This is a genomic window from Pedococcus sp. P3_C7, from assembly GCF_056402615.1.
Map to the genome: position 1 here is coordinate 284,511 of NZ_JBFUHC010000006.1, position 112,211 is coordinate 396,721.

Sequence of the window (112,211 nt, forward strand, 5' to 3'; positions counted from 1 at the left end):
GTGTGCGCGGGCCATCATCGCGTGCACGACGTCATAGTTTCCGTGCCTCAGTGAGCGCCCGAGGCGGTAGGCGGCCAGCGCCGGAGCAAGCGCGCGCACGAACCTGGCCGACCCACTCGGTGACAGCACGTGAACCGGTGCCGACGCAAAGTCCTGGGTTGCGAGGCGCCCATCCAGCAGGAACACATCAACGTGGACACCGTGCTCGGCCAGGCCCCGTGCAAGCAAGGCAGCCTGCGACTCCGTGCCTCCATTGGTTGCCGCGCTCAAGACGAACGCGACCCGGAGCCTGGCCATGCTAGTCAGTCCGACCAAGCGCAAGGGCAGTCGTCACAAGCGTTCCGCCGTCGCGCTGTCTTCGATGACGCCCCGGGTGTCGAGCAGAACTCGACTGCTCGTCGCCAACGACTCGAGGTCGTAGGTTGAATGCGTCTGAAGCAGGACGACGATGTCTGCTTCGGCAGCAGCGATGACCGCATCTTCCTCGGTCTTGAGGCTGACACCGCCGGTTCCCTTGATCTCCCACTCGGGCACGAACGGGTCGTGGTAGGACACATCGGCGCCCCATTCCAGCAGGCGCTTGGCCACCGGGTCGGCAGGGCTCTCCCGACGGTCAGAGATGTTTGCCTTGTACGTCACGCCCAGCAGGAGGACCTTCGCCCCGTTCACGGCGATTCGGCGCTCATTCAGCGCTTGCCACACTCTGTTCGCCACATAGAGCGGAGCCGCGGTGTTGATCTCCTCGGCAAGCTCGACCATGCGGAAGGCGTAGCCAAGTCGTGCCTTCACCCGGTGGCTCAGATACGACGGGTCGACCGGAATGCAGTGCCCACCAACGCCAGGTCCGGGGCGGAAAGCCATGTAGCCGAACGGCTTGGTGGCCGCGCAGTCGATCGCGTCCCACAGGTCGATGTCGAGCTCGTGGGAGAACCGGACCATCTCGTTGACGAGGGCAATGTTGACGTGGCGGAAGGTGTTTTCGAGCAGCTTGGCCATCTCGGCCTCCTTGGCTCCCTTGGCCTCGACGACGGTGTCGATGAACTCCGCATAGAAGTCCCGCGCCGCCACGGTGCACGCTGGCGTCAGGCCGCCCACGACCTTGGGGGTGTTCTGCACCCCGAACTCGTGGTTACCCGGGTCGATGCGCTCGGGAGAAAAGGCGATGTTGAGATCTCGGCCCGCAATCATTCCGTCCCGGAGAACCAAGGGCGCGAAGACCTCCTCCGTGGTGCCCGGGTACGTCGTTGACTCCAGGATGACCAGTGCTCCGGGGCGGACGTGCTGCCCAATCGCACGCGCGGCGCCCTCCACGGGACGAAGGTCTGGACCGCCGTCTTCGCTGAGAGGCGTCGGGACGCACACGACCACCACGTCAGCATCCGCGATGCTCGAGGCGTCTGTGGTCGCGATGAAGCCTGCCGCGAGCCCGGTCTTCAGTTCTTCATCCGAGATGTCGTCGATGTGCGACATACCCGCATTCAGCGCTTCGACCACCGCCGCGTTCGTGTCAAGCCCGACGACCTCGAACCCCTTGGCGGCTGCGCGCAACGCCATAGGAAGGCCGACATAGCCCTGGCCGACAACGACGAGTTTCCTGCTCACTGGATCTCCTTGAACCATGCGACGGTGTCCGCGAGGCCCTGCTCGAGCGAAACGGGCTGAACTTCGGGAAAGAGCGAACGGAGAACGGTGTTGTCCGCCTGCGAGTGTTTGACGTCGCCCGGTCGCGGATCGCGATGCCGTACCTCAGCGGCCATCCCTGAGGCGGCCTCGATCTTGGCGACCAGCTCGAGCAGGGTCGTGTTGGTGCCGAACGCGAGGTTGACCGGCTCGGGGTGGGAGAGCTTCCGCTCGCTGGCGTCGAGCAACACCCGGCAGACGGTGCCGACATACGTGAAGTCGCGCGAGTTGCTGCCGTCGCCATTGATTGGCAAGGCATCCTGACGCATCAGAGCGTCGATGAACACCGGGATCACCGCGGCGTAGACGTGCCCTGCCATCTGACGGGGCCCGTAGACGTTGAAGAACCGGAAGGCCAGCGTCTTCATGCCGTAGGACTGCTGGTACGCCAGCGGGTACTGCTCCGTCGCGAGCTTCGTGACCGCATACGGGCTCATGGGTCGGACCCACTCGCGCTCGCTCTTCGGCAACGCGGGGTTGAGTCCGTAGACGGATGACGACGAGGCGACTACGACATGGTCGACGTCGGCGGCCCGCGCGGCCTCGAGGACATTGAGCGTGCCAGTCGCATTCACAGCGTGCGTGGCCACGGGGTCCTTGATGCTCCGAGGCACGCTGCCGAGGGCCGCGAGGTGAACCACCGAGTCCACCCCGGCCATTGCGTCAGCCAACGCGGTGGGGTCGAGGATCGAGCCGCGAACGAACCGCAGGTCCACCCCCTGCACGTTCTCCTCGTATCCGGTCGAGAGGTCGTCGATGACAACGACCTCGTGCCCGTGAGCGAGGGCTAAACGGGCGAGGTTGGAACCGATGAACCCGGCCCCGCCGGTAATGAGCAAACGCACGAGTAATCCCCACGATATGGACGGTCAGGACAAACGCCTCACATCTTAGTTGGTGCGGGGCGCGACCCGGACCAGTGTGGCGGCCGGCCCGTGGGTCAGGCGAGCTCGGCGACCGCCGCGGCGACTGCGTCGGCGACACCTTCGGCGAAGACACTCGGCACGATCTCGTCGGCAGTCGGCTCGGGCACCAGCGCGGCGATTGCTGCCGCTGCTGCCAGCTTCATCGCCTCGGTGATCTGCGGCGCTCCCGAGTCCAGCGCGCCGCGGAAGATCCCGGGGAAGGCCAGCACGTTGTTGATCTGGTTGGGGAAGTCCGAACGGCCCGTGGCGACCACCGCGGCATACCTGGACGCGACGTCGGGGTGCACCTCGGGATCGGGGTTGGCGAGCGCGAAGATGATCGACGACGGCGCCATCCGCGCGATCTCGGCCTCGGGCACCTGCCCCCCGGACACTCCGACGAACACGTCGGCGCCCACGAGCGCATCGCCGAGCGTCCCCGAGAGGCCGCGCGGGTTCGTGGTCGCGGCGAGCCGCCGCTTGTGGTCGGCGAGGTCCGGCCGAGCCGGGGACACGATCCCCCGGGAGTCGCAGACGACGATGTCGGCGACGCCGGCCCGAGCGAGCAGCTTGGTCACCGCGACACCCGCGGCGCCGGCTCCGGAGACGACCACCCGCAGCGACTCCAGGGTGCGGCCCACCACCTTCGCGGCATTCATCAGACCGGCCAGCACGACGATCGCGGTGCCGTGCTGGTCGTCGTGGAACACCGGGATGTCCAGCCGCTCCTGCAGCTGCCGCTCGATCTCGAAGCACCGCGGTGCTGAGATGTCCTCCAGGTTGATGCCGCCGTAGGTCGGCGCGATCCGCACGATGGCCTCGACGAGCTCCTCGACCGAACCCGTCTCCATGCACACCGGGACCGCGTCGACCCCGCCGAAGTGCTTGAACAGCACCGCTTTGCCCTCCATGACCGGCATCGCGGCGAGTGGACCGATGTCGCCGAGGCCGAGGACGGCCGTGCCGTCGGTGATGACGGCGACGGTGTTGCCGCGGGCCGTGTAGCGCGCGGCGAGTGAGGGATCGGCGGCGATCGCCCGGGAGACGTCAGCCACGCCCGGCGTGTAGAGCATCGCCAGGTCGACGCGGTCCCGCAGGGGCTGCGTGGCGTGTACCCCGAGCTTGCCGCCCTCGTGCGCCCGGAAGACCGGGTCGGACGGGTCGAACAGCGGAAACGACGGGAACGCAGACATGGACAATTCACCTCAAGGAAGACAAGAAGATGCGTGGGGCACACCGCGCACGGATAGATCCGCGGTCGAACGACAGCCGGGTGTGGCCTCTCAGACGCAGAGCGCGGGGGTTACCCGCGAGTTCATGGTGGCACACCCGAGCGCGCGAAACCACTGGTGTGACGCGAGTGTGACCGGCGTCGCGGATTGCGCAGCGTTCGTGAGCCGAAACGCCCGACCCCCTCAGGCGGATCGATTCCGGCGCAATACGAATTGGTTGCAGCCCAACCCTCCGCCGCACGTCATGAGCCTCGAGAGCACGTAGCCCCGGTCACGGAAGAAGTCGAATATTTCCTCCGGCTTGGCGACCTCAAACGGCCACCCGCCCACCCAGTCGACCAAGTCGCGGCGCCGGTCCATTCCTCGGTCGCGAGACTGCGGATCGACAGGCTGCGGAATTCGCTTCACAATCCGATAGACGGCCCCCGACACATCCATCTGCTGAGCTCGGATCTGCGCTGCCGCGGCGTTCAGCACCAGCCATCGCCCGACCGGACCTGACTGGTTGTACATCCGCTTGACGCGCTTCCAGTTGCGAGAAGTCCGCCCCTGGTCGTTGTAGATCGCAATGAAGAGCGTCCCATCGGGACGGACCAGGCCATCGACATTCGCCAAGGCGCTCCACATGTCCCCCGTGTGGTGCAGGACCCCCCACGAGTACACGACGTCGAACTGCCCTAGAGACCCAAGGAATGCGGTGTCGAGAACGGATCCCTGCTGCACCGTCCAGCCTTCGTCCTCGGGTCGGTACCTACGTCGAAGTTCGGTCGTGCACGCCACCGACTGCGGATCGAAGTCGAAGGAGAACACCGTGGCGCCCATGGTCCGGGCAGCAAGGCTGAACAGGCCGCTCCCCGAACCGACGTCGACGAACGTCTTTCCGTCAAGCGAGTCAACACCCAGGTAGTCCGATAGCGAGTCAACCGCCGCGCGTATCCGAGTGTCGTCGACGAGTTCCAGAAAGCGGGCCCAGTTGTCGCCGAAAGCGAACCTGTCTCCGTGCTCGATCTCAATCTGCGCTACGTCGTTCACTGACTGCTCCTTGCACTGCGAATCCTGACCGGGCCGACCCTACCCCCGACCGCTCGCGAGAACGGCTCGCGCGGGCAGCAGGCTTGCGACTGGTGTGCGCACACCGGCGCCACGCCACGACGTCCCCTCTTCGGCCGGCGCCCCGGCGCGTCGCGGCACCGAGGCTTCCAGTGCTGCGACGAGGCGCCCTGGGCGCCCAGGCTCCTACCCAAGTGGGACATCTCGGATTCGAGACTGTTTCGGAACATCAGATCTAGCCCGGTTCCCGATCCTTGCTGGCAGGATGCCCCTAACCCCCAGCGGGTGACCTGGGAACCTCCCCAGGTGACCCGGCATACGAGGAAGGAACCTCACCGCATGACCCATCGCTTGCGCCCCTCCACTCTCCTGATCGCGGGGCTGGCCACTGCAGGACTGGCGCTGTCCGCCTGCGGCTCGGATTCGCTCTCCACCAACACGAGCAGCTCGAGCAGCAGCTCCACGACCAAGGCCGCGGTCGACCAGGCCCTGGTCGCGAAGCTGCCCGCCAAGGTCAAGAGCGCCGGCAAGATCGTGATCGGTACGGACGCCACCTACCAGCCGAACGAGTACCTCGACGCGGACGGCAAGACGGTCATCGGCATGGACGTCGAGCTGTTCGATGCGGTCATGGCCAAGTTCGGCATCAAGACCGAGTGGGTCCCGACCGGCTTCGACCAGATCATCCTCGGTGTCAAGAGCGGCAAGTACGACGTGGGTGTCTCCTCCTTCACCGTGAACGCCGAACGCATGCAGCAGGCCACGATGGTCAGCTACTTCACGGCGGGCACCCAGTGGGTCACCCAGAAGGGCAACCCCAAGAAGGTCGACCCCAACAACGCGTGCGGACTGAACATCTCGGTCCAGAAGGCCACCGTCCAGTCCGACGAGGACCTGCCCAAGCGGAGCAAGGCCTGCACCGATGCGGGCAAGCCGGCCATCAAGGCGATCGTGGACGCCGACCAGGCCAAGGTGACCTCGGCCGTGCTCACGGGCAAGGCCGACGCCATGCTCGTCGACCTGCCGCCGGCCATCAGTGCGGTCGACACGACGCAGGGCAAGCTCGAGCTGCTCGGTGAGCAGTACGACTCGGCTCCCTACGGCTTCGTGCTCCCGAAGGACCAGACCGACTTCGGTCAGGCCATCGCCGACGCGCTCAAGGCGATGGACACCGACGGCAGCTACAAGGCCATCCTCACGAAGTGGAAGACCGAGGGTGGAGCAATCAGCGACTTCGCCGTGAACCCGCAGCCCTGATGTCCACCACACCTGCTGCAGAGGACCGGCCGGGCAAGATCCACGCCGCTCGGTCGTCACCAACGAGAACTGGAACTGGTCCTTCGCCTTCGAGATCATGCAGCAGCGGCCGGTCATCGACGGACTGTGGAAGGGCACCATCTTCGGCACCATCGGGGCCATGGTGCTCGGCATCAGCATCGGCATCACCCTCGCCGTGATGCGGCTGTCCACCAACCCGGTCCTGCGCGGGGTGGCGTTCGTCTACACGTGGTTCTTCCGGGCCATGCCGCGCTACGTCCTGCTGGCCATCCTGGGCGGTGCCATCGCGGTGCTCTACAACCCGATCCACATCGGGATCCCCTTCGGCCAGCAGCTGTCCCACGCGCTCGGTCTGTCCAACGACCTCACCTTCTTCAGCTTCAGCTGGAACGACATCTCCTCGTCGATCTGGATCGGCATCCTCGGCCTCGGTCTCTCCGAGGGCGCCTACATGGCCGAGATCGCGCGGGCCGGCATCCTGTCGGTCGACAAGGGCCAGATCGAGGCGTCGCACGCGCTGGGGATGCCGCCGGGCAAGACGATGCGCCGCATCGTGCTGCCGCAGGCGATGCGGGTGATCGTGCCCCCGACGGGCAACGAGACGATCGCCATGGTGAAGGACACCTCGCTGTTCATCGCCGCGTCGATCATCACCGAGCTCTACTTCCAGGCCTACGGGTTCGGCCAGCGGTCGTTCCAGATCGTCCCCGGCTTCATGGCCGCCACGCTGTGGTACCTCATCGTCTGCTCGATCCTCATGGTCGGTCAGTACTACCTCGAGCGCTACTACGGACGCGGCTTCGGAGCTCCCTCCAAGGCGACCCGGCGCAAGCTCGACACGATCACGGCAGGCCACTGATGACCAGCGACACGACCACCAGCACCCGCTCAGCGGAGCGGGACAGGGGCGCTCCCCTGGTCCACGCCGTCAACGTCACCAAGGCGTTCCACGGCAACCAGGTGCTCAAGGGCATCGACATGGACGTCCACCCGGGCGAGGTGGTCTGCCTGCTCGGCCCCTCGGGCTCGGGCAAGACGACCTTCCTGCGGTGCATCAACCAGCTCGAGTCCATCGACGGCGGACGCATCTGGGTCGACGGCGACCTGATGGGCTACGACGACCGCGGCGGCACGCTGCACCACCTCACCGACAAGCAGATCGCCGCCCAGCGCCGCGAGATCGGCATGGTGTTCCAGCGGTTCAACCTCTTCCCCCACATGACCGCCCTCGAGAACATCATGGAAGCCCCGATCCAGGTCAAGGGCGAGAAGAAGAAGGCCGTGCGCGAGCGCGCCCTGGCCCTCCTCGAGCAGGTGGGCCTCAAGGACAAGCCCAGCGCCTATCCCGCTCAGCTCTCCGGTGGGCAGCAGCAGCGGATCGCGATCGCCCGGGCCCTCGCGATGCAGCCCAAGCTGATGCTGTTCGACGAGCCCACCTCCGCCCTCGACCCCGAGCTCGTCGGCGAGGTCCTCAAGGTGATGCGCCAGCTCGCCAAGGACGGCATGACGATGATCGTCGTCACCCACGAGATGAGCTTCGCCCGCGAGGTGGCCGACCGGGTCGTCTTCATGGACGGTGGCGTCGTCGTCGAGGAAGGCCCGCCGAGCGAGGTCATCTCCAACCCCCAGCACGCACGCACGAAGTCCTTCCTGAGCCGCATGCGCCAGGAGGAGCAGGAGCACGAGCAGGCCACTGAGTCCGACGAGGACACCTGAGCCCCACGGCGGCTCAGAGGCTGACACCCGGATGCGCGACGGCTTCCTGGTCGGCATGATGGCTTCAGGCAACGACGAGCGGGAGGCTGCGTGACGGTGATCGGTGTAGTCCGCGTCAAAGGTCGCTCCATGGAGCCGACCCTGCACACCGGAGACCGGCTCCTCGTCCTGCGAGGGGCCCCGCCGCGCCTCGGCCGCCTGGCGATCGTGCGCCTCCCCGACGACCCCGACGGGGTCCGCCGCCCGCTCGCCATCAAGCGCGTGACCGGGCGCGACCCGGCTGACCCCACCCGCTACTGGGTGGAGAGCGACAACCAGACCGCACCCGGCGTGACCGACTCGTGGACCCACGGCATCGGCTCGCTCGCCCGTGACCAGATCCGGGCCCTGGTCCTGTTCCGCCTGCCCGCGACCTATCCCGGACGTCGCCTCGCCCGCCGGGTGGTCCGCCGCTTCACCCGCTGACCCGGCTCGGCACCCGCGCGCACCGCGCCTCCCACGGGCGCCCGGACGGCATACCTGCTCGTATGCCGGTCACCCGCCGGGGGTGCCGTGCGGCCCGCTGACCTGCCGGGTAGGGTCGAAGACGCACGAGATCATCCACCTCGCAGAAGGGATTCGCATGCTCTCCCGCCATTTCCGCCCCACTGAGGTCAGCGCCCACTGCGACCTGCCCTGTGGCGTTTACGACCCCGCCCAGGCACGCATCGAGGCCGAGTCGATCAAGGCGATCATCGCCAAGGTCGCCGACAACGACGACCCCGACTTCCGCACGCGCGCGGTGCTCATCAAGGAGCAGCGCTCCGAGCTGGTCAAGCACCACCTGTGGGTGCTGTGGACCGACTACTTCAAGCCGCCGCACTTCGAGAAGTACCCCGACCTCCACACGCTGTTCAACGAAGCCACCAAGCTGGCCGGTGCGTCGGGCACCAAGGGTGAGTTCGACGCCGCCAAGGCCGACGAGCTGCTCGCCAAGATCGACCAGATCGACAAGATCTTCAAGGAGACCAAGGCCGCCTGAGCCACCCGCTCAGCAGAGGGTCGCCCMCCGCKGGKGGGCGGCCCTCTGTCGTGCCCGGACGTCGCGGCACTCAGCCGGCGGACGGGTTCCGGGTCTGCTCCCCCACGTCGGCAGCCGTGCTGGCCATGCCGATGGTGACCGAGGTGCGCAGGTGCGCGTCCAGCTCGGTCCAGACCACCGAGAGCAGCCGCAGGTCGACCACCTGGCCGGTCCCTTCGACCGGCGCCTTGACGACGACGCGCGGACGCTTCTTGTAGAGCCGGGCCGACTCCGCGATGAGCGCACTGATGGTCGTGCACTGGCCGGAGGCGATGATCTTGGTGACGACGCGCGAAGGCTGTCCCTCGACGCGGGCGCGCACGCCGGCCAGGCCCGCCGCCACGAGGTTGCCGCAGTCCTCGGCATAGACGTAGTCGCGCATGGTGTCGAGGGGGACGTACACCGTCAGCGGGAGCCCGGTGGCGTGGGTGCGGCAGAGCTGGGAGATGAGGCCCTGCGGCTTGGTGAGGTCCTGCCCCGGCCCGTAGAGGTTGCCGATGCGTCCCACCAGGACGGCCGTCCCCGTCCGCTGCGAGAAGTCCTCGACCGCCTCCTCCATCCTGAGCTTGGCTCGCCCGTAGGCGACCAGCGCAGCGGTCGGCGAGTCCTCGGTGAACGGCGCCCGGACCGGCGACCCGGCATACACCCCACCGGCGGAGGAGGCGAGGAAGAAGGCTCCGGCACCGCCCTCGGGCAGCGCGGCGGCCAGGTCGGCGAGGAAGCCCTCGAACAGGTCCACCTCGGCGAGCAGGTCCGCCTCGGCCGTGGCGACCACGCCGGCTCCGGCGCACCAGGCCACGGCCCAGCTCCCACCGTCCGCGCGCGCGACCAGGGTCGAGATCCCCTCCCGCAACGCGGCGCGCGCGGCGACGGGGTCCGACCACGGCACGCGTGCGGTGACCACCTCGTCGCCACGCCGCCGGACCGAGGCTGCGACGTGCGAGCCCAGGAGCCCGCCTGCACCGACGACCCAGGTGGTCGTCCGCGTCATGCGGACCGGCGTCCTAGCGGGCCGCGCTGGGGATCTGTCGTGATGAGGTAGAGCGGCTTGCCCATGGCCATGTTGACGACGACCCCGAGGTACTCGGCCACGATGCCCAATGAGAACAGCACCGCGCCCGTGCCGACGATGACGAACACCATGACCGACGTCCACCCGGGGACCACGATGCCGCCGAAGAGCCTGCTGACCACCAGCACCACCGCGACGACGACGCCGAGCAGCGCGAAGCCGGCCCCGATCATGCTGACGACGCGCAACAACCGGGTCCCGCTCGTGAGCACGAGCCTCCAGAAGTGCGACATCAGGCTCCGCAGCCGGTAGCCGCTGCGACGGTCGCCCTCCTCGCGCATGGGCAGGGGACAGCTGGCGACCCGACCGGCCACCCAGCCGAGGGCCACATCGAGGTAGACGCCGGCACCGGCATAGGCCGCCAGCCCGCGCGCCACCTCACCCAGGACGAGGCGATAGGAGTGGTAGAGGTTCGCGCCGCTGTTGCCGGTCAGCCGTTCGACCAGCCACTTGGAGCCCTTCGACGCGGTGTTGCGCAGCGGACCGTGCGGCGGCTTGTTGGTGGGGCGGGCGTAGACGACGGCGACCTGCTCGGCCATCGCGCGGTCGAGGAGCGCACCCAGGTAGGCCGGGTCGTGCTGCCCGTCCTCGTCCATCGTCACGACCCAGTCGCCACCGGAGGACGACATCCCGGCCAGCGTCGCCGCGTGCTGGCCGAAGTTCCGGCTCAGCCACACGGGACGGACGAAGTCGTACTGCCGGACGAGCTCGCGGATGGTCTCGTCCGAACCGTCGGGGCCGTTGTCGTGCACGAGGAACAGCTCGCTCACCCGCGCCAGGTGGCCGTCCTCGGTGCGGAAATCGCTGGTGTACCCGGCGATCTCGGCGACCACCTCAGGCAGCGTCGCGCGACCGGCGTAGACCGGGATGACCACTGAGATCAGGTGGGCGGCGGACTGGGTGGGGGGTGCTGCCGACATGCCCGCACTATAGTCATCCAGTCCCCCGCCCCTGGGGGCGACCATTCCGAGGAACCGGGTGCCATGGCCAACCTCCCCGCCCCCGACGCGACGCAGCCGCACCTGCCACCCGCAGGTCCGCTCACCCAGCTGGTCCACAACCAACAGGTCGCCTACCTGCTCGTCGGCGGCATCAACACTGCGGTCGGGCTCGGGTTCTTCGCGCTGGCGCACTGGCTGCTCGGCAGCACGATCGGCTACATGGGGTCCCTGGTGCTGGCCTACGCCCTGGCGATCCTGGTGGCGTTCGAGCTGCACCGGCGGTTCGTCTTCCGCGTGAAGGGCCACCGCGCGCGTGACCTGGCGCGGTTCGCGGGGGTGCAGTCGACCTCACTGGCGATCAACGCTGGACTGCTGCCACTGCTCATCGAGGTGGCCGGGCTGGGTCCCCTCGTGGCACAGGCGATCGCCACCGGCCTGACCGTCGTGCTCAGCTACTTCGCGCACAAGTACTTCAGCTTCGCCCGCGACCTCGGGCCGGGTTATCCCGGCGACCTCATCGAGCACGAGTCGGACGACCCGACCTCGTAGCTGCCGCGCACCGGGCTGCGGGCTCAGGGCTGCCGCCAGGGCGCCCCGGCGCTGCCGGCTCAGGCGGGCTTGCTCGCAGCGACGACCACCGAGGAACCGAACGGCAGGTCCATCCGCGCCAGCAGGGCACGGTCGACCCGGCTGAGCCCCATCAGCACCCGCTCCACCGGCTTGGGGACCTGCGGGAGGCTGACGACGTCGGCTGCCTCGTTCGACGAGGGCCGCACCCGGCGGGCGAGGCGCTCGGCGACGAAGAAGGGGAACACCGAGGTGAAGGCGTAGGTCGCGCGGTCCACGGTCAGCCCGCTGCGCTCGACCGCGGCAACGGCCCGGGCACGGGTGTAGCGGCGGTGGTGGCCGTTCTGGTCGTCGAAGTCGGTCCAGGCCCACTGGTAGGCAGGGACCGACACGAGCAGCCGCCCGCCGGGCGCCAGGACGCGAGCGACCTCGCTCAGCGCGGTCTGCTCGGGCTCACAGTGCTCGATCACGTCGAACGCCGCCACGATGTCGAACGCAGCGTCCTCGAAGGGCAGGGCCAGGGCCGAGCCGCAGACGCCGTCCTGGCCGAGACCACGCGGGTCGAGGTCGAGCGACACGTGGCGGTCGCCGCCTCGCAGCCAGGCCACGCTGGGGCCGTCGGCGCTGCCCACGTCCAGGATCCGCGCGTCCCGGTCGACGTATTCCTCGAGCACCTCTCGGAGCAGGTCCGTGCGCGCGCGGTACCACCAGTACGTCGGCGCGACGATCGAGGCGGAGCCGCCGTGAGCCACAGTCATGGGCGACACCCTAACCGGATCCTGTGGCTGCCCGCGGTACAGGTCAGAGCCCTGTCCCCGGGAGTCCGACATCCCACGGTTACTGACGAGTCGGGCATAACGTACATCCGAACTGCCCCTCGGCAGTCGCTCCATCTTCCACTCGGAGGTCCGAAGGTGAGTACCGACAACGCTGTCGACCACGACACCGTCCCCCCGGCCAACAAGGGACTGCTGGCCATCGCCGGCGTGCTGCTGGCCATCCCGATGATCGCCCTCCTCTGGGTGGGCAGCTACGCGAAGAAGGACCCCGAGCTCTGGGGCTTCCCCTTCTTCATCTGGTACCAGTTCCTGTGGGTCTTCCTGTGCTCGGCGCTGACGTTCACCGCGTACAAGCTGGTCCTGAAGGCCCGCCCCCACCGCCCGATGACCGGCGACGACCGTGGCAACGATGCCCGCCGCGACAGCTGGGAGGCCGGCCGATGAGCGCCCTCGCACCCGCCGCAGCGAACACCGGGGTCAACGGGGTCGCCCTGACCGTCCTCATCGTGCTGTTCGCCCTCGTCACGGGCATGGGCTTCTGGGCCTCTCGCTGGCGTCAGGCCGACAGCATGGAGTCCCTCGACGAGTGGGGCCTGGGTGGCCGACGATTCGGCACCTGGGTGACGTGGTTCCTCCTGGGAGGTGACCTCTACACCGCATACACCTTCGTCGCGGTGCCCGCGGCGATGTTCGCCCTCGGCTCGGTCAGCGGGTTCTTCGCGGTGCCCTACACGATCGTGCTCTACCCGATCATCTTCATCTTCATGTCTCGGCTCTGGTCGGTGAGCCACCGGCACGGCTACGTGACCCCGGCGGACTTCGTCAAGGGCCGCTACGGCTCGCGAGGGCTGTCCCTCGCGGTGGCGATCACCGGGATCCTCGCGACGATGCCCTACATCGCCCTTCAGCTCGTCGGCATCCAGGCCGTCCTCGAGGTCGCCGGCGTCGGCGGCAGCAACGCCCTCGCCAAGGACCTGCCGCTGTTCATCGCCTTCGCCCTGCTCGCTGCCTACACCTACTCCAGCGGACTGCGGGCGCCCGCCATCATCGCGTTCGTCAAGGACGCGCTGATCTACCTCGTCATCATCGTCGCGGTCATCTACCTCCCGTCGAAGGTCGGCGGCTGGGACCACGTCTTCAGCGCCGCGGAGGCCAAGATGGCCAAGCCGAGCGTCGCCAACCCCGCCAAGCCCACGGGTGCGTTCATCCCGAACAGCCAGCAGTACTGGGCCTACGCGACCCTGGCGTTCGGCTCGGCCCTGGCCCTGTTCATGTATCCCCACTCGATCACGGCGACCCTGTCGAGCTCGAGCCGCAACACGATCCGCCGCAACGCCTCGATCCTGCCGGCCTACTCCTTCGTGCTCGGCCTGCTGGCCCTGCTCGGCTGGGTGGCCATCGCCGCCGGCACCAAGCCGATCGGCCTCGACGGCAAGCCGAACGCGCAGCTGGTCATCCCCCAGCTGTTCGAGGACATGTTCCCGAGCTGGTTCGCCGGCGTGGCCTTCGCCGCGGTGGCGATCGGAGCACTGGTCCCGGCAGCCATCATGTCGATCGCGGCAGCCAACACCTTCACGCGGAACATCTACCGCGACTGGATCAAGCCCGACGCGACGCACGCCCAGGAGGCCAAGGTCGGCAAGCTGGTCTCGTTGCTGGTCAAGGCCTTTGCGCTCGTCTTCGTCCTCACCCTGGACAAGCAGAACGCGATCAACTTCCAGCTCCTCGGCGGCATCTGGATCCTCCAGACGCTCCCGTCGATCGTCTTCGGTCTCTACACCCGCTGGTTCCACCGGTGGGCGCTGCTCGGCGGCTGGGCGGTGGGCATGGTCTACGGCACGATCGCTGCCTACAACGTCATCAACCCGACCACCAAGGGCCACTTCGGCGGCTCCCTGGCGATGATCCCCATGCTCGGCAAGATGGGCTACATCGCGATGACGGCCTTCGTGATCAACCTGGTCATCGCCATCGTCGCCACGCTGATCCTCCGGGCCCTCAAGGTCGACCCGGGCAGGGACGACACCATCAAGGGCGACTACTTCGCCGACGCCGGTGACCCCCGCGTCGAGAAGAACCTCACCATGGACGCGCACCTCACCACGGGCTCTCCGTAGCGGCTGCGCACACTCCACCGCATCGGGCGGTGTCGAGACCGGTTCGCCACGGTCTCGGCACAGGTGGATCCGCTCCATCGCCCTGTGGTCGCTCCCACCCGCGTCGCACAGGTCGTCGTAGGCGTTGGCCACCTTGATGATGCGGCTGGACATCGGGAGGTCCTGGCCGAACTCGCGCACCTGCCGGTAGGGCGTTGTCTGCGCCTCCAGGATCGCGGCGACGCTGTCGAGCACACCGGTGGTCCGGACGATCTCGGCGCCGTCGTGGGCGATCCGCTGCTGGTCCGCGGGAGCGGCCATCACCGTCGCCCCTGCCGGGATCGGCTCGCGGAGGGCGACCTGTCCCAGGTCGTGCAGCAGGGCGGCATACTCCAGGTCCGTGAGCTCGCGCTGGCCCATGCCCATGTCCCGTCCGATCGCCAGGGAGACGTCCGCGACCCGCTGGGCGTGGTTGGAGGTGGTGTAGCCGGCCCGGTCGGTCAGGGACGACAACGCCCCGATCGTCTGGCGGTAGGTCGTGCGGATGCTGGCATTGCGCTGCACCGCGAAGGACGTCAGGACCAGGGGGAAGAGGAACAGCGGCAGGGCCGCGATCCCGATGGCCACGTCGGCCAGCGCGATCAGGGCGCCCGAGGTGACCAGAGCAGTGCCGAGGGCCAGGGTCGACCTGACCTCGTCGATGACGGCGGGGATGAGGGGCGCGTGGTCGCGTCCGGCGTGCGCAGCGGCCTCGAGGGTGAGCTGGGCGACCATGGTCAGGCCACCGACCAGCAGCATCACGACGCCGACCAGCCAGCGCTGGCCGGCCCAGGTGCCCTGCCACTCGACCAGGGTCTGGCCGTCGAACTGGACACCGCGGTAGAGCACCGGGGCCAGGGACACGCCTGCGACCCGCGCAGAGACTTCCACCCAGGAGACGGTCGCGCCGGACACCCGCAGGACAACACCTCCCACGATCATGGCGACAGCCACCACCAGCACCACCGGGGCAGCGCTCAGGTGCGATCCACCGGGCTGAGGGATCGAGGACAGCGCGAGCCCCAGGGCAGCCGCGGTGGACATCGGCGCGGTCTCGCGCCCCGTGAGGATCCGGAGTCGGGCCGTCTCACCGAGCGTGATGGCGACGCAGAACAGGGAGACCGACACCAGCGAGGTGCCACGGAGGGACATCAGCTCCTGACGCCCGGACACGAAGGCCTCGCCGACCACGAAGAGGGCCAGCAGGACCAGTGGCCACCGGAGGTCGACCGTGACCCGCCGCAGGGTTGTCACAGAGCCCCTCCTACCGGCATGGCCACGGAGGCCGTCGCTCCTTTGACCTTGGCCCTGAGGTCGTGGCGCTGGGCAAAGAGGTCGGAGACCTCGGGCTCGTCGTGGTCGAGGGTGACCGTCGCGCCCGCGAGCTCCTCGGGGGTGCGTTCGGTCATGGTCCACACGTGCCGGGCGAGCACGCGCCTGAGAGCGTCGACGACCGCCGGGTCGAACTGCGTGCCGGCGCGGGCGGCGACCATCTCCAGCGCGGCGTCCACGTCGACGGCAGCACGGTAGGTGCGGGAGGTGGTCAGCGTGTCGAAGGTGTCTGCAACCGCTACCAGTCGCGCCGTGAGGGGGATGTCCTCACCCTTGAGCCCCGCGGGGTAGCCGCGGCCGTCGAACCGCTCGTGGTGGTGGGCGATGCCGTCCACCGAGCCCGCCACGAAGTCGATCCCCTGGACGAGCTCCACGGCGCTGAGTGCGTGCTCCGCAAGGACCACCAGCTCGTCGTCGGTCAGCGGCTGCCGAGCCCGGAGCACCTTGCTGGGCACGCACACCTTGCCGATGTCGTGGAGCATCGCCGCCGTCCGGACGTCCTGGATCTCCTTGTGCCCCAAGCCAAGGGTCTCGGCGAGCCACTGCGCGAGCTGGGCGGTGCGATCGCTGTGACCGCTGTTGGCGGGGTCCTTGGTCTCGACGGCCGTCACCAGGGCTCGCAGGGTGCGGTCGTGGGCACGCAGCTCATCGCCGTACTGGACGAACGCCCAGCGGGCGACGAACAGGGGCGCAAGGACCAGGACGGCGCTGAACCAGCCGACGCCGGCCGGCAGCCAGAGCACCACGAAGAGGAAGCCGATCACGCCGTACCCGATGTAGGCGGCGCCGGAGGTGGTGAGCAGCTTGAAGAACTGGGTGCGCATCGGGGTTCCGGCGGAGAACCTCACGACACCGGAGATCAGTGCGGCGTTGAGCAGGCACTGGGCCACGTCGGCCACGATGAGGGGCAGCCCCACCAGGAGCAGGATGCGACCGGCCGAGTCGGTGTCGCCGGGATCACTCAGCCCCCCGGCCCACACGTAGACCAGACCACCGAGGGATCCGATCGAGCTGCAGAGGGCGACGTTGAACAGTCGGACGATGACCGGCTGTGACTCCTTCTGGACCACAGCGGCGGCGGCGCCCACGATGGCTGCCCCCACGGGGCCGACCACGACGGCAGAGGTGAGCAGGATGATGCTCAGGAACGACAGCTGGATGCGCGAACCGACATCGATCTCGCGCAGCAACCAGCTGGTAATGCCCAGGCCGGACAGGACGCACACTGCGTAGATGTCACCCAGCTCACCCGTGGCCAGCCAACCGATCGACGCAAGGCCCATCGCGAGGGCAACGACGACGGCCACATAGATGATGGTCGCGCGGTTGTGCAGTCTGCGCTGAGACGCTCCCGGGTCAGGACTTGTGCTCACGGCACCAATCTAGGCCCGGGCGGCACTCGGGGTGGGTCAGCCGCCCCAGCTCCACACGGAGGTCATGCCGGTGGCGGAGTCGACGTCCTCGGGGGCCCAGACGATGTTGTCGCTGCCGGAGAGGATGGACTCGAAGATGGTGGTGATCGCCTTCATGGCGGTGCTCCTTCTGTCTGATGCCCGACTCATACGTTCGGTTACTTCAGACCATCAGTTGTCCCTAGCCGCCAGGGGTGCGGGTCGGTGACAGGACTATGATGCCGGTCAACCTGCACGCTTGGGACTTTCCTTGCCTCTTCTTTGCCAAACCTTGAAGGTCGTATCGCACGTTTGCCAGCGTTGGTTCACACCTTTGGGCCGCGTTTGCATGCAAGTCACCCGGTTATCTTCCGTGGGCACGTTGTCACCTCTAGTCTGTGAGAGACTGGCCCCGCACCCGGTGCGTAACGCGCCACACCACCACTGACGGAGTGACTCCCATGAGCAAGCGCGCCCGCAAGCGCCGCTCGCGCAAGGGCAACGCGGCCAACCACGGCCGCAAGCCCAACGCCTGAGCCCGCGCCACGACGCATCGAAGGGGCGGTCGAACCAGCTGGTTCSACCGCCCCTTCGTCGTGCGCCGCCGTTGTCGGCTACTCCGAGATCTCGTAGCGGATCGTGGTGATCCTGGCCATGATCTGGGTCCGTAGCTCCACAGGAGCCTCCTCACAGGCGCAGGACCGCTTGACCAGCGCCTTGAGGGCCTGGTCCAGGTCGTACTCCTGCAGGCAGGGCCCGCACTCGTCGAGGTGGTGCTTGATCTTGACGGTGTCGTCCTGCGTCATCTCACCGTCGAGGTACTCGTAGACGCGGTGCAGGACCTCCGAGCAGTCCGAGCCCGCCACTTCTCCCGCTCCCTGACCTTCGCAGCTCATGAGTCCGCTCCCTGGGTGGCAAAGCCGCGCTCGGCGGCATACTCCGTCAGCAACTCCCGCAACTGGCGTCGGCCGCGGTGCAACCGCGACATGACCGTCCCGATGGGGGTATCCATGATCTCGGCGATCTCCTTGTAGGCGAAGCCCTCGACGTCGGCAAGGTAGACCGCCAACCGGAAGTCCTCCGGCAGCTGTTGCAGTGCCCTCTTCACCTCGGTGTCGGGCAGGTGGTCCAACGCCTCCGTCTCGGCCGATCGCAGCCCGCTCGACGTGTGCGACTCGGCACGCGCGAGCTGGTAGTCCTCGATCTCGGCGGCATCGGACTGCAGCGGCTCGCGCTGCTTCTTGCGGTAGGTGTTGATGTAGGTGTTGGTGAGGATGCGGTACATCCACGCCTTGAAGTTCGTGCCCGGGCGGTACTGGTGGAACGCGGCGAAGGCCTTGGTGTAGGTCTCCTGGAGCAGGTCCTCGGCGTCGGCCGGGTTCCGCGTGGTCCGCAGCGCCGCTGAGTAGAGCTGGTCCAGCAGCGGCATCGCCTCACGCTCGAACCGCGACTGCCGTTCGGCAGGGGTCTCGCTCGCCACGTCGACGGTGGCGTCAGGGGTGGCCTCGTCGATGATGGTGTCGGTGGCAGGTGTGTCAGTCATTGCCCTCCAGCCTAGCCCGGCATCGGCCGTGGCCGGCTTGTCGGTCGGTGCGGAGAAGCCCAGTGCGACAGGCGCCGAGAGCGCGGTGTCGCCGGGCTGCACGGTCAGAACGGGCACTGGCGGACTCCTGGTGGTGCATGGGGTGGGTTTCGACCGCGTCGCGGTCGGTCCCTTGGTCCAACGGGGCGCCTCGCGCCGACATTCCCAGGCACTACGGTTTCCGGTATGCCGCGCCCTTCCGAAGCCTCGTTCGTCGAGCTGCTCACGCAGCAGGTTCGCCACGAGTTCACCGCCAGCCAGCAGTACATCGCGATCGCCGTCTGGTTCGACGGCCGCGACCTCCCCCGGCTGGCCACGCACTTCTACCTGCAGAGCGTCGAAGAGCGGAACCACGCGATGATGATGGTCCAGTACATGCTCGACAGGGACTGGGCCGTGGCCGTGCCCGGCGTGGACGAGGTCCGCAACGACTTCGACGAGCTCACCGCGCCGATCAAGCTGGCCGTGGCCCAGGAGAAGGCCGTCACCGGGCAGATCGAGGCGCTCTTCCGGGCGGCACGCGCCGAGGGCGACGTGCTCGGCGAGCAGTTCATGCTGTGGTTCCTCAAGGAGCAGGTCGAGGAGGTCGCGGCGATGAACACCCTGCTGACCATCGCCGAGCGCGCCGGTGACGACTGGTTCCAGATCGAGGACCACCTCGCCCGCGAGGCCGTGGGCGACGGAGGCAAGGACGCGTCCGCGCCGACCGCCGCCGGGGGCGCGCTCTAAGCCAGGGAGTTCACGAAGGCCAAGGCGGCTGCGACCAGGTCGTCCGGCTTCCTGGTGAAGCCGTGGCCACCCTTGACCACGCTCACCCAGGACGGGTCGGGCAGCTCGGCGCGCACCTCACAGGGCGTGCCGAAGGGGTCGGTCTCGCCCTGGACGACATGCAGCGGTATGCCGTGCGGCACGGGCGCGCGCAGCTCCTCTGCCCGCGACAGCTCGGGCTTGCCCGGCGGGTGGAGTGGGAAGGCCAGCGCCAGCGCGGCGTCGGCGCCCACCGCGTGGGCGGTCCGGAACGCGACCCTGGCCCCGTTGCTCTTGCCGCCCACGACCAGCGGTCTCGGCAGGGCTCCACGCCCGGCGGTCAGGTGGGCGAGCACCGGAAGCCACGACGGGTCCTGGGTGGCCGGGGGTGGCGGCATCTTGCGCCCGGCGACGACCCAGGCCTGCTCGACCAGGGCAACAGCCCAACCGGCCTCGACGAGGCCGGTTGCCACGGCTGTCACGTCGCCGGCCCGGATGCTGCCCCCGGCGCCGTGGGTGAGCACGACCGAGCCGTGCGCCCGCGGTGGTCGGGTGACGTGCGCGCGCGCCGGTCCCAGTGGGGTCTCGACCTCGACGACTCGGGTGGTGCTCATGCCGGGTTCGGTCCCCCACTGGTCTCGTCGGCCGTGGGCGGGGCCTGGCCCCCGATGATCTCGCCGGTCATGGGGTCGACCACGCCGTCGAGCTCGTCGAGCCCCGCCGGCTCGATCAGCTGCGGACCGTTGCTGCGGTTGGACGACACGGCCGTTCCGACCGGGTAGGCCTCGAACCGCCCCGGCGCCGAGAACGCCAGCAGCCGCGCGACCTCGTCCTGGTCGCTCATCGACGGGTCGAGCCAGGTCGACCAGTCCTCGCGTTCGAGCACCAGGGGCTGCCGGTCGTGGATCCGGTCCAGCCCGGCCTCGGCCTCCGTCGTGATGATGGTGAAGGTCGTGAGCCACGCCTCTGGATCGTCGGAGTCGGCGATCTCGCGGTCCCGCCAGAACTCGTAGAGCCCGGCGAACGCCACCACGTCGCCGTCTGCCCGGTGCATGTAGAAGGGCTGCTTGCGCGGGTTCCCCTTGGCGTCGGTGCTCACCGGGGACTTCTGCCACTCGTACCACCCCTGGGCCGGCACCAGGCAGCGACGTGACGCAGCGGCCTTGGCGAACGACCCCTTCTCCAGGACCGACTCCGCCCGCGCGTTGATCATCCGCATGCCGATCTTGGTGTCCTTGGACCAGCTGGGCACCAGGCCCCACGTGAGCAACCGCAGCTGGCGCACGGGCGCCGGGTCACCGGCATACTCCTCCGCGGTGTCGCGCGGGAGGCGGGTGAGGACCACGGGGGCCTGCTTGCTCGGCGCCAGGTTGAAGTCGGGGGTGCCCGCCGGCGGCGACTGGGGGTTCTTGAGGATGCTGCGGGCCGGCTCGGCCGTCCGGTCCTGGTCGACCTCGAACTCCTCGACGAGCTCGTCGGGGTTGGCTGTGGCTGCATATCGGCCGCACATGGTGGACAGGGTACGCAGGGACGCTGACCTGCCCATACGGTAAGAAGGGAGACGACCGCGAACAGCCCGCACCCAGCACACACCAGCCCGCACCCAGCCCGCACCAGCCCGCACCCAGCCCGCACCAGCCAGGAGTGAACATGACCGTCGTCCGCCGCGTGGCCCGCCCGTTGCTCGCCGCGATCTTCGTCGTCCAGGGACTCGAGCAGCTGCGGCACCCTTCGGCGCTGACGCCCAAGGTCGCGCCCCTCGCCGAGCGGCTCGCCCCGCTGGGTCTGCCCAACGACCCCGAGCTCCTGGTGCGCGCCAACGGCGCGACCATGGTCGGCGGCGGAGCGCTCCTCGCCGCAGGTCGTGTGCCCAGGCTCGCCTCGCTGGCCCTCGTCGGTGCCATGGTGCCGACCACCTATGTGGGACACCAGTTCTGGGCTGAGACCGACCCCGCGGCCAAGCGCGCCCAGCGGATCAACTTCCTCAAGAACCTCGGCCTCATCGGCGGCCTGCTGCTGGCCAGCGTCGACACCGAGGGCCGGCCCGGACTGGTCTACCGCGCAGGGCTGGCGGGCGACACCGCCAAGCGCACCGCCAAACGCGCCAAGCGCGAGGCCAGGTACGCCACCCGTGCTGCGCGCCGCGAGGCCAGGCTGGCCGCATCCCAGGCCCACGATGCCCTCACCTGACCCATCGCACGCCGTAGCCACGGGCTCCGTCTCCCACCTCGCTGGCTGGTCCACCCCCGCAGCCCGGCAACGGGTCGACGCGGACGTCACCCTGCCCGGCAGCAAGTCCCTGACCAACCGCTTCCTCGTGCTCGCGGCGCTGGCGAACGGTCCGTCCCTGCTTCGTCGGCCGCTGCGTTCCCGCGACACGCTGCTGATGGCGCAGGCCCTGCGTGACCTCGGGGCAGAGGTCGAGGACGCGGTGGCGCTCGGTGCGACGGCGCCTGACTGGGTGGTCACGCCCGCAACCCTGGACGGTGGCGCGCAGATCGAATGCGGCCTGGCCGGCACGGTGATGCGCTTCCTGCCGCCGGTGGCGGCGCTCTCCCGGGGACTCGTGACGTTCGACGGCGACCAGCAGGCACGCGTGCGTCCGATGGGCCCGGTGCTGGAGGCGCTTCGCGTCCTCGGAGCCCAGGTGGAGGACGAGGCACGCGGCACCCTGCCGTTCACGGTGCACGGCACCGGGCACATGCCCGGTGGCTCGGTCACCCTCGACGCCTCCTCCTCCTCGCAGTTCATCTCGGCACTCCTGCTGGCCGGTCCGCGCTACGACAGGGGGGTGACCATCCACCACGCCGGCAAGCCGGTCCCCTCCGAGCCGCACATCGAGATGACGGTCGAGACCCTGCGCGACGCCGGGGCGATCGTCGACGACGGGGACGCCAACACCTGGCGGGTCGAGCCGTCCGAGATCAACGGGCTCGACGTCCAGGTGGAACCCGACCTGTCGAACGCCGCACCCTTCCTCGCCGCGGCCCTGGTGACGAGCGGCCGGGTCACCGTGCCGGGCTGGCCGCAGCACACCACCCAGGCCGGTGACGCGATCCGCGACATCCTCGACACCATGGGCGCCGACGTCTCGCTCGCCCGCGAGGGTCTCACCGTGTCGGGCACCGGCGAGATCAACGGCATCGACATCGACCTCCACGACGCCAGCGAGCTCACACCGGTCATCGCAGCACTGGCAGCCCTCGCCGACTCCCCCAGTGTCATCCGCGGAGTCGCCCACATCCGGGGGCACGAGACCGACCGGCTGGCGGCCCTGGCGCGCGAGCTCGGGGACCGCGGAGCCGAGGTGCGCGAGACCGAGGACGGCCTGCGCATCACGCCGCGACCCCTGACCGGTGGGCTGTTCCACACCTACGCCGACCACCGGATGGTCATGGCCGGTGCCCTCCTGGGCCTTCGGGCTCCCGGCCTGGTCGTCGAGGACCCCGACACGGTCGCCAAGACCCTCCCCGAGTTCGTCGAGCTCTGGCACGGCCTCGTCGACCCCGACGGCCCCACGCCATGAGTCGGCGCACTTCGGACTACGACGAGAGCGACGTCCGCATCCGTCCCAGCAAGCGGGGCTCACGCCCGAGGTCCAAGGATCGCCCCGCCCACGAGGACGCCGTCCCAGGTTTCGTCATCGGCGTCGACCGGGGTCGCTACACGGTCCTCGTAGGCAATGGCGTCGGCGGCAAAAGCGTTGGTGTCAAAGGCGTTGCGGGCAAAGGCGTTGCTGGCAAAGGCGGCGGTGGCAAGGGCGGAGGTGGGAAGGCCTCGGCAGAGCGCATCGTGACCGCCATGAAGGCACGCGAGCTGGGGCGCAAGGGAATCGTGGTCGGTGACGACGTCGAGCTGGTCGGTGACACCTCGGGCAATCCTGACGGCCTGGCCCGCGTGGTCCGCCTCACCCCTCGACGCTCGGTGCTGCGACGCACCGCGGACGACACCGACCCCGTCGAGCGAGTGATCGTCGCCAATGCCGACCAGCTCGTGATCGTCACCGCGCTGGCCAACCCGGAGCCGCGCCCGCGCATGATCGACCGCTGCCTCGTCGCCGCCTACGACGCCGGCCTCGACCCCCTGCTCGTGCTGACCAAGGCCGACCTCGCCGATGCCGACGCCTTTCTCGCCAACTATGCACCGCTCAACGTCCGCTACGTCGTGACCGCGACCGGGGAGTCCGGCTTCGAGGGTCTGGAACTGCTGCACGAGCAGCTCCTCGACCGGATCAGCGTCTTCATCGGGCACTCCGGAGTCGGCAAGTCGACCCTCGTGAACGGCCTGGTCCCGGACGCCCGCCGAGCGACCGGCATCGTCAACGACTTCACCGGTCGCGGCCGCCACACCTCGAGCTCTGCCGTCGCGTTGCGACTGCCGAACGAGGCGGGGTGGGTCATCGACACCCCCGGGGTGCGGTCGTTCGGCCTGGCCCACGTCGACCTCGCACGGATCATCCAGCACTTCCCCGACCTCGAGCCCGGCACCGCGCAGTGTCCCCGCGGCTGCGGCCACGACGAGGAGGAGTGCGCCCTCGACGCCTGGGTGGCCTCAGGTCAGGCCGGGCCTGCGGGCACCTCCAGGCTGGAGTCCCTGCGTCGGCTGCTGCGGGCACGCTCGGGCGACGGCGAGTGACCGCGGTCTGCCAGAGGTCCCATGACCAGATGGCCGGCAAGCGCCAATACCGTTGCCACCACAGGCATTCCGATCAGCAGGCCGATCTGTACGTGTAGTGGAGCACTGAGCATCGTCTCTTCGTTCAGGCGCTCCGACCACCAGAGCAACACGCCCGGCCCGACGATCGCCACGATGGCCCCCAGCCGCGCCAACGGTCCGCCACGACGCAACAGCGGCCCCGCGACGAGGAACCCGGGCGCCAACGGCAAGCCCTGTCCGGCGAACAGGATCAGCCCTGGCACGAACAGGAACCGCAACCACCGTCGCCACCCGGTCGCGTGACGAGCCAGCCACGAGAGGCCGACGAGCAGCCCGAAGACCGCGCCCAAGAGGACGATCATGAGGGTGCCGGACCAGCTGAACTCAGGACTCGTCGACACCAGTCGCATCCACACCCTCGCGGCCACACCCCACACCGCCCCCAGGCCGAAGCCGATGAGGGCGGTGCGGAGCACCGCGTGCCGTGAGAGCACTGTCATCACCACTCCACTGGCAGGCACGCGAGCCTTGCCCCAGCCGTGCCGTCAGGTGCGGTCGGGTTCGCGTGGATGACGACCGAGCGGGCACCGGGCACCGGGGCCCAGTCGACTGCGGCGGAGCTCTGGGCGTTGCCCTCGTCATCGACGGTGAAGTCGAGCCAGATCTCGGTCTGGTCGTTGACCGTCAGCGGGCTCGTGGTCGAGTGGTTGTAGTGCCCCAGTGCTGACGCGCCGCTGCCCGCGACACACGGTCCGAGGTGCAGGTGCGCACCGAAGGTCCGTCCGGCCACGGCCGGGTCGACACCGTGCACGACGAACACCGCCTTGGTGGAGTCCGTGGCGACCAGCGTCAGCTTGGCACGCGCTCCGTCGAACGGTCCGGTGGCGGCGGGCGCGAAGTCACGCAGGTCGCTCTTGAAGTTGAAGGCCACACCCGCGATGGCCGGTGCCACCGCTGCGCCGACGCCGAGTACCGCGGCACACGCCACGGCTGTGGCAGACCTCCGCCAAAGAGGTGATGACTGCGAATGTTCCATGGTGCTCTCCTTACGCTTGTGAAACCGTGGTGCTGACACCTGACTGACGCGGCACAACGGCCCAGCGGGTGACACTGAAATCATCGAAATTGGTTGTCACCCAACGCCTCTGCTCGTTCGTCTGTCTAGGTGATGGAGTCCGTGGGAATGCTGACAGGGAGCATCGGGGAGTCGACGGCGCAGGCCGACGTCGACGCCTTGGTGTCGGCCCTGTTCGTTGCCGAGGGCGCACGACTGGTGACCCTCGCCCGCTTCTTCGTCCAGGACCGCACCGCGGCCGAGGACCTCGTCCAGGAGGCGTTCATCCGCTTGTCCCGCAGCGCCCAGCGCATCCGCGACCCCGAGCGAGCCGCGGCCTACCTGCGCTCGATCGTCATCAACCTCGCGCGCGATCACAACCGGCGCGGCCTGGTGTCCCTACGGCACCGGCCCCCGGCCATACCGGACGAGCCCTCGGCGGAGGAGACCGCGGCCTCTCGTGAGTCGCGCCTCGAGGTGGTCGCAGCACTGCACGACCTGCCCCGGCGACAGCGGGACTGCGTGGCTCTGAGGTACTACCTCGAGCTGTCCGTCGAGGAGATCGCCAGGACCCTGGGGCTCTCACCCAACTCGGTCAAGACCCATCTGCAGCGCGGCCTGAGGTCCCTGGCTGCCACCTTGGAGGAGACGCGATGAGCGCGCTCGAAGATCGCCTCCATGATGCGCTGACCGCCGAGGGCAGCGTGCACGCCCCCTCCCCCGACCTGTTCGCACGCGTCGTCGAAGGCATCGACCACGACCGCGCCCGGCGACGGCGGGTCCGCCGGGTCGGCGCGGCCTGGGTCGTGGCCCTGGCCGGCTCCGTGACCACCCTGCTGACCCTCACCCCCAGAGACGAGAGAGGACTGCACATGCCCTGGTGGATTCTCGAGGTGGGGACCAACCTCGCCCTGCTCGGCATCGCCTTGTGGCTCGGCCCGTTCATCAAGCGGTTCGGCCGGGCCTACGCTGCCGACGTCTTCCACGACAACCCGCTGACCGGCAAGAGCTACATCGTGCTCACCGACATCGTCTACTACCTGATCTTCGCCGCCTACATCCTGTTCTCGTTGCACGTGGCCCCACAGGAGAGCTGGCACAACGCGATCAGCCAGGAGGTCACCGCAGAACAGGTGACGTTCGAGCTCGGCCGGCTCGGCGGCATACTCCTCATCATCGGCATCCTGCACGGCCTGAACATCGTGCTCATGCCCCTGCTGGGTCGCGTGTTCTCCCTCAACCGGCGCCTCTGAGGAGGGGACGGCGACGGCGCCGCCCCCCTGGTGGGGAACGGCGCCGTCGTCGTGTGCTGTGCGCTCGCGGTCAGGAGTCCGTCGGGCCGTCACCCACGGGCTCGAGCGACGAGTCGTCGCGCAGACCCGAGCCGAACGTGACCGAGGCTGCGCCGGAGACGTCCACGGTCTCGATGATCTCGCGAGGCGAGGCGAAGTGGCAGGCCGACAGGTGCTCGCCCGCGCCGTCGGGGCGCAGCTCGAGCATCGGGATGTCGGTTTTGCACTTGTCCTGCGCCTTCCAGCACCGGGTGTGGAACCGGCAGCCCGACGGCGGGTTGGCCGGCGACGGGACGTCGCCCTTGAGGACGATCTGCTCCTTCTTGTCGCGCAGGGTCGGGTCGGGCACCGGGACGGCCGACAGCAGGGCCTGGGTGTAGGGGTGGGTGGGACGACCGTAGATGTCGTCCTCCTCGCCCAGCTCTGCCATCTTGCCGAGGTACATGACGCCGACGCGGTCCGAGATGTGCCGGACCACCGACAGGTCGTGCGCGATGAAGATGTAGGACAGGCCGAGCTCGTCCTGGAGCTTCTCCATCAGGTTGACGACCTGGGCCTGCACCGACACGTCGAGCGCGGAGACCGGCTCGTCGCAGATCAGCACCTTCGGGTTCAGGGCGATCCCTCGGGCGATGCCGATGCGCTGCCGCTGTCCACCGGAGAACTGGTGGGGGTAGCGGTTGATGTGCTCGGGGTTGAGGCCCACGAGGTCGAGCAGGTCCTGAACGGCCTTGCGGCGGCCCTTCCTCGGCACGACATCGGGGTGGATGTCGAACGGCTCCCCCACGATGTCGCCAACCGTCTTGCGAGGGTTGAGCGAGGTGTAGGGGTCCTGGAACACGATCTGGATGTCGCGACGCAGCTTGCGCATCGCGCGACCCTTCTGCGCGTACATGTCGACACCGTCGAACACGACCGAGCCCGAGGTGGGCTCCTCCAGGCGCATCAGCAGGCGGCCGAGCGTTGACTTGCCACACCCCGACTCCCCGACGATGCCCAGCGTCTCGCCCTTGAGGAGCTCGAAGCTGACGCCGTCGACGGCCTTCACGTGACCCACGGTGCGGCGCAGCACGCCGCCCTTGATGGGGTAGTACTTGACCAGGTCGGTCGCAGTCAGAATGGCCTCAGCCATGGAGGACCTCCTCGGCGAAGTGGCAGGCGCTCTCTCGGCCGGGAGCGACCTCGAGCAGGGCAGGACGGTCCTCGCGGCACACGTCCTGGGCGAACTTGCACCGCGGGTTGAAGGCGCACCCGTCCGGGATCCGCATCAGGTTCGGCGGCAGGCCACCGATGGCAGCGAGCTGCTGTCCCTTCTGGTCCAGGCGCGGGATCGACTCCAACAGGCCCTTGGTGTAGGGGTGGCCCGGTTGGCGGTACAGGTCGTAGACGTCCGCGCGCTCGACGATCCGACCGGCATACATCACCGCGATCTTGTCGGCGACGTTCGCCACCACACCCAGGTCGTGCGTGATCAGGATGAGCCCCATCTGGCGCTCCTCCTGCAGCTCCTGCAGCAGGGCCATGATCTGCGCCTGGACGGTGACGTCCAGGGCGGTGGTCGGCTCGTCGGCGATGAGGACCGCCGGGTCGAGCGCGATGGCCATCGCGATCATGATGCGCTGGCGCATGCCGCCCGAGAACTGGTGGGGGTAGGCCCCCACGCGCTCCTTGGCCGCCGGGATCTGGACCCGCTGCATGAGCTTGACCGCGCGCTCGAGGGCGTCGGACTTGTTCATGCCGCGGTGCACGCGGAACATCTCCGCGATCTGCCACCCCACGGGGAACACGGGGTTCAGCGAGGACAGCGCGTCCTGGAAGACCATCGAGATCTCCGGGCCACGGGTGCGGCGACGCTGCTCGTCCGGCATCGTCAGCAGGTCCTGACCGCAGTAGCGGATCTGGCCCTTGGGGATGACTGCCGGTGGCATGTCGAGGATGCCCATGATCGCCTGCGCGGTCACGGACTTGCCCGACCCGGACTCCCCGAGGATGGCCAGGGTCTGGCCCTCGTGGAGGTCGAAGTTGACGCCGTTGATCGCCCGGGCGATGCCGTCGGGGGTGTGGAACTCGACGTGGAGGTCCTCCACCTCCAGCAGCAGCCCGTCCTGGGGGGCGTAGGTCTGGCCGGAGGACTTCGCAGACTCCCGGGCCATGGTTTCAGAGGTTGTCATGTGTCGTCTCTCCCGCTCAGCGCGACTTCGGGTCGAAGGCATCGCGCACGGCGTCGCCGAGCATGATGAAGGCCAGCACCGCCAGACTCAGGAAGAGGCTGGGGAACAACAGGATGTGCGGGGTCGTCCGCAGCGCCACGATGGCGTCGGAGATGGCCACACCCCACGAGATCGCCGGCGGGGTCAACCCGATGCCGAGGAAGCTCAGGGTCGCCTCGACGGCGATGAACACACCCAGGTTGATGGTCGCCACGACGATCATCGGCGCCAGTGCGTTCGGGAGCACGTGCGCACGGATGATCCGCCACGGCGTGGCTCCGAGGGCGCGGGCGGCCTGGACGTAGTCGTTGGGCTTGACCTGCAGGACGCTGGACCGCATGAGGCGCGCCAGTCCCGGCCAGCCGAAGATCGACAGCACCAGCACGACCTTGCCCACCACGAGCAGGTAGGGCGAGTTCACGTCGTTGGGGAACGTCGCCATGAAGAGGATGCCGCCGAGGAGCAGCGGGATGGCGAAGAAGATGTCCGTGACACGGGACACCAGGGCGTCCAGCCAGCCACCGTAGTAGCCGGCGACGATGCCCATGGCACCACCGATCAGCACGGTCGCGATCGACGCGAAGACGCCGACGAGGATCGACGCACGAGCACCGTAGATGGTGCGCGAGTAGATGTCGTAGCCCTGGATGTCGCGACCGAACCAGGCGCTGCCGCTGGGACGCTGACGCGCCTCCTTGAGCACAGCAGCGGCGGGGTCGACGTTGGTGAACAGCGCCGGCCACACGGCCATCAGCAGGAACACCACGATGAGGGCCATCGAGACCCAGAAGATGGGGTTCTTCTTGAGCGAGCGCCAGGCGTCGGAGGTGAGCGAACGCGCCTCGTCGTGCCCTGCGGCGCCGGCGCCGGTCTCGGCGCCAACGGCAATGGTCGATGCCTCAGTCATGGCTGATCCTCGGGTCGAGCACGCCGTACAAGAGGTCGACGAGCAGGTTGACGAGCAGGAACACCAGCACCAGGACCGTCACCGTCCCCACGACGGACACGCCGTCGCGGTTGTGGATGCCGGTGAACAGGTAGCCGCCCACGCCCTGGATGTTGAAGATGCGCTCGGTGACGATGGCGCCACCGAGGAGACCACCGAAGTCGGCGCCGATGAAGGTGACGACCGGGATCAGCGAGTTGCGCAGGGCGTGCAGGCCGATGGCCCGCCGACGGGTCAGTCCCTTGGCGATGGCCGTGCGCAGGTAGTCGGCGCGCAGGTTCTCCACCAGGTTGGTGCGGGTCAGTCGGGCGACGTAGGCGATCGAGGCGCTACCGAGCACGAAGGCGGGGAGCAGCAGCTCGTTGAACGTCGCCTCGGACGAGACCGTCACTGGTCGAAGGCCCCACTTGACACCGAGGTAGTACTGCAGCGTGGCGCCGATGACGAAGATGGGGATGGCGATGACGAACAGGGTGCTCACGAGGACGAGGTTGTCCATGAACTTGCCCTTGCGTATCCCCGCCAGCACACCCGCGATGACGCCGATCAGCGTCTCGAAGAGGATCGCCATGCCAGCCAGCTTGGCGGTGGTGGGGTAACGCTGCTTGAGCTCGTCCGCCACCTTGATGTTGCGGAAGGTGGTGCCGAGGTCGCCCTGGGCGATGTTGCCCATGTACTTGGCGTAGCGCGTCGGCAGGGGGTCGTTGAGGTTGTGCTCGGCCCGGAACTTGGCCACGAAGGCCGGCGCGCAGGGCCGCTCACCGCACATGCCAGCTGTGGGATCTCCGGGCAGGGCGAAAACCATGGCAAAGATAATGAACGTGGATCCAAGCAGCACCGGGATCATCTGGAGAAGTCTCCGAAGGATGTACTTGTACACGTCACCTCCCTCTCTATGACGCCGTCGGGTGGGGTGTTCCCGGTGGCGTGGCTGGACAAGCCGTGCGGGGCCAGACGTGCGCGCCCGTGCTTGTCACAACATAGTCGTTTTGGACGGTGGGGGGTCATCAGGAGGGTTGCCCCTGACTGGCCCCGGACAGGCCGTGGGGGGGGGGGGGGGGGGGGGGGGGGGGCGGGGGGGGGACCAGCCGAAGGTGGCCGTCGAGTACCACATCGGGATGGCCGGCATGTCGTTGGCGAGCAGTGCCTCGGCCTCCTGGTACTTGGCGTTGGCCTGAGCCGGGTCCGTCTGGGCAGCAGCCTCGTTGAGGAGCTTGTCGAACTCGGGGTTGCTGTAGTCACCATCGTTGGACGAGGCACCAGTCTTGAAGATCGGGGCGAGGAAGTTCTCGATGGACGGGTAGTCCATCTGCCATCCCGTGCGGAACATGCCCTTCATCTTGCGGCTGGCGATCTGGGTGCGGAAGGTGGCGAAGTCCACGACCGGGGTCGCGACACAGTCGACACCAAGGGCGCCCTTGATCGAGTTGCAGGTTGCCTCGGTCCACGCCTTGTGCGAGGAGTCAGCGTTGTAGGCGAGGGTCATCTTGCCACCCTTGAAGCCACCGGCCTCGTCGAGCTTGGCCTTGGCCTTGGCGGCGTCGAACGTGCACCACTCGCCACACTGGTTGGCCTTGTAGCCGTCAACGACCGGGGAGACCCAGCCGGTGGCGGGCTGACGCGTGTTGTTGAAGATCTGCTTGATGATCGTCGGACGGTCGATGGCCATGGAGATGGCCTGACGGATCTTCGGGTCAGAGTAGTTCGGGTCGACCTTGGTCGGCGCGAAGGTGATGGTCTGGATGACGCCGACGGACTTCTGCGAGTTGCGGTCCGGGAGGTCGGTCTTGTACTTGTCATCGATCATCGCGGACGAGGGGACCTGGTCCGTCACGTCAAGCTGGTTGGCGATGACGTCGTTGTAGGCGGCGTCCTCGTCCTGGTAGATCTTGAACGTGATGCCGTCGAGCTTGCCGGGGAACTTGCCCGAGTAGCTCGCGTTCTTGCTGAGCTTGATCTCGGTGTTCTTGGTCCAGCTGTCGAGCTTGAACGGGCCAGCGCCAACCGGCTTCTCGCCATAGGCGGCCGGGTCGGCCTTGAAGGAGTCCGGCAGCGGCGCGAAGGCCGAGTAGCCCAGGCGGACGGCCATGTTGGAGACCTTCTCGGTCGTCTTGATCGTGAAGGTGTAGTCGTCCTTCACCACCAGACCGGTGAGCTTGTCGGCCTTGGCCTTGCCGGAGCCCTTGCACGGGTCGTCGCCGGTGCCGGTGCACTGGGTGTCACCGAAGCCCTCGATGGGCTCCATGAAGTAGCCGGAGGACTGGGCGTTCGGGCCGTAGGCGGCGTAGTTCCAGGCGTCGACGAAGTTGTGCGCCTTGACCTCGGTGCCGTCCGAGAACTTGTAGCCCTTCTTCAGGGTGACGGTGAAGTTCTGGTTGTCCGTCGAGTCGATCTTGTCCGCGATGTCGTTCTCGGGGGCAGCGGTCTCGGCGTTGTAGTGCACGAGCTTGGCCGTGATGGCCTCAAGCACGTTGCCACCACAGGTCTCGGTCGTGTTGCTCGGAATGAGCGGGTTCTGGGGGTTGCACCCGCGGACCGTGACAGTACCGCCGGCCTTGCCGCCGGCACTGGAGCTGGTGTCATCCTTGCTGTTCCCGCCACCGCAAGCTGCAGCGAGCAGCGCGACGGACGAGATTCCAGCAACCATGGCCACCGTGCGAGTAGTTCCTCGCATTGACGTCCTCCTACTTAGGGTCTGCCGCCCAGATGATGAGCGGTCGTTCCGGGCTGTGCACCGATTTGGGCGCAGCCCTGTAACGCACAGGGCGTTCGTGTGTTGTGGCCCCTATGAAAGAGCACGGAGGGAGCAAAGGCGACGCTCTGGGCCAACCCGAGACAAAAACGTGATCGTCCCGCAGCACAGTTGAGAGCAGATCTTCGGTCGAAGTGGCTTTTGCTGCCATTTGATGGTGTTTCGTGTATTACGCCCGGAGGTCGCCCCAAGCTGCCTGAGAGACGCCCTCGCACCTGCCGGGAGATGCCGTCGCACCTGCCGGAGAGGCCCTCGCCCCCGCCGGGCGACGTGGCATCCCGCGTCCCGACCAGCCGACGGGCTAGCGTGGGAAGGTGCCCTACGACGATGATCTGCGCCTAGCCCATGTCCTGGCGGACGCCGTCGAGCGGATCACCATGGCCCGGTTCCGCGCCCACGACCTCGTCGTGGAGTCCAAGCCCGACCTGTCCCTGGTGAGTGACGCCGACAAGGCTGCCGAGGAGATGGTGCGCATGCAGCTCAAGCGCACCCGCCCCCGTGACGCCGTCGAGGGCGAGGAGTTCGAGACCACCGGGCACGGCCCCCGTCGCTGGGTCATCGACCCGATCGACGGGACGCACAACTTCGTCCGCGGCGTACCCGCGTGGGCGACCCTGATCTCGCTGGTCGACAACGACATGCCGGTGCTCGGCCTCGTGGCCGCTCCGGCCCTCGGCCGGCGCTGGTGGGCAGCCAACGGGTCCGGCGCGTGGTCGGGCCGCAGCCTCTCCGCGGCCAAGCAGATCCACGTCTCCGCCGTCTCGAACCTGTCGGACGCGTCGTTCTCCTACTCCGACCTCAAGGGCTGGCGGCACCTCGACCGGCAGGAGGAGTTCCTCGAGCTGACCGATGCCTGCTGGCGGACTCGGGCGTTCGGCGACTTCTGGTCCTACATGCTCGTCGCGGAGGGCGCGGTGGACATCGCCGCCGAACCCGACCTCGCCGTCTACGACATGGCGGCGCTGGTCCCCATCGTCACGGAGGCCGGCGGCCGGTTCACGTCCCTGGCGGGCAAGGACGGACCGTGGGGCGGCAACGCCGTCGCCACCAACGGCCTGCTGCACGACGAGGTCCTGGCCCGACTGGGCACGGACGCCCGCGTCTGAGCGTCGCTCAGGCGGGGACGACCGTCACGTCGCCGATCCCCAGCTCACGCACCCCGTCGGCATACGTGCTGGCATCGCCGACGATGACCACCGTCCACTCCCCCTGGACCCAGTCGCGGTAGGCCGCCGTCAGGCGCTCACCGTCGAGGTCGCGCATCGCGTCGAGCGTCTGGGTGGTGAAGTCCGTGGTGAGTCCGTCAAGAGCCATGGTCGCGGCTTCGTCGGCGACGGCATCGGCCGTGGCGAAGCGCCCCGGAGCGGTCTTGCTGATGAAGTCGACCCCGGCCTGAACCTCCTCGGGGCTGAACCCCTCGCGCCCCGAGGCAAGCAGGTCCAGGAGCAACCGCACCGACTCGACGGTCGCATCGGCCCGCACCGAGCCGGACGTGAGGAACAGCCCGCCGACGCGGCGCGGCCGGAACACCGAGCGGATGCCGTAGGTGTAGCCCTTCTCCTCGCGCAGGACCGCGTCGACGCGGGCGTTGGGCGACCCACCAACCATGAAACCGAGGACGGGGTATGCCGCCCAGCCGCCCGGTGCGCGACGGTCCGGGCCCGTCCACCCCACCAGCAGCTCGCTCTGGACCGAGCCGGGTCGGTCGACGAGCACGACGCGCGCGGCGTCGGCCGCGCGACGGGCCTCGGTCGGCCCCGGCGACGGCACGTGGGTCGCGCTGACCCACGTGCCGAGCGTGGTCTCGGCCAGGTCGCGGACGTCGAGGCCCGACAGGTCGCCGGCGATGACGGCCGTCATCCCCGTGGGCCCGACGCGCTCGGCGTGGAAGTCCACGATGTCCTGGCGGGTCAACGCCGTGATGCTGGCCGTCGTCCCCGCCGTGGGCCGTGACGCCCTGTCCGCCTCGTCGAAGTGGGTGGCGATGAACTCCTGGGCTGCCCGTTGTGGGGCGAGGGCGCGTTCCTGCTCGATCTGGGCAAGCCGGGTCTTGCGGTGCCGGTCCACCTCGGGCTCGGGGAAGACCGGCTCGGCGAGGGCCTGCCGCAGCAGGTCCAGGGCGTCGCCGAGGCGACGTTTGGGCACGTCGAGGTCGACTCCGAGGCCACCGTCGGTGACCGACGCACCGAGCGCAATCCCTTTGCGCTCCAACAACTCTGCGAACTCCTCGGGCGAATGCTCCGCCGTGCCCTCGTCGAGCAGCCGAGCCATGATGGTGGCCACGCCCTCGACCAGCCGCGGCTCGACCGACAGCGCGAAGGGCAGGACGGTGCGCACGGAGATGACGTACTGACCGGGGATGTCATAGCTCAGCAGCTCGATGCCGTTGGCCAGGACGTGCCGCTGCGGCGTGGCGAAACGCCACCGCTCCGGCGGGTGCACCTCCGGGCGTGGCGGGGTCCGGTCCTCGAGCCGGTCGGCAGTCCCACTCACCGAAGTCATGCCACCTCCTCCTCGTCGCGGACGGCGAGGTGACGCACCACGACGCGACTCTCGGGCCGCAGCCACCTGGCTGCGGCGGCGCGCACGTCCTCGACGCCGACATCCCCGATCCGGTCGAGGAAGGTGTTGACGAACTGTCCGTCAGAGTGGAGCAGGACGTGCTGGCTGATCAGGTCGGCCCGCTCCTCCTGGCCGGCGAGGGCAGAGAGCCACGAGCGTTCTGACTGCGCCATCGCGGACTCCATCTCCACGTCGGTCGGACCCTCCGCCGCGAACCGCACCAGCTCCTCGACCACCGCAGCCTCCACGGCCTCGGGGTCCTGGCCGTCAGCGACGTCGATGACGAAGAAGCCCAGCGAGACCCCGTCGACGAACCCCATCGCGTGGGCCTGCACCGCGTTGGCGACCTGCTCACGCCTGACCAGCCGCTGCACCAGGCGCGAGGTGGACAGGCCTCCGAGGGCGTCGATGGCCAGTCCCGCCGCGAAGAACTCGTCGGTGTTGTCGACCGGGAGCCGGAAGGCGATGTGCATCCGGTCGTTCGGGACGTTGCCCGGCCGGTCGACCCGCACCGGCTCGCTGACCGGGGCCAGCGGGGCAACGGGGGGCCGGGCGGGCTCCGCGGACGCCGGGAGGTGGCCGAAGTAGCGCTCGGCTGCCGCGAAACCCTCGTCCGCAGTGAGGTCACCAACGAGGGTCAGCACACTGTTGTTCGGCCCGTAGAAACGACGGAAGAAGGCGTGCACGTCCTCGAGGCTTGCGGCGTCGAGGTCCTCCATCGACCCGATCGTGGGGTGGTGGTAGGGATGGCCGGGAGGGAACACCGCGGCATACACCTCGATCAGGGCCGTGCCGTAGGGCACGTTGTCGTAGCGCTGGCGCTTCTCCTCCTTGACGACGTCGCGCTGGTTGTCGAGGTTCTCCTGCGTGACGGCGTCGAGGAGGTGGCCGTGCCGGTCTGCCTCCATCCACAGGGCCAGCTCGAAGGCACCCTTGGGGACGGTCTCGAAGTAGTTGGTGCGGTCGAACCACGTCGTCGCGTTGAGCCGACCGCCCTCGGCCATCAGCCGGGTGAAGTGCTCACCGCTGGCGATGTGCCGTGACCCCTGGAACATCAGGTGCTCGAAGAGGTGGGCGAAGCCGGTGCGTCCGCTGAGCTCGTGCCGCGATCCGACGTTCACCCAGATGTTGACGGTCACCGTGGGCACGGAGGCGTCCGGCGACACGACGACCCGCAGGCCGTTGGCCAGTGTCTTCTCGTGGATCGGATAGTCCAGCGGCATGGCGCAACCCTAGGCGAGAGGCCCGCGGAGCACGCGGAATCTCACGCACCGGTCACCCTGCGGACGGTGCGGGGTGCGCTGTCGAGCTCGTCAGAGGGTGCGGCTCCCCTCGTCGCGGGCCTGGGCCACCGACTGGGCGGGGGCCTTCTTGTCGGCCGGGACGCGCGGCAGGGACGGCGCGTAGCTCGAGCCCAGCTGCTCGATCGCCGTGCGGGCGAACACCTGCTGCTCGGTGACAGTGCGTTCCGAGCGGCCTCGGCCGAGGAAGCTCACCGCCCAGTGCAGGAGCGTGGTGAGCCGGTGCTTGAACCCGATGATGTAGACGAGGTGGACCGCCAGCCACAACAGCCACGCGATGAACCCCGTGAACCGCAGGCTGCCGATCGAGGCGACCGCGCTGAACCGCGAGATCGTCGCCATCGAGCCCTTGTCGTGGTACTCGAAGGGGCCCCTCGGCTCCTTCGCGGCGAGGCGCCGCTTGATCTGGTCGGCGGCGTAGCGCGAGCCCTGGATGGCGACCTGGGCGACACCGGGATAGCCCTTGAGCGACGCCATGTCGCCGACCACGAAGACCTCGGGATGACCGGGCAGCGTGAGGTCGTCGTTGACGGCGATGCGCCCCGCGCGGTCGAGCTGCGCCCCGGACTGCTCGGCCAGCTGGGCGCCCAGCTCCGAGGCCTGCACGCCGGCCGCCCACACCTTGCAGACCGACTCGATGCGGCGCTGGGTGCCGTCGGCGTCCTCGACGTCGATGCCGGTGGCGTCGACACCCGTCACCTTCGCGCCGAGCTGCACCTCGACCCCGATCTCGGCGAGCCGCTTGGCGGCCTTGGCGCCGAGCTGGTCGCCGAAGGCCCCGAGCACGGTCGGGGCGGCGTCGAGCAGCACGATGCGTGCCCGGCTGGTGTCGATGTTGCGGAAGTCCTTGCGCAGCGTGCGGCGCGACAGCTCCGCGATCTGGCCGGCCATCTCGACCCCGGTCGGTCCGGCGCCCACGACGACGAAGGTCATGAGCCGCTCGATCTCCTTGGGCGTGCTCGCGAGCTCTGCCCACTCGAACGAACCGAAGATGCGGCCACGGAGCTCGAGGGCGTCGTCGATCGACTTCATGCCGGGGGCGAACTGGGCGAAGTGGTCGTTGCCGAAGTAGGACTGACCGGCGCCGGCCGCGACGAGCAGGGTGTCGTAGGGCGTCACCGTGTCGCGGTCGAGGACGCGGGACGTGACGGTCTTGGCGGCCAGGTCGATGCTCGTGACGTTGCCGAGCAGGACGCGCGCATTGCGTTGCCGGGCAAGGACTTCGCGGGTCGCCGGCGCGATCTCGCCCTCGGACAGGATGCCCGTCGCGACCTGGTAGAGCAGCGGCTGGAAGAGGTGGTGGGTGGTCTTGGCGATCAGCGTGATGTCGACGTCGGCGCGCTTCAGCGCCTGGGTGCCGAAGAGTCCGCCGAAGCCGGAGCCGACCACGACGACGCGGTGGCGGTGCGTTGCGGGTACCTGCTGCGAGGTCATGCCAACACTCTCCTGTGAAAGACGAAGGACGGCCACCCCGTGGGTGTGCCGTCCTCGCTGACGCGTGCTCTACGGATATCCAGGCTGCTGTGAGTCAAGCAGCCTCTTACGTCAACCACCCTAGCCGCGTCGGTATGCCGCCTCGGCGCACCTGAGCACGGAGTGCGACGCGCATCACGCTGCCCGTCTCACGGAGTGGTGGCTGTCGGCTCCGGGACGGGATCGGGGGTGGTCGTCGACGGGGAAGGCGCCGGCGTCGGGTCCGGAGAGGGCGCGGCGGAGGGCGTAGGCGTGGGGGCATCGGTCGCCGGAGTCGTGGGGGTGCCCGTCGGTGTCGCCGTGGCGGCCGAGCCGGTGGCGGCGCCGGATCCGGCCGACGGCGTCCTCGCGGCGGTCGTCGTCGGCGCGCTCTTGGGCGGGCTGGGATCCGGGGTCTGGACGGTCATGGCGCTGGCCCGTCCCCCCGACCCCACCCGGAACGCCACGGTGACCAGCGCGGCCAGACCGTGGCGCTGGAAGTAGGAAACCCACTCCAGCACGGCCGAGTGATAGGCGCCCGACTGGTTGTAGGACAGCACGGCGCTGCGCAGGTCGCCGGGGCGAGCGAGGTTGCGGCCGCCCTGGCACAGGTATCCGGCGGTGGCGGACGCCGCGTCGAAGACGTTCTGCGGGTCACGTCGGCCGTCGCCGTCCCCGTCGCGGCCGGCCCAGCTCCACGAGCCGGGCAGGAACTGCAGTGGACCCACCGCCCGGTCGTAGTCGGAGGCCCCGTCGACGGCACCTCCGTCGCTGTCGTGGATCACGGCGAAAGGGCCGCCGTCGAGCAGCGGGCCGTAGATCGCGGGCGTGACCCGATGGTCGGCTGTCACCGAGCGGCCGCCGATCGAGCCCGACTCGACCTGGCCGATGGCGGCCAGGTGGGCCACCTGCAGGTGGCACGCGCGGGGAGCACGAGCCACCGCCTTGCGGTATGCCGCGGCGAGCACGGCTTGGGGGGTCCCCGCGGGCGGCGAGCTCCCCACGGTCCCCTTGCTGGGCGGTCGCTTCGGCTTCGCCATCGCGGGGCTCGGGGCCACGGACAGGGCGGTCCTGGCACCGAACCGGGCCACTGCCTCGCTCGGGGCGAGGTCGTCGGAGGAGAACAGCGCGGGGACCGTCTCGAGGAGGAGGGCCTGTCGCAGGTTCGGGCGCGAGGACGCCTGCGCCGGATCAGCCGAGGCGAGGGGCGCGGAGGCGCTGAGCACCGCCATCGCCGCCACGGCTACCACCGCCGGGCCCGCGTGATACCTGCGCATGGGCCGCCTCCTTCCGTCCGGCATCGTCCCTGCTCAGGACGGGTCCGTGGGGGCACTTCGGGCGGATGACAGACGAACGGACGATCACCAAACGGGCACAAACCCCACTGGACTCAACCTGGCGAGCGCCATCGACCCTCAGAAGAGGCGATCGGCCTCGACCGCGGGAGGTTCCTCCAGGGCGAGCAGGAAGCGTTTGCGCTCGAGGCCCCCGGCGTAGCCCACCAGGCTGCCGTCGGCGCCGATGACCCGGTGGCACGGGACGATGATGCCGAGGGGGTTGCGACCGTTGGCCCACCCGACTCGCTGGCTCAGGTTGACGTCTCCCAGCGCCCGCGCGAGGTCGCCGTAGCTGCGGGTCCGGCCATAGGGGATCTCGCGCAGGAGAGCCCAGACCTGCTGCTGGAAGACGTCGCCCCTGGGCGCCAGCGGCAGCGTGAACTCGGTCCGCTGTCGCGCGAAGTACTCGGCGAGCTGGGTCTCGGCCTCCCCCAGCACCGGGTCGGCCGAACCGTCCTCGGCGGGCACGCCCAGGACCTCGTCGGACGGGTCGCGGTCGGGCAGCGCCATGAAGCACCCGACGAGGGCACCGTCCTCGGCCACGAGGGTCAGCTCGCCGATGGGCGAGGGCGTCACGGTGTGGCTGCGCACGCTGCCGATCCTGCCAGCCCCGGCTGACAGGCGACCACGCCCCGCGCCCGACCCTGAAGGATCGTGGGGGTCCTGGCCCGGCAGATCCTTCAGACTCGCGGGTGTAGGCGGGTCAGTCGGGCGGGGGCGGGAGGGCTGCAGCCAGCCGCGCGGCATACTCCTGCGCCTCGGTGTCCGAGGCGTACTTGGTGCGCGGCCAGAAGAAGCCGCGCAGTCCGTCGCCCTTTGTGCGCGGCACCACGTGCACGTGCAGGTGCGGGACCGACTGCGACACCACGTTGTTGACCGCGACGAAGGACCCCTGCGCTCCCAGGCCGCCCACTACGGCTCCTGACAGCCGCTGAGCCGCTCCCATCAGCACGGGAAGCAACTCCGCGGGCAGGTCGACGAGCGTGTCGACGTGGATCTTGGGGACGAGCAGGACGTGTCCCTTGAAGACCGGCCTGGTGTCGAGGAAGCCCAGCGTGAACGGTTCGTCGAGCACCACGGTCGCAGGCAGGGCGCCGTCGATGATCCGGCAGAACAGACATTCCACGGGCGGACTCTAGCCCGGCAGTCCTGCGAACGCGGGATGGTGGCTGCCCCGCGGAGTGCGGGGCAGCCACCGGGTCAGGTGTGCTCAGTGGGGGTGCGACTCACCGTTCCTGCGAGTCAGTGGCCGTGCGAGCCGCCGCCACGCTCCGAGGAAGGAGCCTGAGCGCCGTCGCCCTGGTCGTCCCCGCCCTGCTGGTCCTCACCCTGATCGTCGTCGTTCTCGTCAGCGTCGTCGCCACTGGTCGGGTGGGCCTTCGGGGTGTGCTCGGCGTGGTGGTCGACCTCGCCACCCCCGCGGACGTCGGCGTGCTCGTCGTCGCTGCCGACACCGTCATGGTGGTTGGCCGAGGCGATCGGGTTGGCCGTGTGCGTCGAGGTGCCCTCGTCGCCCGCGTCAGTGGTCTCGGACTCCTCGGACTCATCCGTGGCCGTCTCGGTCTCGGTGGAGTCGGTCTCGGTCTCGGTCTCGGTCTCGGTCGACGACGTCGTCGTGGTGGTGTCGCTCGGGTCGTCCTGCTGCACCTGCGCCGGCTCACGGTCCTGGCCGCCACCGGTCGCGGCCACGGCGGCGCCACCGAGGGCTGCGAGGGCGAGGGCGGCGCCGACGGCCACGGCGACGCGGCCGGCACGGCGAATGGGAAGTCGGACAACGGTCACGAGTTCACTCCTTGAGTGGGGGGTGGCGCCCGGGCCCTGACCGGCGGGGTCGTCGAAGAACGCCAGCAGCTCGGGGCTGGGCTCCACCGGCCCGTGGGACGCCATGGCGCGCAGCGACTCGACGGCGGAGGCCGCCGGGTCGCTCGCGGGCAGGTGCAGTCCGCTGGGGCTGGTGTCTTCGGGCTCAGGCATGTCGGGGGTTCAATCGCGCAAGGGCGTCCCAGGGATACGGCTCTGGCGAAAGCTTTCGCCGCAGGCGTGACAGCGCCCGGTGCTGCAGCGACTTCACGGCGCCGAGGTCCTTGCCGAGGACGGCCGCGGTGTCCTCGAGGCTGAGATCGGCCACCACCCGGAGCGTGAGCACGGCTCGCTGGTCCGGAGTGAGGGTGTCCAGCACCTCGACCACCCGCTCCTGCGCGATCAGGGCCAGCGCCGCGCTCTCGGCAGACGGCACTGCGGGGTCTGCTCCCGCCTCGTCCAGGGACAGCCACGACCCACGGCGCGCCCGCTGCCGGTGCCAGTCCACCTGCCTGCGGTGGGCGACGGTGAAGACCAGGGCGCGGAAGGCTGCGCCCCCGCCCGAGAATCGACCCACCTGCCGGAACACGGCGAGGAAGACCTCGCTCGTGACGTCCTCGGCGTCGGGGACGCCGTGCGAACGGAGGTAGGCGGCCACGCGGGGGGAGAGTTCTTGCCACAGCTGCCCGAAGGCGGCACGGTCACCAGCCCTCGCCGCGGCGACGGTGGCGTCCATGTGGGCTTCGTCCACTGGCCTCCACCTCCGCTCGACCCGGTTCCGTGGCTACTTGCTCGCCAACCGAGGACAGTAGCCGCTCGGATCCGGGTTTGCGCGTGTTTGGCCCCGAGTGGTCCTGTCTGACGTCGTCAGCGTCGGGATGGGCGTCGGGGTGGGCGCGGCAGGAAGTAGCTGGTGCGTTGCTGGTACTCGGCGTAGCCGGGCCGTTCGGCCATGTGCTGCTCGAGGAGCCGGGCCCCGGTCGCGAAGACGAGGAAGTAGGTCATCGCCACGGGAGACAGCGCGGTGAGGACGCCCGGCCAGGCGCTGGCCGCGACCAGCCAGATCCCCCACCAGACGCACGAGTCACCGAAGTAGTTGGGGTGCCGGGTCCAGGACCAGAGGCCGCGGTCCATGACCTTCCCCTTGTTGGCAGGGTCGGCCTTGAAGTCCTTCAGCTGCTTGTCCCCCAGCGACTCGAAGGTGACTCCCACGAACCAGACCAGGAGTCCCAGGACCGCCACGGGGACCACGCCCCGGCCACTGGCCGCGCTGACCTGGATGGGGAGCGAGACGAACCACACCGCGAGCCCCTGGATTGCATACACCTTGCGGATGGCCACCCACGTGGGGTTGCCCTTCTCCTGCGCCAGCATCTGCGCGTAGCGCGGGTCCTCGCCCTTGCCGCTGTTGCGCCGGTGCATGTGCCACGCCAGCCGCAGGCCCCAGACGGACACCACGAGGAGCAGGGCCAGGCGACGCCAACCAGCGCCGTCACCGACGACGGCCGCAACGGCAGCCACGACGACGAAGCCCAGCCCCCACGTCGTGTCGACGACGCTGACCCGGCCCTGTCGGTGGCCCTCGACCGCGGTCACCGCCATGAGCAGCACCACGGCGAGCAGCGAAAAGGCCGTCACCACAAGGAAGTTCGAGGTCTCGAACATCATGACCACTGCGCCGGACGCACCGGCTCCAGCTGGGACTCTCCGTGGTCGGGCCGCACGGCGAGGATCTGGTCGACACCCATCCGGCCGTCGCGGAAGGCCATCGCCCCACCGACGAGGTAGAGCCGCCAGACGCGGGCCACCTCCTCGCCGACGAGGGCGACGACCTGGTCGAAGTTGCCCTCGAAGGTGCGGTGCCACGCGGCCACCGTGCGAACGTAGTGCTCGCGCAGGGCATGCACGTCGCGCACCTCAAGACCCGAACTCTCAATGAGGTCAACGGTTTCGCCCACGGGATGCATGTGCATGTCGGGGGCGATGAAGGACTCGATGAAGGGCCCTCCACCGGGATGGCGCCCACGGCGGGACATCTGCTGCACGAGCACGCGCCCACCGGGACGGACGCGGGCGTGCAGCACCGCGGCATACGTCGCGTAGTTGCGTTGCCCCACGTGCTCGCCCATCTCCAGGGACACGACGGCGTCGAAGCCTTCGTCGGGCACCTCGCGGTAGTCCTGGAGCCGGATCTCCACGCGATCCTGCAGTCCCCGCTCGGCGATCCGCGCGTCGATGAACTTCTTCTGCTCGGCCGCGATGGTCACCCCGGTGACCTGCGCGCCGAAGTGCTCCGCGGCATACAGGCTCATCGAGCCCCAGCCACAGCCGACGTCGAGCAGGGTCGACCCGGGGCGCAGACCGAGCTTGTGCCCGACGAGCTCGAACTTGTCGCGCTGCGCGTCCTCGACGGTGTAGTCGGCTGCGGTGGAACGCCAGTAGCCACACGAGTAGGCCAGGTGCGGGTCGAGGATGAGGCGGTAGAAGTCGTTGGAGAGGTCGTAGTGGTGGTGGATCGCCTGACGGTCGCGTCCGACGCTGTGCAGCCGTCCCTTCAGCACCGCCTGGCTGGCGGGTGCCGGCAGCGGAAGCCCGAGCGCGCCGGCTCCCCGGGCGACCTTGAGCACCGCGGCGATGGCCGCAGGCGAGGGACGTATGCCGCTGAGCCGGCGCTGCTGCGCCACGGACCACACGTGCGTGAGGGCAGCGTCGAGGTCGCCCTCGACGTCGAGCTCACCGGTGACGTAGGCCTGGGCCGCCCCGAGCTCACCGGGGTGGCGCAGGAGCCGGCGCAGGGCGCGCGGTGAGCGGATGGTCACGTGCGGCGCGTCGGCGGGGCCGGCCTCGCTCCCGTCCCATGCCGTGAGGCGCACGGGCAGGTCGCCGCCGACGAGCGGCGCCAGCGCCGTGGCGAGCTCGGCCGCGACGCCGGATGCCTTGCTGACAGTGGGGTTCTCGACCCGGTAGACGGTCGTCATCGGTCGCCCTCGCGCTCCAGCACCAGCTGCTGGACGTCGAGGTAGCCCGAGCGGAAGCCCGCCCGCGAGTACTCGAGGTAGAAGTGCCACATGCGGTCGAACACCTCGTCGAACCCCAGCTGGCGCACCCGGGCGAGCGAGGCCAGGAAGCGCTCGTCCCACAGCCGCAGCGTCTCGGCGTAGTGCTGCCCGAAGGACAGCCGTTCGCTGACGTGGAGTGAGGTGTGCTCGCGGTTGACGTCGACGATCGCCTCGGTCGAGGGCAGGAAGCCGCCGGGGAAGATGTACTTGTTGATCCACGTGTAGGTGTACTTCGTGGCCATCATCCGGTCGTGCGGCATGGTGATCGCCTGGATGGCGACCTTGCCGCCGGGGGCCAGCACGCTGTCGATCTTGCGGAAGTACTCGCCCCAGTACTGGTGCCCGACCGCCTCGATCATCTCGACCGACACGACGGCGTCGAACTCACCCTCGACGAGGCGGTAGTCCAGCAGCTCCACCGACACGGCGTCGCTGAAGCCGGCTGCTGCGATGCGCTCGCGGGCCAGCGCCTGCTGCTCACTCGAGAGGGTCACAGACAGGACGGTGGCGCCCCGGGCCGCAGCCCTGATCGCGAGCTCACCCCAGCCCGTGCCGATCTCCAGCACGCGGGTCCCTTCCGCGACCCCGGCGGAGTCGAGCATGCGGTCGACCTTCTGCCGCTGGGCGTCAGCGAGCTGGTCCCAGGTGGGCGCCAGGGCTGGGGTGCTGGTGGTGACCCGCTCCCCCGCGACCGGGCGGCCGGACTGCTCGTCACCGGCGAAGAGGGCCGAGGAGTAGCTCAGCGTGGCGTCGAGGAAGGTGGCGAACATGTCGTTGGACAGGTCGTAGTGCCGGGCGATGTTGGTGCGCGTGTTCTGCGTCGTGTTCCGCTCGGTGTGCGGCGCCCGGGCGACGTAGAAGGCGCGGAGCTTCTGCAGGGGCTCGGGGATCAGGGTGCCCATCTGGGCGGCGAACACCTCGAGCAGGCCGCCGAGGTCGTCGGCGTGCCAGTCGCCGGCCATGTAGGACTCGCCGAAGCCGATGAGGCCCCCCGCCCCGAGCGCTGCGAAGAACGCGTCCGGGCGGTCGAGGACCATCAGGGGTGCCTGCGGGTCGGTGGCGGCCCCGCCCACGATCGCCTCGCGACCGAGCTGGATGCGGACCGGCAGTCGCCGGGCCGCGGACAGGAAGATGCGGCGGGCGACGGCGCCCTCGACGGCTTGGCGCACCTTGGCGCGCCGGGCGGTCAGGTCGGGCCAGCGGCTGGCGTCGATGGCAGGCCGGGTGGACAGGCCTGCGGTGGCGGTGGTCACTGGACTGCCTCCTGGTGGTGGGAAGGGCGTGGCTGCACCGGCAGGCGGCGCAACCACAGGCGGATGCCGTGCCAGCGGATTCGCGCTGCGACGGCAAGGGGTTCGAGTGGTTGGGTCAGGGCGAGCCTCACGACCGTGCTCGTCCGCACGGGCAGCGCCCGTCCGCGCAGGCCGGCCACGAACGGGTCCTGGCCGGGACGGTCGAGGACGACGCGCACGTGGACCTTGTCGCGGGGCATCGGGATGGTCAGCCGATAGCTGCCGGACACGTCGTTGAACGGGCTGACGTAGAGCGCCTTGTCGACCTCGGCGTGACCGTTCTCGTCGGAGTTCACGAGGTAGGCGTGCCGGTCGCCGTAGGTGTTGTGGACCTCGACGACGTTGCAGGCGAGCCGGCCGTCCGCCGTGTGGCACCAGTAGACGCTGATCGGGTTGAACACCGTACCGAGGACGCGGGGCATCGTCAGCATGAGGATCTGACCGCCGCCGAGGTCCACGCCCTGGGTGGCGAGGAAGGTGTCCAGGTTCTCGCGCAGGCTGCGCTCCGGCGCGCCGAGGTGGTCACGCGACTCGAAGCTGGCGAGCCCCCCGAGCATGCCCAGGCGCGGCAGGTCGTCCAGGTCGACCAGCCAGGTGTGGCTGCGGTTCGTGAACCGGTGCCGGACCGGCGACGTGCGCGTGTGGATGATCGAGGTCGCATAGATGCGCGTCGAGGGCGAGGCCTTCATCGAGCACCCACGTCCTCGAGGTCGGCGACCTCGACGGCGATCTCGCTGTCGACGGCGTCAGTGGCGGCGTCAGCAGTGGCGGCGTCACCCGCGGCGTCAGCGGCGGCGGCCCAGGGGACTCCGAGGGCAGCGGCCGCGGCAACGCCCGAGCGCGCGCCGTCCTCGTGGAAACCCCAGCCGTGGTAGGCGCCGGCGAAGGCGACCCGACTGGTGTTGATCTCGGGCAGCCGGCGCTGTGCTGCAACGGATTCCGGCGTGTAGAGCGGGTGTTCGTAGTGCATGGTGTCGATGACCAGGCCCTGGTCCACGCAGTCCACGCCGTTCAGGGTGACGAGGAAGCGACGGTCCGCCACGTCGAGCCGCTGCAGGCGGCTGAGGTCGTAGGTGACCAGCACGCCGGTCCCCTCCGCCCCGGCTCGACGCCAGTAGTTCCACGACGCACGCGCCCCGGTGGACCTGGGCAGCACCGACTCGTCCGTGTGCAGCTGGGCGACGTTGGTCGAGTAGCGGATCGCGCCCAGGACGTCGCGTTGTCCCTGCGACGGCTCGGCCAGCATGGCCAGCGCCTGGTGCGGGTGGGCGGCGATCACCACGGAGTCGAACGTCTCGCTGAGGCCCTGGGCGTCCGTCACGACGACCCCGTCAGGAGTCTCGACGACGGAGCGCACCGGGGTCGAGAGCCGGATGTCGGCGATCCCGGCGGCCAGCGCCTCGACGTAGCGCTGGGAACCGCCGGTCACGGTGCGCCACGTCGGCGAGCCGAAGACGGTGAGCATCCCGTGGTGGTCGAGGAACTCGAAGAGGTAGCGGGCCGGGTACTGCAGCGAGTCCGACGGGTCGCACGACCAGACGGCTGCCACGACCGGCTCGAGGAAGTGGCGGGTGAAGTAGGCGCTGAAGCCACAGCGCGCGGCAAAGGAACCGAGGGTCTCGTCGCGGCCCGCGTCGGTGGCTTCGCGGGCAAGCACGCTCCGCGCCTCGCGGTGGAACTTCTTCACCTCCGTGAGCATGCGCAGGTAGGCCACATCGGTCAGGTTGCGCACCCGCGGGAACAGGCCTCGGGCGGCCCGCGCCCCGGCATACTCCAGGCCTGTCTCGTCGTCGCGCACGGACATGCTCATGTCCGACTCCTGCGTCGCGATGTCGAGCTCCGCGAACAGGCGCAGCAGGGTGGGATACGTGCGGTCGTTGTGCACGATGAAGCCGGTGTCGACGCCGATCGTCCGGCCGTCCACCTGCACCTCGTGGGTGTCGGCGTGGCCGCCGAGGCGGGCGTCGGCTTCGTACAGCGTCACCGGGCCGCGCGTGCTCAGCACGTGCGCAGCAGCGAGTCCGGCGATCCCGCTGCCGATGACGGCGCGGCGTGGTGCAGACATGGTGGTCCATCCGTTCTGGGTGACGGGTCGACAGTGATTCGGCGCGCCCGACCCGGTGGATTGGGTCACCGCCGCGGTCGCCGGTATGCCGCTGGGCTGGGTGCCCGGTCCGGCTCGCCCAACGGCGCCGCCGCGGCGCGGGAGAGGTGGGACACCACGGTCTCGAGCGGGCCCCGCAGGGGGATCAGGGCCAGGACCGCTCCGATGCCCAGGACGATGAGCACCTGGTCGTCGTAGCTGTCGGGAGTCTCGAGGTCAGGCCACCAGCCGCGTCCCATCAGGAGCACGTGGAGGGTGTAGAGGCTCAGGGTCATGGCGCCCGCGCCGAAGGCCGCCGCCCACACTCGGGGCTGGACCCTCGTCACGAGCAGACACAGACCGAGCACGGCCATCGCGCTCCCGATGGTCTGAGCGAGGTCGAGGGGCGTGCCGGAGTGCGGCGCCACCGTGGCGAGCCACCACCACGACCCCGTGGGCGTCGTGCCGTGCAGGCCATGGGTGAGGACAGCGTGCAGGGCGGCCGGGTCCGAGCCGACCGACGCGTCGGGATAGGTCGATGCGAGCGCGGCTGCGGCGTCCGGGCGGGCCAGAAGCGCCCTGGAGACCACGGTCGCCGCCACCGCCAGCACCACCCCGCCTGCGAGGAGCCACACGTCAACTCCCTTGCGTCGCAGGTCGACTCGGCCCATCGCCATCCCGGCGAAGAGGTAGGCGAGCCACACGACGGCCGGGTAGTAGCCGACGAGGAGGAGCTCGTTGAGCAGCAGGTGGGGTGACATCAGGGCCGCCGGCGTGGGGCTGCCGACGACGTGTTCCGGCAGGTGCGGCCGCACCACGAGGGAGGCGGCGGGCGCCACGAGGGCCCAGAGGACGGCGAGCGCGGCCAGGGCAGGGGCCCGCAGCCCGAGGAAGGGCAGGCCGAGCAGGAACAGCACGGCGTAGAACGCCAGGATCACCGCGATGCCCGAGGGCACGAGTCCCAGCAGGAGGCCCAGCGCGCCGATGAAGAGGGCACGGACGACGAGGCGGATGGACGCGGCATACCGGGCACGTCCTCGCACCGGCCTCGTGCGCCCGCTGACCAACGCCACGCTGACTCCGGCGAGGACGGCGAAAAGGGCCGACGCACGTCCTCCCGCCAGCTGCTGTGGCCACGGGACGTGGGTGCCCTCGATGCCGGGGAGCATGTGGGTCGCCATCATCCCGAGGAGCGCGAGCGCTCGTGCCACGTCGACGCCGACGATCCGGCCCGGCGCCACCTGCGGCAGGACCGGCTCGCTCATGGCGACATCCTGTCACCGGGACGGCGACGATCGGCGATTGTTGTCCATGGTTTGCACAACGATTTCGCCCTGCTCGGGGCCGATCCGGGACGCCGCCCACCCGCGGTGTGGGACGCTGCCAGCGTGTACACGATTGGGCACGCAGCTCGCCTGACCGGCGTACCGTCCGCCACCTTGCGCGCCTGGGAGCGGCGCTACGGCCTGGTCACACCGGTCCGCACCGAGGGTGGCTACCGGCTCTACGACGAGCGTGGGCTGCAGCTGCTCCGGGCGATGGCCGCCCTGGTCGCCGCTGGCTGGTCGCCGCGCCAGGCGGCGGAGCACCTGCGCTCCGACGGCAACGACTCCCCCGACGACGAGCAGCACCAACCGTGGGAGGCGTACCTCACCGACACCGACCAGGTCGGCACCGACGGGGCCGAGAGCGCGCCGGGTTCCAGGGGCGCCAAGGCGTCCAAGGGCTCGAAGGGTTCCAAGGCGTACGACGCGGGCGGGGACCACGAGGGCGCGGGACCGGCCCCGGACCCGGACGCACCGGTGACGCGTGGAGCCTGGGATGTCACCGCGCTCGCCCGAGGGGCGGCCGAGATGGACCCAGCAGCCGTGGGCGCAGCTGTGGACCGGGCGTTCGCGGCGGGAAGCCTCGAACAGGTCGTGGACACCTGGCTGATGCCCGCCCTCCAGATGCTCGGGGACCAGTGGAAGGCCGGGCGCGTGGACGTCGCCGGGGAGCACGTCGTGAGCGCCACCCTGCACCGCAAGCTGGGAGCCGCGATGGAGGCCACTCCCCCGGCGTCGGGCGGCCCACGTGTCGCCGTCGGCCTGGCCCGCGGGTCACACCACGAGCTCGGCATCCTTGCCTTCTCCGTCCTCCTGCGCCGCGCGGGGGTCGAGGTCGTCTACCTCGGCGCCGACCTGCCCGCGCAGCACTGGGTGGCCGTCGTCAAGCACCACGACCCCAGCGCCGTCGTCATCGGGGTCCCGACCGCGACCGACGTCCTGGCCGTGCGGGAGACCGTGGCGGCCCTCCACGCCGCCCGGCCGCGCCTCAGCGTGCACGTGGGCGGAGGCGCCCAGTTCGAGGTGGGTCAGGGCACCATCGCCCTGGGCCACGCCGTGACGGCGGCAGCCCACGGCCTGGCCGAGGGGCTGCGCACCGCCGACGCCGGCTGACACCACCCGGCATACCTCTGCATCTGTGGGAAGTGAAACGTCCTGCCGTCAGGTCCGGTCGGGATGACCGCCTCGGTCAGGGGCGGCCAGGTCACGCAGGACCGTTGGCCCGCCCAGTGTCTCGTCGACCGGACGCGGTCACTGAGTGGCCGACATCTCGCTCGTTGAGAACAGGTCAATGGTCGGAACCGGCGCCGCGGCCTCGTGCGCGAGCGCCGTGGTCAGGAGGTCGTCGTCGGGCCCTTGCTCCGTGACTTCGTCAAGCCCTGCGTCGACCTCGAGCTCGGCGGCCAAGGCGTCGGTGAGCAGCGCCACGAGAGCCTCGAGCTGCACGTCCGCTGAGGAGCCGACCTCCTCGTCGGAGCCGTCGAGGGCCCGCGCCGCGAGGCCCGCCTTGCTGTCGATCAGCTGCGCGATCTTGGCGTCGATCGTCTGGGCGGCGATGATCCGCCAGGCGGTGACCGGCTCGTCCTGACCGATGCGGTGGACCCGGTCGATGGCCTGGGTCTGCTCGGCGGCGGTCCACGACAGCTCGGCCAGCACCACGTTGGAGGCGACCTGCAGGTTGAGTCCCACCCCGGCGGCCGTGAGGGAGCAGACGACGATGGCGACGTCGGGATCGTTGACGAAGGCGTCGATGTTGGCCTTGCGCACCTTGGGGGTCTGGTCGCCGCGGATCGAGGAGTACCTGACCCCTCGCCGGGCGAACGTCTCCTCGGCGACGTCCATGACGTCGATGTGCTTGGCGAAGAACACGACCTTGCCGACGCTCCGGGCGAGCTGTCCCGCGTAGTCGGCGGCGAGCCCGGCCTTGGCCTGACCGATCCGGCGCATCACGGTGAACACGTTGTCGCCGGACTTGGCCTTGCTGCCCTCCTCTCGCTCCCAGGTCGCCACCCGGCGCACGAGGTCGTGGTCGATGCCTTCGACGACGACTCCGGACGTGCGGGCTTCGAGTGCGGCGCGGTAGCGCTTGACGAGGCGACGCGCGAGCTCCTGCTCCGCGGCCCGGATCGACCGTCCGGCATCGTCGTCGAGCTCGACCGGCAGGTCTGCCACGCGGCGGGCGGGGATGTCGGCGGCCACGTCGACCTTGCGACGACGGACGATGCCGAGGTCGATGACGCTGGTGCGCGCGGCGGCGTAGAAGCCGGAGTCGGCCGGGGTCAGACCGGTCTCCTCGAGGGCGGCCATCAGCGCGTGCCGCGGCTTCTTCTCCTCGATCCAGCCGAGGAACTGCCAGATGGCCTTGAAGTCCTCGATGTCATTGATGAGGGGGGTGCCGGTGAGGGCCATGAGCAACGGGTTGGGGGTGCGGGTGCGGATCCGCTCCGCGAGCTGCAGGACGTGCTGAGAGCGCTGCGAGGTCTTGTTCTTGATGAAGTGCGCCTCGTCGACGACCATCCCCCGGAACCCGAGGTCGCCGAGCCATCCGACGTGGCGGTCGAGGACCTCGTAGTTGACCACGACGATGTCGGCGAAACCGTCGATGTTGTCACCGTTGCCGTGGATCACGGTGGCGGGGTGGCCCGGGGTCCAGAGCTCGGCCTCGTGGGCCCAGTTGGCCTTGACCACGTTGGGCACGACGACCAGCAGCGGGTAGGCGTTCGCGGCCTGGGCGGCCAGCAGCGCCTGCGCCGTCTTGCCCAGACCGGGTTCGTCGGCGAGCAGGAAGCTGCGGTGCCCGGCTGCCGCAGCCGCGACGACCTGGCCCTGGTGGTGCATGAGCTGGAGCTCACCGGCCCCACGCAGGACGCTGACCGGCTCCGGCAGGGACATGCAGGACGAGTCCCCGCCGTACTCGAAGGCCCTGAAGAGCGGACCGAGGAGCTCCCAGCTGGCCAGCCGACCCGTCGTGGGCTTGCGAGGCGCGACGGCGCTGAAGTCGGGAGCGAGGAACGGGTTGGCGAGCTGCCGGGCGACGACCGACTGCGGCACCGCGCGACGCTCGGCTGGCGCAGCCGTGCCCGCAGCTGGCTCCGGCTCGGCCTCTTCAGGCTCCGGCTCCAGGCCGGCGGCCCGCACCATGTCGCGCCGCAGGTCCGCGGCAGTCTGGCTGACGACGGCGTCCTCGGCGAGCAGGGCGAGCAAGGAGGTGTCCCTCGCTGCGGTCTTGGCCAGGATCGTCGCGACACCGTCGAGCCGCTTCAGCTGGGCCTCACGCTCGGCCGTGGTAGCGGTGGCGTCGGCCTTGACCCGGGCGCGCTCCTCACGCACCAGGAGGCCGATGACCTGGAACTTCACCCGTCCGGCGGGCTTGACGCGGCCTCGCTGTGCGTCGGCCTCGACCTCGCGCACGGCGCGCGCCAGCACGGGGATGATCCCCTCGTTGTCGAGGGGGCGACCGCGTCGCTGGGTGCGCTGGGCGCCGGACTGGCGCTGGCCTCGCTGAGCCAAGAACTCCTCCTCAGGATGCCCGCGACGAGCGGGCCGAGCGGAACGACATGTGCAGCGCAGTCGCGCGGCCGGGGCGGTGTGGGACGCCGAACCGAGCGGACCCGGAGGACCGCCTGCTCCGCGGTATGCGGTGCTGGAACAGATCGGCGCGCCGACCCCGACGGCTCGCCCACGCATGCAACCGACGACCACGGATCGAGGTCCGCCAGGCTTCGAGCTCAGTAGTTGCCAGAGCTGCGGTGTTGCCAGAGTTGCGGTACGGCCGGGAGCCGGAACAGGTCGATAGTACCTCCCGGTGCGGGCGCGCGGCGAACGCCGTGCCGTCGACACGGCATACCGTCCAGCACCGGGCCCGGCTCGCGCGCGGTGACGTACGATCGGGACATGCGCTGCGTGAGCGAGCCCACCGCAGCCTCCGGCGCTGACGTGACGTCGTGAGCGGCCACTCGCACGGTCCCCCGCACGGTCACCCGGGCGCGGCCCACCGCTGGCGGCTGCGCACCGCGTTCGTCCTCGTGGCCGGCTTCTTCGTCGTCGAGCTGGTCACCGGGCTCGTCTCCGGGTCCTTGGCGCTGCTCAGCGATGCCGGTCACATGGCTGCCGATGTCGTCGCGCTGGGAGCGGCGCTCGTCGCGACCCGGATAGCGGCACGACCCGACACCACCGGTCGACGGACGTTCGGGTCCTACCGTGCCGAGGTCTTCGCCTCCGGGCTGGCGGTCCTGCTGATGCTCGGTGTCTCCGCCTACATCGGCCTCGAGGCGATCCGGCGGGTCGGCGCGGGGGTCGAGATCTCATCGGGGCCGCTGCTCGTCGTCGGATCGGTCGGACTGGTCGTCAACCTGGTCTGCCTGACGCTGCTGCGCGGCGGCGCCGCGGAGTCCTTGAACATCAAGGGCGCCTACCTCGAGGTGGTGGCCGACGCGCTTGGTTCGGTGGGCGTCATCGCCGCCGGCGTCCTGGTCGCCGCGACCGGGAGCGCGTGGTGGGACACCGGGATCGCGCTGGCCATCGCGTCCTTCGTGGCCGTCCGGGCGGTCATGCTGGGCCGTGAGGTCATGGTGGTCCTCGGGCAGCACGCCCCGGCGGGCATGGACGCCGACACCGTTGCCGCGGCCCTCGCCGGCGTCCCCGGGGTGCGCGACGTCCACGACCTGCACGTCTGGACCTTGACCTCGGGCATGAACGTCGCGACCGCCCATCTGGTCACCGCGGAACACGCCGACTCGCACGGGGTGCTGGACCAGGCCATGCAGGTGATGCGAAGCCAGTTCGGTGTCGAGCACGCCACCCTGCAGGTCGAGCCGGACACGCACACCGGCTGCAAGGAAGTTACCTGGTAGCGGTGGGGCCTGAGGGACGGAAGAGACAATGAGCCCTTGGCGCCGCGTTATTGTACGGCGGCGCTTGGCCCAGCACGAGGGAATTGGGCAAGTCCTTACCTGATTCGTCCAAACGTATACGAGTGCCGTACCCAAATCTGCCCAGATCGAACGCAAACACACGCGTGGTGATGCTGTCGGGTGCCACATTGGCAATCTCGAACCCAAGGGGGTAGGCGCCATGGTGCCTGAGATTGTCAGATTGGAACGCGCCGGTGTGTGCGGCTGTGGGGAGCTCGTCGCTGCGGGCGAGCGGGCAGGGTATGTCCCGCCGCAGGAGCGAGTCGTGTGCCTGACCTGCCTGGCGAACGAGCCAGCCGGGCGCGAACACCGTGACGCCCCACGGGCGAGCTCCGCCGTGCTGCCTGCGAGCTGGACCGCGGACGAGCTGGTCATCGCGGCGACGCTGGAGGCCCTCCGCGGCGGGTCGGCACCCACGCGGCGCTCCTCTGCGCCCGACATCCTCCACGTGCCGACCGAGTGGTCGTCGACCCCGCTCTCCCGGCCGGCTCCCCTCGAGGGGACGGACGCGGCGCCGCCCGAGCAGCTGATCGTCCTGCCGCGGCGCAAGCCCCGGGTCGAGCCCGCGCCGGATGCCGACCTCGTCGGCCCCGCGGTCGCGGCACCCACGGCGTTCCTCGCGCGGCCACGCCCGTCGGCTCCGCCAGCGGCCCCGCCTGCCACCCCGCCTGCAGCCTCGCCGGTTGCCCCGGCTGTCACCTCGGCTGTCACCCCGGCCGCCCCGGCTGTCCCCCCGCCTGTCAGTCCGGCCGTCACCTCAGCTGCCGCCCCGTCGGTCGCCGAGAAGATCGCGGAGACGCAGACGCGCCGGTCACGGCACGAGGCTGCCGCGGCGCAGGACCTGAGCATGCCGGCCGCGGCGCCCCGCCGGCGGGCAGGTCTGTTCAGCCGCCTGATGACGGTGCGAACCTTCCGGACCCAGCAGGCCCAGCCACGGGTCAGCAAGTCGCACGCGGCAGTGCGCACCCTCCTGGAGGCCGCTGACGCCAAGGGCGTGGTGTCTCTGCACAACCGGCGGGTGCCGGGTCGCCGTGGCCCCATCGAGCACATCGCGGTCGGCGCCAGCGGTGTCTACGTCATCGATGCGCTGCACTTCAAGAACGCCTCCATCGAGGTGCGTCCGGCGGCCGAGTCCGACGCCGACACCGACGACCTCGTGGTCGGAGGTCGGGTCATGACCGCAGCCGTCAGGGCGGTGGCTCAGCGCGTCGAGGTGCTGCGACTGATCCTGCTCGCCGCGGGAATCGACGATGTGCCGGTGACCGGGGCCCTGTGCTTCGTCGACGGCCTGCTGCCCCTGGCAGTGGCCGACCTCGAGGTCGGCGGGATGCACGTGCTGCGGCCCAGCGGCCTGACCGCCCTGGTGGCCGGGCCGGGCCAGTACGACGAGCGAGACCGCGAGACGCTGCGCCAGTTCCTGGCAGAGCGGCTGCCCGCGGTGGCGTGAGGCCTGCAGGTGGTGGCATGACTCCCGCAGGGAGGAAGTCATGCCATCAGGGCACTGCCCAGCCACGCGGCATACCTGCACCACGTGGCACAGGAGAAGGCCCGGACCAGTGGTCCGGGCCTTCTCTCACAGCACGACGGCTCAGTGGTGCATGTGCATTCCTGCGCCGCCCTCGACGCGGGTGGCGGGCATCCTCAGGTAGGCGAAGGCGGCGAGCACCATGGCGATGCCTGCGGCTGCGAGGAACCCGCGACCGAACCCGTTCACGACGCCGGCCGCGCTGGCCAGGCTGCCGGCCGTGCTGGCGACGGCGGACAGGACGGCAACGCCCAGGGCGGCACCGACCTCGTGTCCGGTCATGAGGAACCCGGACGCCAGACCGGCGTGCTGGGAGGGGATGCCAGCCATCGCCGTCACGGACACTGGGGCGAAGACCATGCCGACGCCCAGGCCGATGATGGCCAGGCCGGGCAGGACGCCGGTGGCGAAGGCGGAACCGGCTGACGCCTGCGCGAGCAGGACCGCACCACCAGCCACGACGACGAGACCGATGGCCGCGATGGCACGCGGAGTGCCGTGAGCCATGGCGTGCCTTGCCACGACGGTGCCAAGAGTGATGGCCAGGGCGAACGGGACGAACGCGACGCCTGCCCGGATGGCGGAGTAGCCCATCACGGTCTGGACGAAGATGGAGGCCAGGAATACGGTCCCGACCAGGATGCCGGTGACGCCGAGCATGACCGTGGTGCCGGACACGAGCGACGTCACCTTCCACGTGTGCGGCGGGACGAGCGGGTTCGCGGCCTTGTTCTCCCGGACCTTGAACGCGACCGCGAGGACCGCCGAGACGGCGAACGCGACGAGTACCCGGGCGGAGAGCCAGCCGTGCTGTTCGGTGGCGCCGAGCCCGTAGATGAGGGCGGCGAGGCTGCCGATGACGGTGACGGCACCCGCGACGTCGAACTGCTTGAGGGTGACCCGCGAGGTCGTGGCGGCGGGGATGACCTTGAGGCCGATCAGAAGTGCGGCGGCGCCAATGGGGGCGTTGATGAAGAAGATGGTCTGCCAGCCGGCCCAGGTGGTGAGGGCACCGCCGAGCAGGACTCCGGCGGCGACGCCGAGCGACCCCACGGCACCCCACAGCGTGAGTCCGAGGCGGCGCTGCGCTCCGGAGTACGTGGTCATGATGATGGACAGCGCGGCCGGGGTCATCAGGGCAGCGGACAGCCCTTGGCCGGCGCGCGCGGCGATGAGCTCGGTTGCGCTGCCAGCGAATCCGCTGACGATGGACGCGATGGTGAAGATGGTCAGTCCCGTCAGGAACACCCACTTGCGCGACAGCAGGTCCGCGATGCGGCCACCGAACAGCAGCCCGCCACCGGACATCATCAGGTACGCGGTGACGACCCACTGCATGTCGGACCCGTCCAGGTGCAGGTCGCGTCCGATGGACGGTAGGGCGGTGTTGACGACGGAGATGTCGAGGACGACGAGAATCTGGGCGGCGAGGGCCAGGGCCAGGACGACCCAGGACTTGCGCGGGCCGTCGTCCGGGTCCCCGTGTTGGGCGGGGGTGGGTGCGTGCTCGTGGTGGGTGGTGCTGGGGGTATGCGGTGTGGGTGCGGTGGGCGTGGGAGTGTGGACCGCGAGCGGTTCGGCGGCGGGCTTGGCGTGCATGACAACTCCTTGGGCGGTGTCGGTGAAGCTCTGCTTCTGGTCCCACCGCCGAGGTTGCGATGGTGACACCTACCGTCGTCGGAGTGCCGAGGGTTCACGCCGGTCAAATGGCCGGGATGTGCAGGGACAAGCCGGGGTGCGGTTCCCCCGAGCCGGACGGCGTCTAGCGTCAGCTGAAGTCGAGCTGGGCGAGCTCAGTGCGCGAGCTGACGCCGACCTTGGTGAACACGTTGCGCAAGTGGAAGGCGACGGTGCGGGGTGACACCCAGCACTGGGCGGCGACGTCCTTGTTCGACAGCCCGGTGCTGACCAGCTGGGCGACCTTGAGCTCCATCGGCGTCAGGTCCAGCAGGGTGGACGGGTCGCGTTTGCGGGCGGTTTCGCCGGAGGCGCGGAGCTCTTGGGTGGCGCGCTCGACCAGCGGGGCGGCGCCCAGGTCGGTGAAGGTCTCCAGCGCTGCCCGCAGGTGGGTGCGTGCATCGACGCGGCGGTTGGTGCGGCGCAGGAACTCTCCGTAGGCGAGCTGTGTGCGCGCGAGGTCATACGGGCGTGCGGCGCGTCGGTAGTGGTCGACTGCCCGCTCGAACGCCGCGGTCGCGTCGGCAGGGTCGGAGGTTGTCAGGGCGCGGCCCAGCTCGACGGCACCGAGAGCCCATGGGTGCCCGGTCCCGGTGGCGAACGGGGCGAGCTCGTCCACCCACGCGAGAGCCTGGGCGGTGTCGCCGGCGCGGACGGCTGCTTCGAGTCGGTCGACGACTGCCAACCGGTGGAGGGCTGGGACTCGCATTCCGGACAGGTGGTGCAGCGCTGCTGCCGCATCGCCTTGGGCTGCGGCGTGGGTGCCCTTGGCCCATCGGGTGACGTCGTGCGTTGGGCCGGTCATGATGCCCAACGGGTGAGCGGCTGCGACGTCCTCGAGGACAGCAAGGTGCTGGTCGAAGTCGTCGTTGCCGGTGAGTGCAGCCAGCAGGGTCAGACAGGCCAGTGGTGCAGCAGTCAGGGTGGGTTGGCCGACGCTACGCGCCAAGGTCAGAGCTTCGTCGACCGATCTGCGCATGAGGGTCCACGGCCCGGTCGGGAACTGCCCGAACATGAGCCGTTCCAAGGCGTAGAGGACGACCATGCCGGCACCGGCCTCGCGGGCCGTGGCCACCATGGCGGAGTAGTAGAAGCGAGCGCCTTCGTCATGGCCCAGGTGCAGTGCGGTGTTGCCGAGGTTGCCCATCACGTCCAGGTCCTCGACCTCGCGTCCAGCCTGAAGGGCCTGCTCGAGGGCGGGGGCGGCGCGGGCCCAGTCCTGGTCGCCGGACGCGGTCAGGGTGGCGAGCAGGAGTCGCAGGCAGGTGGTGCGCGGGGTGTCCTGTTCGGTCGGGGTCAACAGTCGGGTCAGGACGTCCGTGCCAAGGGTGGCTCCGCTGTCGGCGCCGTAAGTGCGGTTGAGGGCGGCGGCGCATGCCATCTCCAGGGCGCGTCCGGTGTCGTGGTCGGCGACGGTTCGGGCCGCGACGGTGAAGATGCGATGGGCGTCGACGGCGGATCCGACGTTGACCTCGATGCGGGCCCGGAGCCGGTCGATGTCTGCGCGCTGTAACGGGTCAGAGGCGAGGTCACGAGCTGAGGAGGCGAGGGTGCGCGCGCGGACCGCTTGCCCGGCCGCCCACGCGGTGCGCGCGGCTCCGAACAGACGGGTGGCGCGGTCCGGCTCGCTGACGGTGAGTGCGGCTGAGCGTTCGAATGCGTCGGCGGCAGCGAGGTGACCGCCGCGTTGCTCGGCCCGCACTGCGACGTCGTGGAGGGCGTCGGCGACGTCGACGTCGGGTCCGTCGGCGGCCGCGGCGCGGTGCCAGGTGGCGCGGTCCGCGTCGTCGGCGCCAACTGCCTCCGCCAGAGCGCGGTGCACCTGTCGCTGTTCGTAGCTGGTGGCTGCCTGGTACACGGCCGATCGGACCAACGGGTGCCGCACCGACACGGTGTCGCCGGTGATGGTCACCAGGTTCGACCTCTCGGCGTCCGTCCACGCGGTCGCGTCGACGCCGAGGGTGGCTGCTGCTTGGCGGACGGTGGCGACTCTGCCCGTGGCATCGGCGGCGGCGACCAGCAGCAGCGTCTGGACTTGTTCGGGTAGGCGACGGCACCGGTCGAGGAACGCGCGTTCGACACCGGCGGTCAACGTGAGCTGTTGCGGCAGCGGCTCCTCGCCGTGCAGCTGGGCGGAGGTGAGCCCGGTGGGCAGTTCGAGCAGGGCCAGCGGGTTTCCTCCGGTGTCGCGGACGAGGCGTTCGGCGACGCCACCGGGCAGTGGGTCGCCGCCGCGTTCGTCGAGGAGCTGGCGGGCCGCCGTGTCGTCGAGACCTCGGACCTCGAGGACGGGCAGCCCCGGAGCGGCGAACGCTCGTCCGGCCGTGTCACCGGTCCGGGCGGCGAAGACCATGGCGACGGGGTCGGCGGCAAGCTGACGGGCGGCGAACAGCAGCGCGTCCGCGGACGCCGAGTCGAGCCAGTGCGCGTCATCGACCACGCACAGCAGCGGCTGGTCTGGTTCGGCTGCATCCGTCAGCACGGACAGGGTCGCAACACCGACCAGGAACGGCTCCACGGTGGGTCCGTCCTCGAGGCCGAACGCGACCCGCAATGCTCTCGCCTGCGGAGCCGGGAGCCGGTCGAAGTCCGTGACGGGACGCAGCAGGCGGAAAAGCGCGGCATACGGCAAGGGGGACTCGGACTCCACGCCGGCGGTGCGCAGCACCCGCGTTGTCCCACCCTGAGCGGGCTCGCCCACAGCGGTCAGATCGCGCAGCAGGGCGGTCTTGCCAACGCCGGGCTCTCCCAACACCACCAGAACGGCACCGGTTCCCGCGCGCGCTTGGTCCACCAGGGCGGCAAGGTGCGCGCGTTCGGGCTCGCGGCCGTGTAGCACCAGCCGACGGTACCGCCGGGGCGAGCGGCATACCGGCACTTTGACGGGGACGAGACCCGCCACCCAGGGCGCATCGTGGACTCACCGAAGCACACTGTGCCCAAACCGAAGGACTCGCCATGACCTTCCCCACCGTCCCCATGGACTCCAACCATCCTGCTGCGACCAAGCACATCGGCATCCTGCTGTTCGACGACGTCGAAGAGCTCGACGCCGTCGGCCCGTGAGAAATCTTGGCGAGGGCGACCGCCTGATGACCTGGTGATGCAGGGGCACCGCTGACGGACGGCTCGGTGTGCGGCATCAGAGCCCGAGCATGGTGGCGTTGCGGACGGCGTCGATGACGGCGTGCGCCAGCGCTGGACCGCCCAGGTTGCGGGTGCGGCGCCACGCCAACGACAGCCCCACCCCGATTGCGACATGGACGACAACGAGCTCGACGACCATGAGTGGCAGGGGTAAGCCTGAGGAGACCGGAAGGTGCCACAGCCCCCAGAGGGCGGACACGAACACGGCGGACTGCCAGCGGCGTGTGTCACCGTCATGGTGCACGTGCGCGTCGATGGCTCCGCGGAACGCAACTTCCTCGAGCAGGAACGTGGCCGGGTAGTACAAGGCGGTGTACTTGGCCAAGGCGGCGAGGGCAGCCATCGCGGGAAGTGGCGTCCCGGTCGCAACGTGCACCACCCCGTAGACGGTTGCCATGCCCACAGCTCCGACGGCGACGGGCAGGGCCGCCGAGCGGAGGGTGGCACGGAGGGAGCTGGCGCGCAGGGAGAAGGCGGCGGCGACGGCGCCGGCCATGGCGGCCAGGTACCAGCCGAATGTGGTCCAGTCGCCGGCTGTGAACGCCTGTGCTGCGTAGTACCCGGGGGTGATGGCAAGGACGGTTGCCATGGCGGCCCCTTTGCGGTCCAGAGCGAACCGGGTCGTGCCGCCGGCGAACAGCTCGCGCAGCGGGCGGCGGCGCACACCCAGCTGGAACGCGGCGGTCAGCGGGATGCCAAGCAGCAGGTACCCGTTGGAGCTGAGCCCGAGCAGGTATCCGGCGGTTACCCAGGTGGCCACGAACGCGACCGCCTCGATGGCTCGACGCAGGGAGGTGTCCAGACGTTGCCCGCTGGTGGCACGGAGTGGCGTGGTGCTGGGGCTGGTGTGGAGGGTCATGGCCGTCATCTCCGTCCGGAGGCTCAATGCGATGCGGTGCTGTAGGTGGTGTGCACGACTCTTTGCAGCAGGCCCTTCGTCCCTGCCGTCCCATCGGCGCCGGCGCAAAGATGGTGGGAGACCGTTCCGGGAGCGTTCGAGCAGAAGGAGGCCCGCGATGATGTACGACAACGCCGGGTGGGGCTGGTGGCTGATGGGCGCGGTCGGCCTGGTCGTGCTGCTCATCCTCGTGGCCGGAACTGTGGCAGTGGTGCTGGCTGTGCGCCCCCGACCTTGGCAAGCGGGGACGACGACAGAACGGGCGTCGCAGCCTTCCCCTGCGGCTTTGGAGGCGCTTGACGTGCGGTTCGCGCGCGGCGAGGTGGACGAGGAGACGTATCGGCGCAGCCGTGACCTGTTGGTGCGTCCTCCTGGTTGGTGAGGAGTGCGCCGCGCTCGGTCAGATGGTGAGCACGAGCCGTCCCGGTGTTCCTGACTCTTCCAGGGCGGCAACTGCGTTGGCTGCGTCTACGAGCTGGTGGGTCTGGATCTGCGGGGGCTGGACCTTGCCCGCAGCGAGGAGGTCGTTCATGCGCTCGAGGGTGTCGGTGTTCTCCTTGGCGACGAACATTCGCAGCGTTTGGCTGATGAACGGGGTGAGGAGCACGGCGCCGGCCTGGCGTTGGATGCCGCCGACCCATCGGTCGCCTTCGCCGCCGACGATCACGAGCCGGCCACCGGGGGTGAGGGCGCGGCGTAGTCGGCTGGTGGCAGTGCGCCCGAACACGTCGATGATGACGTCGTACGTGCGGGCGCCGTCGGTGAAGTCGGCCTGGGTGTAGTCGATGGCGTGGTCGGCGCCGAGAGTGGTGGCAGTCTGCTGGTTGCGGGGTCCGGTGACTGCGGTGACTTCGGCGCCGGCTGCCTTGGCGGCTTGAACGACGATGGAGCCGACGGCTCCGGTGCCGCCGACGACCAGGACGCGTTCGCCCGGCTGCACCTTGGCGTGGTCCTGGACTGCCTGGAGTGCGGCGAACGTGGCGTAGGGCAGCACGGCGGCTTGCTCGAACGTGAGCTCGGCGGGCTTGTGCGCCATCTTGGTTGGTGACGCGACCACATACTCGGCGTACGTGCCGCGGGCGGCCCCGTAGACCTCGTCGCCGACGGCGAACCCGGTCACGTTCGACCCGATGGCTTCGATGCGTCCGGCGTAGCTGACGCCGGGGACGCGCACTCGCGGGGTTCGCAGCCCGGTTCCGAGCCGCATGAGGTACGGCTGGCCGGTCATGAAGTGCAGGGCGCCGCGGTCGACGCCGGCGGCGACGACTTGGACGAGCACTTTGTTCTCGCCAACTTCGGGGCGGGCGATGTCGTCGAACCGGAGCGAGGAGGCGTTTCCGTAGTGGTCTTGCACGATGGCTTTCATGTCACTGGGTCCTTACTTGCGGGGTGGGTGGTGGGGTGAGGGGTTCATTCGTCGAACGGGGCGAGTGCGATGGCGGCGGTGAACGCGCCGTAGCGGCGTAGGAGGCGAGCGCGGCCCTGTGGGACGCGAGCTGCTTCGTCCGCCCATGCCTGGGTGAAGTACTTCTTGAACCCGTCGCGGGGGTGGTCGCGAACGGTGGCGGTGAGGGTGGCCGCCGGCAGCTGCCAGGTGCGGACGCCCACGACGTCGACACCGGCGCCGGCGGAGAGCAGGTAGGCGACGGGGCCGGCGTCGCGGGTGACGCGGGGGCTGTGGTGCATGGTGATGGCGGTCAGCAGGGTTTCGGTGGCGGCGGTGGACAGGCCGACGTGTTCGGCGACATCTCTGGCGATGCGAGCTGAGGTGAGGGTGAAGTCGTCGCCTCCGTCGGCGAGGACGAGGCCGGTGTCGTGGAGCAGGGCTGCGGCGTACAGGAGCTCGGCGTCGACATCGACTCCTTCGAGCTCGCCGATGGCGCGGCCGAACTGGTAGGTGCGCTGGCTGTGGTTGAGCAGCGGTGTGGGCAGGACCTTGGTGGCGGCGTCGGTGGCTGCCCGCGTCAAGGCCGAGCTCGGGGGAACGAGGCGGGCGGGCGATACGTACGCGTTCCGGCCAGGGTGCAGGTGCGTCAGCAGGGCAAGGCGACCCACGGCGTTGGTGGCCTGGGCGCGGGCGAGGTCGACGAGCAGTCGGCGGGTGTCCGCGGGTTGCAGGTGGCCGCCGGTGCGCATCGTCCACGCGTGCGTTCCCACTCGGGTGTCGGCGTTCATGGTGGCGCTCCTTCTTCACAGCGTTGGTCTGCTTCGAGGTTGACGCAGGAGACGGTTGGTTCGCCCCGGTCAAGTGACCGGGTTCTGCCCCGAGACGTATGCCGGCCTGCAACCGGTGCGGCCGCGGCCCGGGCATCAGGGCGTGGAGGCGACAGTCGCAGGACAGAGGCCGGGAACCCGCCGTCCATGGCGTCGATGACGCACCAAGCAAGGAGCGGCAATCCCGGCCATGTGACCGGGGCGAGCACATCCGTTCACCGCGACCGTGGTGCCTGTGGCCGACCACTCCCGGACGGCCAGGAAAGGGGAAACCGCCATGACCACCACCGCCCGCACCACCCCGACCGACGTCGCGACCAGCTCGTCGGCCACCCGGGTCGGCCCGATGGGCCGCATCACTTTCGTCTCCATGGCCACCGGCGTGGTCGGCGCCGCCGCACTCGTCTTCGGTGTCGTACCGGACGCGTCCGAGGCCCGCGTCATCGGCGCCGCCCTGGTCGCGTTCGCCACCGGGTGGGCCATCCTCGCCTTTCTCACGACGCGCCAGACGACCCGCCCGCAGCGGTGGGCGTACGTGCCCGCCACCGTCATGGCGACCGCCGGCGTCGTGTTGGCAGCAGTCAACCCGGGAGAGCCGACCATGTCCCGCCTCGCGTGGGTGTGGGCGCCTGTCCTGGTGATTGGGGCTGTGTGGATCGAGCGCCGCACCGGCCACGACATCCCTGGCCGCGCCCGCCTGTGGGTCTACCCGGTCACCCTCGCGATGCTCCTGTCCGGTCTCGGCGGCCTGTACCAGGCCACGACCAAGGCACCCAGCACCGAAGCTGGCCCGATGCCGGGCAAGCTCGTCGACGTGGGCGGGTACCGCCTCCACCTGAACTGCACCGGCACCGGCACCGCGGGTGGTCCCACTGTCGTGCTGCTCAACGGTCTTGGTGAGACGTCCCCCTTGTGGGCGCGCGTCCAGCCGGCCGTTGCCTCAACCAGCCGTGTCTGTGCGTACGACCGCGCCGGTCAGGGTTGGAGCGACGACTCCTCGAACCCGGCCGACGCCACCACCGCGGCGACCGACCTGCACAAGCTCCTGGCCGCCGCCGGCGAGAGCGGGCCGTTCGTCCTCGCTGGGCACTCCAGCGGTGGCGTCCACGCCCTCACCTACACCCACCTGTACCCGAACGACGTCTCCGGTGTCGTCCTGCTCGACAGCGCCAGCCCCCGACAGGTCGAGCTCGTGAAGCCGTTCAACGGTGAGTACCAGGTCATGCGCCGCGTCCTCGCCGTTGCACCGACCCTGTTCCGGTTCGGCGTCGGCCACGCCCTCACCGCGATGGGTGGGCCGTCACTGCCCGGGAACGCTGGTGCGCAGGTGGCCGCGTTCACGAACAGCCCTCGAGGGTTCGCGAACACCCGCGCTGACCAGGCCGCGCTGCCCGTCGCGTTCCGTCAGGCCCAGGCACTGACCACCCTCGGGGACACCCCGCTGGTCGTGCTGACTGCGAAGGACAACGTCGACGCCAAGCCGGGCTGGGGCGCCGCCCAGGAAGCGATGGCCGCCCTGTCGACCAACTCCCGCCACACCGTGGAGGACCTGTCCCACGTCGGGCTCCTCACCGACCCGACCGGCGCCGCCCAGACAGTCACCGCCATCACCGACGTCGTGACCGCTACCCGCACCCACGGCCCGCTGCCCACCCGCTGACCCCACAGCGTCCACGCAGCAACCTGAGCTCCCGGTCACCTCAACCCCCTTCCCGGGTGACCGCCGAGGCCCCGCCGCCAACCCCCCTGCACGGCGGCGACGGCCCGGGGAGCGGCCCGCCCCCACCGGGGGGGCCGCTCCGGACCCCAAACCTCGACCGCGCACCACCCAGCGCCAAGCCACGGCGGTACCACCGCCCGACCCGAACGGACGAACCCTCATGCGCACACCCGGTCGCCGCGCCCGCCACATCGCCTCCTCGAGCGCCCTCGCCATCCTCACCCTGGCCGGCCTGGCCGCCGCCGGAGCTCGGGTCACCACGAGTCAGGCCACCACCCCAGCAGCCACCCGCCCGGTCGGAGCTCTTCCGGTCAGCCAGCCATCATCGAACGGCCCCATCAAGGTCGCCGTCGTCCTCGGGGCGTCCGGCACCGTCGGCAGCGACGCCCTCGCCCCGTACGAGGTGTTCGCCAGCTCCCCGCAGTTCTCCGTCTACACGGTCGCCGCCAGCTCCAGCGCGCAGCCCACGCAGGGCGGCCCCGCCATCGTGCCTACGTTCACGTTCGCCGACACCACATCGGGTCGGGCTCCCCGCCCGGATGTGGTCGTCGTACCCGCCGTCGCAGATGCCGACGGACCCACCGAGGCGCCCATGCGGGCATGGCTCGCCGAGCGAGCCACCGAGGGAGTGCCCGTCCTCAGCGTATGCAACGGGGCAGAAGTCCTGGCTGCGGCCGGCCTCCTTGATGGACGCACCGCCACTGCGCACTGGTCTCGGCTCGGCGCCTACGCCAAGCGGTACCCGGGCGTGAACTGGGTTGCCGGGAAACGGTTCGTCCAGGACGGGTCCATCACGAGCACTGCCGGCGTCACGTCCGGCATACCCGGAGCGATACGCGTCATGGCCGACCTCGCCGGAGGTGACGAAGCCACCAGGGTCGGCCGCCTGGTCGGGTACCCGAACTGGTCGCTGACGCAGTCGCCCGACATCCCCACGCAGTCCTTCGCCAGCGCTGACCTGCCCGTCGGACTGAATGCCGTCATCCCGTGGGGACGCCCGACCCTGGGCATCGTGCTCGCTGACGGCATCGGCGAAATCGACGTCGCCAGCAGCTTCGAGGTGTACGACGTGTCCTACGCCGCCCGACCCATCCCGCTCAGCGCCACCGGCACCGTCACCACCAAGCACGGCCTCGTGCTGCACACGAACACTGTCGCTGACGGGCCCACCCCAACCACGTTGGTCGTCCCCGGACCGGCCGGCACCGCCACCCTTGACCCCACACTGAAGGCATGGGCGGACCGGCACGACGTACCGGTCGATGCCGTTCACGGACGTGATGCGTCTCAAGGTTTCGACGGCGCCCTGGAGTACCTCGCCGCCCACGCCGGACGGCAGACCGCGGTCTCGACGGCGAAGATGATCGACTACCCGACCGCGCATCTGCGCCTGGAAGACGAGGCTGGCAGCCGCATCCCGATGCTCGTGGGGCTCGGTCTGTCGCTGATTGTCGCTGCCGCAGGCTTGCCGACGATGCTCCGCAGGGCACGCAGGCGCTCGGTCTCCAGCGCCTGAAGGCGCACCGCAGGCGCGTAGCGCACCTTGCGAGTCAATCCTGAAGGGCGACAACCACGGTGAGCGCGCACAGCAACGCTGCGGCCGGGGACATGACGAAGCGCTCTGGGCGGCTCCGTGATGCCAGGTTGCCCGCGGTACCGAGGAGGAACAAGCCCGCGATGACCCACGTCGCGACGCCCAAGATGCCGTGGCTTCCGCTGCCCTGACCGGCCCTGGCGAGAAGCACCCAACCGATGACGATGTAGATGACCAAGGAAACGAGACTGCCTAACCGCAGCCGCGTCGGGAGCACCTCGTGCTGACCACCCCACGCGAACCGGCCCAGAGGCAGTCCGCAGGCCAACAGGGCCTGAAACACCGCCAGAGCCCCCAGAAGAACGCAGGCGGCAACAGCAGCAGAAGAGGTCACATCGGGTGAGCGTACGGTGCCCCGCGTGGTGTAGCTCTACACGTCAGAGTTCGGGGCTTGGCACCGTCTCGCGTCGCAACCACCCCACGACCCAGCCGCCGGCTATCAGCACTCGATTGCCTGTCACGGGGGTCAGCCCTGGTGGGCGGGTCTGGGCAGTCCCCGCGGCCGCGGAGACAGTAGGTGCGCCAGCACGTCCGGACGCGCGACCAGAACACTGATCTGCTCACACGATGTGTTCGACGAGGTGGCGAGTGGCACCGAGTGAAGTAGCCAGCCGGCCGTGGGTCGCCGACCCTTTCTGGCGTGGCAGCGAACGACCGCCGCAGCAGCCGGGCGCAGCTCCCGGGGAGTTGGCCGACCCTGACCAACGCCGACCCCACATCAGGGCGCCTCAGACCCTCCGCCACAGTCCAGGTCAGGACGCTGTGGGCACGACCGCCGTTCCCGGCGCCGCGCCGACACCCCCGACGATGCGCGCAGACAGGACGGCCGCGTCAGCACCGACAAACCCGAGCAACGCCGAACCCCGACTCGTCTGCCACGGCAACCCCAAGAAAAACAGCCCCGGAACCTGCGTCACACCTTCGTGATGGTGGACCTGACCGTCGACGATGACGCCGGGCACGTCCAGCCACGAGTAGTCCGACGCGAACCCGGTAGCCCACACGACCGCATCCACGTCCATCGTGCTGCCGTCCGCGAAGTGCGCGACCTGCCCGGTGAAACCGGTCAGCCGCGGCCGGAAACCAACACCTGCCCTTCGCAGGTCGGCGCTGCGGGTGCCGATGACCAGGTCGCCCCGAGCGCGCAGCCGACGAGCCAGACGACTGGTCGCCGGCACCGTGAAGAAGCCAACCTTCGTCAGCCAGAAGAACAAGTCCCTGCCCGCGACGCGCTGCGGCAGCGCCATCGGCTTCGACCCGACCGCCACGCTCACCGCGCACGTCGGTGCCAGCTCCTGAGCAATCTGCAGCCCGGAGTTCGCGGCACCGACCACCAGCACCCGGCCCCCGGACAGCTGGCCAGGGTTGCGGTAGTCGGCACTGTGCAGCTGCTGCACGTGCGGGTCCAGCTGGCTTGCGGCTGCGGGCACCCGGGGGCTCTGGAACGGCCCTGTGGCCACCACCACCTGCCGGGCACGCAACTCACCGGCAGGCGTCGTCACGACGAACGTTCCGTCCTGCTCGCGGCGCGTTCGCAGCACCGGCGAGTTCAACCCCACCGGCAGGTCGAAGCGTTCCGCATAGGAGGCCAAGTAGTCGGCCACGTCGTCCTTGGACGGGTGACTGTCCACCGGGGCCGGGAACGCCATCCCCGGCAATGAGTCGAACTGAGCCGGGCTGAACAGCCGCAGTGAATCCCACCGGTTCCGCCACGACTGACCAACCTCCGCACCCGCCTCCAGCAGAACGAAGCTCAGACCGCTCCGCGCCAGGTAGTGCCCGATAGCAAGCCCCGCCTGACCGGCGCCGACCACAACCACGTCCAACGGTCCGTTCGCACTGCTGGCGATGTCGTTCATGGTCGCCTCCTCCGAAGTGAGCTGTTGCCTTCAGACGGTAGGCAACGGCGGCAACCATCACCCCGGCGCAATGGCCGGGATTGACCAGGCGAATCCCGCCGCTGACCCCACGACGAGCCGAACAGACCCCGCCACCGACCCGCAGCACCCTCATGACCTGGCCAGAACCCGGCCATTTCACCGGCGCGAACACTAGGGCCCCAGCGGCACCTTGGACGTGCACGACAACCCGTGCCGCACCCAAGGAGCCCACCGTGTCCGCCGCCCTCCAAACCAACACCCGCCCGGCAGACCCCACCAACGCAACTGCCGCAGCCGTCGCGGACCGCCGCGCCCGTCAACGCCGCTGGGTCGCCCTCGGCCTGTTGGTGTCCGCCCAGTTCGTCGTCATGCTGGACACCTCCATCGTCAACGTGGCCCTGCCCTCCGTCCAGAGCGCCCTGGGGCTCAGCCCCACCGCGATCACCTGGGTCGTCAACGCGTACGTGCTCGCCTTCGGCGGCCTGCTGCTCCTGTCCGGGCGTGCCGCTGACCTGTTCGGACGGCGCCGCCTGTTCGTCGTCGGCTCTGGGCTCTTCACCCTTGGCACCCTGCTGGCCGGGTTCGCTACCAACCAAGGACTCCTGATGGGCGGTCGCGTCGTTCAAGGCGCAGGCGCCGCAGCACTCAGCCCGGCCGCCATGTCGCTGCTCCTGCTGACGTTCCCCGGAGAGCAAAGAGCCCGCGCCATGAGCATCTGGGGCGCCGCCTCAGCGCTGGGCGGAGCCACCGGCGTCATGGCCGGCGGCCTCCTCGTCGGCACCTTCGGCTGGTCCTCGGTGTTCTTCGTGACGGTGCCTGTCTCCGTCGCCGCCGTCATCCTCCCCCGGTACGTCCTCCCCGAAGGCGCACACGGCGCCCGCCGCGGCTTCGACTGGTACGGCGCCGCCGCCATCACCGGCGCAGTCATCGCCGTGGTGCACGGGGCGCTGGGCATCGCCGAACGCGGCCTCACCTCCCCGTCCGTCCTGGCAAGCCTCGGCGCGTCCGCTGCCTTGCTCGCCGCCTTCATCGCCGTGGAAAGCCGCACCCGCGACCCCCTCGTGCCTCTCGAGCTCTTCCAGTCCCGAAGCCTGAGCACCGGCGTCGCCCTCGCCGTCCTCGGCGGCGCCGCGCGAGCCTCCACCTTCGTCCTCGTCGCCCTCTACCTCCAGCAGTCCCTCGGCATGGCCCCACGGCAGGCCGGCATCGCCATGGTCCCCACCTCCCTGACCGGCTTCGCCTTCTCCCTCGCCCTGCTGCCGCGCATCCTCCGCAGCCTCGGCCCGCAGCGCACCCTCGTCGCCGGCCTGCTGGTCCTCGCCGTCGGCCACCTGTGGCTCGCGAACGCACCACTGGGTGACGGATACGCGGCAGCAGTCCTGCCAGGGCTCCTGCTCGTCGCCATCGGCGTGGCCATGAGCTTCACACCCACCACCATGGTCATCGCCGCGGCCGCGCCGGCATCGCACACCGGGCTGGCATCCGGCCTCGCAGGCTCAGCCACCCAGATAGGGTCCGCGCTCGGAACGGCCACCTTCGTCGCCATCGGCCTCTCGGTCGGGAGCCCCGGTGCCGGGATGCTCGGCGCGAACGGGTTCTCGGCGGCGTTCACCGCCGCCGCGGTCGTGGCACTCGCCACCGCGACGCTCGGGGCCAGCATCCACCGAACGCAGCCGTGATCAGGCCAAGGGAGTACGGGACGGCGTCAGCTCCGCGCCGCGCAGCTGAGCCGCGCGGCATACCGGAAACGTCCCAGGGCACAGCAGAAGGCCCGGACCAGTGGTCCGGCCTTCTGTCGCTGACGCGTTGGTAGCGGGGGCAGGATTTGAACCTGCGACCTCCGGGTTATGAGCCAGCCCTGCCCACGTCTCACACGTCCCGTGCCATGTCCCCTGCCACACGAGATCTCGGTGTCGCGTCCTGATGGTCGCGCCGCGTCTCAAGCCATCCCGCCACCTCCCGGTTACACATTTGGCTACACCTACCCGCCTTCAAGACACGTCTGGCCGTTGCCTACTTGGAGTACACGCCCACCGGTGCAAAACGTCTCGAGTCGAAGGTCGCCTCAGCCAGCCGTCAGCCGTGGCATTTCGACCACTCGAAGACCGCTCCGGTGGGGATGGCGCTGAAGTGGTCGACGGAGTGGACGCTGATCTGTTGGCCGTCGTCGTAGGCGCCGTTGACGTTGAACGTGAACGTCCCGTTGGCGCTCGTCCCGTTGGCGTTGAAACCGCCCCAGACGGTGAAGTGTCCGGTCGCAGTCCGTCCCGTCTCGAGCGACACCGCTTCGAAGGTCCCGGTCTGGGTAAAGGTGTCGTGCTCTCGCCCGTCGGCGAAGATGGTCTGCTTCTCCACCGAGTTATAGGTGACGGTGATCTCGAAGAGTTCGGTCGAGCCGCACTCGGGACCCACGTCGACAAAGGTCTCCGTGCCCTGGTGCTCGTGGACGACCGTCGTGACAGGGCTGGCAGCAGCAGCCATAGCCGCCGTCCCAGTGAACATCAAGGCCCCAGTCGCGGCAGCAACGAGGGTGGCGCGTGCAATCGCAAAAGCTCTCATAGCTTGTCCCTCCACGCGGACGATGCGCCAGGGCGGCCCACCCGGCCCGCACCACAGCACGTTCCTCCCAGCCCACGGCGGCCGCCTCGCCCGATCGGACTAGTACTCCACCCGCCCTTACGGAGAGGCAACGAAGGCCGCGTATGCGCCCGCTTCAGCGGGTGGCTCAGCTGGGTGTTGAAGTCAGCCGGGCCGGTGAAGGTCCGACCGCGCAGGAACCAGGTTTTCAGGTACCCGTTGGCCCGCTCGAGGATGCTCTTGGCCTCAGGGCCGCGGGTGCAACACTGATGCACCCCGATCCCGGGCGTGCCAGGGAACGCCTTGAAGTCGTCGGTCAGCCTGACCTCCCGACCCGCCATCACCCGACCGTGGCTACCAGGCCGCTCGTCTCGAGGACGGCTATACCGAAAGGGGCCCGCGTCGGCATTCCGGTCGACCTCCCTGAGGCGTGAGAGGGCTCTATTCAAGACTTCTCTTGACAAGTTTCCAGGTCGGGACCATATTCAAGTAATCACTTGAATCTGCGGAGGTTCTGACATGACTGAGACAACGACAACGCCCATCCGGCCGAACCCGGTGGATCGAAGGTCGGCAGGCGGCCAGCTTCTGGAGGCTCTGGCCGCACGCGACTTTGATCGGATGCCCGCGTGCTTCGAGGCCGACGCAACCATGCGGGCCATGCTTCCCAGCGGACCCACCGCGTTTCACGGAGCCGCCCAGATCGTCGAGAACCTTCAGATCTGGTTCGGAGGCGCCCACGAGTTCGAGGTGCTCGACAGTGCCGTCGGCGAGGTCGCTGGCAGGCCGCACGTGGCGTGGCGGCTCCGCATGCATCCGACGCCGTGGGGCGACGATGCCTGGCACGTCATCGAGCAGCAGGCCTACCTGCAAGCCGGCGAGCGCATCGCGTCGATAGACCTCCTGTGCTCCGGATTCCAGCGCGAGAACCGCAACTGACCGACTCCACTGGTAGCGATGTACCACCTCGAAGGGGCACACAATGGACAACAAAGCAGCCATCAGCCTCACCACGGGACTCGAAGACGCCGAGCGCGTCACCGTCGCCCTGCTCGTCGCCGTCGGGGCCGCCGAGAGCGGACGGCCGACCCTGACGTTCCTCACCCAGGAAGCTGTCCCACTCGCACTCGAAGGCGTCGCCGTCGGTAACCGCCTGCGAAGGCTGCCCGAGCATCCCTGACCTCAGGGGACGCTACGCGGCAGCAGGCGGCCGGCTGCTGGTGTGCCCGGTCTGCTTCAACTCCAAGCAACTCAACGCGCCACGCATCTCTGGGTCGGTCTTTACGGGCGGGCGACCGGCAGGTGAGCCTCATTCCATTCTGGGAAACCGTCTTCGAGGCGGGCGGCGCTGAAGCCCTTCCTGCTGAGCAGCCGGACGGCCTCGTCGGCGAAGACGCAGAACGGGCCACGGCAGTAGGCGACCACTTCGGCGCCGTCCGGGATGTCGCCAAGACGCGACCTCAGGTCATGGATCGGGATCGAGATCGCTCCGCGGATATGACCGGCGGCGTACTCGGCCTCGGGTCGCACGTCCAGCACGACCACGTCACCGTCGCGCAGGCGGCTCCGCAGCACGTCGCGGGTGATGGTCCGCAGCTTGCTGCGGTCACCGAGGTAGTCGGCAGCCAGCTGCTCGAGCCCGGAGACATGCTCCTGGGCGGCTCGTCGCATGGTCCGCCACAGGTCACCAACCACCTCGCTGGCCAGGGAGTAGTAGATCCGGGTGCCCTCGCGACGCGACTGCACCAGGCCGGAACGCAGCAGCCGCTGCAGGTGCTGGGACGTGTTGGCGAGGGTCTGGTCGATCTCGGCGGCAAGCTCTTCCACCGATCGCTCGCCCTGAGCGAGCACGTCGACCAACTCCGCACGTCGCCCGTTGGCCAGCGCCTTGGCCGACTCCGCCAGTGCGTCATACAGAGCGGCCTTTGCTGCGTGATCTGCCATCTGTCACCTCTCCCCCCACTCTATTCAAGATTCCCCTTGACAAGGCTCACGCTACAGGAGTTTTATTCAAGTGAATCATTGAATATTGCGAAGAAGGCGAACCGTGACGATCTTGGTGAACACGCAGGAGCTCGAGGGCAAGGTCAAGGAGATGTACCGGCACGTGGCGCAGCAGCCCCACGACCGCTTCCACTTCGAACTCGGTGCACCGCTCGCACTGCGGGTTGGCTACGACGCTGACCGACTGGCAGACATTCCGACGGGGGCGGTCGAGTCGTTCGCCGGAGTGGCTTCTTCTTCGACCTGGCCGACCTCCGGGCCGGTGAGACCGTGGTCGACCTGGGCAGCGGGTCAGGGATGGACGCCTTGTACGCAGCGCGGTTCGTCGGTCCCGCGGGGCGGGTGTGCGGGGTCGACTTCACCCCGGAGCAGCTCGGCAAGGCACGCCGGCTGGCCGACGAGGCCGGGCTCTTACAGGTCGAGTTCCGGGAAGGCCGGATCGAGGCAGTCCCGCTGGGAGATGGCACCGTGGACTGCGTGATCTCCAACGGGGTGATCAACCTCTGCCCCGACAAGAAGGCGGTGTTCGCCGAAGCCGCACGAGTGCTGAAGCCCGGCGGGCGGCTCGCGATCGCCGACATCATCAGCGAGCTACAGCTCAAGGACTCCATCGTCTGCAACGCCGACCTCCGGTGGGAAGCAACGGATTCGACACCCATCACTTCGCCCGGAGGTCCTCCCTCATGTCAACAAGGTCCGTGGTCAGTACACCTAGAGGCCATCGAATCGGCCGGCGTCACCATCACCCGTCACCGCGAGAACGCGTACGCGTTCATATCCGACCAGGCCCGCAATGCCAGCGCCAGGTACGGCGTCAAGAGCATCTCCATCCTCGCCACCCTGACCACCGATTAACCCACACCACCGGAGGAACCCATGTCCGACAAGCAGAACATCGACACCCCGCACGAGCAGCGCCCCTTCAAGGCTCACGGCCACCTGGATGTGGTCACCCTCGGCGACTTCACTCTCGGTCGCGGCGTCTTCGAACCAGGCTGGCGCTGGTCAAACGACGTCAAGCCCATCGCGGGCACCGACTCCTGCCAGACCCACCACACGGGAATCTGCCTTTCGGGAAAGATGACCGTCCGGTTCGACGACGGCAGCGAGGTCTCCATCGGCCCCGGCGACGTCGTGGACCTTGACCCCGGGCACGACGCGTGGACCGACGGCGACGAGCCCTGTGTCCTGCTCGACACCGGAATCAAGGCCTATGCCAAGCCCAGCTGAGGCGTGACACGCAGATGGAGCCGAACAGCACATGACGCACCCCCTCACGCTCCAGATCGCGGACAAGGGACTGGGCAACACGGCATACCTGGTCGACCTCGGCGACGGCCGCGCCCTGGCCGTGGACCCCAGTCGTGACCTGCGCGCCCTGGAGGCGGCCGCCGACGCCCGGGGTCTTCGCGTCGCCGTCGCCGCGGACACCCACCTGCACGCGGACTTCATCTCCGGCGCTCGTCAGCTCGCTGCGACTACGGGCGCGACGGTGCTGGCCTCGGCCGCCGGGAACCGGAGCTTCGGACACCACGGGTTGAGCGACGGTGACGACTTCGACCTCGGGGGTCTGCGGCTGCGCGCCCTCGGGACGCCCGGGCACACCGACGAGCACCTGTCCTACCTTCTGCTGGACGGCTCGCAACCCGTCGGGGTCTTCACCGGGGGCTCACTGCTGGTCGGGGCAGTCGCCCGGACCGACCTCGTCGACCCCGACCGCACGATCGAGCTCGCCCGGGCCCAGTACCGGTCCGTGCATCGACTGCTGGAGCTGCCCGACCACGTCGAGGTGTGGCCAACTCATGGCGCTGGTTCCTTCTGCGCCGCACCCGGCGGCTCCGCCCGCACCAGCACCATCGGCGCCGAACGGGCCAACAACCCGCTGCTGTCCGCCGCAGACGAGAACGCGTTCGTCGCTCGGCTGCTCGCCGGGCTCGGCTCGTTCCCGCCCTACTTCCTGCGGTTGGCCGAGATCAACCGGCGCGGACCAGCGATCCTGCCCCGTCGGCTCGGGCTGGAGCAGCTCACACCGCAGGCGGCTGCCGGTGCGCAGGCAACCGGCGCCGTGATCGTCGACGTGCGCCCAGTGACCGCCTTCGCCGCCGGACACCCCTCGGGCGCCCTCTCGATCCCGCTACGGCCCGCGTTCGCGAGCTGGCTCGGCTGGCTCGCACCCAACGACACACCACTCGTCGTGCTCCGCGAACCCGACCAGAACGTCGACGAGGTGCTCTGGCAGGCCGTCAAGATCGGCTACGACAACATAATCGGCGAACTAGCCGGCGGCCAGGAGGCCTGGTCCGCTGCGTGCCTGCCGACCAATTCGGTGCCGCTGGTCGAGGCAAGCGCCGGGGTGAGCGCCGCGGCCACCGTGCGGGTCTTGGACATCCGTCAGGAGGCCGAGTACCGAGCCGGACACGTCCCTGGTGCCCTCAACATCGAGCTCGGCGACCTCCCTGCCGTGCTCGGCCACCTCGCCAACGTGCCTACCGTGGTCATGTGCGGACACGGCGAACGCGCGATGGGAGCGGCATCGCTGCTGTCCGGAGCCGGATTCACCCAGGTCGCCGTGTTCGCCGGCAGCCCCCAGGACTGGGCCACCGCCCACGGCGAGGACCTCGCCAGCGGCCCGTGAAACGAGCAGGAACGTCGGCGTCTCCCGTCTTCGGCGTACGAGCGAACGCCGCCCAGTTCGGCCTGCTCGTTGCCGTCAACGCTCTGGTCGGCGGAACGCTCGGCCAGGAACGCACCGTCCTGCCCCTCCTTGCCACCCAGGAGTTCGGGCTCGACTCCTACACCGCGGCCCTGACCTACATCCTCGCGTTTGGCCTGGCCAAGGCATGCACCAACTACTTCGCCGGGACCTGGTCGGAGCGCCATGGGCGCAAACCCGTACTAGTCGCAGGCTGGCTGGTCGCCCTCCCCGTCCCCCTGCTCCTCATCTGGGCGCCCCACTGGTGGGTCGTCGTCGCCGCCAACGTCCTGCTCGGCATCAGCCAGGGGCTGACATGGTCCACCACCGTGATCATGAAGATCGACCTTGTCGGGCCCCGACACCGCGGCCTAGCCATGGGCCTCAACGAGTCCGCCGGCTACCTCGCGGTCGCCGTGACCGCCCTGCTCACAGGCACCATCGCAGCGAACGCCGGACTTCGGCCCGAGCCGTTCCTGCTGGGCGTCGCCTACACCGCGCTCGGCCTCGGCCTCTCCACGCTCTGGGTCCGGGAGACCCGTCCCCACTCCGACCACGAGGCGGCGACCCGTGCCGACTCCGAGGACCTGACCGACCGGGAAGTCCTCGTGCTGACAAGCTTCCGCGAGCCCGCCCTCTCGTCGGCCAGCCAAGCCGGCCTGGTCAACAACCTCAACGACGGCCTCGCCTGGGGCCTGTTCCCGGTTCTCTTCACCTCCGCCGGACTGTCGCTCGGCCAGACCGGCATCCTCGTCGCCCTTTACCCCGCCGTCTGGGGCGTGGGGCAACTTGCCACCGGTGCACTGTCCGACCGTTGGGGCCGCAAACACCTCATCACCGGCGGCATGCTGCTCCAAGCCGCCGCTCTGGCGATCATCGCAACCGCCAACTCACAGACGCCATGGGCCCTGGGGTCCGTGCTGCTCGGCGCCGGCACAGCCATGGTCTACCCCACTCTGCTGGCCGCCATCAGCGACGTCGCTCACCCCAGCTGGCGAGCACGCGCCGTCGGCGTCTACCGACTCTGGCGAGACCTCGGATTCGCGGTCGGCGCGCTCCTGACCGGAGTACTCGCCGACACCCTCGGCGTCCGCGCGGCGATCTGGCTGATCGCAGCAATGACCGCTACGTCCGCGCTCGTCGTGGCCCAGCGCATGTACGAAACCCACGACAAGCTCACCCGGGCAAAGCCGGCCTGAGGCCGCCGCGGCCACCAGAGCGCGGGCCCCTGATTGCAGCGACTCGCTCGCCCGAGATCGAAACCGCGTGATGAGAATCAGTGGGGCGAGGTATCGCAGAATCCAGCGATCGCCCGGACACCGACCCGGCGACACCCCGAAACGTGCCCCGCTCCGTTCCAAACGGCCGTCTCATGCGTTTCTGCCTTGTCCCAGCCGTCCCACCGTGTCCGACCCGTTCTCGAGCGTCTCGACCCCGGTTGGCTACACATTTGGCTACACGTGCCAACGCCAGAGGCCCTCTCCCCGAAGGGAAAGGGCCTCTGACCTGCTACTTCAAGTAGCGGGGGCAGGATATGAACCTGCGACCTCCGGGTTATGAGCCAGCCCAGCCCACGTCTCAGGTGTTCCGCAGCCTCTCCCCCGCCGCACGAAATCTCAGGGTCGCGTCCCCGTCCTCGCACCGCGTCTCAAGCCGTCCCGCCACCTCCCGGTTACACATCTGGCTACATCTCCCAGCCTGCAAGACACGTCTGGTCATTGGCCTGCTTGGGGTACCCGCGCACCGATACACAGGCTGTGTTTCTGGCTTGGTGGCCCGGAACTGGCCAGCGCCTGTTGCACAGAAGGTCGGAGACGCCGAGTGGCCCAGCGATGGCCGCTTCAGGACGTGAGGTGGGCGAAGGCGACGATGTTGTCGACGTAGTGACCGGTGGACTGGTCGAAGGCTCCACCGCACGTGATGAGGCGCAACTCGGCGCGACCCCTGGTGTCGCCGTATACGGTCGAGGTCGGGAAGTCCGCCTTGGAGTAGCGCGCGACGCGGTCGACGACGAAGCGGGCGGTCGAACCGTCCTTGCGGAGGACGCTCACCGTCGCGCCCTTCTGCAACGACCCCAAGCGGTAGAAGACCGCGGGACCGGACTTGCTGTCCACGTGCGCCCCGATGACGGCGGGGCCGAACTCACCCGGGGTGGGGCCGCCGGCATACCAGCCTGCTTTGGCGAAGTCGGTCGGCGCCTGGAGCTTGCCCTTCTTGTCGAGGGTGAGGTCGACGATGCCCTTGGTGTTCACGCCGATGGATGGAATTCGGAGTGCGACAGGCGAACTCGGCTCCATGATCGGACCGAAGTCGGGGGTGGTGGGTGCCGCTGTCTTGCCTGCCCCGGACGTGGGGGAGGACGTCGCGCTCGGTGCCGAGGTCGACGGAGCCGGGGAGGTCGTGAAGGCGGACTGAGCCGCGTCGGGCTGCGGCGGTGCCTGCGTGCCCGAGAAGGACTTCACCACGAGCAGCCCTCCCACGAGGAGGAGCACGACGGTGACCGCCGCGGCAATGCTGCCGCGACGGTCACCGAACTTCGTGGAGAGGGACATCAGGCGCGGTTACGAGCCTTGCGAGCAGTGAAGGCACCGGTACCCGCGGCAGCGAGCAGGAGGCCGCCACCGAGGAGGAGCATGCCCTCGTTGTTCGGGGTGGAGGTGCCGCCGGCGCCCGTGTCCATGCCACCGGCCGGAGCCGCGCTCAGGACGCCACAGATGGCCGGGTCAGTGGCCTCGGTGGGCAGGCTCGGGTCGAGGTCGCTCTTGGTGTCACCGTCGTACTTGCCGTTGTCGTTGTGGTCGACGCCGTGGACGACCACGACGGCCTTGCCCTCCGTGATGGCCTGGGCCACGTCGGAGGAGACCTTGATGCTGCCGCGCTCGTAGTTGATCTTGCCGCCGGGGGCGGTGTCGAACCGGTCAACGGCGAGGCCGCTCTTGGGCGAGGTGTCACCGGTCTTGGTGAGGGAGACGACGATCGGGCCGTAGGCCGGGCCACCGTCGGTGGTGTTGATGGTGCCGTCGCCCTTGGCGTCGTCGCCGGCGGCGGGGCACTCGTGCCTCGCGTCCGCCCCGAAGTGGATGTGGGCCGCGTGCGGCTGGTCGGGAAGGAGGCCGTTCGCCGCCATGGTCACGTCGATGCGGGTGCCGCTGACGGTCACCATCGCGGTGCCGCTGCCCTTGACGCCATTGAGGACCACGGGGCGAAGGGTGGCCATCGTGTTCCCGTCGGCCGCCTGCGCAACGCCTGCACCGAGGAAGGGCAGCAGGGCGGCAGAGCCCAGGGCGATGGTCGCGATCTTGGTGGTGGTACGCATTCGGTAACTCCTTGATCCGCGGCCGCTTCGGGTCGCACTGGAAACACACTTGTGCAGGTACTTCGTCGCCCTTCACGACCCAGATGGGTGCAAAGCTCAACTTTCTGCGCGACTGGCTCGCTCCTACGCAGGTCAGGCGCCTGTGCGGTCGCGACGCGACACCACCAGCCCGGCGGCAGCGCCCACGGCGGCGACCGCCTCGGCGACGGCGCTCAGGGACTTCTCCGTGAACCAGACCGGCTCGTACATCGCGGGTATCGGCCCCAGGGCTGGAACGTCGACATACCTGTAGAGCACCACGGTCACACACGCACTCACCCCGACGGCGAAGGCCGCCAGCAAGGCGGCCCGGCTCCCGCGCCATACCACCCAGACGGCCACCACCAGGGCTGCCGCCGCCTCGATGCGGAAGAGGATGCCCGCACCGATTCCGCTGGGGGCCGACTGCTGGTAACCGGGCGCGAGGTGGAGGTGGACGACCGTGTCGACGACCAGGGTCACCGCGATCGCTGCCCGCAGCACGAGGTGCAGCACGCGGGGGGCACGATCGGCTTTCGCGTGGCCCGATTGGATGGTCACTTAACCACGAGGGTGCTGGTCATGTTCGCGTGGAAAGTGCAGACGAACGTGTAGCTGCCGGCCTTGTCGGGCGCTTTCAACGTGGCCGTCCCCTTGGGGTCGATCTTCACGTCGAACCCGCCGTCCTTGGAGGTGACCGTGTGGGCCTGCGAGTCGTCGTTGCTGATCGTGATCGTGGCCCCGGGGGCGACCGACACCGGCACCTTGTAGGCGAAGTCCGAGATGGTGATGACCGACTCGGACTCCTGCGCCGGCGACGACGACGACGGCGCCGCTGAGCTGCTGCTCGAGGACGACATGTCCATGCCCGACATGGGGGAGGTGGATGACGAGCCGGCGTCCCCACTCGACGAACCACACGCAGACAAGCCCAGAGCCAGGACCGGGACGACAGCGAGCAGCGAGATCTTGCGGGTCATGTGATGCCTCCAGATCGGGCGGCGCTTGGGCGACCACGGTCAGGAGTTCGGTGCGACGCTCGATCCGGCTTGGTTCGCGCCGCTCATGACCGCGACGATTCCCGAGGCGCAGCGGCCACCGATGGCGCTGCGCCCAGACGTCAGAGGACGGACTCGAAGGGGATCGTCAGGCTGTGGCCGCAACGTGGTCAAGCGCGCTCGCCAGGCTCCGCAGCCCGTCCCTGATCCGGGTCTTGGCCGTGCTCTGCGGGATTCCGAGCTGGACCGCGACCTCCGGGTACGTCAGTCCGTGGAAGTAGGCCAGCTGGAGGGCGGTGCGCTGCTTCACCGTCAGCGCCGCCAGGGCGCCCCTGACCCGGGCAGCCTCGAAGGAGGAGTGCGCCGACTCTGCCGTGGAGTCGAAGGGCGCATCGGTGACCTTCCGCGACCACACGTCATCACGAGTCCGGCTGGCGCTGATGCTGCGGACTCTGTCCACCGCGCGCCGGTGGGCAATCGTCAGGACCCAGCCGATGGCGGAGCCACGGGAAGGCTCGAAGCGACTCGACTCGGCCCACACGCACGCAAAGACGTCCCGAGTGACCTCTTCAGCGAGGGAATGCTGGACCACGAGGCGCAAGACCAGGCCGAACACCCGGGAAGCCGTGGCGCCGTACAGCCCCTCGAAGGCTCTCTCGTCGCCGGAGGCGCATCGAACCAGCAGGTCTGCCAACGCGGGCGCCGGGTCAGGTTCACCGAGATGACCCGTGCCGCCACCCAGGCGAGCATGCTCGCTCATGGGTGGCGCACGGACATGCGCATCACAAGATCGTGCAGGCCGTCCCTGAGCTCGCCGAGCTCGTCACCGCACAGGCCGGTCTGATCCACCACGTTCAGCTGCGCCCTCGACGCAGCTGACTCCAGGTCAGCGCCCTTGCTGGTGAGCCTGACTCTGACCGCTCGCCCATCGGCGGAGTCCTGGTCCCGCACCACCAAGCCGGCCTCCTCGAGACGGCCGAGGATGGGACTGACTGCGGGCGACGACAGCTGCAGCCGAGCGGCGATCTCGTGGATTAGTGGGCCGTCCGACTCCCACAAGACCAACATCACCAGGTACTGCGGGTAGGTCAGCCCGATGGCCTCGAGCAGGGGCCGGTAGGCCCGAGTCACCTGGTTGGTCGCGGCGTAGAGGGCAAAACACAGCTGGTCGTTCAGTCGCAGATTGCTGGACGTGGCCATGGGGCTCCTTCGTGACATCCATCAATATAGATAACGCGTGAAGTAAACGGGGGCCCGCGCCCGATGCGGTGGGGCGGCAATCCGGATGGCCGGGTTGTGACGAACACCACATCGGGTGTGGTGCATGGGCGCCGAGGGGCACCCCAACGCAATGAAGGGTTCGACATGAACAAGACCATGAAGGTCGCCTTGGCAGTACCGGCTGCCGTTCTGCTTTCGGCCGGGGCCGCGGCTGCGGTCAGCGCGGGAACCTTCGGTGCATCTTTGGCGCCGGTTCCCCACGACCACGCAGCTGATGGCGGATCGAACGTCACCGGCAACGCCGTGCTGCGGCTCACTGGTCGCACCCTGGACATCAACCTGACTGCCTCGGGCCTGACCCCCAACGAGCCGCATGCCATGCACATTCACGGCCTGACACAGGCCAGGAACGAGTGCCCGGGCATCGAGGCCGACACCAATACCGGCGACCCGATCGACCCCTCTACCTTCGTCGCGGGCCAACCCGACGGGCTCATCTCCCTGGGCGAGGGGGCACCTGACTACGGTCCCATCGACGTGTCCATGACGGTGACCGGCGACACCAGCCCCTCCAGCGGCCTCAGCCTTGAACGGTTCCTGGCCGCCGACGCCAATGGCAACCTCAACTACCACCGCAGCGTCGTGGTTCCCAAGGAGGTCGCCAAGAACCTCGCCAACCTTCACATCGTCATCCATGGCACGGACCTGCCGAGCGACCCGGACCACACCTCGCTGAGCAGCTTGTTCGAAGCGACCCTGCCCGTGGCCTGCGGCGAGATCACTCGCCAGTAGCCAGCCCTGTCACTGCCGAGCCTCTCGTGCTCGGCAGTGACAGGCCCTTGGTTCATCGCGGGGCCGAGGTCACCGCCGTCTTCACCGACGAGCGTGACTCGCTCGACATCTCAAAGAACAGCCCGCCACGGGGGCAAATGCCTGCATGGCTCCTACCATCGCCGCGTCCTGAGGCCAGGCGTCATGCAGACCGAGATCTTGGCCGCACTCGTCGTCGGCCTTCCTTCGGACGGACCTCACCCACCCGCGGCCCGTTCGTGGACCCGCCCCGGCAGACGAGCCTCCGTATGCCGGTTCGCCGACCCGTCGGCCATGCTGCCGGGGGCGGTCGCTTCCGCCCTCCTGACCCGTGGTCGCCGAACCCACTGAGGTCAGCGGTGGGCGGCCTCGAGCAGGGTCTTGAGTCGTGCGAGGTCCTTGGTCGTGGCCTTGCGCATAGCGAGTTCCATGACGGGTGCGGCAAGTCGGGAGAAGCCTGCAGGGTTGCCCCGGTTACGCAGGGTCATCCTTGTGCTGCCGTGGCCAACCGTCTCCCACCTGTACGTCGTTTCCATCGGGAAGGGACCGTCTGCGGTCCTCATCACCAGTCGCACCTGCGGTTCGAGCTCGACCACCTCGTAGGTGTACGCCAAGCGCCTGCCCAGGAAGTGCGCGACGAAGTCCATCCGCGATCCGACCGCCACGGGCGGCTGGGTCTGCCAGACGACGGACGTGATGTTGGTGTACCAGTCCGGAGCGTTTGTGGGGTCGCTCGCAAACGAGGCAACCGCGCTGACCGGCATGTCGATCGTGGTCTGCACCTGCACGTCCACAGTCATGGCGACATCATCTCGCACCCGCGCGGTGGACCTCAGGACGACTGTTCGGGACGCCGGACAAACGTCGAGGAGTAGATCCGGCAGTCAGCCTGTCCGGTCTCCCGTCAGGGCCCGGGCAAGCTCGACCAACGTGGGCGCCTCGACATCGGGCCTGGCAAAGAAGCCGGGGTAGAGCGCGCCTGTGCGATTGATGAGGCCCGAGGCGAGCCCAGCCTTGTGGGCTCCGTGGATATCCCACGGGTGGACAGCCACCAGCATGCTCTCCGAGGCGCTGGCGCGGCATTCCTCCATCGCGTATCGGTAAGCCGCCGCGGCGGGCTTCCATGCCGATGCGTCCTGAACGGACAAGAGTCGCTCGAACCGCTCCAGAATGCCGTTGCGCTCGAGGAGCCCCTCGGCAACAGCTGTCGACCCGTTGCTGAGTGTCACCAAACGCATTCCGGCGTCACTCAGGGCGCGGATCCCGTCCACGACGTCAGGGTGGAGCGGCAGCTGCATGAAGGCGCTCATGACGCGTTCGACTCCACCATCGACATCCGGAACGCCCCGGGCCCGGAGCAGGCCAACGAGCGAATCGGACGCCACCTGCGCGAAGTCCGGGTTCTCACCGGTCACGGTCAGCGCGAACCCGTCCCGCAGCAGTCCGGCGAACCAGGTGGCCGCAAGCTGCGGAGACAGGCCCGCCTCTCCGAAGCGATCCGCAAGAACGCTCATGTCGGACAGCGTCTCGTTGACGTCGAACACGATCAGGCTGGGGCGGCGCGGGCCATCGGACGCAGCCTCGTCGCGCTCGACCAGAGCATTGTGCGAGCGATCTCCTAGGGACGCTTGGTTCATGCGTTTCTCCTTCGTTGGGACTGCGAGTCCATGCGGTCTTCATCCTTCGCTCGTCACCATCATGCGGCCCGTCGCGCCCACCCTCACCTCGAGACTCGTGGCAGGCAGAGTCCGCCGCGTTGGTAACCGTTGACCGATCGCTGTACCGGGAGGTCTTGCCACGGTCGGGCACCCGGCGGCCCTCTGCCCGCACGAAAGCCTGCTGTCGCCCGGAAATCGACCCCGGCGACACCCTGAATGGGCGTCTTGACGCCTGCGGCAGGGCGTCTCATGCGTTTCTGCCTCGTCCCAGCCATCCCGCCGTGTGCCACTCGTCCCGGAGCGTCTCAACGCCGGCTGGCTACGCATTTGGCTACACGTGCCAACGCCAGAGGCCCTCTCCTCGAAAGGAAAGGCCCTCTGACCTGCTACTTCGTGGTAGCGGGGGCAGGATTTGAACCTGCGACCTCCGGGTTATGAGCCAGCCCAGCCCACGTCTCACCCGTCCCGCGCCCTCTCCCCCGGCGCACGAAATCTCAGCGCCGGGTCCCCGTCGTCACGCCGCGTCTGAAGCCGTCCCGCCACCTCCCGGTTACACATCTGGCCACACCTCCACAGTGCGGACACAGTGCGGACACAGTGCGGACACAGTGCAGGTCCGTCCGACGTGGCTACCGCCCCAGGATCCATTCACTGCCCTGCACGACGGCCCCTGCGCGGGACGCACTACTGGGCAGTCAGCTCGGCACGGCCTGCGGGAGTTCCTTGATCCAGCCATCTCGGGAGGATTTGAGGCGAGAGCAGGGCGTCCATGACCATGTGAGCGGCGCCGCGCAGACCAGCGCGGTCGCTCAGGCCTGAGCGGACGATCTGGAGTGAGCGGGTCGCGAGGGGCAGCGACCGGCCAATCACGGTCTGCCGAACCTCTGCCAGATAGTAGTCGCCTGCCTCCGACACCCCCCCTCCGACGAGGATGAGAGACGGGTTGAAGAAGTTCACGATCCGGGCCAAGGTCTGCCCGACCAGTCGGGCAGAGCCTGCCAGGAGCTTGATCGCCACGGGGTCGCCGTGGATGGCGGCGTCGCTCACGGCGCGCGCATCGATCGTGTTCCCGTGCGCGAGCACATCGGCGAGATAGGCACTGTCACCTTCTCGGGCGGCGGTCTCGCCGTCCCGCGCCAGCGCTGCGCCCCCAGCCAGCGCCTCGAGGCAGCCGAACTTGCCACACCGGCACAGCACGGTGGACCCCTCCTCCACAGTCACGTGCCCGATGTCGCCCGCGCAGCCCTGAGCCCCCCGGTGCAGGACGCCCTGAGAAATAAGTCCTGCGCCAATACCGGAGCCGATCTTCACGTAGACGACATCGCGCAGGCCCTGAGCTTGCCCAGCACGCAGCTCCCCCAGCGCCATCACGTTGACGTCGTTGTCGACCCAGACCGGCACATGAAACCGTCCCGCGAAGAAGGTGCGCACGTCGAACCCGTCCCAGCCGGGCATGATGGGAGGCGCAACCGGCCGACCAGTGTCGAACTCGACGGGGCCCGGAAGGCCAATCCCCAAGCCCCATATGGGCGGGCTGGCGCCGAGCTGCTGAAGGAGCTCGTCAAAGACTTCGGCCACGCGGGTGAGCACCGCGACCGGCCCCACGGTCACGTCTGCGTCCTCTTCGTATTGGGCCAGAAGAGTCCCCTCTAGGTCGCTCACGGCTGCCCCGATGCTTGTCGCGCCAAGTTCGGCTACCAGAATCCGGCCAGCATCGGCGGGAAACCGCAGTCCACGAGGTGCGCGACCACCGGTCGACCGCAAGGGCGGAGCCTCGACCAGTAGGCCCGAGTCCATCAGACGGGCCACCCGCTGGGTCACGACATTTCTGCCAAGACCCGTGGCGTGGGCGAGTTCCGGCCGTGTGCTGGCCCGGCCGGAGCGCACGGCATCCAGCACACGGACCAGGTCGGCGACGTGATCGGGAGCGAGGGCCCCTTGAGTTCTGGCATCCATGTCAGCCACCTCCTTCTGTCTGTGACGCAAATGTATCAGCACGTTTGCTCTTGACTTTTGCACGCAACATGCAGAAGTATGCATACCACAGTAAAAACCTGGCAGGGGCTGAGACACCCCACACTGCAGACAGAACGGACTCGACGATGAGGCTCGGTTACCACACCATCACCTGGGGTGGCGTCGTGGGCGACGCCACGGGCGTGACCAGCATCAAGGACCTCTTCTACCGCGTGAACGGCCCCATGAACCGTGCCTTCGCGGACATCGCGAGCCTGGGGTACGAGGGCGTCGAGATGTTCGACGGCAACGTGGCGGACTACGCAGACCGGCCCGACGAGCTGCGGGACCTGCTGGCCGACGCCGGCGTGGTGCTGGCAGCCGTCTACACCGGGGGCAACTTCATCTACCCGGACATCCTGAGCGACGAGCTGCACCGGGTGCGTCGGGCAGCGGAGCTCGCTGCTCTCTTCGGAGCCGACAGCCTCGTTGTGGGCGGCGGCGCCCGCAGGGCGTCGGGTACCACAGGCGGGGACTACGCCGCGCTGGGCTCTGCACTCGACCTGGTCACTGACATCGCCGAGGAGCACGGGTTGGTGGCCTGCTACCACCCGCACCTCAGCACCATCGTCGAGAGCCCGGATGAGCTCGACCGCCTCATGCCGCTGACCCGGATCGGCTTCTGCCCCGACACCGCCCACCTGACGGCCGGTGGCGGTGACCCTGCGGACCTGATCCGCCGCTATGCGACGCGCCTGCGTCACGTGCACCTGAAGGACGTGGACGTGGCGACAACGCAATTCCTTCCCCTGGGCCAGGGGGACGTCAACTTCGATGACGTCATCGCGGCCCTAAATGAGAGCGGTTACGACGGCTGGATCGTCGTCGAGCTCGACTCGTTCGAAGGCGACCCTCGTGAAGCGGCCGCCACAAGCAAGAAGTACCTCGACACGCTGCTCGCAACCGCTGGCGGCACCCTCCCCTCAGGAGAAATTCGATGAAGAAGAGCACCTACCGCCTGGCGGGCCTGGCGACCGCCATCGCCTTGGCCACGGCCGGCTGCAGTTCAGCCACCAGCGCGACCACCAGCGTCGACGCCGGAGTGTCGTCCAAGGCCGATGACGCGCTGGCGAAGATCAAGGGCACCGTCCTCAGCAAGGGGCCCCACGGCGAAGACCCGTCCCCTGCCTCGTCTGCGGACCTCAGCGCCGAGGAGATCACGAAGGTCAAGGGCATGAAGGCCAAGGCGGCGATCGTCATGCACTACGGCGGCAACGACTGGGCGAATGCCCAAGTGGCGGGCCTGAAGAGCGAGTTCGGCAAGCTGGGCATTGAGGTCGTCGCAATCACCGACGCCAACTTCAAGCCAGACAAGCAGGTGTCCGACCTGGAGACCGTGCTCAACCTCAAGCCCGACATCATCGTCTCCATCCCCACCGACCCCGTGGCCACGGCTTCTGCGTTCAAGAAGGCCGCCGCTTCAGGAGTCAAGCTCGTCTTCATGGACAACGTCCCGCAGGGGATGAAGGCTGGCACCGACTACGTCTCGGTCGTTTCCGCCGACAACTACGGCAACGGCGTCACCTCCGCCCATCTGATGGCCAAGGCCCTGGGCGGCAAGGGCGAGATTGGCCTCGTCTTCCACGAGGCCGACTTCTTCGTCACGAAGCAGCGCTATGACGGGTTCAAGTCCACCATCACCAAGGACTACCCCGACATCAAGATCGTGGAGGAGAAGGGAATCGCAGGGCCCGACTTCGCTGGCGATGCACAGGGTGCGGCCAATGCGATGCTGAGCAAGCACCCCACCTTGGCCGGCATCTGGGGCGTCTGGGACGTTCCCGCCGAGGGCATCATGGCCGCGGCACGTGCCTCCGGCCGTGCAGACCTGAAGATCGCCACAGAGGACCTGGGCAAGAACGTCGCCATCGCCTTGGCGAAGAACGAGCTCGTGGTCGGTTTGGGCGCGCAGCTGCCCTTCGACCAGGGCGTGGCGGAGGCTCGACTGGGCGCAGGTGCGTTGCTGGGCAAGACGGCCCCGGCGTACGTCGCCCTGAGCTCGCTGCCTGTCGACCACTCGAACATCCTCGAGGCGTGGAAGCAGGTCTACCACCAAGAGGCCCCGGCCGACCTGAAGAGCTCGTACAAGAAGTAGACATCCCGGCGGGGSGGGCCGGCAGCGGCCCGCCCCGCCACTAGAAGGGAGTTCGCGATGGACGAGCAGAGCAGTACCGCGACAGCGGTAGAAATGCACGGCATCAGCAAGGCATTCGACGGCGTCGTCGTCCTGGACAACGTCGACTTCGAGGTCCGCCGCGGCGAGGTCCATGCCCTCGCGGGGGGCAACGGCGCAGGCAAGTCGACGCTCATGAAGATCCTCCAAGGGGTCTACCGGGCCGACGAAGGGGAGATCCGCGTCGACGGTGAGCCCGCGGACATCAACTCCATCCACAGCGCGCGAGCAGCGGGCATCGGCATGGTGTTTCAAGAGTTCAGCCTGGTACCGACTCTGACCGTGGCACAGAACATCTTTCTGGCCGACGAGCCCGCTGGAAGGTTCGGTCTCATCGACGACCGCGCTGCCGTCGCGAAAGCCGCGGACGTCTTTGCGACCATGGAGGTCTCAGTCAACCCGAAGGCCATGGTTGCCAGCCTTGGAACTGCCTACTGGCAGCTCACCGAAATCGCCAAGGCGCTGGCCCAGAACGCCCAGATCTTGATCATGGACGAGCCGACGGCGAGCTTGGCCAAGCACGAGACCGAGGCGCTTTTCGACCTTATCGGTCGGATCAAAGATCGCGGAATCTCGATCATCTACATCTCCCACCGGATGGACGAGATCTACCGAATCGCCGACCGCATCACCATTCTGCGCGATGGGAAGCGCCTTCTCACCGAGCCGCTGGCTGCAGTCACGCCCGAGCAGATCGTCGAGGGGATTGTCGGCAAGAAGATCGAAGGTCAGATGAACTACCGCGAGCGGGAAGGTCTCGACCAGCGTGAGGCCCTGCTGGAAGTATCCGGGCTGACCAGTGGTCCTCTGGTTCAGGACGTCTCATTCACCGTCCACGCAGGCGAGATCATCGGGCTCGCCGGCCTCATGGGTAGTGGACGCACCGAGCTCGCCCGAACCCTCTTCGGGATCGACAAGGCCACGAGCGGAACGATCCGACTCCGCGGCAAGGAGATCACCGTCAATGACCCCCGCGCCGCGATCGGTCACGGACTCGCGCTCATCCCGGAGGACCGTCGCGAACAAGGACTGGTCCTGGACCACTCCGTACGCGAGAACCTGCTGCTTCCCCTGCTAGGGAAACTCAAGAAGGGTCCCCTGCTCGACGGGAAGGCAGGAAAGGCCATGTCCTCCAGCCTCATTCGGCGGTTTGCCATCAAGGCAGCCAACCCGAATCGGCCTATTCGTCTGCTCTCGGGCGGCAACCAACAGAAGGTCGTGATCGCCAAGTGGCTGGGCACCGAACCCGACGTCCTCATCCTTGACGAACCCACCGCGGGAGTAGACATCGGGACCAAGTCCGAGATTCTCGACATGGTCCGCGCCCTCGCTGATGCCGGCAAGGCCGTCATCGTCATCTCCTCGGAGTACCCCGAGCTCCTCGCGGTCAGCGACCGCATCCTCATCCTGCGTGACGGCTCTGTGACCCGCGATCTGCGGCGGAGCGAGATCGCCGACGAAGAATCCCTTCAACTCGCCGTTCAAGGAGTCTGAGCCATGAGCACCATCGCACCGAACAAAGAGACCACCGCAGTGGGCTCATTTCAGAGCCGCATGTCCACGATCGACTGGCGCCGCTACGTCATCTACATCGGCTTCCTGGTCGTCTTTGCCTTCTTCGCCGTCCTGTTGCGCGACCAAGGTTTTCTCTCCTCCAACAACCTGCTCAACATCTTCCGCCAGACGGCGACGATCACGGTCATCGCTGTGGGTATGACCTACGTGATCGCCTGTGCCGAGATCGACCTGTCCGTGGGCTCAGTAGCAGGACTCTCGAGTGTCGTGACTGCCATGGCGCTTTCCAGCTGGGGTCTCATCCCCGGCGTCCTCGCCGGACTCGCGGTGGGCCTTGCCGTGGGCGCGGTAAACGGTGCCCTGGTGAGCCTGCTCGGTATCCCGTCGTTCCTTGTGACGCTGGGCATGCTTGGCATCGCCGCAGGGGTGGCGCAATGGATAACCGACTCGGCGCCCCAGCCCATCCTGAGCGACACGTTCAACCTGATCTTCGGCGGTGGAAACTTCGGTCCAGTCCCCGGCCTGCTCGCGTGGAGCGCCATCTTCGTGACCATCGGCGCCATCGTGCTAGCCAAGACGCGCTTCGGCCGTCAGGTGCTCGCGACCGGTGGCAACCGCACCGCGGCTCAGTTCACTGGGGTGAACACACGCCGGATCAAGTTCCAGGTGCTGCTCCTGTCCGCCACGGTTGCCAGCGTGGCCGGCATGCTCTACGCGGGCCGGCTGCAGTCCGGACGGTTCCAGTGGGGCGCAGGCGACGAGCTGTCCGCCATCGCGGCGGTGATCCTGGGCGGCACCAGCCTCTTCGGGGGCGCAGGATCCGTGGTCGGCACGCTTTTCGGCGCGCTGCTCATCGGCCTCATCAACAATGGCCTGATTCTTGCCGGACTCGACAGCAGCCAGCAGCAGGTCGTCCGCGGCGTCATCATCATCCTGGCCGTCGCACTCGCGCGGAAGAAGTGAGCCGCATGCCCGCACTGCGAGCTGGAATCATCGGCGCCGGCTTCATCGGCGGTGTGCACGCCTATGCCGTGCGAGCAAGCGGAGGAGTGGTGACGCAAGTCGCCGATCACTCCCCCGAGGCAGCGGCCCACGCCGCCGTTCGGCTCGGAGCCCAATCAGGCGCCGAGTCCGCCGAGGCGCTCATCGCCTCGGACGACGTCGACGTGGTGCACATCTGCACACCGAATGACACGCACTACGACCTGGCGCTCGCCGCAATGCAAGCCGGGAAGGCGGTCATCTGCGAGAAGCCGCTGGCCATCAGCGCGGAGCGCGCCGCCCTCTTGGCCCAGACGGCCGAGGCCACCGGCGCGGTCACCGCAGTGCCGTTCGTCTACCGCTTCTACCCCTCCGTCCGTGAGGCGAGGCACCGCATCTCCAGCGGACAGGCGGGAGACCTGTGGATGCTGCACGGCTCCTATCTCCAGGACTGGCTCTCCGGCTCACAGGAAACAAACTGGAGGGTGGACCCGGCCAGAGGCGGTGGGTCGCGAGCATTCGGCGACATCGGTGTCCACTGGTGCGACGTCATGGAGTTCACCACCGGACACCGCATCACACGTCTCGTGTCCCGGATGTCCCAGGCCTATGCCAGCCGAGCAGGCACCGACGGCGGTTCGGTTGTGGGAACCGAGGACGGCGCAACCGTGATGTTCGAGACCGACCGCGGCGCGACCGGCTCGGTGGTAGCCAGCCAAGTGTCGCTGGGCCGCAAGAACCGCCTCTGGTTCTCCTTTGACGGGACCGAGGCGGCCTACGTCTTCGACCAGGAACTCCCGGACTCTCTGTGGATCGGTGGGCGATCCTCCAGCCAGATAGTCCCCCGTGGACCGGATACGTTCGCCGCCGGTGGCGGCGCCGACTACTCGCGCCTGCCTGCCGGACACCCACAGGGATACCAGGACAGCTTCACCGCGTTCATGGCAGATGCGTATGCCGCGGTGTCCGGCCCGCGGCCCGAAGGACTTCCCAGCTTCAGCGACGGCCACCGGGCCGCCGTCATCACCGAGGCCGTCCTGGCCTCGGCTGCCAAGGACTCTTGGGTGGAGGTGCCCTCGTGAAACTCGGATTCCTCACGTCCTGCCTGCCGGACCGGCCCCTCGAAGACATTGCCAGGTGGGCGGCGGAACACGACTATGAGGCGCTGGAGGTGGCAGCTTGGCCAGCACTCGGTGATCGACCGTTCACGGCTAGCCACATCGCGGCCGAGTCGTTCACCGACGGCGACGCCGAGAAGATCCGTGCGCTCTTCGAACAGCACGATCTCTCCCTGTCGTCCCTGGCGTTCTATGACAACAACCTCCACCCCGATCCCCAGGAACGACAGGCGATCAACGACCACGTCATCGCGTGCATCGACGCTGCTGCTCTCCTCGATGTCCCCACCGTCGGGACGTTCATCGGCCGCCATCCCGGCCAGAGCGTGGCGGACAACCTTCGCGAGGCCGAGAGGATCTTCCCGCGACTCGTGGACCACGCCGGCCAGAAGGGCGTCAAACTGGTCATCGAAAACTGCGTCATGGAGGGCTGGCACCCCGATGGCTATCCCGGAAACCTTGCGTACTCCCCCGAGCTCTGGGAGTGGATGTTCGGGCTGGGCCTCTACCTGAACTACGACCCGTCCCACCTGGTCTGGATGGGCATCGACCCCGTGGAGGCGCTGCGCCCCTACGTGGACCGCGTCGCCCACGCCCAGGCCAAGGACATCGAGCTGTTCCCGCACAAGCGGAACCGGTTCGGCTGGCCCGGGATTGCGGACAAGAGCGCGGACCCCTGGAACGTCGGCTGGTGGCGGTACCGCATCCCCGGCCGCGGTCAGGTCGACTGGAACCGCGTCGTGGACACGCTCTACGAGGGCGGGTTCGACGGCGTGCTGTCGGTGGAGCACGAGGACCCCGTCTGGGGTGGCAGCGAGGCCCGGATCGAAACCGGGCTGCTCGTCGCCCACCGCACCTTGCGACCACTCATCATCGCCTGACCCCCACGACTCGAACGGAGGCCTCCATGGCCGACACCTTCCTCGACGCCCACCAGCGGGAGACGATAGAGGCGGCAATGGCCCGTGTCATCCCGACTGACGACACACCCGGAGCACGCGAGGCCGGCACGATCGACTTCCTCGACCGCTACCTCTCTGGCATCGACTACATCTACGCCCTCCCTGACGGGAGCGGGTTCGAGACGCTCACTGGCCCGCGGGCGTTGGCTTGGCAGCAGCGGGTGGACCACGCGCGCAGCGTGTACATGTCCGGGGTCGTCGAGCTCGACAAGCGGGCCGACAACGCCCACGGCAGGCCCTTCGTCGATCTCGACGATGGGCAGCAGGACGACGTCCTTCGCGGCCTTGAGCGCGGCACGACGGCCCCAACCATCAACTATGGCGGTCCCGAAGAGCCGGCACTGCAGCAGACCAACGCCGAGTCCGACCTCGACTTCTTCGGCCTGCTCGTGACGCACACCCGGCAGGGCTTTCTCGCAGATCCGATCTACGGCGGCAACCGCGGCCAGGTCGGCTGGCAGACCATCGGCTTCCCCGGGCCGAAGGATCTCGCGGAGGTGCACACCGGCCAGTACACGACACGCCAGTACTTCTCCGACAACCCGACCCACCGCAGCCTGCAGGAGCCCTCATGACCATCCGCGCGACCAAGCCCGAGAAAGTCGATGCAGTGGTCATCGGGGCGGGCGCCTCGGGGGCGGCCGCGGCGAAGGTGCTCACCGAGGGTGGCATGCGCGTGGTCGCCCTCGAGAAGGGGCCCTGGCGAACCAAGGAGACCTTCGGTGGGGACGAGCTGGCCAACGTCAACCGCTACAACCTCTGGCCGGATCCCCTGCTGAACCCCCGCACATCGCGGCGCGACACCGAGAGCGAAGCGGAGGTCGACCTCTTCTGCCCGGTTCCGCAGATGGTCGGGGGCGGGACGGTCCACTGGCAGGGGTGGCTTCCACGGTTCACCGAGAACGACTTCCGGCTACGCAGCATTGCGGGCGAGCTGCCCGGGACCACGCTTGCTGACTGGCCGATCACGTACGCCGAGCTGGAGCCGTACTATGACAAGGTCGAGTGGGCTTTCGGCGTCTCGGGACAGGCGGGCGCGAACGCGTTCGAGTCCTTCCGCTCCCGGGGCTACCCCTGCCCGCCGATGCCCCAGTCCCGCTACGCCGAGAAGTTCCACCTCGGCTGCGAACACCTCGGCTGGAACTCGTTCCCGACTCCGCAGGCAGCCCTGTCCCAACCGTTCAACGGGCGGCCCGCCACCGTCATCAGCGCCTTCGCGCAACAGCACGGCGATCCCAGCGGCACCCGGTCAAGCGCACTGAACGTGTTCATCCCCGATGCCCTCGCCACGGGCCGATGTGACCTCCGCGCGGATTCATACGTTCGTGAGCTCACCGTCGACTCGCAGGGACGCATCAAGAGCGCCGTCTACGAAGACTCCGCGGGCGTTCTGGTGGAGCAGGAGGCCGATGTCTTCATCCTTGCCTGTGGCGCCGTGGAGACCGCTCGGCTGATGCTGCTCTCGACCTCCTCGAGATTCGCCAACGGACTCGCCAACGGCAGCGACCTCGTAGGCCGCAACGTCACCTTCCATGAGTACAGCGCGTCGGTCGGCACCTTCGAGGATCCGATCAATGCCTGGGCCGGCGGCGGCTACGTCAGCGCGAGCAGTTTCCAGTTCTACGAGCACGACGACTCCCGGGGATTCGTCAGTGGCGGGCACATTGCTGCCGCGGGCGTCGGCATACCCCTCCCTATCAACTGGGGACTGCCGGGTCGACCCACCTGGGGCGCTGAGGCCAAGCAGAACGATCGCGACTACTTCAGCCACAGCATGGCTGTCGCCATGGTCCTGCACGACATGCCGCAGCACGAAAACCGTGTCGACCTCGACCCCAACGTCAAGGATGCCTGGGGGCTGCCGGTCGCCCGCATCACCCTTCAAACCCACCAGAACGATATCGACCAGGGCAGGTTCCTGGTCGACCGGTGCGGGGAGATCCTCGACGCTGCCGGAGCCAAGCAGGTCGACCGCGTCTACGCCGAGAAGGTGACAGGCAACTGTTCTCACCAGCACGGTACCGCCCGGATGGGTGACGACCCCGAGTTGTCAGTTCTGGACCGCAACTGCCGCGCCCACGAGGTCGACAACCTATTCGTCGTCGACGGCTCTCCGTTCCCCACGGCCACAGGAGCGAACCCGACACTCACCATCATGGCCAACGCCTGGCGGGTCTCCGACCACATCTTGTCGAACCGAGCAAGCTAGTCAGAGACACGAGGACTCCGCCCGGGTAATCCCTGCTAGTTCGTGGTATTGGGGGCAGGACTTGAACCAGTGACCTCCGGGTTAGGAGCCAGCCCCACCACGTCTCGCACGTCCCGCAACCTCTCCCCTGCCGCACGAAATCTCGGCGCAGCGTCCCTGACGTCGCGGCACGTCCAAGGCGTCCCGCCACCTCCCGGTACACATCTGGCCACATCCCACAGACGCAAAAAACGCAAATCTTGTGCTTCCAATTTGTGTTTTTGGTGTTTACGGCGGAGGATGGTTGTCATGAGATTGGCGGACGTTCAGCATGCGACGACGACGGAGAGTGAGGACTTGCTCACCACCGGCGAGGTCGCGCGCCTACTTTCGAGCTCACGTCAACACGTAGTCGACCTGTGCAACAGCGGGGAGCTTCCGTTTCAAACTGTCGGCCGGCACCGGCGAATTCGCCGTCGTGACGTGGAGGCCCTGCGGAACCGGACTCTGCGCCCCAGTCGTGACCAGCGCCGCAGCCAGTGGCTCAACATGGCCGTGGCGGGAAAGCTCGTGGCCGAACCGGACCAGGTCCTGGCACTCGCGCGGGAGAACCTCGAGAGGCTGCAGCGCAAGCATTCCCGTGGCCAAGGCGCGTACTGGCTGAGCCAGTGGCAAGAGGTCCTTGAGGGTCCCGTCGACCAGGTCCTGAATGTTCTGACGTCGCCTACCCCCTGGGCGCGCGAGATGAGGCAGAACTCCCCGTTCGCTGGCGTCTTGTCGGACGAGGAACGGACGAAGGTCCTTGAGGCGTTTCGGGACACCGACAGGTCGTCGCGTTGAAGCGCGACGGACTTGAACACATCCTGCGCGCCGCGTCCCGCATCGTCGGCGACCAAGACGTGATCGTGGTGGGCAGCCAGTCAATCCTGGGCACGTTCACTGAGGACGAGTTGCCCGAGGAGGCGCGCGTCCATCGAAGCGGACGTGACTTTCTATGCCGACCCGGACAATGAAAAGTCCGACAGCGTTGACATGCACATCGGTGAGGACTCCGCCTTCCACGACATGTACGGGCACTACGCCCAAGGGGTGAACATCGAGGTGGCGCACCTTCCTGCGAAGTGGCGGTCGCGAATCGTGGTGCATAGCAGTGACGCGACCGAGGGTGCGCGAGGGCACTGCTTGGAGGCACATGACTTGGTCGTGTCGAAGCTGGTCGCTGGTCGCGCGAAGGACGTCGAGTTCGCCAGTGCCCTTCTGTTGGCTGGCCTGGTCAGCCCCCGGCTGTTGGTGTCCCGGGCTGCGGAGTTGGAGGTTCCCGCTGAAATAGGCCGGGTAACCAAGTGGGTCGCGGGCTGGGTGGCCAAGCACGCCGCAGGCAAGCCGGACCAGACCACGTCTCATACATCCTGACTGCCCAGACTTCCGAGCCTCATTGCTCCCGCGGCGAAACCACTAACCGAGCCCCACGCTGCGATCGTCCGGATATCGACCCGGCGACACCCTGAAACGGCGTCCGCCCTCGTCCGTCGCGGCGTCTCATGCGTTCCTGCCTTGTCCAGGCCGTCCCAGTGCGTCCAACCGGCGCACGAGCGCCCCGACCCCGCTGGCTACACATTGGGCCACACGAGCCAACGCCAGAGGCCCCCTCCCCGAAGGGAAAGGGCCTCTGACCTGCTACTTCGTGGTAGCGGGGGCAGGATTTGAACCTGCGACCTCCGGGTTATGAGCCCGGCGAGCTACCGAGCTGCTCCACCCCGCGTCGGTAGACACCACCTTACGGGAGCCCCTGCGCCGGAACCAAATCGGGCGGCGCAGGCCCGTCCAAGGCCCTAGGGAGTCGAGGTCGCGGTGGGCGCCGGGGTGGTGGTGCTCGAGGACGGCGTGGGCGTGACCGTCACCGACCCGCCCTTCGGGGCGGCGGCCACAGCGCGCCCGATGGCGTCGGCGAGCTGCTTCTGGGCCGTGCCGTATGCCGCGAAGTCACCTGCCTTGAGCGCCTTCTGACCCGCGTCGTAGGCCGCCTGGATGTCGGCCAGCGCCTTGGCCAGCGCGGCGGCGTCGGCCGGTGGGGGCGTGGTCGGTGTCGTCGGCGTGCCGCCTCCTGTGGTGGGGGGCGTGGTCGGCGTGGAGCCGGAGTCGCCGGCGCTGGCGCCGGAGTTGCCGCCGAACAGGCCGTCCAGCGCGCCGTCGAGGGTGTAGGCCCAGGCGAGCTTGTCGCCGAAGGCCGCGACCGTGGCCCGTTGGAGTGGGAACGCCGACGTGCCCTGGGCCCGCACGTAGATCGGCTGCACGTACAACAGCCCACCGCCGACAGGGAGGGTGAGCAGGTTGCCCAGGGTGACCTGGGACCCGGTCTGCCGCGCGTTGTTGAGGAACTGGCTGAGGTTGAGGGTCGAGTCGGGCGAGGTGACGTTCGACGAGTTGATGTCGTTCTGCACCTGGCCCGGCCCTCGAACCTGGCTGTCCTTGGGCAGGGTGAGCAGTCGCAGCGTGCCGTAGTCGTCGCTGCGCTTGCCGTCGGTGGAGCCGGCATCCGCGTCGACCGCCAGGAAGCCGGACAGCACCTGCCGGTCGCCGATCGGCTTGAAGGTCGTCGTCAGGGAGAAGCGTGCGCCGGTCTGGTCGGGCATCTTGAGCGTGAGGTAGTAGGGCGGCTGGTCGACGTTGCCCTCCTGGGCGGGGTCCTCCGGCACCTCCCAGAAGTCACCGGCGCCGTAGAACGAGTCGGCATCGGTCACGTGGTAGCGGTTGAGCATCGTGCGCTGCACCTTGAAGAGGTCCTCGGGGTAGCGCAGGTGCGACATCAGGTCGCCGCTGATCTCGCTCATCGGCAGCACGGTGTTCTTGAACGCGTTGGACCACGCCTTGAGCAGCGGGTCCTTGTCGTCCCACGAGTACAGCTTCACCGAGCCGTCGTACGCGTCCACGGTGGCCTTCACCGAGTTGCGGATGTAGTTGACCTGACCGGTGCCGATGGGGCGCACCGACTGCGAGTTCGCGGTCGTCGAGTCCGACGTCGCGCTGTCGATCTCGGTGAGCCGCGAGTAGGGGTAGTCGGCCGTGGTGGTGTAGCCGTCGACGATCCACTGGACGCGCCCGTCGACGACGGCGGGATAGGGGTTGCCGTCGAGGGTCAGCCAGGGGGCGACCCGCTGGACGCGCTCGATCGGCTCGCGGTGGTCGAGCAGCCGGCTCCTGTCGTTGACGGCGTCGGAGAGCATGAAGTTGAGCTCGCGGTACTTCAGCGCATAGGCGGCCTTGCGCAGGAAAGACGTGAGGGGCACCCCGCCCTTGCCGGTGTACGTGTTGTTCTTCTGTCCGGCTGCACTGCCGTCGGGGTAGTCGAACTCACGCGCCCGAGATCCCGTCGCACCTCCGACGATGGAGTACGTGGGCGACTGCTCGCCGAAGTAGACCCGGGGTTCGAACTGTCCCAGCGGACCCATCTGGGGGATGTTCTGCTCGTAGAAGACCGGCTGACCGTCGGCGCCACGCTGGTTGCCATAGGCCGCCACAACACCGAACCCGTGCGTGTAGACCGTGTGGTCGTTGAGCCAGTTGCGCTGGTTCTGCGGCAGGCCGTCGAGGTCCAGCTCACGGACCGCCACGACGGTGTCGTTGATCTTGCCGTTGATGTTGTAGCGGTCGACGTCGAGGGCGTCGGGGAAGGCGTAGTAGGACTTGACCGACTGGAGCTGCTTGAACGTCGGGGAGACCACGATGGGGTCGACCAGACGGATGCCCGGGATCGTCTCCGCGTCGTCACGCAGCTGACCCGGGCTCGCCTCGGTCGTCGCGGTGTAGCCCTTGGTGTCGACGTTCGCGATGCCGTAGGCAGCGCGCGTCGCCTTGATGTTGCGGTCGATGTAGACCTGCTCGAGGGACTTCTCCGACGGGCGGACCTTGAACCGCTGGTAGAGCGCCGGGTAGATGCTGCCGACGACGATCGAGGTGATCAGCAGCAGGGCGACGCCGACCACGGGGAGCCGCCAGGAGCGGGTCCAGATGGAGGCGATGAACAGACCGACGGTCATCAGCGCGGCCACCGCGAGGATCGCCTTGGTCGGCAGCACCGCGTGGGCATCGGTGTAGCGGATGCCCGTCAGCAGGGGTGAGTCCTTGGTCGCGAGCGCATAGCGGTCGAACCAGTAGGTCGCCGCCCGGACCAGGACCAGGGCCGCGACGAGGATCGCGAGATGGGTCCTGGCAGCCCGCGACGTGCGCTCCGCTCGGGCCTGGATCTGGAGCCCGCCGTAGACGTAGTGCGTGAAGGCCGCGGCGAGGGTGGCCATCACCAGCACCATCGTGAGGAAACCGAGCAGGAACTGCACCCACGGCAGGGTGAAGACGAAGAACGACAGGTCGAGGTGGAACTGTGCGTCGCTGCTGCCGAACGAGACGCCGTTGCGCCACAACAGGAACGTCTTCCACTGCCCCGCCGCACCGGTCCCCGCCAGCAGGCCCAGGATGCCGGGAATGGCGAACATGGCGATGCGCCGCAACGGCTCGATGGCCTCGCGGTACTGGTCGAGGCTCTGCTGCTGGGGCGTCACCGGCGCATAGATCGGTCGGGTGCGGTAGCCGATGAGCAGGCTCGACGCCACCACTCCCGCGGTGAGCACGAAGCCCACGACGAACAGCAGGATCTTGGTCGTGAGCTGCGTGACGAAGACACCCTCGTAGCCCACCGAGTGGAACCACAGGACCTCGGTCCAGACCGACGCCATGATCGACACCAGGAAGCCGAGGACGACGAGGATCACGACCGTCGGGACCAACGGCCCACGGCGCCGGTTGAAGGACAGCGACGGAGGACGGCGGCCACCTGCTCCCGACCCTGCCCCGCGCGGAGTGCCCTCGGGACGGGCGCCCTCGGCGCCCGAATCGCCCTGGCCGAACCACTCAGATGAACTCACGCCACGCCCGATCTGCCGTGCGACCGCCCAGCGAGGCCGCCTGCTGTAGTGGTCCAACTTACCGACCGCCCAGGTGGTTCCCACGCGCACGTCGGACACGTGTCGGCACCAGCTGTGCAAGCCCTGGGTATGCCGCGTGGCCGGCGACCACGCGCCATGGGGCACCATGGGCGCGTGACCCAGAACTCCCAACCCGTCGCCGACCCGTTGTCCATCGCCGCACTGGACACCGAACGCCACGTCGCAGCCTCCGGGTGGGACCAGAACCCGCGGCTGTTCGCGCTCGTCCCCACGGCTGAGCTCCTCGAGCGCGAGCCGCACCTGCGCGCCCAGATGCGGGGCTCCGACCTGGCCGAGGGCGCCCTGAGCGCGATCGAGCAGGAGGACCTGCCGCCGACCTCCAACCTCGAGAGCCTGCTCGGGGGGATCGCGTGGCCGGACAGCGTCGTGGGCGCCGCCCTGGCCGTCGAGCGCATCGTCGTCCCGCCGGAGGCCGAGCGCGACCTGCCCGCGCACACCGAGTCGGCCGTCGACGCGCTGGCGTCCCACCCGGACCGCCAGGACGTCCGGCTGCTCGTGGCCGTCACCCGTGACGGCCAGAGCCGCTGCCTGCTTCGACAGCGCGCCAACGACCGCGACGACAAGGTCGCCCTCGGGGACGAGATCGCACCGGGCCTCGTCCACGCGCTCAAGGCGACCCTGCAGGGCTGAACCACTCCGTCGGTGTCGTCGCCCTGCACGGCGGTGCCGCGTTCAGGGGCTACTTCGTGCAGGTGGGCAACGAGCCGGCGCGCTTGTCGGCGATCGCCTCGACGGCCTTCCTGGCCTCGTCGAAGGTCGCGATCCTGACCACGCGCAGTCCGTCGGGGACGTGGCCCACGACCTCGTCGCAGTTGTCCGCGGGAGCGAGGAACCACGTGGCACCTCCGTCGTGGGCGCCGACCAGCTTCTGCTGGATGCCGCCGATCGGTCCCACGCGGCCGGCCGCGTTGATCGTGCCCGTGCCGGCGATCTTCTGCCCACCGGTGAGCGGGCCGGGTGTGAGCGTGTCGTAGACGGCCAGGGAGAACATCGTCCCAGCCGACGGGCCTCCGACGTTGCCGGCGTTGATCCTGACGTCGATCGGGAACTCGAACCGGATGCCGAGGAAGACGCCCACCGTGGCGCGACCATCGGCCTCGCGTGTCTGGGCCGTGACCGTGAGTGGCTTGCCGCCCCGGACCAGCCCGAGGGCCACCCGCTCCCCCGGCTTGTGGGCGCCGACGCCGGCACGCACCGCGTTGGAGTCGGCCACCGGCTTGCCGTCGATGGTGACGATCTCGTCGCCCGCCTTCAGCAGCGCCGCCGACGGTGCGTCCTTGGCGACCTGTCCGATGACGACGTGCTCGACGACCTTCTTGCCGAGGGCCTTCAGCGCCACGGCCACGGCCTCCTGCTGGGAGTCGATCATCTCGGCGGTGCTCTCCTCCTCGACCTGCTTGTCCGTCACCCCCTTGGGGAAGTACAGCTCCTCGTCGACGACGTCCTCGCTGGGGTCGATCGCGGCCGCGAGCAGGCTCCACACGGTCACGCGGTAGCCGGGGCCACCGGCGATGCGGACGGTGGTGAAGTCGAGCGCTCCCTTGGTCGGGAAGGTCTGGGCGCCCGAGACGGTGATCAGCTGCTTGCCGTCGAGGGTGCCCAGGGTGTTGGTGATCGGTCCGGGCTTCATCACGACATACGGCAGTCCGACCATGGTCGACAGGGCCCCGAGGGCGATCAGCAGGAAGAAGCCGACCAGGGCCACGGTGGACCGCCGGCTGAGCCGGTAGGGGTCCTCCGCGAGCGCACCCTGGTCCGGCGTGTGCGGGGCCCGGCCGGTGTCATCCGTGAGGTGCTGGTCCGAGGCGTGCTTCTGGAACGGCCCGCTCACGGCAGCCCCACCCACTCATCGCTGCCGTCGGTGAACAGCTGGTGCTTCCAGATCGGCACCGTCCCCTTCAGCGTGTCGATGAGGTCACGGCAGGCCTCGAACGCCTCGCCACGGTGCGGAGCCGAGACTGCCGCCACCACCGCGCGGTCACCGATCTCGAGGTGACCCACGCGGTGCACCGCTGCCAGGCGGGCGACGTGGTGGCGCGCGGCGACCTCGCGGCATACCCGCTCCAGGGTCTCGACCACGCTGGGGTGGGCGGAGTAGTCCAGCGCCGACACCGGCGCTCCGTGGTCGTGGTCGCGCACGACGCCCACGAACAGGGCGATGCCCCCGCACCGGGGGTGCTGCACCAGGGCGAGCACCTCGTCGACGCTCAGTGGTTCGTCGCGGACGTCGCAGAGCACCACGGTGGGCTCGCTGTCGAGCTCGGTGACCGGATCGCTCATGCCGTCGAACCTTTCCTGCGGCGTCGCCGCATGATTGCTGCCGTGCCCACCAGGGCCACCGCGGCGCTGGCCGCCCCCAGAGCCGCATCCTTGCGGTCCACCCTGCGGGCCGCCACCGCGTGTGAACCCCGGATCGTGTCCAGCAGCACGCCGAGGCAGGTCTCGTTGTCGTGGACCGGCACCCAGCCGCGACCCAGCAGTGTGCGAGCAGAGACTGCCCAGGGAAAGGCCACGAAGGCCAGGTCGCTGGCGGGTGCCGGCAACACCCCAACGCGGTGGAGGCGGTCCGCAGTTCCCATCGCCGCCACCATGCCGAGCTCGACCCTGCGCATGCCGGTGAGCCGTTCGAGGTCGGACTGGGTGAGGTGGCCGGGCGCGCCGACCGAGACCTCTCCGGCGACTCCCTGCGCCATCACCAGGGCGACGGCCGAGCCCAGGTCGTCGACGTGGCAGAACTGCCACGCGGGTTCGGCGCCTCGCAGCATGAGCAGCCGGGGCGCCTCGAAGTGCCGGGTGACGACGGTGTCCACGCCCTCTCCCACGAGGGCCGCGGGCCGCACCGCCGTGATGACCAGTCCCGGGTGCACGTCGCGCGCCACCCGAATGAGCTGCTCGACGTCCATCAGGTCACCGACGTGCCCGCCGTCCGCGGGCGCGCGCAGGGGTGCATCGTCCTCGAGGGGCACGGGGTTGTCGGCGAGCGCCCCGAAGGTCTGCGCCGACGTCACGACGACCAATTGGCGGACGCCCGCAGCCGCCGCGGCGGTGATGACGGTCTGGGCGATGCGGAGGCTGCGTTCGCGACGCGCCCGCGTGCCCATCGCCAGGTCCCGAGCGAGGTTGGTGCTCGCCGCCACGTATGCCGCGGCGTGGACCCCCGCGAGCGCCTTCACCAGGTTCGGGTCACCGGGGTCGGCGTAGCGGAACTGCACTCCACCCACCGGAGTCGGCTCGGTGTCGATCGCCACGACGGCACCGATGCGCGCCTCGTCGACGGCGCCGCCGGGTCGTGCCGTGGTGGACCCTCGGGCAGCGGCCGAGACCAGCGCGCGCAACAACGCTCGACCGGCGGGACCGGCCGTGCCGATCACCGCGACGTCGATGACGCTACGCCGCGAGCGAACGGCGTCCCGTCCAGCCCGCCCGGGGGAACTCACTGTGGCCTCCGCGTGGTTGTCTAGTGAGAGTCCATCCTCTCAGGACCGCTGAGGAGCAGTTGTGCCCGACCTACCCCGTGACCCCCACGACCCGCGTGACCCCAGTGACCCGAGTGACCCCTACGACCCTCGCGACGACCCGGGCGAGTCCTTCGACGACTCCTCCGACGACTCCTCCGGGGTTTCCGGGCTCTCGCCGGAGATCGAGGCGGTCCTCGCCCGGCTCACCGGCGGTGAGGTGGACCCTGACATGGCCAAGGCCCTCAAGGACATGGGCATCGACCAGGTCGACCCCGCCATGCTCCAGATGATGGTCGGCCAGATGCAGTCCATGTTCGCGAGCACCGACACCGACGCCTTCAACCTCACCCTCGCGACCGACACGGCCCGCAAGACGGTGTCAGAGGCGGGCGACGCCGTGGTCGGCGACGCCGCCCGCCGCCAGCTCGACCAGGCGGTCCAGGTCGCCGAGCTCTGGCTCGACGAGGTGACCGCCTTCGAGGCGCCCGGCATCACGACCCACGCGTGGAGCCGCGCCGAATGGGTCGAGGCGACCATGCCGACCTGGCGCACGCTGGTCGAGCCGGTCGCCGAAGGCGTGGGACGAGCCGTCGGGGACGCCATGCGTACCCAGCTCCAGCAGCTCGGTGAGAGCGGCCTGCCCGAGGGGATCCTCCCCGCAGGGATCGACCCCGCCGCGATGCTCGGCCAGATGGAGCCGATGCTGGCCAAGATGAGCGGGGCGATGTTCGGGCTGCAGGTCGGCCAGGCCGTCGGCACCCTCGCGACCGAGACCGTCAGCGGCACCGAAGTCGGTCTGCCGCTCGTGCCGGACCGGTCTGTGGCCCTGCTCCCCGCCAACGTCGAGGCCTTCGCCGACGGACTCGGCGTGGACCTCGACCAGGTCCGCATCTACCTCGCCGTCCGTGAGGCAGCGCGGGTCCGGTTGTTCTCCGAGGTGCCGTGGATCGGGCCACAGCTGGTGGCGGCGGTGCGCGACTACGCCCGCGACATCAGCATCGACACCGACCGGATCGAGACGGCGTTGGAGTCGGTCGACGCCAGCGACGCGAACGCGTTGCAGGCGGCGCTGCAGGACCAGCTCTTCCGCCCGGACCCCAGTCCTGCGCAACGCGCGGCGCTGGCCCGGCTCGAGACCTACCTCGCGCTCGTCGAGGGCTGGGTCGACGTCGTCGCCGACCGCACGACCCGCGATCACCTGCCGCAGGCGGCCGCCCTGGGCGAAGCCGTGCGACGCCGACGGGCCACCGGGGGTCCGGCGGAGAAGGCCTTCGCGGGGCTGGTCGGACTGGAGCTGCGGCCACGGCGGCTGCGCGACGCCGCCAACCTGTGGGCCGCCCTCGAGGCCAGGCACGGGGCCGCCGGTCGTGACGGAGCCTGGGGACACCCCGATGTCGCGCCCACCGGCGCCGACCTCGACGACCCCCTCGGCTACGTCGAGCGCTACGGCACGTCCGACAGCGCCGACCTCGACGCAGCCCTCGACGAGCTCCTCAGCGAGGGTGGGGCCGGCGGCGGCTCGCAGCCGACCGACGGCGCGCCGACGACCGACGAACCCCACGCTGGTCCGGACTCCCACGCTGGTCCGGACTCCCCCGACGAGGACGGACGGTGACGGCGGCGCCGACGGACGTGCCCGCGGCATACCTCGCGCTTCGGGCTGACGCCCAGAGCGTGCTGGAGGAGTGGGATGCGCCGGACGCCCAGCAGGAGCGGCTGCGGGTGGAGCTGCTGGGCCACTGCGAGGCGCACCCGGACGCCTTGTGGAAGCAGGGACCGCCGGCACACCTGACCGCGAGTGCGCTGGTGCTCAACGCTTCTCTCGACAAGGTGCTGCTCACCCTGCACGCCAAGGCCGGTCTCTGGCTGCAGTTCGGTGGTCACTTCGAGCCCGGCGACACCACCGTGCTCGCCGCCGCGACCCGGGAGGCGCAGGAGGAGTCGGGCATCGCCGACCTCGCGCTGCATCCGCAGCTGGTCCACCTCGACCGTCACGCGCTGCTGGCCACGGGTTTCGGACGGTGCAGCGAGCACCTCGACCTGAGGTACGCCGGCGTCGCCCGCGACGAGGACGCGTATGCCGTGAGCGAGGAATCCCTCGACGTGGCCTGGTGGCCGGTGGACGGGCTCCCGGCAGCCAGCGCTGGAGAGATCAGGCCGCTGGCCGAGGCAGCCAGACGGGTGCTGGGCAGCTAGGCGGTGCTCCTGGGCTGAGCCGGTGGGTCAGTCGCGGTCAGGTCAGTCGCCGTGGGGTCAGTCGCTGTGGGGTCAGTCGCTGGGACCGAAGTCCAGGGCGGCCTGGCCCAGCTCGTCGCTGTCGGTCTCGCCGTCGGACAGGTCGAGCCCGGCTGTCGCCGCCACGCCCTCGAGGTAGCCCCGCGCGCGCTCCAGCCGCGGGTAGCCCTCGAGCAGCGCCCAGAAGTCCGGGCCGTGGCCGGGTGAGAGCAGGTGGGCCAGCTCGTGGAGGATCACGTAGTCGAGGACGAAGCCCGGCATGCCCTTGACGCGGGTGGAGATCCGGATGGTGCCGTCGGACGGGGTGCAGGAACCCCAGCGGGAGTTCTGGTTGGTGACCCAGCGGATGCTGCTCGGTCGCGCCTGGCCGCCAAGATAGCGCTGGGAGAGCTCGACCGAGCGGGTGCGCAGCTGGGCGTCACTCGGGCGTCGGCGCTTGTCGCCCTTGGCCAGCTTGTCGAGCATGGTGGCGACCCACTGCTGCTCTTCGGCCTTGGTGAACCGGGCGGGAATCAGCACGATGGTGCGCCCGTCCTCGCGGTAGGCACTCACGGTGCGACGGCGCTTGCGGCTGCGACGGACCTCGATGTCGGTGCTCCCCATGCCCACCACGATAGGCGAGCCCGCCGACAACTCCGGCGATCCGCGCCGTCTCCCGGTGCGCCGCGGTCTTCGGCGGGCACCCGACTTGTTGCCCGCAGATCGTCACCGACAGCCGTTCTGGGTCCCCGGTGACCACCAGGACGCAACACGTCCGAGGCGCCCGCGACTTGTTGCCCGCAGATCGTCACCGACAGCCGTTCTAGGCGCCCGGTGACCACCAGGACGCAACACGTCCGTGGCACCCGCGACTTGTTGCCCGCAGATCGTCACCGACAGCCGTTCTGGGTCCCCGGTGACCACCAGGACGCAACACGTCCGTGGGACCCGATCGCGCCCTTCGGATGGTGCCCCTCAGGCGAGGAGCTTCCGAAGCCGTCGGTCGAGGATCTGGACGGCCGGACCGAACACGGCGTAGGCCTCGTTGGTGGTCTGGCCGTTCGCGTAGCGGTAGTAGATCTGCTGGGCGATGACGGCGAGGCGGAAGACGCCGTAGGCCTGGTAGAACAGCGCCTGCCGCGCGCTGACCTCGACCCCCATCCGCTCGCAGTAGCCGGCGATCATCTGCTCGCGCGTCAGCATTCCTGGGAGGTGGGTCGGCACCCGACGGAAGGCCTGATGGTCCTCGTCGTCGTTGGCCTGCACCCAGTACGCAAGGGCCGCGCCGAGGTCCATGAGGGGATCGCCGACCGTGGCCATCTCCCAGTCGAAGATGCCCACGATCCGGGTCGGGTCCTCGGGGGCGAGCACGAGGTTGTCGAGCTTGTAGTCGTTGTGGATCACGCCGCTGCGCACGTCGGCGGGCTGGTGCTCGTCGAGCCAGGCCATGGCGTGCTCGAGGTCGGGCTGACCGGTGGTGCGCGCCCTGCGGTAGCGGGCCGACCAGCCCTCGACCTGGCGACGGACGTAGCCCTCGCCCTTGCCGAGGGTGTCCAGTCCGCACGCCGCGGCATCGACGGAGTGCAGCTCCACGAGGACGTCGAGCATGGACTCGCACAGCCGACCGGCCTGGTCGGGCGACAGCTCCACCGGCATCTCGCGTCGCGGCACCGTGCCGACGAGTCGCTCCATCACGTAGAAGTCGGCACCCATAACCTCGGGCGAGTCACAGAACGCGACCATCGTTGCCACATAAGGAAATACGGGACCGAGCGCCGACTGGATGCGGTGCTCGCGACCCATGTCGTGGGCGCCCCTGGCCTTGGTGCCGCTAGGGCCTCGACGGAGCACGAGGTCGAGGTCGGGGAACCGCAGCAGGTACGTCAGGTTGGACGCACCCCCGGAGAACTGGAGAACCTCCGGCCGCCCAGCCAGCCCCGCGGCATACCGGGGGTCTGTGTGGGTGCGCAGCCACGCGGCCGCCGCGTCGACGTCGAAGGCGTCCTCGGAGCGCACCGGCCTTGCGCCGGCCACGGCACTCACCGGTGCTTGCCCAGCTCGATCCGACCGACGACGCTGCGGTGCACCTCGTCGGGGCCGTCGGCGAGGCGCAGCGAGCGCGCCCCCACCCAGGCCGCGGCCAGCGGGAAGTCCGTGGTCATGCCCCCGCCGCCGTGCAGCTGGACGGCGAGGTCGATCACGTCGAGCGCCATGGCGGGCACCTCGACCTTGATCTCGCTGACGGCCGACAACGCCTCCGTCGACAGGCCCTGGTCGAGCAGCCAGGCGGCGTGCATGACCAGCAGCCGCGAGCGGTTGATGGCGATGCGGGCGTCCGCGATGCGTTCGAGGTTGCCGCCGAGCCTGGCGATCGGCTTGCCGAACGCGGTGCGCGACAGGGCTCGCTGGCAGGCCAGCTCGAGGGATCGCTCGGCCAGGCCGATGGTCCGCATGCAGTGGTGCACGCGGCCCGGTCCGAGGCGTCCCTGAGCGATCTCGTAGGCACGGCCAGGCCCGAGCAGGATGTTGCCCGCCGGGACGCGGACGTCGGTGAAGGACACCTCGCCGTGACCCAGCGGCTCGTCGTAGTAGCCCATCGTCGAGAGCATCCGCTCGACCCTGACGCCGGGGGCGTCGCGCGGCACGAGGACCATGGTGTGGCGCGAATGGCGGTCGGCGTCCGGGTCGGACAGCCCCATGAAGACAAGGATCTTGCACTCGGGGTTGCCCACCCCCGTGGAGAACCACTTGCGCCCGTTGACGACGACCTCGTCACCCTCGATCACAGCGGTGGCAGCCATGTTGGTCGCGTCGGAGGAGGCGACGTCCGGCTCGGTCATGCAGAACGCGCTGCGGATCCGCGCGTCGAGCAACGGCTCCAGCCATTCGCGCTGCTGGTCGGGCGAGCCGTACCGCAGCAGCACCTCCATGTTGCCGGTGTCGGGGGCGTTGCTGTTGAAGACGAGTGGCGCCAGGGCCGAGCGGCCCATCACCTCGGCCACGGGGGCGTAGTCGACGTTGGACAGTCCTTCGCCGCCGTCGGTGCCGAAGTCGGCGGCATACCGTCCCGCATGCTCCTTGGGCAGGAACAGGTTCCACAGTCCCTGGGCCCGTGCCTTGGCCTGGAGCTCCTTGACCACTGGCAGCGGCGCCCACGGGTCGCCGCCGCTCTCACGGCGGCGCTGGATCTCGGCGTGCACGTCGGCCTCGACGGGCTCGACCTCCGTGTCGACGAACGCCCGGACGCGGTCGCGCAGGTCGGTGGCACGCGGTGACAGGGAGAAGTCCATGCGCTCGACCCTAGCCTCGGGTGCTCAGCGACCGTGGAAGGTCGGCCGTCGCTTGGCCGCAGCCGCTGCGATCCCCTCGTGCAGGTCCTCGGTGGCGAGCGTGACCGCCTGGGCCAGCGCTTCCCACTGGAGCGCGTCGTCGAAGCTCGCGTGCCCGCCGTCGCGCAGGGCCTGCAACGTCAGCCGCGTGGCAACCGGCGCAGCGCCGGCGACCCGCTCGGCTGCCGCGATCGCTGCCGGCAGCACCTCGTCGGTCGGCAGTGCCTGCGACACCATGCCCAGCCCGACGGCTTCGGTGCCCGTGACCAGGCGACCGGTGAGCAGCAGGTCGCGGGCCACCGCATGCCCGGCGATGTTGGGCAGCGACCACGTCGTCGCCATGCCCGGGTGCAGCCCCAGGGAGGTGAACGGCACGCCCAGGCTCGCGTCCGCGGCGGCATACCGGATGTCGCAGGCGAGCGCGACGGCGCAACCCGCACCGATCGCGGCGCCGTTCACGGCCGCGATCGTGGGCACCTCGAGGTCGCGGATCGAGAGCCACGACCGGTAGAAGGTGAGCATGCGCGTCCGCAGCTCGCTGACCGACGCGTCAGGGTCCTTGACGATCCACGACAGGTCACCACCGCCGCTGAAGGCGGGGGCCGCGCCGGTCACCACCACCGCCGCGAGCGCCTCATCCGTGCGCAGCAGCCCCATCAACCTCACCCATGACCCCGTCATGGCGGTACTCATCGAGTTCCGACGTTCCGGCAGGTTCAACGTCACCACCGCGATTCGCCGGCCCGAGGCCTCTCGCAGCTCGGCCCGCAGGTCCTCGAGCTCGGTCTCCCACCACGGCTGTGCGCTCATGGGGCGAAGACTAGGGGTGGGCCCTGAGCACGACGCACAGGCCCCCCTTGCGCCATTTTGTGCTCAGCATGGTCTAAGTTGGCCGAAGTCCGACGGCGCACCGTGTGCCGTGAACAAGAGGAGACATGGCGATGGCTGAAGAGACCTACAAGGGCGAGTTCTACTGCGTGAAGTGCAAGGAGAAGCGCGAGGCCGAGGGCCGTGTCGTGGAGACGAACGGCCGTCGCATGGCCAAGGGCGTCTGCCCCGTGTGCGGCACCAACCTGAACCGCATTCTCGGCAAGGCCTGACACCAGCACCACCCAGGCTTTCCATCGCGAGGGGCGGGCCCGACTTCGGTCGGGTCCGCCCCTCGCGGCGTTCCCGGCTGAGACGTCCAGCCCTGCTCCGCACGTCGGGCAGCCCTGTGGATGACCGGCAGACGGCCCCGGCGGCTGTGCGAGATTGGGCCGCGTGACCGGACGACCCCTCCTCAAGACCCTGTGGCCTGTCTTGCGGCGGGGCGGCGGATGCGTGCAGTTCGGCACGGACCCGGACCACGCGGTCGTCCTCGACGGGCTGCGCGAGGACGAGGTGTCCGCCCTCGAGTCACTCGACGGGACTCGCGAGGTGCCTGCGGCGCTGCGCTCGCCGGCAGGGCAGGACCTGCTCGACCTGCTCCTCGGGCACGGGCTGGTCGTCGAGGCCGGTGACCCGATCTCGTTGCCGCCACCGGTCCGTGCCCTGCTCGCCCACGACGCCCAGGCGCTGCTGCGCACGGCCACGCCACCACTGCAGGGGTATGCCGCGCTGGCCAGGCGCCGCGCCGCCCACCTGTTCGTCGTGGGTCGCGGAGAGCTCCCGGCAGCGGTCGCTGCCGAGCTGCGCCACGCCGGAGTGGGGACCGTGCGACAAGGTTTCGAGGTGGCCGACGACTGGGAGCAGTCGCTCGCCGAGCGGAACGGCCTGGCGGGGCCCGCGCTCGTCGTCCTCGTCGGCAGCTGCGCCCTCGACCCGGCGGCCGCGGGACCGTGGCGAGACCGCGGCATACCCGTCGTGCCCGTGGTGCTGCATGGCCTGGAGGCCGTGGTGGGGCCGGTCGTCGTGCCGCACGGGCCCTGCCTGCGGTGCCTGGACCTCGCCCGCGCGGACCGCGACCCCGGGTGGCCGGCCCTGCTCGGCCAGCTCCTTCCTGCCCGGGTCGGTGCCGGCACCGAGGTCAGCGGCGAGACCACCCTCGTCGGGCTGGCCACGTCGATGACCGCGATGGTGGCCCTCGCGGTGCTCGACGGACAGGTGCTCCCGCTGGGGCGTTCCCTGGAGGTCTCGCTGCCGTGGCCACGGGTGCGACAGCGGCAGTGGGAGGTGCACCCGCGGTGCGGCTGCGGGGCCGGATCCGACACGTCTGGGCGACCCGCCCACGTCGACACCCGCGCACAGGCGAGAATGGCCGGGTGAACGAACTCCCCCGCCGCGCCGTCACCCGCACGGCCCGCCTGGCAAGCCTGCCCCTCGGGTTCGCCGGGCGCACCGCCATGGGGTTCGGCAAGCGGGTCGGGGGCAAGCCCGCCGAGGCCGTCGCCGCCGAGCTCCAGGCGCGCACGGCCGAGCAGCTGTTCAAGGTGCTCGGCGAGCTCAAGGGCGGGGCGATGAAGTTCGGGCAGGCGATGTCGGTCATGGAGGCGGCGCTGCCCGAGGAGATGGCCGGGCCCTACCGCGCGACCCTGACCAAGCTGCAGGAGGCGGCACCCCCGCTGCCCGCAGCCACCGTCCACAAGGTGCTCGCCGAGGAGCTGGGGCCGCGCTGGCGGACGGCGAAGTTCCAGTCCTTCGAGGACACGCCCTCAGCCGCCGCCTCGATCGGTCAGGTGCACAAGGCGGTCTGGCGGGACGGCCGCGAGGTCGCCGTCAAGATCCAGTACCCCGGGGCCGGCAAGGCTCTGCTGTCCGACCTCAACCAGCTCGCCCGCGTGGCTCGCCTCGCCGGGGGCTGGATCCCCGGCATGGACATCAAACCCATCACCGACGAGCTCAAGTCGCGGATGAGCGAGGAGCTCGACTACAACCTCGAGGCGGCCAACCAGCGCACCTTCGCCAAGGCGTTCCGCGGCGACCCCCACTTCGCGGTGCCCGACGTCCTGGTCAACAGCGAGCACGTCATCGTCTCGGAGTGGATGGATGGCACCCCGCTGTCCCGGATCGTGGCGTCAGGCACCCCGGAGGAGCGCAATGCCGCCTCCGCGCGCTACATGGCGTTCCTCCTGGTGGGACCGGCGCGCGCGGGGCTGCTGCACGCCGACCCGCACCCGGGCAACTTCCGGTTGCTGGACGACGGGCGGCTCGGCGTCATCGACTACGGCGCGGTCAACCGGCTGCCCGCAGGCCTGCCCCCGGCGATGGGTTCGCTCGTGGGCGCGGCCCTGCGGTCGGAGGCAGCGGAGCTGGAGAAGGGCCTGCGGTCCGAGGGGTTCATCAAGCCGTCGATGTCGCTGGACGCCGAGGCCCTGCTCGAGTACCTCCAGCCGTTCATCGAGCCCCTGACGCACGCGGAGTTCACCTTCAGCCGGCCCTGGCTGCGAGGGGTCGCGGCGCACGTCAACGACATCCGGCGGCCCGAGTTCCTCGTCGGGATGAAGCTCAACCTGCCGCCGTCCTACCTGCTGATCCACCGGGTCTGGCTGGGCGGGATCGGTGTGCTGTGCCAGCTCGGGGGGACCGTGCCGGCCCGCCAGATCGTGGTCGACCACATGCCCGGTATGCAGCTGCGCCACCTCCCCCCGCCCGTCTCCTGACGCTGCGACCCCTCTGCCACTTGTTGCCGGCAGATCGTCACGGACCGCCTGTTTGGGGGGCTCCGTGACCACCAGGMGGCAACACGYCCCRCCCCTCCCCGACGTGTTGCCGGCAGATCGTCACGGACCGCCTGTTTGGGGGGCTCCGTGACCACCAGGAGGCAACACGTCGCGCGCCGATCGGCTCTGAGGGCAACGCGGTTCACCACCAGGCGGAGTCGAGCTT

Annotated in this window: 108 protein-coding genes, 2 tRNA genes and 1 pseudogene (2 of these 111 cut by a window edge); 46 read left to right on the top strand and 65 right to left on the bottom strand. The window is 69.2% G+C overall.

The genetic code is table 11. The features are described 5' to 3' along the window. From AC1DS4_RS09645 to AC1DS4_RS09665, 5 genes are all read right to left on the bottom strand, one after another. On the bottom strand, window positions 1–297 hold the beginning of the coding sequence (locus AC1DS4_RS09645; protein ID WP_477623248.1) for a glycosyltransferase. Its footprint begins 816 nt before the window's first position; 297 of the gene's 1,113 nt are visible here — the first part of the coding sequence; it begins with the start codon at window positions 295–297; the stop codon falls past the left edge of the window. Between the two features lie 33 nt (window positions 298–330). Continuing rightward, a complete protein-coding gene (locus AC1DS4_RS09650; RefSeq protein ID WP_477623247.1) occupies window positions 331–1,602 on the bottom strand; it encodes a nucleotide sugar dehydrogenase in 1,272 nt (423 codons plus the stop codon). Continuing rightward, window positions 1,599–2,525 (bottom strand): NAD-dependent epimerase/dehydratase family protein, encoded by a 927-nt coding sequence (locus tag AC1DS4_RS09655; RefSeq protein ID WP_477623246.1) that lies wholly within the window; start codon window positions 2,523–2,525, stop codon window positions 1,599–1,601. The genes AC1DS4_RS09650 and AC1DS4_RS09655 overlap by 4 nt, the downstream gene beginning before the upstream one ends. A 95-nt stretch (window positions 2,526–2,620) precedes the next feature. Further along, window positions 2,621–3,778 (bottom strand): NAD(P)-dependent malic enzyme, encoded by a 1,158-nt coding sequence (locus AC1DS4_RS09660; protein WP_477623245.1) that lies wholly within the window; start codon window positions 3,776–3,778, stop codon window positions 2,621–2,623. A gap of 222 nt (window positions 3,779–4,000) precedes the next feature. Next, window positions 4,001–4,849, bottom strand: coding sequence for a class I SAM-dependent methyltransferase (locus tag AC1DS4_RS09665; RefSeq protein WP_477623244.1), 849 nt, complete (start codon window positions 4,847–4,849; stop codon window positions 4,001–4,003). A gap of 357 nt (window positions 4,850–5,206) precedes the next feature. On the opposite strand from AC1DS4_RS09665, the gene AC1DS4_RS09670 reads away from it, so the two are divergent. The 5 genes from AC1DS4_RS09670 to sodN all read left to right on the top strand — a co-directional run bounded on the left by AC1DS4_RS09670 (window position 5,207) and on the right by sodN (window position 8,882). Further along, window positions 5,207–6,124, top strand: coding sequence for an ABC transporter substrate-binding protein (locus AC1DS4_RS09670; protein WP_477623243.1), 918 nt, complete (start codon window positions 5,207–5,209; stop codon window positions 6,122–6,124). Between the two features lie 97 nt (window positions 6,125–6,221). Then, window positions 6,222–7,004, top strand: a complete 783-nt coding sequence (locus tag AC1DS4_RS09675) for an amino acid ABC transporter permease (RefSeq protein ID WP_477646028.1) — start codon at window positions 6,222–6,224, stop codon at window positions 7,002–7,004. Further along, window positions 7,004–7,861: an amino acid ABC transporter ATP-binding protein gene (locus tag AC1DS4_RS09680; RefSeq protein ID WP_477623241.1), complete on the top strand. Its 858-nt coding sequence runs from the start codon at window positions 7,004–7,006 to the stop codon at window positions 7,859–7,861. Before AC1DS4_RS09675 ends, AC1DS4_RS09680 begins: the two co-directional genes overlap by 1 nt. A gap of 96 nt (window positions 7,862–7,957) precedes the next feature. Continuing rightward, window positions 7,958–8,326 carry a S24/S26 family peptidase gene (locus AC1DS4_RS09685; RefSeq protein ID WP_477646029.1) on the top strand — a complete coding sequence of 123 codons (369 nt, stop codon included), beginning with the start codon at window positions 7,958–7,960 and terminating at the stop codon, window positions 8,324–8,326. 157 nt (window positions 8,327–8,483) lie between these two features. Beyond that, window positions 8,484–8,882 (top strand): superoxide dismutase, Ni, encoded by a 399-nt coding sequence (gene sodN, locus AC1DS4_RS09690; protein WP_477615949.1) that lies wholly within the window; start codon window positions 8,484–8,486, stop codon window positions 8,880–8,882. A 70-nt stretch (window positions 8,883–8,952) separates the two neighbouring features. Here sodN and AC1DS4_RS09695 read toward each other — a convergent pair whose 3' ends face one another. Together AC1DS4_RS09695 and AC1DS4_RS09700 are read right to left on the bottom strand one after the other, a co-directional pair. Continuing rightward, window positions 8,953–9,912: an NAD-dependent epimerase/dehydratase family protein gene (locus AC1DS4_RS09695; protein ID WP_477632436.1), complete on the bottom strand. Its 960-nt coding sequence runs from the start codon at window positions 9,910–9,912 to the stop codon at window positions 8,953–8,955. Then, entirely contained in the window at window positions 9,909–10,913 is a 1,005-nt protein-coding gene (locus AC1DS4_RS09700) for a glycosyltransferase (protein ID WP_477632435.1), read from the bottom strand. The genes AC1DS4_RS09695 and AC1DS4_RS09700 overlap by 4 nt, the downstream gene beginning before the upstream one ends. Before the next feature lie 63 nt (window positions 10,914–10,976). On the opposite strand from AC1DS4_RS09700, the gene AC1DS4_RS09705 reads away from it, so the two are divergent. Continuing rightward, window positions 10,977–11,483: a GtrA family protein gene (locus AC1DS4_RS09705; RefSeq protein ID WP_477623238.1), complete on the top strand. Its 507-nt coding sequence runs from the start codon at window positions 10,977–10,979 to the stop codon at window positions 11,481–11,483. A 59-nt stretch (window positions 11,484–11,542) separates the two neighbouring features. Here the strand turns inward: AC1DS4_RS09705 and AC1DS4_RS09710 are convergent, their stop codons facing one another. Beyond that, on the bottom strand, window positions 11,543–12,259 hold the full coding sequence (locus AC1DS4_RS09710; RefSeq protein WP_477623237.1) for a class I SAM-dependent methyltransferase: 717 nt from the start codon (window positions 12,257–12,259) through the stop codon (window positions 11,543–11,545). Between the two features lie 156 nt (window positions 12,260–12,415). On the opposite strand from AC1DS4_RS09710, the gene AC1DS4_RS09715 reads away from it, so the two are divergent. Together AC1DS4_RS09715 and mctP are read left to right on the top strand one after the other, a co-directional pair. Continuing rightward, entirely contained in the window at window positions 12,416–12,724 is a 309-nt protein-coding gene (locus tag AC1DS4_RS09715) for a DUF3311 domain-containing protein (RefSeq protein WP_477615944.1), read from the top strand. Further along, the gene (gene mctP, locus AC1DS4_RS09720; protein WP_477632434.1) at window positions 12,721–14,397 is read left to right on the top strand and encodes a monocarboxylate uptake permease MctP; all 1,677 of its coding nucleotides are present in this window, start codon (window positions 12,721–12,723) and stop codon (window positions 14,395–14,397) included. The genes AC1DS4_RS09715 and mctP overlap by 4 nt, the downstream gene beginning before the upstream one ends. 87 nt (window positions 14,398–14,484) lie before the next feature. On the opposite strand, the pseudogene AC1DS4_RS09725 reads toward mctP, so the two are convergent. Together AC1DS4_RS09725 and AC1DS4_RS09730 are read right to left on the bottom strand one after the other, a co-directional pair. Beyond that, a pseudogene (locus AC1DS4_RS09725) lies at window positions 14,485–15,567 on the bottom strand (HD-GYP domain-containing protein); the annotation flags it as partial. 98 nt (window positions 15,568–15,665) lie between these two features. After that, window positions 15,666–17,120 (bottom strand): HD-GYP domain-containing protein, encoded by a 1,455-nt coding sequence (locus AC1DS4_RS09730; protein ID WP_477623234.1) that lies wholly within the window; start codon window positions 17,118–17,120, stop codon window positions 15,666–15,668. A 479-nt stretch (window positions 17,121–17,599) separates the two neighbouring features. Here AC1DS4_RS09730 and AC1DS4_RS09735 point away from each other — a divergent pair, with 479 nt between their 5' ends. After that, complete coding sequence (locus tag AC1DS4_RS09735; protein WP_369791897.1) at window positions 17,600–17,674, top strand: 50S ribosomal protein bL37; 75 nt, start codon at window positions 17,600–17,602, stop codon at window positions 17,672–17,674. A gap of 78 nt (window positions 17,675–17,752) precedes the next feature. Here the strand turns inward: AC1DS4_RS09735 and rsrA are convergent, their stop codons facing one another. Together rsrA and AC1DS4_RS09745 are read right to left on the bottom strand one after the other, a co-directional pair. After that, window positions 17,753–18,034, bottom strand: coding sequence for a mycothiol system anti-sigma-R factor (gene rsrA / locus AC1DS4_RS09740; protein ID WP_477615940.1), 282 nt, complete (start codon window positions 18,032–18,034; stop codon window positions 17,753–17,755). After that, a complete protein-coding gene (locus AC1DS4_RS09745; protein WP_477615939.1) occupies window positions 18,031–18,681 on the bottom strand; it encodes a sigma-70 family RNA polymerase sigma factor in 651 nt (216 codons plus the stop codon). The genes rsrA and AC1DS4_RS09745 overlap by 4 nt, the downstream gene beginning before the upstream one ends. Before the next feature lie 225 nt (window positions 18,682–18,906). On the opposite strand from AC1DS4_RS09745, the gene AC1DS4_RS09750 reads away from it, so the two are divergent. Next, window positions 18,907–19,449 carry a ferritin gene (locus AC1DS4_RS09750; protein WP_477632433.1) on the top strand — a complete coding sequence of 181 codons (543 nt, stop codon included), beginning with the start codon at window positions 18,907–18,909 and terminating at the stop codon, window positions 19,447–19,449. Here AC1DS4_RS09750 and AC1DS4_RS09755 read toward each other — a convergent pair. Both AC1DS4_RS09755 and AC1DS4_RS09760 read right to left on the bottom strand, forming a co-directional pair. Beyond that, window positions 19,446–20,081 carry an alpha/beta hydrolase family protein gene (locus AC1DS4_RS09755; RefSeq protein WP_477632432.1) on the bottom strand — a complete coding sequence of 212 codons (636 nt, stop codon included), beginning with the start codon at window positions 20,079–20,081 and terminating at the stop codon, window positions 19,446–19,448. The two genes, AC1DS4_RS09750 and AC1DS4_RS09755, sit on opposite strands and share 4 nt — an antisense overlap. Continuing rightward, window positions 20,078–20,977 carry an SOS response-associated peptidase gene (locus AC1DS4_RS09760; RefSeq protein ID WP_477632431.1) on the bottom strand — a complete coding sequence of 300 codons (900 nt, stop codon included), beginning with the start codon at window positions 20,975–20,977 and terminating at the stop codon, window positions 20,078–20,080. Before AC1DS4_RS09760 ends, AC1DS4_RS09755 begins: the two co-directional genes overlap by 4 nt. Before the next feature lie 140 nt (window positions 20,978–21,117). Between AC1DS4_RS09760 and AC1DS4_RS09765 the strand changes: the two genes are divergently transcribed. From AC1DS4_RS09765 to rsgA, 3 genes are read left to right on the top strand one after another with little or no spacing between them, the layout of a single operon-like run. Further along, window positions 21,118–21,657: a DoxX family protein gene (locus AC1DS4_RS09765; protein WP_477615935.1), complete on the top strand. Its 540-nt coding sequence runs from the start codon at window positions 21,118–21,120 to the stop codon at window positions 21,655–21,657. Continuing rightward, window positions 21,644–22,993, top strand: coding sequence for a 3-phosphoshikimate 1-carboxyvinyltransferase (gene aroA, locus AC1DS4_RS09770; protein WP_477632430.1), 1,350 nt, complete (start codon window positions 21,644–21,646; stop codon window positions 22,991–22,993). Before AC1DS4_RS09765 ends, aroA begins: the two co-directional genes overlap by 14 nt. Then, complete coding sequence (gene rsgA / locus AC1DS4_RS09775; protein ID WP_477632429.1) at window positions 22,990–24,102, top strand: ribosome small subunit-dependent GTPase A; 1,113 nt, start codon at window positions 22,990–22,992, stop codon at window positions 24,100–24,102. The genes aroA and rsgA overlap by 4 nt, the downstream gene beginning before the upstream one ends. Here the strand turns inward: rsgA and AC1DS4_RS09780 are convergent. Continuing rightward, the gene (locus AC1DS4_RS09780; RefSeq protein WP_477623227.1) at window positions 24,024–24,623 is read right to left on the bottom strand and encodes a hypothetical protein; all 600 of its coding nucleotides are present in this window, start codon (window positions 24,621–24,623) and stop codon (window positions 24,024–24,026) included. The genes rsgA and AC1DS4_RS09780 overlap by 79 nt on opposite strands. Further along, window positions 24,623–25,159 (bottom strand): hypothetical protein, encoded by a 537-nt coding sequence (locus AC1DS4_RS09785; protein WP_477632428.1) that lies wholly within the window; start codon window positions 25,157–25,159, stop codon window positions 24,623–24,625. The genes AC1DS4_RS09780 and AC1DS4_RS09785 overlap by 1 nt, the downstream gene beginning before the upstream one ends. 147 nt (window positions 25,160–25,306) lie before the next feature. Between AC1DS4_RS09785 and AC1DS4_RS09790 the strand changes: the two genes are divergently transcribed. Together AC1DS4_RS09790 and AC1DS4_RS09795 are read left to right on the top strand one after the other, a co-directional pair. Continuing rightward, on the top strand, window positions 25,307–25,834 hold the full coding sequence (locus tag AC1DS4_RS09790; RefSeq protein ID WP_477615994.1) for an RNA polymerase sigma factor: 528 nt from the start codon (window positions 25,307–25,309) through the stop codon (window positions 25,832–25,834). Beyond that, on the top strand, window positions 25,831–26,430 hold the full coding sequence (locus tag AC1DS4_RS09795) for a hypothetical protein (RefSeq protein WP_477615930.1): 600 nt from the start codon (window positions 25,831–25,833) through the stop codon (window positions 26,428–26,430). The genes AC1DS4_RS09790 and AC1DS4_RS09795 overlap by 4 nt, the downstream gene beginning before the upstream one ends. A 70-nt stretch (window positions 26,431–26,500) precedes the next feature. On the opposite strand, the gene AC1DS4_RS09800 is transcribed toward AC1DS4_RS09795, so the two are convergent. The 5 genes from AC1DS4_RS09800 to AC1DS4_RS09820 all read right to left on the bottom strand — a co-directional run bounded on the left by AC1DS4_RS09800 (window position 26,501) and on the right by AC1DS4_RS09820 (window position 32,299). Further along, window positions 26,501–27,601 carry an ABC transporter ATP-binding protein gene (locus AC1DS4_RS09800; RefSeq protein ID WP_477615929.1) on the bottom strand — a complete coding sequence of 367 codons (1,101 nt, stop codon included), beginning with the start codon at window positions 27,599–27,601 and terminating at the stop codon, window positions 26,501–26,503. Continuing rightward, the gene (locus tag AC1DS4_RS09805; RefSeq protein ID WP_477615993.1) at window positions 27,594–28,622 is read right to left on the bottom strand and encodes an ABC transporter ATP-binding protein; all 1,029 of its coding nucleotides are present in this window, start codon (window positions 28,620–28,622) and stop codon (window positions 27,594–27,596) included. The genes AC1DS4_RS09800 and AC1DS4_RS09805 overlap by 8 nt, the downstream gene beginning before the upstream one ends. A gap of 34 nt (window positions 28,623–28,656) precedes the next feature. Beyond that, complete coding sequence (locus tag AC1DS4_RS09810; protein ID WP_477615928.1) at window positions 28,657–29,586, bottom strand: ABC transporter permease; 930 nt, start codon at window positions 29,584–29,586, stop codon at window positions 28,657–28,659. Beyond that, a complete protein-coding gene (locus AC1DS4_RS09815; RefSeq protein ID WP_477623225.1) occupies window positions 29,579–30,505 on the bottom strand; it encodes an ABC transporter permease in 927 nt (308 codons plus the stop codon). The genes AC1DS4_RS09810 and AC1DS4_RS09815 overlap by 8 nt, the downstream gene beginning before the upstream one ends. A gap of 93 nt (window positions 30,506–30,598) precedes the next feature. Then, window positions 30,599–32,299 (bottom strand): peptide ABC transporter substrate-binding protein, encoded by a 1,701-nt coding sequence (locus AC1DS4_RS09820; RefSeq protein ID WP_477646030.1) that lies wholly within the window; start codon window positions 32,297–32,299, stop codon window positions 30,599–30,601. Window positions 32,300–32,691: 392 nt separating this feature from the next. Here AC1DS4_RS09820 and hisN point away from each other — a divergent pair, with 392 nt between their 5' ends. Further along, window positions 32,692–33,483 carry a histidinol-phosphatase gene (hisN, locus tag AC1DS4_RS09825; protein ID WP_477615925.1) on the top strand — a complete coding sequence of 264 codons (792 nt, stop codon included), beginning with the start codon at window positions 32,692–32,694 and terminating at the stop codon, window positions 33,481–33,483. A 7-nt stretch (window positions 33,484–33,490) separates the two neighbouring features. Here hisN and AC1DS4_RS09830 read toward each other — a convergent pair whose 3' ends face one another. The 14 genes from AC1DS4_RS09830 to AC1DS4_RS09895 all read right to left on the bottom strand — a co-directional run bounded on the left by AC1DS4_RS09830 (window position 33,491) and on the right by AC1DS4_RS09895 (window position 48,528). After that, the gene (locus tag AC1DS4_RS09830; RefSeq protein ID WP_477623224.1) at window positions 33,491–34,879 is read right to left on the bottom strand and encodes a M16 family metallopeptidase; all 1,389 of its coding nucleotides are present in this window, start codon (window positions 34,877–34,879) and stop codon (window positions 33,491–33,493) included. Beyond that, window positions 34,876–36,162, bottom strand: a complete 1,287-nt coding sequence (locus tag AC1DS4_RS09835; RefSeq protein ID WP_477623223.1) for a M16 family metallopeptidase — start codon at window positions 36,160–36,162, stop codon at window positions 34,876–34,878. Before AC1DS4_RS09835 ends, AC1DS4_RS09830 begins: the two co-directional genes overlap by 4 nt. A 90-nt stretch (window positions 36,163–36,252) precedes the next feature. Beyond that, entirely contained in the window at window positions 36,253–37,674 is a 1,422-nt protein-coding gene (locus AC1DS4_RS09840) for an NAD(P)/FAD-dependent oxidoreductase (protein ID WP_477615922.1), read from the bottom strand. A 188-nt stretch (window positions 37,675–37,862) separates the two neighbouring features. Continuing rightward, window positions 37,863–38,969 carry a lytic murein transglycosylase gene (locus AC1DS4_RS09845; protein WP_477632427.1) on the bottom strand — a complete coding sequence of 369 codons (1,107 nt, stop codon included), beginning with the start codon at window positions 38,967–38,969 and terminating at the stop codon, window positions 37,863–37,865. Window positions 38,970–39,107: 138 nt separating this feature from the next. Then, the gene (locus AC1DS4_RS09850) at window positions 39,108–39,620 is read right to left on the bottom strand and encodes a methylated-DNA--[protein]-cysteine S-methyltransferase (RefSeq protein ID WP_477632426.1); all 513 of its coding nucleotides are present in this window, start codon (window positions 39,618–39,620) and stop codon (window positions 39,108–39,110) included. Between the two features lie 112 nt (window positions 39,621–39,732). Beyond that, complete coding sequence (locus tag AC1DS4_RS09855; protein WP_477632425.1) at window positions 39,733–40,155, bottom strand: HIT family protein; 423 nt, start codon at window positions 40,153–40,155, stop codon at window positions 39,733–39,735. A gap of 116 nt (window positions 40,156–40,271) precedes the next feature. Then, on the bottom strand, window positions 40,272–41,003 hold the full coding sequence (locus AC1DS4_RS09860) for a hypothetical protein (RefSeq protein ID WP_477623219.1): 732 nt from the start codon (window positions 41,001–41,003) through the stop codon (window positions 40,272–40,274). Continuing rightward, window positions 40,996–41,580: an RNA polymerase sigma factor gene (locus AC1DS4_RS09865; protein ID WP_477623218.1), complete on the bottom strand. Its 585-nt coding sequence runs from the start codon at window positions 41,578–41,580 to the stop codon at window positions 40,996–40,998. The genes AC1DS4_RS09860 and AC1DS4_RS09865 overlap by 8 nt, the downstream gene beginning before the upstream one ends. A gap of 116 nt (window positions 41,581–41,696) precedes the next feature. Then, window positions 41,697–42,494 (bottom strand): DUF1295 domain-containing protein, encoded by a 798-nt coding sequence (locus tag AC1DS4_RS09870; RefSeq protein ID WP_477632424.1) that lies wholly within the window; start codon window positions 42,492–42,494, stop codon window positions 41,697–41,699. Next, window positions 42,494–43,807 carry a class I SAM-dependent methyltransferase gene (locus AC1DS4_RS09875; protein WP_477632423.1) on the bottom strand — a complete coding sequence of 438 codons (1,314 nt, stop codon included), beginning with the start codon at window positions 43,805–43,807 and terminating at the stop codon, window positions 42,494–42,496. Before AC1DS4_RS09875 ends, AC1DS4_RS09870 begins: the two co-directional genes overlap by 1 nt. Further along, a complete protein-coding gene (locus AC1DS4_RS09880) occupies window positions 43,804–45,141 on the bottom strand; it encodes a class I SAM-dependent methyltransferase (protein ID WP_477632422.1) in 1,338 nt (445 codons plus the stop codon). The genes AC1DS4_RS09875 and AC1DS4_RS09880 overlap by 4 nt, the downstream gene beginning before the upstream one ends. Then, window positions 45,138–45,869: a DUF1365 domain-containing protein gene (locus AC1DS4_RS09885; RefSeq protein ID WP_477632421.1), complete on the bottom strand. Its 732-nt coding sequence runs from the start codon at window positions 45,867–45,869 to the stop codon at window positions 45,138–45,140. Before AC1DS4_RS09885 ends, AC1DS4_RS09880 begins: the two co-directional genes overlap by 4 nt. Beyond that, the gene (locus AC1DS4_RS09890) at window positions 45,866–47,245 is read right to left on the bottom strand and encodes an NAD(P)/FAD-dependent oxidoreductase (RefSeq protein WP_477646031.1); all 1,380 of its coding nucleotides are present in this window, start codon (window positions 47,243–47,245) and stop codon (window positions 45,866–45,868) included. The genes AC1DS4_RS09885 and AC1DS4_RS09890 overlap by 4 nt, the downstream gene beginning before the upstream one ends. 65 nt (window positions 47,246–47,310) lie before the next feature. Continuing rightward, entirely contained in the window at window positions 47,311–48,528 is a 1,218-nt protein-coding gene (locus AC1DS4_RS09895) for a heparan-alpha-glucosaminide N-acetyltransferase domain-containing protein (RefSeq protein WP_477632419.1), read from the bottom strand. 123 nt (window positions 48,529–48,651) lie between these two features. Between AC1DS4_RS09895 and AC1DS4_RS09900 the strand changes: the two genes are divergently transcribed. After that, the gene (locus AC1DS4_RS09900; protein WP_477623211.1) at window positions 48,652–49,701 is read left to right on the top strand and encodes a MerR family transcriptional regulator; all 1,050 of its coding nucleotides are present in this window, start codon (window positions 48,652–48,654) and stop codon (window positions 49,699–49,701) included. A gap of 138 nt (window positions 49,702–49,839) precedes the next feature. Here AC1DS4_RS09900 and AC1DS4_RS09905 read toward each other — a convergent pair whose 3' ends face one another. Then, on the bottom strand, window positions 49,840–52,098 hold the full coding sequence (locus AC1DS4_RS09905) for a DEAD/DEAH box helicase (protein ID WP_477632418.1): 2,259 nt from the start codon (window positions 52,096–52,098) through the stop codon (window positions 49,840–49,842). Window positions 52,099–52,532: 434 nt separating this feature from the next. Between AC1DS4_RS09905 and AC1DS4_RS09910 the strand changes: the two genes are divergently transcribed. Both AC1DS4_RS09910 and AC1DS4_RS09915 read left to right on the top strand, forming a co-directional pair. After that, window positions 52,533–53,441 carry a cation diffusion facilitator family transporter gene (locus tag AC1DS4_RS09910; RefSeq protein ID WP_477632417.1) on the top strand — a complete coding sequence of 303 codons (909 nt, stop codon included), beginning with the start codon at window positions 52,533–52,535 and terminating at the stop codon, window positions 53,439–53,441. A gap of 223 nt (window positions 53,442–53,664) precedes the next feature. Continuing rightward, window positions 53,665–54,948, top strand: a complete 1,284-nt coding sequence (locus AC1DS4_RS09915) for a nuclease-related domain-containing protein (protein WP_477632416.1) — start codon at window positions 53,665–53,667, stop codon at window positions 54,946–54,948. A gap of 141 nt (window positions 54,949–55,089) precedes the next feature. Here the strand turns inward: AC1DS4_RS09915 and AC1DS4_RS09920 are convergent, their stop codons facing one another. The 3 genes from AC1DS4_RS09920 to AC1DS4_RS09930 all read right to left on the bottom strand — a co-directional run bounded on the left by AC1DS4_RS09920 (window position 55,090) and on the right by AC1DS4_RS09930 (window position 60,709). Then, window positions 55,090–56,625 (bottom strand): MFS transporter, encoded by a 1,536-nt coding sequence (locus tag AC1DS4_RS09920; protein WP_477615906.1) that lies wholly within the window; start codon window positions 56,623–56,625, stop codon window positions 55,090–55,092. 169 nt (window positions 56,626–56,794) lie between these two features. Continuing rightward, window positions 56,795–59,542: a helix-turn-helix transcriptional regulator gene (locus tag AC1DS4_RS09925; RefSeq protein WP_477632415.1), complete on the bottom strand. Its 2,748-nt coding sequence runs from the start codon at window positions 59,540–59,542 to the stop codon at window positions 56,795–56,797. A 303-nt stretch (window positions 59,543–59,845) separates the two neighbouring features. Next, window positions 59,846–60,709: a CPBP family intramembrane glutamic endopeptidase gene (locus tag AC1DS4_RS09930; RefSeq protein ID WP_477632414.1), complete on the bottom strand. Its 864-nt coding sequence runs from the start codon at window positions 60,707–60,709 to the stop codon at window positions 59,846–59,848. A gap of 157 nt (window positions 60,710–60,866) precedes the next feature. Between AC1DS4_RS09930 and AC1DS4_RS09935 the strand changes: the two genes are divergently transcribed. Next, window positions 60,867–61,130: an SHOCT domain-containing protein gene (locus AC1DS4_RS09935; protein ID WP_477623204.1), complete on the top strand. Its 264-nt coding sequence runs from the start codon at window positions 60,867–60,869 to the stop codon at window positions 61,128–61,130. 18 nt (window positions 61,131–61,148) lie between these two features. Here the strand turns inward: AC1DS4_RS09935 and AC1DS4_RS09940 are convergent, their stop codons facing one another. Together AC1DS4_RS09940 and AC1DS4_RS09945 are read right to left on the bottom strand one after the other, a co-directional pair. Continuing rightward, the gene (locus AC1DS4_RS09940; protein WP_477632413.1) at window positions 61,149–62,114 is read right to left on the bottom strand and encodes an NAD(P)-dependent alcohol dehydrogenase; all 966 of its coding nucleotides are present in this window, start codon (window positions 62,112–62,114) and stop codon (window positions 61,149–61,151) included. 44 nt (window positions 62,115–62,158) lie between these two features. Beyond that, window positions 62,159–62,923, bottom strand: a complete 765-nt coding sequence (locus AC1DS4_RS09945) for an HD domain-containing protein (protein WP_477632412.1) — start codon at window positions 62,921–62,923, stop codon at window positions 62,159–62,161. Window positions 62,924–63,239: 316 nt separating this feature from the next. On the opposite strand from AC1DS4_RS09945, the gene AC1DS4_RS09950 reads away from it, so the two are divergent. After that, window positions 63,240–64,622, top strand: coding sequence for an alpha/beta fold hydrolase (locus AC1DS4_RS09950; protein WP_477632411.1), 1,383 nt, complete (start codon window positions 63,240–63,242; stop codon window positions 64,620–64,622). 220 nt (window positions 64,623–64,842) lie between these two features. Then, window positions 64,843–66,198, top strand: a complete 1,356-nt coding sequence (locus AC1DS4_RS09955; RefSeq protein ID WP_477632410.1) for a DJ-1/PfpI family protein — start codon at window positions 64,843–64,845, stop codon at window positions 66,196–66,198. Between the two features lie 34 nt (window positions 66,199–66,232). Here AC1DS4_RS09955 and AC1DS4_RS09960 read toward each other — a convergent pair whose 3' ends face one another. Next, complete coding sequence (locus tag AC1DS4_RS09960; protein WP_477632409.1) at window positions 66,233–66,454, bottom strand: hypothetical protein; 222 nt, start codon at window positions 66,452–66,454, stop codon at window positions 66,233–66,235. A 574-nt stretch (window positions 66,455–67,028) separates the two neighbouring features. Next, window positions 67,029–68,135, bottom strand: coding sequence for a flavin-containing monooxygenase (locus tag AC1DS4_RS09965; RefSeq protein ID WP_477632408.1), 1,107 nt, complete (start codon window positions 68,133–68,135; stop codon window positions 67,029–67,031). Window positions 68,136–68,389: 254 nt separating this feature from the next. On the opposite strand from AC1DS4_RS09965, the gene AC1DS4_RS09970 reads away from it, so the two are divergent. After that, entirely contained in the window at window positions 68,390–69,835 is a 1,446-nt protein-coding gene (locus AC1DS4_RS09970) for an MFS transporter (RefSeq protein ID WP_477632407.1), read from the top strand. Between the two features lie 397 nt (window positions 69,836–70,232). On the opposite strand, the gene AC1DS4_RS09975 is transcribed toward AC1DS4_RS09970, so the two are convergent. Beyond that, window positions 70,233–70,637, bottom strand: a complete 405-nt coding sequence (locus AC1DS4_RS09975) for a hypothetical protein (RefSeq protein WP_057378036.1) — start codon at window positions 70,635–70,637, stop codon at window positions 70,233–70,235. Between the two features lie 615 nt (window positions 70,638–71,252). On the opposite strand from AC1DS4_RS09975, the gene AC1DS4_RS09980 reads away from it, so the two are divergent. Next, a complete protein-coding gene (locus AC1DS4_RS09980) occupies window positions 71,253–71,672 on the top strand; it encodes a nuclear transport factor 2 family protein (protein ID WP_157582147.1) in 420 nt (139 codons plus the stop codon). 43 nt (window positions 71,673–71,715) lie between these two features. Beyond that, complete coding sequence (locus AC1DS4_RS09985) at window positions 71,716–71,913, top strand: hypothetical protein (RefSeq protein ID WP_200961924.1); 198 nt, start codon at window positions 71,716–71,718, stop codon at window positions 71,911–71,913. A gap of 101 nt (window positions 71,914–72,014) precedes the next feature. On the opposite strand, the gene AC1DS4_RS09990 is transcribed toward AC1DS4_RS09985, so the two are convergent. Further along, window positions 72,015–72,677: an ArsR/SmtB family transcription factor gene (locus tag AC1DS4_RS09990; protein WP_057378038.1), complete on the bottom strand. Its 663-nt coding sequence runs from the start codon at window positions 72,675–72,677 to the stop codon at window positions 72,015–72,017. Window positions 72,678–73,007: 330 nt separating this feature from the next. On the opposite strand from AC1DS4_RS09990, the gene AC1DS4_RS09995 reads away from it, so the two are divergent. Genes AC1DS4_RS09995 through AC1DS4_RS10010 form a run of 4 tightly spaced genes read left to right on the top strand, consistent with a single transcriptional unit; the run spans window position 73,008 to window position 76,628 of the window. Then, entirely contained in the window at window positions 73,008–73,592 is a 585-nt protein-coding gene (locus AC1DS4_RS09995; RefSeq protein WP_235543919.1) for a methyltransferase domain-containing protein, read from the top strand. Between the two features lie 21 nt (window positions 73,593–73,613). Further along, window positions 73,614–73,967: a cupin domain-containing protein gene (locus tag AC1DS4_RS10000; protein ID WP_057378039.1), complete on the top strand. Its 354-nt coding sequence runs from the start codon at window positions 73,614–73,616 to the stop codon at window positions 73,965–73,967. A 31-nt stretch (window positions 73,968–73,998) separates the two neighbouring features. Then, window positions 73,999–75,372 carry an MBL fold metallo-hydrolase gene (locus AC1DS4_RS10005; protein ID WP_057378040.1) on the top strand — a complete coding sequence of 458 codons (1,374 nt, stop codon included), beginning with the start codon at window positions 73,999–74,001 and terminating at the stop codon, window positions 75,370–75,372. Then, a complete protein-coding gene (locus AC1DS4_RS10010; RefSeq protein WP_057378041.1) occupies window positions 75,369–76,628 on the top strand; it encodes an MFS transporter in 1,260 nt (419 codons plus the stop codon). The genes AC1DS4_RS10005 and AC1DS4_RS10010 overlap by 4 nt, the downstream gene beginning before the upstream one ends. Before the next feature lie 320 nt (window positions 76,629–76,948). Here AC1DS4_RS10010 and AC1DS4_RS10015 read toward each other — a convergent pair. The 7 genes from AC1DS4_RS10015 to AC1DS4_RS10045 all read right to left on the bottom strand — a co-directional run bounded on the left by AC1DS4_RS10015 (window position 76,949) and on the right by AC1DS4_RS10045 (window position 80,961). Continuing rightward, window positions 76,949–77,035: transfer RNA gene (locus AC1DS4_RS10015), tRNA-OTHER, on the bottom strand. A 235-nt stretch (window positions 77,036–77,270) separates the two neighbouring features. Next, window positions 77,271–77,981: a class F sortase gene (locus tag AC1DS4_RS10020; RefSeq protein ID WP_057378019.1), complete on the bottom strand. Its 711-nt coding sequence runs from the start codon at window positions 77,979–77,981 to the stop codon at window positions 77,271–77,273. Further along, the gene (locus AC1DS4_RS10025) at window positions 77,981–78,745 is read right to left on the bottom strand and encodes a CHRD domain-containing protein (protein ID WP_057378020.1); all 765 of its coding nucleotides are present in this window, start codon (window positions 78,743–78,745) and stop codon (window positions 77,981–77,983) included. The genes AC1DS4_RS10020 and AC1DS4_RS10025 overlap by 1 nt, the downstream gene beginning before the upstream one ends. A 132-nt stretch (window positions 78,746–78,877) precedes the next feature. After that, complete coding sequence (locus AC1DS4_RS10030) at window positions 78,878–79,324, bottom strand: hypothetical protein (RefSeq protein ID WP_477632406.1); 447 nt, start codon at window positions 79,322–79,324, stop codon at window positions 78,878–78,880. After that, on the bottom strand, window positions 79,321–79,743 hold the full coding sequence (locus AC1DS4_RS10035) for a cupredoxin domain-containing protein (RefSeq protein WP_057378022.1): 423 nt from the start codon (window positions 79,741–79,743) through the stop codon (window positions 79,321–79,323). Before AC1DS4_RS10035 ends, AC1DS4_RS10030 begins: the two co-directional genes overlap by 4 nt. 166 nt (window positions 79,744–79,909) lie before the next feature. Beyond that, entirely contained in the window at window positions 79,910–80,521 is a 612-nt protein-coding gene (locus tag AC1DS4_RS10040) for a sigma-70 family RNA polymerase sigma factor (protein WP_057378023.1), read from the bottom strand. Continuing rightward, window positions 80,518–80,961 carry a MarR family winged helix-turn-helix transcriptional regulator gene (locus tag AC1DS4_RS10045; protein ID WP_082592672.1) on the bottom strand — a complete coding sequence of 148 codons (444 nt, stop codon included), beginning with the start codon at window positions 80,959–80,961 and terminating at the stop codon, window positions 80,518–80,520. Before AC1DS4_RS10045 ends, AC1DS4_RS10040 begins: the two co-directional genes overlap by 4 nt. 63 nt (window positions 80,962–81,024) lie before the next feature. Here AC1DS4_RS10045 and AC1DS4_RS10050 point away from each other — a divergent pair, with 63 nt between their 5' ends. Then, window positions 81,025–81,774 (top strand): hypothetical protein, encoded by a 750-nt coding sequence (locus tag AC1DS4_RS10050; protein WP_477632405.1) that lies wholly within the window; start codon window positions 81,025–81,027, stop codon window positions 81,772–81,774. A gap of 371 nt (window positions 81,775–82,145) precedes the next feature. Here AC1DS4_RS10050 and AC1DS4_RS10055 read toward each other — a convergent pair whose 3' ends face one another. From AC1DS4_RS10055 to AC1DS4_RS10065, 3 genes are all read right to left on the bottom strand, one after another. After that, window positions 82,146–82,592 (bottom strand): SRPBCC family protein, encoded by a 447-nt coding sequence (locus AC1DS4_RS10055; RefSeq protein WP_057378026.1) that lies wholly within the window; start codon window positions 82,590–82,592, stop codon window positions 82,146–82,148. Window positions 82,593–82,676: 84 nt separating this feature from the next. Further along, window positions 82,677–83,429: a haloacid dehalogenase type II gene (locus AC1DS4_RS10060; protein ID WP_457253661.1), complete on the bottom strand. Its 753-nt coding sequence runs from the start codon at window positions 83,427–83,429 to the stop codon at window positions 82,677–82,679. 705 nt (window positions 83,430–84,134) lie between these two features. Next, window positions 84,135–85,349 (bottom strand): ROK family transcriptional regulator, encoded by a 1,215-nt coding sequence (locus AC1DS4_RS10065; protein ID WP_477632404.1) that lies wholly within the window; start codon window positions 85,347–85,349, stop codon window positions 84,135–84,137. Window positions 85,350–85,552: 203 nt separating this feature from the next. On the opposite strand from AC1DS4_RS10065, the gene AC1DS4_RS10070 reads away from it, so the two are divergent. The 10 genes from AC1DS4_RS10070 (at window position 85,553) to AC1DS4_RS10115 (ending at window position 95,816) form a co-directional block, all read left to right on the top strand. After that, window positions 85,553–86,407 (top strand): sugar phosphate isomerase/epimerase family protein, encoded by an 855-nt coding sequence (locus tag AC1DS4_RS10070; RefSeq protein ID WP_457253663.1) that lies wholly within the window; start codon window positions 85,553–85,555, stop codon window positions 86,405–86,407. Continuing rightward, the gene (locus tag AC1DS4_RS10075) at window positions 86,404–87,561 is read left to right on the top strand and encodes a substrate-binding domain-containing protein (RefSeq protein ID WP_057378029.1); all 1,158 of its coding nucleotides are present in this window, start codon (window positions 86,404–86,406) and stop codon (window positions 87,559–87,561) included. The genes AC1DS4_RS10070 and AC1DS4_RS10075 overlap by 4 nt, the downstream gene beginning before the upstream one ends. Before the next feature lie 57 nt (window positions 87,562–87,618). Beyond that, entirely contained in the window at window positions 87,619–89,133 is a 1,515-nt protein-coding gene (locus tag AC1DS4_RS10080; RefSeq protein WP_457253665.1) for a sugar ABC transporter ATP-binding protein, read from the top strand. A 3-nt stretch (window positions 89,134–89,136) separates the two neighbouring features. Then, on the top strand, window positions 89,137–90,117 hold the full coding sequence (locus AC1DS4_RS10085; protein WP_057378031.1) for an ABC transporter permease: 981 nt from the start codon (window positions 89,137–89,139) through the stop codon (window positions 90,115–90,117). A gap of 5 nt (window positions 90,118–90,122) precedes the next feature. Continuing rightward, window positions 90,123–91,217 carry a Gfo/Idh/MocA family protein gene (locus AC1DS4_RS10090; protein WP_057378032.1) on the top strand — a complete coding sequence of 365 codons (1,095 nt, stop codon included), beginning with the start codon at window positions 90,123–90,125 and terminating at the stop codon, window positions 91,215–91,217. Then, window positions 91,214–92,134 (top strand): sugar phosphate isomerase/epimerase family protein, encoded by a 921-nt coding sequence (locus AC1DS4_RS10095; RefSeq protein ID WP_457253668.1) that lies wholly within the window; start codon window positions 91,214–91,216, stop codon window positions 92,132–92,134. Before AC1DS4_RS10090 ends, AC1DS4_RS10095 begins: the two co-directional genes overlap by 4 nt. 26 nt (window positions 92,135–92,160) lie before the next feature. Continuing rightward, window positions 92,161–92,790, top strand: coding sequence for a gluconate 2-dehydrogenase subunit 3 family protein (locus tag AC1DS4_RS10100; protein ID WP_057378034.1), 630 nt, complete (start codon window positions 92,161–92,163; stop codon window positions 92,788–92,790). After that, a complete protein-coding gene (locus tag AC1DS4_RS10105; RefSeq protein ID WP_457253669.1) occupies window positions 92,787–94,424 on the top strand; it encodes a GMC family oxidoreductase in 1,638 nt (545 codons plus the stop codon). Before AC1DS4_RS10100 ends, AC1DS4_RS10105 begins: the two co-directional genes overlap by 4 nt. Window positions 94,425–94,712: 288 nt before the next feature. Next, complete coding sequence (locus AC1DS4_RS10110) at window positions 94,713–95,243, top strand: helix-turn-helix domain-containing protein (RefSeq protein ID WP_457253670.1); 531 nt, start codon at window positions 94,713–94,715, stop codon at window positions 95,241–95,243. Between the two features lie 144 nt (window positions 95,244–95,387). Beyond that, window positions 95,388–95,816: a DUF6036 family nucleotidyltransferase gene (locus AC1DS4_RS10115; RefSeq protein ID WP_457253671.1), complete on the top strand. Its 429-nt coding sequence runs from the start codon at window positions 95,388–95,390 to the stop codon at window positions 95,814–95,816. Between the two features lie 272 nt (window positions 95,817–96,088). On the opposite strand, the gene AC1DS4_RS10120 is transcribed toward AC1DS4_RS10115, so the two are convergent. Beyond that, a tRNA-Met gene (locus AC1DS4_RS10120) sits at window positions 96,089–96,165 on the bottom strand. 70 nt (window positions 96,166–96,235) lie between these two features. Next, the gene (locus AC1DS4_RS10125; protein WP_477624196.1) at window positions 96,236–99,322 is read right to left on the bottom strand and encodes a UPF0182 family membrane protein; all 3,087 of its coding nucleotides are present in this window, start codon (window positions 99,320–99,322) and stop codon (window positions 96,236–96,238) included. Window positions 99,323–99,478: 156 nt separating this feature from the next. Between AC1DS4_RS10125 and AC1DS4_RS10130 the strand changes: the two genes are divergently transcribed. Further along, window positions 99,479–100,033, top strand: a complete 555-nt coding sequence (locus AC1DS4_RS10130; protein WP_477615756.1) for a PPA1309 family protein — start codon at window positions 99,479–99,481, stop codon at window positions 100,031–100,033. 49 nt (window positions 100,034–100,082) lie between these two features. On the opposite strand, the gene AC1DS4_RS10135 is transcribed toward AC1DS4_RS10130, so the two are convergent. From AC1DS4_RS10135 to AC1DS4_RS10145, 3 genes are read right to left on the bottom strand one after another with little or no spacing between them, the layout of a single operon-like run. Beyond that, window positions 100,083–101,234, bottom strand: coding sequence for a YlbL family protein (locus AC1DS4_RS10135; RefSeq protein WP_477624195.1), 1,152 nt, complete (start codon window positions 101,232–101,234; stop codon window positions 100,083–100,085). Continuing rightward, entirely contained in the window at window positions 101,231–101,683 is a 453-nt protein-coding gene (locus AC1DS4_RS10140; protein ID WP_477615700.1) for a molybdenum cofactor biosynthesis protein MoaE, read from the bottom strand. The genes AC1DS4_RS10135 and AC1DS4_RS10140 overlap by 4 nt, the downstream gene beginning before the upstream one ends. Further along, a complete protein-coding gene (locus AC1DS4_RS10145; protein ID WP_477624194.1) occupies window positions 101,680–102,840 on the bottom strand; it encodes an NAD-dependent epimerase/dehydratase family protein in 1,161 nt (386 codons plus the stop codon). The genes AC1DS4_RS10140 and AC1DS4_RS10145 overlap by 4 nt, the downstream gene beginning before the upstream one ends. A gap of 61 nt (window positions 102,841–102,901) precedes the next feature. Between AC1DS4_RS10145 and AC1DS4_RS10150 the strand changes: the two genes are divergently transcribed. Then, window positions 102,902–104,476 carry a zinc-dependent metalloprotease gene (locus AC1DS4_RS10150; protein ID WP_477632403.1) on the top strand — a complete coding sequence of 525 codons (1,575 nt, stop codon included), beginning with the start codon at window positions 102,902–102,904 and terminating at the stop codon, window positions 104,474–104,476. Beyond that, window positions 104,473–105,057 (top strand): NUDIX hydrolase, encoded by a 585-nt coding sequence (locus AC1DS4_RS10155; protein WP_477632402.1) that lies wholly within the window; start codon window positions 104,473–104,475, stop codon window positions 105,055–105,057. The genes AC1DS4_RS10150 and AC1DS4_RS10155 overlap by 4 nt, the downstream gene beginning before the upstream one ends. Before the next feature lie 72 nt (window positions 105,058–105,129). On the opposite strand, the gene AC1DS4_RS10160 is transcribed toward AC1DS4_RS10155, so the two are convergent. From AC1DS4_RS10160 to AC1DS4_RS10175, 4 genes are all read right to left on the bottom strand, one after another. Beyond that, window positions 105,130–105,699, bottom strand: a complete 570-nt coding sequence (locus AC1DS4_RS10160) for a M48 metallopeptidase family protein (protein ID WP_477615696.1) — start codon at window positions 105,697–105,699, stop codon at window positions 105,130–105,132. Window positions 105,700–106,050: 351 nt separating this feature from the next. Next, entirely contained in the window at window positions 106,051–107,118 is a 1,068-nt protein-coding gene (locus tag AC1DS4_RS10165) for a phosphotransferase family protein (RefSeq protein WP_477632401.1), read from the bottom strand. Further along, window positions 107,115–108,365: an acyl-CoA dehydrogenase family protein gene (locus AC1DS4_RS10170; RefSeq protein ID WP_477632400.1), complete on the bottom strand. Its 1,251-nt coding sequence runs from the start codon at window positions 108,363–108,365 to the stop codon at window positions 107,115–107,117. The genes AC1DS4_RS10165 and AC1DS4_RS10170 overlap by 4 nt, the downstream gene beginning before the upstream one ends. 24 nt (window positions 108,366–108,389) lie before the next feature. Next, the gene (locus AC1DS4_RS10175; protein WP_477624189.1) at window positions 108,390–109,214 is read right to left on the bottom strand and encodes an enoyl-CoA hydratase/isomerase family protein; all 825 of its coding nucleotides are present in this window, start codon (window positions 109,212–109,214) and stop codon (window positions 108,390–108,392) included. 131 nt (window positions 109,215–109,345) lie between these two features. Between AC1DS4_RS10175 and AC1DS4_RS10180 the strand changes: the two genes are divergently transcribed. The 3 genes from AC1DS4_RS10180 to AC1DS4_RS10190 all read left to right on the top strand — a co-directional run bounded on the left by AC1DS4_RS10180 (window position 109,346) and on the right by AC1DS4_RS10190 (window position 111,985). Next, entirely contained in the window at window positions 109,346–109,504 is a 159-nt protein-coding gene (locus AC1DS4_RS10180; RefSeq protein WP_091788997.1) for a DUF5679 domain-containing protein, read from the top strand. Window positions 109,505–109,667: 163 nt separating this feature from the next. Further along, window positions 109,668–110,651, top strand: a complete 984-nt coding sequence (locus AC1DS4_RS10185) for a hypothetical protein (RefSeq protein ID WP_477624188.1) — start codon at window positions 109,668–109,670, stop codon at window positions 110,649–110,651. Continuing rightward, window positions 110,648–111,985, top strand: coding sequence for an ABC1 kinase family protein (locus tag AC1DS4_RS10190; RefSeq protein WP_477615691.1), 1,338 nt, complete (start codon window positions 110,648–110,650; stop codon window positions 111,983–111,985). The genes AC1DS4_RS10185 and AC1DS4_RS10190 overlap by 4 nt, the downstream gene beginning before the upstream one ends. A gap of 202 nt (window positions 111,986–112,187) precedes the next feature. On the opposite strand, the gene AC1DS4_RS10195 is transcribed toward AC1DS4_RS10190, so the two are convergent. After that, a protein-coding gene (locus tag AC1DS4_RS10195; protein ID WP_477615690.1) for a hypothetical protein crosses the window boundary here: on the bottom strand, window positions 112,188–112,211 show its 3' end. It continues 171 nt past the right edge of the window; the window shows 24 of its 195 coding nt (coding positions 172–195); its start codon lies off the right edge, out of view; it ends in the stop codon at window positions 112,188–112,190.

Bases quoted from the DNA above. Each gene is read 5' to 3' on its own strand.
- AC1DS4_RS09805 (WP_477615993.1), bottom strand. From the start codon at position 28,622: ATGGCCCGGGAGTCTGCGAAGTCCTCCGGCCAGACCTACGCCCCCCAG.
- AC1DS4_RS10180 (WP_091788997.1), top strand. From the start codon at position 109,346: ATGGCTGAAGAGACCTACAAGGGCGAGTTCTACTGCGTGAAGTGCAAG.
- AC1DS4_RS09955 (WP_477632410.1), top strand. From the start codon at position 64,843: ATGCGCACACCCGGTCGCCGCGCCCGCCACATCGCCTCCTCGAGCGCC.
- AC1DS4_RS09700 (WP_477632435.1), bottom strand. From the start codon at position 10,913: ATGTCGGCAGCACCCCCCACCCAGTCCGCCGCCCACCTGATCTCAGTG.
- mctP (WP_477632434.1), top strand. From the start codon at position 12,721: ATGAGCGCCCTCGCACCCGCCGCAGCGAACACCGGGGTCAACGGGGTC.
- AC1DS4_RS09695 (WP_477632436.1), bottom strand. From the start codon at position 9,912: ATGACGCGGACGACCACCTGGGTCGTCGGTGCAGGCGGGCTCCTGGGC.
- AC1DS4_RS09660 (WP_477623245.1), bottom strand. From the start codon at position 3,778: ATGTCTGCGTTCCCGTCGTTTCCGCTGTTCGACCCGTCCGACCCGGTC.
- AC1DS4_RS09890 (WP_477646031.1), bottom strand. From the start codon at position 47,245: ATGTCTGCACCACGCCGCGCCGTCATCGGCAGCGGGATCGCCGGACTC.
- AC1DS4_RS09780 (WP_477623227.1), bottom strand. From the start codon at position 24,623: ATGACAGTGCTCTCACGGCACGCGGTGCTCCGCACCGCCCTCATCGGC.
- AC1DS4_RS09750 (WP_477632433.1), top strand. From the start codon at position 18,907: ATGCCGCGCCCTTCCGAAGCCTCGTTCGTCGAGCTGCTCACGCAGCAG.
- AC1DS4_RS10055 (WP_057378026.1), bottom strand. From the start codon at position 82,592: ATGACTGTGGACGTGCAGGTGCAGACCACGATCGACATGCCGGTCAGC.
- AC1DS4_RS09895 (WP_477632419.1), bottom strand. From the start codon at position 48,528: ATGAGCGAGCCGGTCCTGCCGCAGGTGGCGCCGGGCCGGATCGTCGGC.
- AC1DS4_RS10080 (WP_457253665.1), top strand. From the start codon at position 87,619: ATGGACGAGCAGAGCAGTACCGCGACAGCGGTAGAAATGCACGGCATC.
- AC1DS4_RS09765 (WP_477615935.1), top strand. From the start codon at position 21,118: ATGACCGTCGTCCGCCGCGTGGCCCGCCCGTTGCTCGCCGCGATCTTC.
- AC1DS4_RS10160 (WP_477615696.1), bottom strand. From the start codon at position 105,699: ATGGGGAGCACCGACATCGAGGTCCGTCGCAGCCGCAAGCGCCGTCGC.
- AC1DS4_RS10020 (WP_057378019.1), bottom strand. From the start codon at position 77,981: ATGTCCCTCTCCACGAAGTTCGGTGACCGTCGCGGCAGCATTGCCGCG.
- AC1DS4_RS09745 (WP_477615939.1), bottom strand. From the start codon at position 18,681: ATGACTGACACACCTGCCACCGACACCATCATCGACGAGGCCACCCCT.
- AC1DS4_RS09870 (WP_477632424.1), bottom strand. From the start codon at position 42,494: ATGTTCGAGACCTCGAACTTCCTTGTGGTGACGGCCTTTTCGCTGCTC.
- AC1DS4_RS10090 (WP_057378032.1), top strand. From the start codon at position 90,123: ATGCCCGCACTGCGAGCTGGAATCATCGGCGCCGGCTTCATCGGCGGT.
- AC1DS4_RS10005 (WP_057378040.1), top strand. From the start codon at position 73,999: ATGACGCACCCCCTCACGCTCCAGATCGCGGACAAGGGACTGGGCAAC.
- AC1DS4_RS09845 (WP_477632427.1), bottom strand. From the start codon at position 38,969: ATGCGCAGGTATCACGCGGGCCCGGCGGTGGTAGCCGTGGCGGCGATG.
- AC1DS4_RS09710 (WP_477623237.1), bottom strand. From the start codon at position 12,259: ATGACTGTGGCTCACGGCGGCTCCGCCTCGATCGTCGCGCCGACGTAC.
- AC1DS4_RS10170 (WP_477632400.1), bottom strand. From the start codon at position 108,365: ATGGACTTCTCCCTGTCACCGCGTGCCACCGACCTGCGCGACCGCGTC.
- AC1DS4_RS10025 (WP_057378020.1), bottom strand. From the start codon at position 78,745: ATGCGTACCACCACCAAGATCGCGACCATCGCCCTGGGCTCTGCCGCC.
- AC1DS4_RS09680 (WP_477623241.1), top strand. From the start codon at position 7,004: ATGACCAGCGACACGACCACCAGCACCCGCTCAGCGGAGCGGGACAGG.
- AC1DS4_RS10060 (WP_457253661.1), bottom strand. From the start codon at position 83,429: ATGAACCAAGCGTCCCTAGGAGATCGCTCGCACAATGCTCTGGTCGAG.
- AC1DS4_RS09835 (WP_477623223.1), bottom strand. From the start codon at position 36,162: ATGCCGCTGGACTATCCGATCCACGAGAAGACACTGGCCAACGGCCTG.
- AC1DS4_RS10140 (WP_477615700.1), bottom strand. From the start codon at position 101,683: ATGAGCGATCCGGTCACCGAGCTCGACAGCGAGCCCACCGTGGTGCTC.
- aroA (WP_477632430.1), top strand. From the start codon at position 21,644: ATGCCCTCACCTGACCCATCGCACGCCGTAGCCACGGGCTCCGTCTCC.
- AC1DS4_RS09935 (WP_477623204.1), top strand. From the start codon at position 60,867: ATGATGTACGACAACGCCGGGTGGGGCTGGTGGCTGATGGGCGCGGTC.
- AC1DS4_RS10130 (WP_477615756.1), top strand. From the start codon at position 99,479: ATGGGGCACCATGGGCGCGTGACCCAGAACTCCCAACCCGTCGCCGAC.
- AC1DS4_RS09705 (WP_477623238.1), top strand. From the start codon at position 10,977: ATGGCCAACCTCCCCGCCCCCGACGCGACGCAGCCGCACCTGCCACCC.
- AC1DS4_RS09810 (WP_477615928.1), bottom strand. From the start codon at position 29,586: ATGACTGAGGCATCGACCATTGCCGTTGGCGCCGAGACCGGCGCCGGC.
- rsgA (WP_477632429.1), top strand. From the start codon at position 22,990: ATGAGTCGGCGCACTTCGGACTACGACGAGAGCGACGTCCGCATCCGT.
- AC1DS4_RS09875 (WP_477632423.1), bottom strand. From the start codon at position 43,807: ATGACGACCGTCTACCGGGTCGAGAACCCCACTGTCAGCAAGGCATCC.
- AC1DS4_RS10085 (WP_057378031.1), top strand. From the start codon at position 89,137: ATGAGCACCATCGCACCGAACAAAGAGACCACCGCAGTGGGCTCATTT.
- AC1DS4_RS10050 (WP_477632405.1), top strand. From the start codon at position 81,025: ATGCGGTGGGGCGGCAATCCGGATGGCCGGGTTGTGACGAACACCACA.
- AC1DS4_RS09670 (WP_477623243.1), top strand. From the start codon at position 5,207: ATGACCCATCGCTTGCGCCCCTCCACTCTCCTGATCGCGGGGCTGGCC.
- AC1DS4_RS10100 (WP_057378034.1), top strand. From the start codon at position 92,161: ATGGCCGACACCTTCCTCGACGCCCACCAGCGGGAGACGATAGAGGCG.
- AC1DS4_RS09885 (WP_477632421.1), bottom strand. From the start codon at position 45,869: ATGAAGGCCTCGCCCTCGACGCGCATCTATGCGACCTCGATCATCCAC.
- AC1DS4_RS09830 (WP_477623224.1), bottom strand. From the start codon at position 34,879: ATGACTTCGGTGAGTGGGACTGCCGACCGGCTCGAGGACCGGACCCCG.
- AC1DS4_RS09820 (WP_477646030.1), bottom strand. From the start codon at position 32,299: ATGCGAGGAACTACTCGCACGGTGGCCATGGTTGCTGGAATCTCGTCC.
- AC1DS4_RS09930 (WP_477632414.1), bottom strand. From the start codon at position 60,709: ATGACCCTCCACACCAGCCCCAGCACCACGCCACTCCGTGCCACCAGC.
- AC1DS4_RS10040 (WP_057378023.1), bottom strand. From the start codon at position 80,521: ATGAGCGAGCATGCTCGCCTGGGTGGCGGCACGGGTCATCTCGGTGAA.
- AC1DS4_RS10105 (WP_457253669.1), top strand. From the start codon at position 92,787: ATGACCATCCGCGCGACCAAGCCCGAGAAAGTCGATGCAGTGGTCATC.
- AC1DS4_RS09800 (WP_477615929.1), bottom strand. From the start codon at position 27,601: ATGGCTGAGGCCATTCTGACTGCGACCGACCTGGTCAAGTACTACCCC.
- AC1DS4_RS10000 (WP_057378039.1), top strand. From the start codon at position 73,614: ATGTCCGACAAGCAGAACATCGACACCCCGCACGAGCAGCGCCCCTTC.
- sodN (WP_477615949.1), top strand. From the start codon at position 8,484: ATGCTCTCCCGCCATTTCCGCCCCACTGAGGTCAGCGCCCACTGCGAC.
- AC1DS4_RS09965 (WP_477632408.1), bottom strand. From the start codon at position 68,135: ATGAACGACATCGCCAGCAGTGCGAACGGACCGTTGGACGTGGTTGTG.
- AC1DS4_RS09860 (WP_477623219.1), bottom strand. From the start codon at position 41,003: ATGCCTGAGCCCGAAGACACCAGCCCCAGCGGACTGCACCTGCCCGCG.
- AC1DS4_RS09945 (WP_477632412.1), bottom strand. From the start codon at position 62,923: ATGAACGCCGACACCCGAGTGGGAACGCACGCGTGGACGATGCGCACC.
- AC1DS4_RS09950 (WP_477632411.1), top strand. From the start codon at position 63,240: ATGACCACCACCGCCCGCACCACCCCGACCGACGTCGCGACCAGCTCG.
- AC1DS4_RS09790 (WP_477615994.1), top strand. From the start codon at position 25,307: ATGCTGACAGGGAGCATCGGGGAGTCGACGGCGCAGGCCGACGTCGAC.
- AC1DS4_RS09795 (WP_477615930.1), top strand. From the start codon at position 25,831: ATGAGCGCGCTCGAAGATCGCCTCCATGATGCGCTGACCGCCGAGGGC.
- AC1DS4_RS09920 (WP_477615906.1), bottom strand. From the start codon at position 56,625: ATGCACGCCAAGCCCGCCGCCGAACCGCTCGCGGTCCACACTCCCACG.
- AC1DS4_RS09940 (WP_477632413.1), bottom strand. From the start codon at position 62,114: ATGAAAGCCATCGTGCAAGACCACTACGGAAACGCCTCCTCGCTCCGG.
- AC1DS4_RS09840 (WP_477615922.1), bottom strand. From the start codon at position 37,674: ATGACCTCGCAGCAGGTACCCGCAACGCACCGCCACCGCGTCGTCGTG.
- AC1DS4_RS10175 (WP_477624189.1), bottom strand. From the start codon at position 109,214: ATGAGCGCACAGCCGTGGTGGGAGACCGAGCTCGAGGACCTGCGGGCC.
- AC1DS4_RS10035 (WP_057378022.1), bottom strand. From the start codon at position 79,743: ATGACCCGCAAGATCTCGCTGCTCGCTGTCGTCCCGGTCCTGGCTCTG.
- AC1DS4_RS09985 (WP_200961924.1), top strand. From the start codon at position 71,716: ATGGACAACAAAGCAGCCATCAGCCTCACCACGGGACTCGAAGACGCC.
- AC1DS4_RS09785 (WP_477632428.1), bottom strand. From the start codon at position 25,159: ATGGAACATTCGCAGTCATCACCTCTTTGGCGGAGGTCTGCCACAGCC.
- AC1DS4_RS10110 (WP_457253670.1), top strand. From the start codon at position 94,713: ATGAGATTGGCGGACGTTCAGCATGCGACGACGACGGAGAGTGAGGAC.
- AC1DS4_RS09990 (WP_057378038.1), bottom strand. From the start codon at position 72,677: ATGGCAGATCACGCAGCAAAGGCCGCTCTGTATGACGCACTGGCGGAG.
- AC1DS4_RS10075 (WP_057378029.1), top strand. From the start codon at position 86,404: ATGAAGAAGAGCACCTACCGCCTGGCGGGCCTGGCGACCGCCATCGCC.
- AC1DS4_RS09980 (WP_157582147.1), top strand. From the start codon at position 71,253: ATGACTGAGACAACGACAACGCCCATCCGGCCGAACCCGGTGGATCGA.
- AC1DS4_RS09675 (WP_477646028.1), top strand. From the start codon at position 6,222: ATGCAGCAGCGGCCGGTCATCGACGGACTGTGGAAGGGCACCATCTTC.
- AC1DS4_RS10070 (WP_457253663.1), top strand. From the start codon at position 85,553: ATGAGGCTCGGTTACCACACCATCACCTGGGGTGGCGTCGTGGGCGAC.
- AC1DS4_RS09755 (WP_477632432.1), bottom strand. From the start codon at position 20,081: ATGAGCACCACCCGAGTCGTCGAGGTCGAGACCCCACTGGGACCGGCG.
- AC1DS4_RS10045 (WP_082592672.1), bottom strand. From the start codon at position 80,961: ATGGCCACGTCCAGCAATCTGCGACTGAACGACCAGCTGTGTTTTGCC.
- AC1DS4_RS09760 (WP_477632431.1), bottom strand. From the start codon at position 20,977: ATGTGCGGCCGATATGCAGCCACAGCCAACCCCGACGAGCTCGTCGAG.
- rsrA (WP_477615940.1), bottom strand. From the start codon at position 18,034: ATGAGCTGCGAAGGTCAGGGAGCGGGAGAAGTGGCGGGCTCGGACTGC.
- AC1DS4_RS09975 (WP_057378036.1), bottom strand. From the start codon at position 70,637: ATGGCTGCTGCTGCCAGCCCTGTCACGACGGTCGTCCACGAGCACCAG.